This is a genomic window from Betaproteobacteria bacterium (assembly GCA_016713305.1).
Lineage (GTDB): Bacteria > Pseudomonadota > Gammaproteobacteria > Burkholderiales.
On the sequence record JADJPK010000012.1, the window covers coordinates 1 to 115,343 of the forward strand.

Here is a 115,343-nt window from a genome sequence, read left to right on the forward strand (position 1 = left end):
AAAGCTGGATGACTTCATTCGGTCCCAGCAGTTGCCAGAGACGAATCCCTCTGACAAGACCCTCAAGATCGCTATCGCGCTATTGCCAGAGCGACGCACGCGCCAAGCGAGGACATTTCCCGTCGTGTTACCCGAGACGCCAACCTTCGCATTTCTCTGGTCTAACGCCGACCCATCGCCTCACCGCGCCGCGCTGGAACGCCTCTGTGCGCGCGTCACACGCTTGGGCCATTCCTCCTCGCTGGTGCGATGCACTCTCGTCGAAAGCGGCCCCATGCCGACCCTTGTCCCGAGCGACGAAGGTCAGGTTGTCCTGCGCGTGGTCGGTCCCGGCCAGCTAGATCGTCTCGAACGAGCCTTTGAGCACCATAGGGGAGTGCAGAGTCGTGTGCTGAACGCTCGTCCACAACGGTATGGGCCGGCCTTCAAGGCGGAAATGACCTCTCCGGAAGCAGTGAGCGTGTTTTCCTCCACCGACTGGATTCTCTTCGAGCGCGTGGGCGGATCGCGGCTGCTCGCTTCACGAACGGCCGATATCGCCCGAGCGCTGCGGGGCGGGCTGCTAGAAATGAATGGGAATCAGGATCTCCCGGAAACGCTTTCGGGCCACGCGGAGAACGGCCCGACGGAGCGGCCCCATGTCGCATTCGTTCCACTGCCATTCATCGGGCACGAGCATGCCGATGGTGCGCTTATGGGTTGCGCTCTGGTGCTGCCTCGCGCGTTGCTCGCTCGTGACCGAGAGCGCCTATTGCGCCTCGTCGCGAAATGGGAGAAGGAACGCGGAAACGATCGCGGCGACCTGAAACTCGCGGGCGGGACGCTCCCGCCGTTCCATGTTCGCCGCGTCGATGTCTCACGAAGGCTGCCCTCGACCCGATGCGGTGGTCCCGCTCCTCCACGGTTCATCACCGCGACGCCAATCGCCCTCGACAAACACCTGGCAACCTGCGCAGCAACCAGGACGGCACTGCGCACAAGGCCGCGCTGGAGGCCCAGCAAAGCATCAGCGACGCGTGCCTACACGTCGTCGGCGTCCGACCTGTATCGGTTGAGGTGTCTATTGCCCCACTGCTCCCTGGCGCGCAGCACGTTCGTGACTACCCGCCCTGGCCTGGACGCCCCGGCCGTACATCGCGTGTGCGAGTACATGCGGACATCCAGTTTTCTTCTCCAGTGGAGGGCCCTCTGCTTCTCGGCGCGGGTCGCTACTTTGGTCTCGGACTCTGCCTTCCTGTGGAGAACCGATGACACTCTCCACCTCTGATTTCGGCGCGTTTCACGCTGCCGTTCATGGCGGCAAGAGCCCTTCGATTGGCAACAACGTCTGCTCGAGCAGATCGTTCCTGAAAAAGCATGGCCCGCGTGCTCGACCTGCCGACCGGCGTCGGAAAGACGACGTGTATCGACGTTGCGCTGTTCGCACTCGCGCTGGACGCGGGAATCGTCGATGAACAGCGATGGTGCCCAAGGCGCATCGCGATGGTCGTGGACCGCCGCATCGTCGCGGATCAAGTCGCGGAACGCGGTCGCAAGCTCTTGCGCGCGTTGATGACGAGTGACGAAGCCATCGTCGTCGAGGTCGCCAAGCGCCTGCGCTTGCTTGACCCGTACCGGGCGAAGAGCCCCTCGGCGTCTTCACGCTGCGCGGCGGCATGCCCAAGGACGACGGCTGGGCGCGCGCGCCCGATCAGCCGCTGGTGATCGCCTCGACCGTCGATCAGGTCGGCTCGCGCATGCTCATGCAGGGCTACGGCGTGAGCCAGGGAATGAAGCCGGTCCATGCAGGACTGCTGGCCAACGACACACTACTCCTCCTCGATGAAGTGCATCTCTCCGAGCCCTTCCGGCAGACTCTCGACCAGCTTGCGCGCCTGCGGACGCGTTCTCGGACAGCGGCCTGAAGACGCGCTTCTTCCACGCATTCCTGTCGGCGACGCCGGGCGCTAGGGACACACCCACCATTCGCGCTGCTCGACGACGAAAAGAAGCCCGACTCGCCGCTCGGACCGCGCCTGCACGCGAGCAAGCCCGCTCGCCTCGTGGACGTGGAGGACCGGACCGCGCTGGAGACGACTTGCGTCGATCAGGCGAAGGCTCTGCTTGAACGCCATCGCACGATCGCCGTGGTCGTCAACCGCGTCGCGAGTGCCAGTGTGATCGCGCGACAGCTCGACGAGACGCTGGGCCCGGATGCGACGATCACCCTGCTCACGGGTCGCATGCGCCCGCTCGATCGCGACGACGTGCTACGCGAGCTCAGGCCCGCCGTGCAGACGGGCCGCGAACGAGCGACGACAGCCAGAAGCGCGTCATCGTCGGCACGCAGTGCATCGAGGCTGGCGCAGACTTCGACTTCGACGCCCTGGTCACTGAGGCCGCGAGCCTCGACAGCCTGCGGCAGCGCTTCGGTCGGGTCGATCGGCTCGGCCAATACGGGGACGCGGAAGGCTTGATCGTCCACGACAAGTCCGCCAAAGACGATCCGCTCTACGGAAAAGCCATCACCGAAACCATCAAGTGGCTCAAGGAGCAGGAGAAGGAACGTCATAAGAAGCTGAAGGTCGAGCTGACAAGTCTCAAGGACGAAGCCAAAAAGCTCTGGGGGCAGGCGAAAGCGCAGGTCGACGCGCGTCGCCAGACGGGCTCAGATAGATTTCGGCGTCCTTGCCCTACAGGTTCCGACGGGTGACGGCCTGACCAAGCTGCTCGCGCCAAAGCCTAATGCGCCGACGCTACTCCCGGCCTACCTCGATCTCTGGGTACAGACGTCGCCACCGCCGAGCCAGCTCCCCGATGTGAGCCTCTGGCTGCACGGTCCGCGCGCGGGACCGGCGGATGTGCAAGTCGTTTGGCGTGCCGATCTCACCGAGGAAGTTCTTCAGCATGGAGATGTCGAAGCGGCGACTGCCATTGTGACGGCGTTACGCCCTTCGAGCCTCGAAGCAATGTCTCTACCCTCCGCAACGGTGCGGGCGTGGCTCTCGAACCAGCGCACATCCGACCCTGGCGATATAGAGGGCGGGACGCCTGACGGCGGCGATGAACAGGATGGCTCAATAACGGAAACACGCCGTGCGCTCTGTTGGATGGGCGACGAGAGTGAGATCGTCGATGCGTTGAGCTTGAAACCAGGTCACACCATCGTCGTGCCTGCGAGTTATGGCGGTATCCGTAGCTGCTGCTTCGACGCGACGTCCACAGAGCCAGTCATTGACCGTGCTGAGCAGGCTGGGTTGTTTGCACGCGCACGTCCAGTCCTCCGCCTACATCCCCTCGTTGTCGAAACCCTCGGACTGTCCTTTCCACCCGATGAGCCGGATGAGGTCAGGATCGCACTCGGTCGACTCGCCTCAAGTGACGACTGGCCAGAGTGGAAGCGCTTGTGGGCCCGGCGTCTAGCCAAGGGCGGGGGATCGTTCGTCGTGCAGAGCGCTTCCCCATGGAGCGTGCTCGAGGGCAGGCGTGTACCCATTGCCGACCTTCGGCGAGTGCTTCAGTCCGAAGACTCCTTCGAAGACGGCGTGGAGTTAACCACCGACGGAGATGACTCCTTTTGCGCCCGTCGTGCTGTCAAGCTCTCTGAGCATAGCGCCGATGTCGAAACAATCGCGCGGGAGTATGGGACGCGGTGCGGCCTGGGAAGGTGGCTCACCGAACACATCGCAATCGCCGCTTGGCTCCATGACATTGGAAAGGCCGATCGTCGCTTCCAGCTCATGCTGCGAGGGGGAAGCGAGATCGAGCTTTTCAAAGACGAGACGCCTTGGGCGAAGTCGGCTATATCGCCCGGGGCACGAGCAGAGCGGCACAACGCAAGGCTAAGAAGCGGCTATCCGGCTGGCGGATACCTCCATGCCATCCAGTCAGTCGCGATGCTGCAGGCAGCCTTGACTACTTGAGAGTGTGCCTGCAGAAAGTAGATGCCTCGAAAGAGGCGGACCTCGACCTTGTCCTCCACTTGGTAGCCAGCCACCATGGGGAGTGTCGACCCTTCGCGCCAATACTTATTGACGATAGCCCAGTGGATGTGTCGCTCGAGGGCCACGATAGTGAGACGTTCGGAAGGATGGACTTTGCCGCGACGACCTCAAAGAACGACCTGCACCGGCTCGACTCGCCACTCGCTGACCGCTTCTGGTCGCTGGTTGAAAAATATGGTTGGCAAGAGTTGTGTTGGCTAGAGGCGATCCTTCGCCTCGCAGACCACCGTGCGAGTGAAGACGAGCAGAAGGCGGAGGTTTCTCAATGAGCCGCATTCAACTGGTGGGCGTGGATGGATCCAACCCTCTCGGTTTCCTGGCCGCACTGGGGTTGCTGCAGGTGATTCCGAACGCGAAACTCGGCTTCTCCGATGACGGTACTTTCCGAGCCTTTGTTGACGGACTGGACAACGGCGCATCCGAACTCGCGACGTTTGTCGCAGACGACGCAAAGGCTGCCAAGGAAATGAACGCGCCTTGGCGTTTCACGTACATAAAGGCTGCGACCAAGAAGCAGGGCGCGCAGGAGGTCGCTGACCTCAAGCCGCCGCCACACGACTTCAGGAGATTCCTAAGGAACTGCGTCGAGTCCTGGTGCGCCCGCAAAGATGAGGCAGTTAGCTATGCAGCCGCCTATGGCACCGACGTAGCCGTCGATGGCAAGGGCAACACTAAGCCGACTGCGTTTCACTTCACTGCCGCTAATCAGACTTTTCTCGGTGCAGTAGAGACCATCCGTGCTTCAGTAACTCAGGAGTGGGTCACCAAGTCGCTCTTCACGGGATATGGGGAGGAGCCCGGCAGTAACCTTCGATGGAATCCCGGCTCCGAGCGCAACTGGGCCTTGATGGCAAACAACCCGAGCGATGACGGAACCAGTGTGGACGCTCCTCTCGAGTGGCTCGCATTCCGCGGGTTGCCACTGCTGCCGAGCTTTCCCCGCGGCTCCAGAGTCGTCACTACGGGTGTAGTCGGCCGAGGGGACGACATGACGTTCACGTGGCCGCTATGGATGGTTCCCGCATCTCGTCATACGGTACGTTCGGTCCTTCAGGTCGATTGGACCTTGAATGCAAAGGAACGCTCAGCGCGCGGTGTTTTCGCGATCTGCAGCTCCGCCATCCGAAGAACGGACCAGGGCTTCGGCAACTTTCCCCCTCCTCGGTGACAAGTTGAGGTCGATGCAAGCGCCATGACCATCATCATCACTGCGCTTCATTCACTTTTCGCCCAGGACAATTCCGAGACGTTCGAGTTCAAACGCTCGACTGCAGCGCTGGAGCACGACCGCGAGGCATTCCGTGCCTCCTATGGCAACCCGGCCCACAAGCGGCACAACCAGCAACGGAAGATGCGCCGTCTCACAATCCGCATGCCCCTGGAAGACTTCGACGGCGAACCAATCTTGTGCACGCGCCGACACACGCTACGATTGGGCAGCGGCACCCTCTCGACTGGCACGAGCATGATCGACATCCTTGATCCGCTCGGCCTATCCATCCACGGGCATTTGACGCGGACCGTCAAGATGTTCCGCTGGATGAAGTGCCTCCCACCTATCGTCAGACGCTGCAGAAACTCAGGTGCCTCCGAGTGATGGAGGGTCCTCCTACCCGAAGTCTGAGGATCTTCCGCCCCCATGCCCGACCCCTCTCAACCCGACCTTCCCCTCCCGTTCCCAGATCTCGCACGGGATCTTCCCCTTCTCCCCGCGAGGATGCTCAACGAGTATCAGTATTGCCCTCGCCTCGCCTATCTGGAGTGGGTTCAAGGCGAATGGGCAGAATCCTCGGATACGGTAGAAGGCCGGACGGCACACACACGCGTCGATCGCCCTTCGGGAAAACTGCCCACGGCAGAGGAGATCGAGCCCGATGCGAAATTGCATGCACGTTCGATCACCTTGTCGAGCAACCGGCTCGGACTTATTGCCAAGCTTGACCTCATCGAGGTCGAGGATGGCGCCGTCGTGCCCATCGACTACAAGCGGGGGAAGCGTCCGCACGTCGCACGGGGCGCCTACGATCCTGAACGTGTTCAGATCTGTGCACAAGCTCTCATCTTGCGCGAGCACTGATATCAGTGCGACTCGGGCATCCTGTACTTCGCGGCCTCGAAGGAGCGGGTGACAGTCGAGTTCGACGATGAACTTGTCTCCCTTACGCGTAACGCCATCGATGGTCTTCGCCTAGTCGCCGCGGGAGGCACGATTCCGCCACCGCTCGTGGACAGTCCAAAATGCCCACGATGCTCGCTCGTGGGCATCTGCCTCCCCGATGAAGTCAACTTCTTCAAGCGGGGGGAAACGGAGCCGCGTCCACTTGCGGTGTCGCTTTCCGAGTCGTTGCCGGTGTATGTTCAGGCACGCAGCGCCAAGGTAACCAAACAAGGTGAATCGCTCGAGATATTCGTCGAAGACCAAAAGGTGAAATCCGCACGGCTCCCCGAGGTTTCGCAACTGGTCGTGATGGGCAACGTCTATGTCACAACACCGTGCATCCAGGAACTGATGGCCCGTGAAGTACCCATCACTTGGCACAGCTACGGTGGCTGGTTCGTGGGCCACACGATCGGCACAGGGCACAAGAATGTCGAACTCAGGACGACCCAGTACCGCGCGAGCTTCGATGCCGATGCCTGTTTGCGAATCGCTAAGGGCATTGTCGTCGCAAAGATCTCTAACCAGCGCACGCAGCTACGCCGCAATTGGAAGGAAGGTGAAGTCGCCGAGACGATTCTCGATGGATTCAAGTTCGATCTGGATCAGGCCAGGCGCGCACGTGGAATGGACGAGTTGCTGGGAATCGAAGGAAACGCTGCGGCACGCTACTTTGGCCATTTCCGCAACGTGATCCGACAGCCAGGCACCGACAAGCCTTTCCTGTTCGACTTCAGCAAGCGCAATCGCCGCCCTCCTACGGACGCTGTAAACGCTCTTCTTTCATTCGGCTACGCCCTCCTCGTCAGGACGTGGACAGTCACGCTGAGCGCTGTAGGCTTTGACCCATACAGGGGCTTCTATCATCAGCCACGGTACGGTCGGCCGGCTCTCGCGCTTGACCTCATGGAACCGTTCCGTCCACTGGTGGCAGATTCGAGCGTGATCCAGGTGATCAACAACGGCGAAGTTCGACCGACAGATTTCGTATCGGCCGCGGGCAGTGTTGCCCTGAGTCCGGACGGACGGAAACGCTTCATCGCGGCATTCGAACGTCGGCTGGATCACGAGGTGACACATCCCCTGTTTGGGTACCGAGTGAGCTATCGGCGCCTGTTCGAGATCCAGGCGAGATTGCTCGGACGCCATCTGATGGGTGAACTCAAGGACTATCCGAATTTCGTGACACGTTGACGCTCATGGAACATTTGTACATCGTTACGTACGATATTCGCGACGAGAAGCGTTGGCGTCGCGTATTCAAACTGATGCATGGCTATGGAGAGTGGCTGCAGCTTTCCGTTTGGCAGTGCCGTCTTTCACGAAAGCGGCACGCCGAACTCATTGCTCTACTGGAGGGAGTGATCCGTAACCAGGAGGACCATATCGTCATGCTGGATCTCGGGCAAGCGGAAGCCGTTACACCAAGAGTAGTGAGTTTGGGCAAGACCTTTTCTCCAGTCGAACGTGAGGCGATCGTCGTGTAGCTTTTTTTGCCGCGACTTCGCGAGCGCTCGGGTGGCATGCCTGTCCCCCATGAGCTCTCGCGCCCCTTCAGCTCTTTGAAAATTCGGAATGTTTGACGAGCAGGAAAGGACCGCATACTTTCCTCCGCTGGCGATTCTTGTGCTCGACCGATGAGCGCTCGAAGACGCCTTCCCTTGCCGCGCGCCGTGAGGCGTACAAGGCGAGGGGGGGCGGGGGGGGGGGGGGGGGGGGGGGGTTCTCCGAGGCGAAATGCCTCGGCCCCATTGAAGCGATTCTGAACACCGCCCGGCTGCCCATGTGGCCGGGTTCTCCGAGGCGAAATGCCTCGGCCCCATTGAAGCTGCGTCTGGCCCACCAGGTCGGCGGACTCGACGAAGTTCTCCGAGGCGAAATGCCTCGGCCCCATTGAAGCAGTACTACAGCACCGACCAGGATCCCCAGCTGCGTGAGTTCTCCGAGGCGAAATGCCTCGGCCCCATTGAAGCCAGGTCTACGCCACGCCGTATGTCGACGGCCTGCTGGTTCTCCGAGGCGAAATGCCTCGGCCCCATTGAAGCCTCGAGCATTGCTCGTCCCTCAACAAGAGTTCGTCGGTTCTCCGAGGCGAAATGCCTCGGCCCCATTGAAGCAACAACGAGCCCGCCGACGAGAACGGAAAGATGGTCGTTCTCCGAGGCGAAATGCCTCGGCCCCATTGAAGCATCACCTACAAGTTCGAGCGCACCGAGCACCTGATGTTCTCCGAGGCGAAATGCCTCGGCCCCATTGAAGCGCGCCCCTGGCCGAGGCATTCCAGAAGTTCGTGCGTTCTCCGAGGCGAAATGCCTCGGCCCCATTGAAGCTGCACGATGCGAGGATCGGGCGACATCCCGCGGCCCGTTCTCCGAGGCGAAATGCCTCGGCCCCATTGAAGCGGCACTCCCGCGACTCGCCCGCCTGTTTTGACACCCTGTTCTCCGAGGCGAAATGCCTCGGCCCCATTGAAGCGCGCGGGATCGGAACCGCCTGAAGGGCCTTGCAGTAGGTTCTCCGAGGCGAAATGCCTCGGCCCCATTGAGGCCCAAGCCATGCCCCCGCCGCCTTCCTCCCGGCCCCGTTCTCCGAGGCGAAATGCCCCGGCCCCATTGAAGCGGGAGATCGGGAACGGAAACCATGTCAGGTCCTCAGATGTTCTCCGAGGCGAAATGCCTCGGCCCCATTGAAGCCGCACGCAGGCGGGCTCGCTTGGCATCGGCACGGGGGTTCTCCGAGGCGAAATGCCTCGGCCCCATTGAAGCATTTCGGCGGTTCCACGTCGGCCCAGTGGGTAACATCGTTCTCCGAGGCGAAATGCCTCGGCCCCATTGAAGCATAACGATGGCGCGACGAATGTTGTTGTAACTGGCAGTTCTCCGAGGCGAAATGCCTCGGCCCCATTGAAGCTCGTCAATCGTCACCATGGAATCGGCGGACACTTCGTTCTCCGAGGCGAAATGCCTCGGCCCCATTGAAGCGCGACGCTGCGGGAGTTCCTGGCGCATCGCGTGAGAGGTTCTCCGAGGCGAAATGCCTCGGCCCCATTGAAGCTCGCCCGACTTGCCGGGTCAAAGCTGCCGCCAACTGGTTCTCCGAGGCGAAATGCCTCGGCCCCATTGAAGCTCCGCGTACCTGCTGCGTCCATCGGTAACCTCGGTGAAGTTCTCCGAGGCGAAATGCCTCGGCCCCATTGAAGCACGCTGACGGCCGGCGCTGTTCTGCGGTTCGAGGCCGTTCTCCGAGGCGAAATGCCTCGGCCCCATTGAAGCCCGGTCGGCGGCACCGCAGACCTAGTCACTCGTCAAGGAGTTCTCCGAGGCGAAATGCCTCGGCCCCATTGAAGCCGTCGCGCCGAACGCCCCTCGGAAGTTGTCGATGAAGTTCTCCGAGGCGAAATGCCTCGGCCCCATTGAAGCACGAGATTTGCGCGAGACCTTAAGCCTGTTGCCGTGGGTTCTCCGAGGCGAAATGCCTCGGCCCCATTGAAGCGTGCCGCTCTCCGCCGAGGGCAGCACCCTGGACGGCGTTCTCCGAGGCGAAATGCCTCGGCCCCATTGAAGCGATGACGATCCGATCCGCGAAGGCACCACCGCACTGCTGCGTTCTCCGAGGCGAAATGCCTCGGCCCCATTGAAGCGCGTCAGCGTTCGGCGCGTCGTAGCCTACGCAGTGGGTTCTCCGAGGCGAAATGCCTCGGCCCCATTGAAGCGGCACAGGTCAACAAGACGATCACGGGCGCCCAAGCCCGTTCTCCGAGGCGAAATGCCTCGGCCCCATTGAAGCTACAGCGTCGCGCAGCATTCGGTGCTCGTCAGTAGCATGTTCTCCGAGGCGAAATGCCTCGGCCCCATTGAAGCGCGAACGAATTCGGCGACGACGTTCGCACCATCATCCGTTCTCCGAGGCGAAATGCCTCGGCCCCATTGAAGCACCGAAGAGATCCGCCGCCACGGAGGGCTCCACCCCTCGTTCTCCGAGGCGAAATGCCTCGGCCCCATTGAAGCAGAACAAGTAATTAACTGTGCCAACGAAAAGGGCCGGTTCTCCGAGGCGAAATGCCTCGGCCCCATTGAAGCAGGTTCGACCCGGCCGGGTTCGACGCGCTCACAACGTTCTCCGAGGCGAAATGCCTCGGCCCCATTGAAGCTACGCTCATCTGCGCCTGCCGGTCCTTCTGCTGGAGTTCTCCGAGGCGAAATGCCTCGGCCCCATTGAAGCGCGTTCAGCGATGCGCGGGCCGAGATGATCGCCCGCGTTCTCCGAGGCGAAATGCCTCGGCCCCATTGAAGCTGGATCGCGATTCCCAGGTGTCCGGCGAACGAGACGGCGTTCTCCGAGGCGAAATGCCTCGGCCCCATTGAAGCGCCACCAGGGACATCACGATCGGCCACGGTGACGGGTTCTCCGAGGCGAAATGCCTCGGCCCCATTGAAGCTTGCGGGGGCGCAGGTGCGGGAGTGCGTTAGGACGTGTTCTCCGAGGCGAAATGCCTCGGCCCCATTGAAGCGTGCCGCTCTCTGCCGAGGGCAGCACCCTGGATGGGTTCTCCGAGGCGAAATGCCTCGGCCCCATTGAAGCGACGATGACCCGATTCGCGAAGGCGCCACGTCCCTGGTTCTCCGAGGCGAAATGCCTCGGCCCCATTGAAGCGGATATCGCGCCTTGACGGTCGCGATGGCGTCGCGCAGTTCTCCGAGGCGAAATGCCTCGGCCCCATTGAAGCAAGTCCACCAGGGGATCCACGGGTTGTCCGAGGGTGTTCTCCGAGGCGAAATGCCTCGGCCCCATTGAAGCGAGCAGTTCCGCGACTACTACCTTTCCGCTCCTGGGTTCTCCGAGGCGAAATGCCTCGGCCCCATTGAAGCCACGCTCCGGCGGTCTTCGACCCGTCCGCCTATCAGTTCTCCGAGGCGAAATGCCTCGGCCCCATTGAAGCCACGCTCCGGCGGTCTTCGACCCGTCCGCCTATCAGTTCTCCGAGGCGAAATGCCTCGGCCCCATTGAAGCCGGGTTGTCATCAAAGCTTCCGATCAGGCGGCCCCCGTTCTCCGAGGCGAAATGCCTCGGCCCCATTGAAGCGACGCTCTGCGGGAGATTGTCTGGCGATAGCACGCCGTTCTCCGAGGCGAAATGCCTCGGCCCCATTGAAGCCGCGAAAAGGGCCGGGCGGCCGCGATGCCGGGAAAGTTCTCCGAGGCGAAATGCCTCCGGCCCCATTGAAGCGTGAACACCTGCATGAGCGGCTCGCCGTTCTCGTCGAGTTCTCCGAGGCGAAATGCCTCGGCCCCATTGAAGCCAGATCACGACCATGTTGGCCGATCCGATTTATTCGAAGTTCTCCGAGGCGAAATGCCTCGGCCCCATGGAAGCGATGTTGGGCGGAATCTGCGGCAATGGGGACCAGGCGGGTTCTCCGAGGCGAAATGCCTCGGCCCCATTGAAGCTCGAGAGCGTCCTTCTTGTTGAGGAGGTGCTCCGTTGGTTCTCCGAGGCGAAATGCCTCGGCCCCATTGAAGCGACTAACTACACCGCAACGGACGAAGGCCCCGAAGGCGTTCTCCGAGGCGAAATGCCTCGGCCCCATTGAAGCTGGAACTTCGCGGACAGCAGCGGAGGGCACGCGCCGCGTTCTCCGAGGCGAAATGCCTCGGCCCCATTGAAGCCAGGTGTAAGTGCCAGGCGTGGTGTAGACCGTCATGGGTTCTCCGAGGCGAAATGCCTCGGCCCCATTGAAGCGAAAAAGTCATGCCATCCGAAAAACTGCGCCCATGCCAGTTCTCCGAGGCGAAATGCCTCGGCCCCATTGAAGCGGAGCGACGCTGACCGACGCCATGGACGCCCACGCCGTTCTCCGAGGCGAAATGCCTCGGCCCCATTGAAGCAATCCCAGGAGCCAGCACAGTGAAGCCCAAGAAACCGTTCTCCGAGGCGAAATGCCTCGGCCCCATTGAAGCATGATGCTGGCGAACCAGACCGACACGCGCATGACGGTTCTCCGAGGCGAAATGCCTCGGCCCCATTGAAGCGATAGCTCGAACTTCTCGGCAATCGCACCGTACCCCGTTCTCCGAGGCGAAATGCCTCGGCCCCATTGAAGCGAAAATCCGCCGCCGCCTCCGAGCGCGGCCGCTACGTTCTCCGAGGCGAAATGCCTCGGCCCCATTGAAGCTCTTCCAGCACCTTGACGCTTTGCACATACTCGCCAGTTCTCCGAGGCGAAATGCCTCGGCCCCATTGAAGCAGGCCCGGCGACCAGGACAGCGCGCGTCGGCCGTGGGTTCTCCGAGGCGAAATGCCTCGGCCCCATTGAAGCAGCCAGCCAGGCGGGAGACCAGCCGGCGCGGGTGACGGTTCTCCGAGGCGAAATGCCTCGGCCCCATTGAAGCAAGCTCCTGAACCGCACGCTGGACAAGTGGTCGCGGTGTTCTCCGAGGCGAAATGCCTCGGCCCCATTGAAGCCTTTTGCTTGTCAGCAAATTCCATCTGCCGAGCTTGTTCTCCGAGGCGAAATGCCTCGGCCCCATTGAAGCCGGGTAATCCGCTAGTGTCGGGTCGTCGTCGTCAACGTTCTCCGAGGCGAAATGCCTCGGCCCCATTGAAGCTCGACGATCCCGCAGTTGACCAGCACGCGAAACTCGGTTCTCCGAGGCGAAAGGCCTCGGCCCCATTGAAGCAACGTGGACAGCGGTTCGGGGAAGACGGCCGACGCCTGGGGTTCTCCGAGGCGAAATGCCTCGGCCCCATTGAAGCCGGGTAATCCGCTAGTGTCGGGTCGTCGTCGTCAAAGTTCTCCGAGGCGAAATGCCTCGGCCCCATTGAAGCTCGACGATCCCGCAGTTGACCAGCACGCGAAACTCGGTTCTCCGAGGCGAAATGCCTCGGCCCCATTGAAGCTACGTGGACAGCGGTTCGGCGAAGACGGCCGACGCCTGGGGTTCTCCGAGGCGAAATGCCTCGGCCCCATTGAAGCGGATCCATGCCCGCGTCCTCGCGCACGACTCGGTTCGTTCTCCGAGGCGAAATGCCTCGGCCCCATTGAAGCGAGGCGTGCGCGGCGAGCTGGGTGGCCTGCTTGCCGGGTTCTCCGAGGCGAAATGCCTCGGCCCCATTGAAGCCCGCACGAGATCCTCGGCCTGGGCCTGGACGCGCCGGTTCTCCGAGGCGAAATGCCTCGGCCCCATTGAAGCAGGGCGAGCGAGGCCCTCTTGCCTGGCGCCCATGTTGTTCTCCGAGGCGAAATGCCTCGGCCCCATTGAAGCGGCATCAAGCAGCTGACCATGGAAATCGACATCGGGTTCTCCGAGGCGAAATGCCTCGGCCCCATTGAAGCCCGCTGTACACGCTGCACTTGATCCCGCGCCCGTATTGTTCTCCGAGGCGAAATGCCTCGGCCCCATTGAAGCGACATGACGACCCACTTGGGCCAGATGAACTTCACCGTTCTCCGAGGCGAAATGCCTCGGCCCCATTGAAGCACCGGAATTCTCTTCACTGGACGCATTGCAACGTTCTCCGAGGCGAAATGCGCCCGGCCCCATTGAAGCAGCGTGTACGGAGTAGGGCGGTCGAATACCGCGCGCATGTTCTCCGGAGGCGAAATGCCTCGGCCCCATTGAAGCATCTAAAAGGTAGTGCACCCGCGATGGCACGCGACGCGTTCTCCGAGGCGAAATGCCTCGGCCCCATTAAGCATCTAAAAGGTAGTGCACCCGCGATGGCACGCGACGCGTTCTCCGAGGCGAAATGCCTCGGCCCCATTGAAGCTGCCCATACCCGCTGGTGAGGTACCCGGCGCCGTCGGTTCTCCGAGGCGAAATGCCTCGGCCCCATGGAAGCGCAGATCGGCAGCGGGACATGTGTTGCGTCCGTCGTGGTTCTGTTCTCCGAGGCGAAATGCCTCGGCCCCATTGAAGCTCGGACGCGGGCGGAACGGGCTTTTCATTCCAGGCCGTTCTCCGAGGCGAAATGCCTCGGCCCCATTGAAGCCTCGTCGCCATTGCCCCACCCCTTGGCGGCAAAGCCGTGTTCTCCGAGGCGAAATGCCTCGGCCCCATTGAAGCTCTATGATTCCGAGGTCGGATGTTCCTCGGAGTGCTGTTCTCCGAGGCGAAATGCCTCGGCCCCACTGAAGCTACGTGATCGCGCGCCGCACCGGCAATGCGCTCGCATGTTCTCCGAGGCGAAATGCCTCGGCCCCATTGAAGCGATTGATTCGCCGCGAGGAGCGGCAGAGGAGTGACGCAGTTCTCCGAGGCGAAATGCCTCGGCCCCATTGAAGCCGCGTTGTCGAGCTTCACCTTCGCGAGTGCCCGGGCCTGTTCTCCGAGGCGAAATGCCTCGGCCCCATTGAAGCTGATGCCGCGCAGCTTGACCTCGGCCGTCGAGACCGCGTTCTCCGAGGCGAAATGCCTCGGCCCCATTGAAGCATCCGCTACGGCGCGGAGCGGTACCGCCGACAGCCGGTTCTCCGAGGCGAAAGACCTCGGCCCCAGTGAAGCGACGAGAACGGGATGCGCTCCGTCATCCTGGCGGCCCGTTCTCCGAGGGGAATGCCTCGGCCCCATGAAGCGCCCCCGCGATCCTGCGCAGCTGTCGTTCTCCGAGGCGAAATGCCTCGGCCCCATCGAAGCCCAGCCGATCACGCGATACGCTGCCGACGACAGCCCGGTTCATCCATCCGAGAGGTTCGTGGAGAAAGCCGACGAGGTGGAGTACGCGATGCTGTAGTGGGTGAACTGGTTCAACCACCGCCTGCTCCTGCAACCGATCGGCGACATCCCACCAGCAGAACTGGAGCAGTCGTACTATCAGCGACAACGGGAGTCCGCCAAGGCGGCCTGACTCAAACCCGGAGCACTCCAGGAAACCCGGGGCGATTCACTTCTCGCTGCCTTCGAGCGAGGCATAGCGAGGTGGAACCGTGATAACAGTCACTCTTGATGTTCGCGCGCCCAAGCAGTCGATGGCTGACTTCGCCAGTTCCTGGCGTACGGGAAAGCCAGAGAAGTCGGCGCGGATCAGCTTCGCTTCTCCGAAACTTCTCTGGAGGGTTTCTCACTGCCAAGCGTTGGGAGCTTCTGAAGGCACTTTTTGGTGCTGGCCCTGTGTCCATCCGAGAGGCCACGCGGCGTGTGGATCGTGATGTCAAGGCCGTTCACATCGACGTCACGGCGCTACTGAGTGCTGGCAGTCTCGACCGAGCGGAAGGCGGCGGAATCGTCTTTCCGTATGAGGCCGTCAAAGTGGCGTTCCTGCTTCAGGCTGCATAGCGCTTGTGGGCGTGGCGAGGTCCAACCCGCCGTATCTGGAACGGGACACCGCTATCCGGCCGGAAAGAGTGCAATCAACGTGTCGCAGTAGGCGCCTACGCTCGGCAACACTTCGCTTCGGATTCGACTTCTTGCACAGCCTTACCAGGTCTCACCTTCTCGAGGGGGTTTTGTGGGAACAAAAACTTGCCTGCTAGCTCTGATGCAGGGCGACGCCCGCCAAACATTGGCTGCCATGCCAACCCCCGACAAAGCCGCCACCGAGAGCTTTGTCGCGTCAGTATTTCCTGACGCGAACTTCGGCGACCCTTCTGGCGCAGACCTGTCCTGCACGTACGTGCGCGGTGACACGGTCATCGCAGGTTGCTTTCCCGGGCTGCGGATTCTCGGCGCGAGTGAAGTCGCGATAGATCGACCCTCCCGACTCCCAAGCAAGTTCATCGCTGCCCAAGGAACGACACTGCTCCACGCAATGCACAGTGTCGTCGATTGGTTTGCGTTCGCCATCTGGGAAGATGGCGTTCTACGACGTTCGCTGAGTGTTTCTCCCGATAACGGAGTGATTGAAGACGTTGGAGAGCGCTTCGCGTTCGAAACGCCATACTGGGATGGCGCACATCCTGCCGTCGATCCGCAGGAGGAATCCGGCAGCTATCCTCTGGCCTTTCACCCGCTCGAGCTCGGGGAGGCAACACTGCGGGAGTTCCTGGGTTTCGAGTTGGAAGGCTACGTCGATCCGGCACTACTCAAGCCCGAGCACATTGCCATGTTCAAGTTCGAACCTTCAAAGTCCACGCCAGTCCTGCTTGATGCAAAGCCGTGGTGGAAGTTCTGGTGAGCAGTCAGCCACCACCCTCCGCTCGAGCGGACTCTCGCAAGCGCGGACGTTGGCCGGCTTCCCGAAGTCCTTCATCCTTGTGGTCCGCCAAGGACGGACTTGTGGGCATCACGTTCGGGCGAACTGGATGGGTAACGTCATGCTTCGGGAGCGACTTCTTGCAGGGCGCGGTCGATGCGACGTAGACGCGGCTGTTTGTTCACAATCATCGGAGAGGAATGCCATGACCATGCTGCCGAGCCGTACCAAGGACGATCCATGGAAGCTGAAGACGCCGCCCGGCACTTCCCGAATTCACGATGCATACCGACGAGAAGGATGGAAGGAGGATTCTGGTCTGCACAGTGGGAAGTACCGTGTTGCACTACGATGCGCGGTGCATTGACGACCTGCACGCCATGCTCACGAAGGCAGGCGACTGGGTGGAACTTGGCGGAGCCGATGAGCAGAAGCCAGCCAAAGAAGGAACGGTGGAAGCGTGGGGTCGTTCCGAAACCAATCCGGTTGGCGGCTGGTACGGCCTTAAGAAGGGCTTTCGGGGCCGTTTTGCAGTCTATGTGCCTCCGCTCATGGAAGAGCTCGGGCTTTGCGAGCTTGAGCACAATGCCAGGAACAATCGAATGCGCGCCAAATGAACGAAGTTGCTCGCAGCATCTGGCCTGGTCCTGCGTGCTGTCATCCCCAGACCCACCGGCCTGGTCGGCCACCCCGCCGCCCTTTCGCAATCCAATTCCGTTCTCCCCGCGTAAGTCGGTCAGGCAATCGCCTGACTCTCTTCCCTTTCAAGGAGAACCTGCCGTGTCCCAGATCATCGTCCGCGAAACCGCGCTTCCGTCCCGCCGCCAGTTCATCGGTCACGCGTCCAGCGTGCTGCTGTCCGCCTCTGCCATCGCACTGATGTCCGGCTGTGAGTCCATCGCGCAGTCGAACACCAGCAGCGAATCGATGGATGTTTCCATCCTCAACACGGCTCTCGGGCTCGAGCACGAGGCCATCAACGCCTATCAGCTCGGGGCAGAGAGCGGTCTGCTGCAGAAGCCCGTGCTGGACGTGGCCGTGCAGTTCCAGTCGCATCACAAGGCGCACCGCGACGCGCTGATCGCCACGATCCGCAAGATGGGCGGCAAACCCGTGGAGCCGATGAAGCTCGAGGAGTACGCCAAGGCGCTGAAGGCCGACACGCTCAAGTCCCAGGGGGACGTCCTGGCGCTGGCGACCAAGCTGGAACTGGGCGCCACCAATGCGTACCTGGGTGTGATTCCGTCGTTCAAGTCGGGCGACCTTGCCAAGGTCTCTGCCCGACTCGCGGCGGACGAGACCATGCACTGGACCGTGCTGTCCCAGGCGCTCGGCCGCGCGCTTCCCACCGGTGCGCTGACCTTCGGAGCGTGACGCGCATCCTTGCGGAGCGGTGCGCGAAGCCCGCTCCGCATTCGGGAGGACCCCCCATGAAACGCTTGTCTCTGTCGTTGCTGTTCCTCACGGCGGGCTTGCCTCCAGGCCTGGGCTGGGCTGCCGATGCCGAACGCGGGCGGGAGCTCTACGAATCGCGCTGCGAAGGCTGCCATTCGCTGGATGCGAACCGGATCGGACCGATGCACCGGGGTGTGGTCGGTCGCAAGGCAGGCACGGTGCCGGGGTACGACTACTCCACCGCCGTCCGGCGTTCGAATGTGGTCTGGTCCGAAACGTCGCTGGACCGCTGGCTCGCAGGCCCCGAGCAGTTCATTCGGGGGCAGAAGATGGGCTACCGGGTGGACTCGCCCGAGGACCGCGCCGATCTCATCGCCTTTCTCAAGCGGGAAGGAAAGTAGGGGAACCCAGGCCTTCGTCGAGCGCACCCGCGCCCATGGCAGGCACAGGCATTGCGCCAACAATTCGCGCAGCCCATGGGATGCGGCTCGCGAGCAGTGCCCGCGATGCACATCAGTGGATTGTCAATGTTTTCAGGGGTAATCTCCTGAGCGGCGGCGGCATGGCACCGTTTGCAGTTGTCGACATTCTTGACGATGCAAAGGGACCTCGAGCACCTCCGCTAGCGGAAAACGAAAATCACAACGGGTTCGTCAGGCCAACCGATGTCCGGCCGGAGACGAATCAGAACCAGGGAGATGCTGATGATGAAGGCCGGGGTAGTCATTGCGACAATCTTCGCCGCGACGGGCAGCGTATCCGCCCAGGCGGCCGATACGCTGTATTGGACGGAAGTCGGTCCTTCCGTCGCGCGGTTCCAGCCCGGGCCCGGCTACATCAAGTCGGGAACACTGCCCGGCGGCACCCCCGGTGCCATCGTCAGCGGTGCCGGCAACGTCAAGAGCCCCAACGGCGTCGAGTTTCTCGGTGGCCGCATCTGGTGGACGGATCCAGGTCTCGGCACCATCAATTCGGCCAAGCCGGACGGGACCGATGTCCAGTTCTACGGCGACGGCACGCTCAACCCGTACGACATCGATCTCGTCGGTTCCACCCTGTACTGGTCCGACCAGAACGGGAACCAGATCTTCACGATCGACACCCAGGGGGATCCGACGGCTTCCACGCTCCTTTTCGGCGGCTTGACCCAGCCGGTGGCCATCGACGTGGTCGGCTCTCAGATCTACTGGAGCGAGGTCAATTCCTCCGGCAGGATCAAACGGTCGAACCTCGACGGCACCAATGCCGTCACTCTCCTGAGCGGTTCCCAATCCTACGATTTCGAAGTCACCGACCAGTACATCTACCTCTCCACGACGTTTGGCGAGGTCAAGCGGTCGAATCTCGACGGCACCGGTCTCGTGACTCTAGCCACGGGCCTGGGCCTTGCCAACGGACTCGACGTGACCGACGAGTTCATCTACGTATCGCAGTACCAGTTTCCTTCGCAGATCGTCCGGATGGACCTGGACGGCGGCAATCTTCTCCAGATGTACGAAGCACCAGCGGACGGCAGTGTCCTTCGGGGCGTCGCCGTTCTGGTGGCCGTGCCGGAACCTTCCACGATGGCGCTCTCCGCCCTGGGGCTCCTCGGAATCGCGGCAGTGGCGCGTCGCCGGCGGTGAAATAGCCGCCGCCCCACGGGGCTCGAAGATCTGCACCCGCCATGGCGCCCGGCTACACGCGTTGGCGCCGTGGCACCCAGCTGCCGAGGTGTCGAACAAACTGACACGGCCGTAGCAGATCGCCCCGAACGGAACCTCCGCGCCATGGGGACAGGGATCACGCCTCATCCGGGGTCCGATTCTTGCGCCGCGCTGGCTGAGGCGAGCCTTACCCGGATCGATACGGCTCCTGCCGGTTGCACTCGCCTTTGCATGCTGATCGCGGCTCTCGACGCGAAGTCGGCCGCGAGCATCCCTCCGACTCACCCACCGCGAGGCGTTCGATGCGTCATTCCCTGATTCAACTGTCTGCGGTCGCTGTGATGGCGCTCCCCACGTATGCGAGTGCCGCCGCGCCCAACCTGGTGCCCAACGGTGACTTCGAAGCCGGCGCCGTCAGCTTCGAGTCCGACTACAGCTACAGTCCTGGCGGCAACGGCGCAGAAGCGCAGTACACGGTGCGGACCAACCCGTATCCCTGGAACGGCTACTTCGTGTCGATGGACGATCACACCACGGGCACCGGACAGATGTTCGTCGGCAACGGCAGCCCCATCGACGGCGCCATCGTCTGGCGCTCCGGCCCGATCGACGTGATCCCGGACACCGACTACTTCTTCGAGGCCTTCGTTTCGAACGTCTGCTGCGTCGTGGGCTATCCAGGGAGCAACAGTCCCGCGATCCTGGAGTTCAGGGTGTCCACGCCAACAGTCGTGTCGCTGGGCACGGTCGAGACCAGCCTCGCTCTCGCGGGCACGTGGCAGGGTCTGGGCAAGACGTGGAACTCGGGCTCGGTGACGAGCGTGACGTTGAGCCTCGTGAACCGCAACACGGCGACAGGCGGCAACGACTTCGCCGTCGACGACATCTATTTCGGCACCGAGTCCACTCTCCCGCCGGTACCCGAACCAGGCACTTATCTGCTGATGGCCCTGGGCCTCCTGACGATGGCGGTGACGGCGCGTCGCGGAAAGCTCTCGCGCTGAAGGTGACCATGGGCAAGCCAGCCAAGACTTCGGCTGGCTGCCTCCAGAACAGGCCCGTTCGAGGTCTGCAATCGCACGAGCAGCCCGTCCTGGGCGCGCGTCACGCCGGGAGCGTCTCAGGCTCGAGATCCGATCTTGATGAGATGCACCCGGAGCGGAACTGCGCTGAAGGAGGCCGTTCCTGCCATCACCTCGCGAATCCCTGCGGAGCCTTCGCGATCAGCGCTCGCGCAGCACCCTCACCTCGCGGCGGACACCGGCACGACGATTCTTCGCAGTCCGAAGAGGTCCCTGATCCGGATGGCACCGCGCTCGGTGGAAACCAGGTGCAGGGCGACCAGTTCCCGAATCAACCGCGCGATCACCTCGCGAGTCGTTCCCAGATGCCGGGCGATCTGCTGTTGCGTCATCCGGAGCACACCGTCGGCAGCGCTGTGCAGCAGGAGGAACTGAGCCAGGCGCTGCTTCTGGTTGATGGCATGCACCTGCTCCAGTTCGTTCATCAGTCGATACACCAGCGTCGATAGCGCCTTGACCGTCAGGTCCTGGATCGCGCGCTCCGTCTCGAACAGCTTCTTGTAGACCGGTCCGGGAATGATGGCGACGACAGCGGGCGATTCCGCCTGCACCCACGCCGGGTAGAGCAGATCGTTGAACAGGCAATTCAGCGCGAGAACGCAGGCTTCGCCCGGGTCCACGAAGTACAGCGTCGCCTCCGTACCGTTGGGCGAGATGGTGTAGATGCGTAACCGGCCCTCGAGCACGAAATACGCACCGGAAACCGGCTGGCCCTTGTGCAGGATGGCCGTCGCGCGCTTTCGCGTTCCTGGCGACGATCCCCTGCGTCAACAATCCCCGGCCGGTGGGGCTGAGGTCGGAAAAGGCATCGAAATCGCCCAGGCGGTCCTCAACGGATTTCATGGTCGATCAGGTGTCCCGACTTCACCCATAGCCATGCTCCCCCCGCGCTGCTCACGATCATGGGCCTCTCCCTCCGGTGCCGCAGCCAGCTCCACCTGTGCAGCCCTGCATCCCGGGACCCATTGAGATCGACGTGTCCTTCCAGGACGAAGATCTCCTCCCCCGCGGGTTGCGGTGGCCATGGGTCGCGGTACCCGGGCGCGAGCCTTTCGAAGCGGACTGTCCCCTCTCGTCCGCGGTGGAGCGCTGCGATACGGCGAAAGGCATCGATGCTCTCCCACTTCTGATCATCGGGCCGAAGGGTCACGCTGTCCGTGTCGTCCGGGCTCATCTGCCTCAGCTTCACGAAGATGGTGCAGCCATCGCGGGACCCGGGCGAGTGCGTCGAACCCGGAGGGTTGCGGACATAGGTTCCGGGCGGATAGTCGCCATGCTCGTCGGAGAACACCCCTTCCAGGACGACGAACTCCTCGCCCAACCCATGTGCGTGGGGTGGGAAGGCAGAACCGGGTCCGTAGCGGACGATGGTGGATGCAACCGCCACCTCGCCCCCCGAACGTTCCAGCATTCTGCGGTCGACACCGGCCTGCGGCGAGGGGATCCAGGGGAGATCCGTGCCGTGTACCAGCACAGGCTCCCGACGGTCGGCGTTGAGTTGCATGTCCATGGCTAGAACCTCTCCCTCCTTGACCTCAGATCCAGTTCTTGTGTCCATACCGACGCCGGCTGTTCGGCCAGCCAGCGATAGGCTTTGGCGGCTTCGGCCGGATCGATGGCGCGTTCATCCTCGACTCCGAAGCGGCCGGCAGACGGCGAACCGCGCAGCACTCCGTCGATCAACACGTGCACCACGTGGATGCCCTGCGGCTGGTATTCGCGCGCAAGGGATTGCGCCAGCCCGCGCACGGCGAACTTCGTCGCTGCAAACGCGGGGAATCGCGCCGACCCTCGGATCGATGCGGTGGCACCCGAGAACAGGATACAACCCTCCCCTCGCCGGACCATGCCCGGCAAGACCGCGCCGGCCGCGGCACAGGCGGACGTGACGTTCACTCGCCAGAGAAGGTCGAAGTCCTCCAGCGCGTGTTCGGCGAACGGCTTCATCATCAGCGTCCCGGCATTGCATACCAGCACATCGATGGGCCCGAGCACCTCGCAGACGTGCTCCACTGCATTCCGGACAGACGGCGGATCGCTCAGATCGACGGCTGTCCGCAGGGGTTCCCCGCCGATGAACCCGCTCGCGCGGTGCAAGCCGGCGACTCCGTATCCTGTCGTGGAGAACTCGGAGACGAGGGCTCCGCCCAGCACCCCACCTGCGCCGACCACGAACGCCACCTTGCTCACGACAGTGTCCCCAGCAACCGCACAAGGAGAACGGCGTTGGCCCCCCAGCCGGCGAAGTAGGCCAACGTCCTGACGAAAGGCACGCCCAGTGTGTACACGACGTAGTGGGCGAGCCGCGCGACGAAGTACACCTGGCACGCGAGGACCACCGTGTCGTTGCCCGCGCCGAGAACCTCGATGGCAAGGACCGTCGGTGCGAATACCGCAAGGTTCTCGATGGCATTGCCGTGGGCGGCCTGCGCCCGCTGCGCCCACGCGGCCTGGGGCAGATCGGCAACGGACGGATTCGCCATGGTCCCTGCCAGGCCGCGAACGGCGATGCGATTGAGCACGTAGGGAAAGGCCAGGACGGCGGTCAGGACCAGCGTGAGCGTCAGCCAGAACAGGGATGAATGCATGAGCAGGAACTCCTCCGGGGAAATCGTGGATCGGCGGCTTCGGCAAAGGCCCGCAGCCAAGGTGCGATCACGATAGGCAAACCCGCTCGTGCGTTCTGTAGCAAGTGTTACGCAGTGTTGCGATGGACCGCCTCGGGCAGTCCGGCTCGCGGTGGAAGCATGGCGTCGCACCGTGAATTTCTCACAGTGCAGGGGCATGGGCGCGTGCCATACTGCGGGAGTCGCCAGACGAACGGAATGGCGCTTCCTTCCTCCGATGTGGCCCGCCACGGCCGCAGATGTACATGGCCGCACCATCGAAAAGACCGACACTTCCGGCCGGTCGCGTGGGGCCGAAGGAAACACGAAGCGGCAGGTCGACCGGCGCCGACTCGAAGCATCCGGGCATCATTCGAACAACTCATCGACCAGGGGTGTGTATGCGTTACCTTCTTTGCTTCCTCTTCCTCGTCTGGCCCATCGCCGGTTGGAGCCAGTCCAACGAGAATCTCGGCGAGGAGTTGCGGAAGCTCGCCTGGCAAGAGGGCCCGTCCGAAGGGCATATTTCCACCCAGGCCACCATCGTGGTCCCCAAGGGTTATCTCTTTCTCGACGACAAGAACACGCGTCGCTTCCTGGAACTGGCCGGCAACCCGCCCACGGACGGCAACTACCTGCTGGCGCCAGAATCGCTCAAGTGGTTTTCCGTGTTCTCGTTCGAGGCGACGGGGTACGTGAAGGACGACGAGAAGATCGATCCCGACGAGCTCCTGAAGTCGCTGAAGGAATCCGACGGCCCGGGCAACGAGGAACGCAAGCGGCTGGGCATGCCCTCCCTCACCACCGATGGGTGGCAGGTCCCGCCCCACTACGACGCGCAGACGAAGCGCCTGGAATGGGGAACCCGCCTGCGGCAGGAAGACGGGCAGATGATCGTCAACTACACCAGCCGCCTGCTCGGCCGGTCGGGCGTGATGAGCGCCACGCTCGTGTCGAGCGTCGAGACGCTCCCCGCCGATACGCAGGAGTTCAAGTCGGCGCTCGAGCAGTTCCGCTATGTGGCCGGTGAGCAGTATTCGGAGTTCAAGGAAGGCGACAAGGTGGCGGAGTACGGTCTCGCCGCGCTGATCCTGGGCGGTGCCGCAGCCGTGGCGACGAAAAAGGGGCTCTGGGCCGCCATCGGCGGCTTCTTCGCCGCATTCTGGAAGGTCATTGTCGGCGTGGCCGTCGCCGCTGCGGCGGGGCTCGGATCGATCTTCAAACGAAACAAGAAGTGACATGGAGTCAGTGCCGAGGTCTTGCTGATGGCGGCGATCCTCGGCCTGTACCTCTACGACTCGGCGCAACTGCTCTACCGCAACGAGGCGGTGCTGATTCCCGCAGGAAGAAACGACTGGACCGTGGGCTTCGGTTCGGAACACCTGGGCGTCCTGCGCAAGGAACTCTACGCCCCCAATCCGTTCCTCCTGCATCGGCCGATGTTCCGCATGTCCTGGCAGCTCGAAGGCAACGACGCCGCGACCTCTCTCGCGCAACCGCCCGTTCGTGCGTTCCTCCCGCTCGCACCTCTGGTATGGAGCATGGCGATCGCACTGTTCGTGTTCCTTCCCGTGGGGTTCTTCACGAGACTGGGCGAACCTGTGCTGTTGCTGGCGCTGGTGCTGCTCTTCACCAGCATTCTCGTGGCTCTCGCTTGGACCTGGGCGCATCGAGGCGAACTGCAGCTTTCTGCCAGGCGTTTTCTCGGCTTGGCCTTCGAGTCGCTCGTGTGCCCCCCGTTCGCTCTGAATCTCATACGACACCTGTCGATGGCCACGCCGATGAGCGAAGACCTGATTCACGCCGCCCGCCGACTGCAGACACCGTCGCGCTGGGCCCGGACCCGCCAACAGATCGTCCTTCGGCTCACGAACGAACTGGAAGCCGAGGAGGAGAACTCCCCGCGCCATGGCCGGCTGCAGGCACACCGGCAATCGCTGATCGACGAGGGTGAGCCATGTCATCCGTAGAAGTGGGCGTCGTCATCCTGGGATTGTTCCTGGGCTACTGGATCGTCTCGACCTTCGTGCTGAAGGACCGGTCGAAACGATCCTCCTCGTCAGGTGGTTCGAAGGACGCCGGCGCGAACGCCGCGAACGACGCGGAAGCTTCCCCGGCCTCCTGGGACAAGGTGCTGAACGTCCCGGCCGAGGCTTCGGTCGATGAGATCCGCAAGGCCTACAAGACCCTCATGAGCCAGTACCACCCGGACAAGGTCGCGTCGCTCGGTGACGAGTTGAAAGCGCTGGCGGAGCAAGTCGAAGGAAATCACCCGCGCTTACCGGGAGGCGATGCGTATCCGGGGCGAAGACGCCTGAGGCGCAGTGCGATGCGCAGTGCGATGGGGCAGGTCCTGCCATCATTCATCTGCCCACGGCGGGAGTCGCGTCCGGGGCGCGCACTCCTGCCGTCGCCGCGACGCCCGGATACTGGCCGGCACGAACGGGCGGACCAGATCGAGGCGCGCTCCGCGTTACCCACGACGCCGCGCGTCAGCGGGTGCGGACGGGCCTAAACCTCTACCCCCAATTTGGCGTCCGTTCAAGGCGCCACGTGGTGTCCGCACGATCGATCCCTTCTTCGTCACTTCTGCACTGGCCTTTCGACCGCTTTCGCTATTGTGTTGCGCCTGCCTTTTGGATGCGATATGTTCAATCGCACCGGGACCGGTTCTGCATTCCCTCGCAAGAGTCCCGAAGACCAGGAGGAGCCCGCATGTCGTTCGACCGCATCGCGCGTGCCGCGCGCTTTGGCTTTCAGCTGAGAAAACACGTTTCTGCACACGGGACGAACCGCTCCGAGCGCTTTCCCATGCCGGGTGGGCACGCCGCTGGCGAGCGGCACTCGTGACCGCCCTGCTGTCGGCGGCCGCGCTCTGCGCCACTCAGGCACACGCGCAGCACGCGGGAGACATCCTTCTCGCCACCACGCCGACGGGCCAGATCACGACGCTGGGCGTCCGTGTGTACGGGGTCGAGTTCGAACCGCTGGAATTCGGAGAGTACGTTGCAACGAATCCCGGCGTGGACCGGGCTACCGTCTACCCGGCGGGCTTCGGCACGCTTCCTGGAAGTACGGCCCTGTCCTTCGCGCTGGAGCCTTTTGGTCCGGCCGCCGCAGCCGAGTCCACCCTCTGGTTCTGGGATGGAGACGGCGCCACTGCGGATTTCGCCCCGCTGACCAACGGCACCGAGTTCAAGGTGTCCCGAGGCGCGAACTCGGCGATCGTGCAAGGTGGGACCGACCCCGTCGCGGGGTTCTCCCTCGGGACGACCTCGATCGCAGGCAGCATTCACGTACATCCATTCTTCATCCTCTCCCGGCCCTCCGCAGACGATCCCGCTGCCGGTGTGTACGCAGTGGCCATGAGCTTTTCGATGCCCGGGCGCGCGACGTCGGATCCTGTGTTCCTGCTCTTCGCCACACCGGGCCTCGACGGCACCGCGATGCCGCTCGCGACCGCCTGGGCCGACGGCGTCGGCAGTCCCCGAACCGGAGAGCATCGCACTCCTGCTCGTGGGAACCCTGGTCGTCGCGTGGCGGGTCCGCCCTGCGGGCCTGTCGCGTCCGCTGAAGTCCTTTCATTACCGCCGGGAGAAATCCGAAGAGACCGAGCGCCTGCAAACTTGCCGCACTTGCCCTCGCCTGGCTTACAGCCGGGAGCGCCATGCCTTCGGACATCACGGGCCGATAGGACCACACGCAGACCGGGGGTGCGCTCAGCTCTGGCGACATCACACTCTGATTGGCCGGGGGCTACCGGCCTCACGATGACGGCCGGCGGCGCCGGCCCCTGGTGGCGAAGCGACCAACGCCAGCGCCGGTTACCCATCCGTCTTTCCGGCAGGGCCCACTTCTCTTCCTGCCATTGCCGCACTTGACGCCAACGCTGCAGCCATACATCCGGCAGGCGAAGGCCCCGAACCGCACGCCATTGACTCGAGGCATTCTGGTCATGCGCGGTCGGGACCCATCCGACGGCACAACGACTACGGCGTTGCGGTCGGAGGCGAGCTACCGACCGAACGCCTTCGGGGATTGCAGTGGCGTGTCGCGTAGAAAGCGGCAGGCCGGTGTCAGTTACCGCTCCCAACGCGACGCCGGCTCATCACGAGCGCGAGTGCCCCGAGGCCGAAGGCGAGGAGCGCGCTCTCGGCAGGCTCCGGTACCGGAGCAGTCGGGGTGGTGAACGTCAGCGAATAGCTGGGTGAGGCAGCGTGCCCCGCCACGCCCAGGTCGATCAGACGAAACGCAACATCGCGTTCACCGCTGAAGTCAGTGCCGACGATGCTGGAGTCGATGAAGGCGATCGGGTGCCAATGCAGATTGCCCGTGGCCCCGATGCGCAGCCGCTCCCCCGGGGCATCCGCAGACACCTGCGTGAACCCCGTGAACGGCCGCAGGGAGAGCCCCTCTTCGATCGACACGATTTCCAGATAGATGTCCGCGCCGGCCGAAAGGGGCGTGACGCCAGACTCGCCCTCTTGGGGGACACCGTCGAATCCGAGGGTGAAATCCGCCCAGCCCTGGAGCACCCCGGCGGACACCGGTGGGAGCACGATCGGCCCGTCGGGCACATGGATGGCTGCCAGTTGGCCGCCGGGCGATTGGCCGATCCAGATGTCGCCCATATGCTGAGCCTGCGCGGGCAGAACCCCGAGCAACCCCAGAACGAAGGCAACCGCGGCCGAGACTCCGGGAGCCACGAAGCAAGGCCGGGCGAACGGTCGCGCGTGTCCTGCGAAGCCTGGCAACGAGCAGGCCCGCCAGACCGACTCCGAACATCAAGTAGGTCGAAGGCTCCGGGACACTGGCAACAAAGGCGGTTCGCACGTTTCCGTTCGACGCGTCGAGAAAGGAACCGGAGATTTGCGCGCTGTCGTTGATTCCCCAACCCGATCCAGGCAGCGTGGGGTAGTCATAGGAACCATCGGTCATCCGAAGCCAGGTCTTGGTTACATTCGCTGCATCCCGATAGGTGCCGATGATCAGGCCGCTGTCGCTGATGCCCGTCGCGAGTGCTGAAAGCAGGCCACCAGGGGCGTTGGTCGGCATCAATTCGGTGTAGGTGTTTCCGCTCAGAAGGAAGGGCCGGTTGATGGCATCCGCCAGTTGAAATTGCCCGACGATGTCGCCTGCGTCATTGATGCCATAGGCACGGGTGAGAACCGAACCCGGGTAGCTGATCTCGGCAAAGGACCCGCCGCGGCGCGCAAAACCTTGTATCAGACCGAACACGGTGAGATCACTGCGCGTCTCACCCACCAGATCTCCGAAATTGTTGATGTCCGAAATCGACGTGCTTGCGACCCCCGGCACGTCTACCGTCGTCATTGCACCATCTGTCCCGAGGATGAACCCACTCGTCTGGTTTGCCGGATTGCCAGCGATGCGGTAACGGCCCACGGCCACGCCTGCATCATTGATGCCCTGCGCAAGGACTCCTGGGGTCCCCGTCGCGGCCCCGGGCACGACAATCTGCTGAAACGTAGTGCGACTGCCGTCATCGAATACGAAGGATCGAACCAGGTCGGTCGTTGCGACCTGTCCGGAATTGTTTATCGCGTACGCGAAACCTCCCGTGCCAGTCGGGGAACCGACCGTCTCGTACGTGTAAGCGGCGTCTGCAGTCTGGATGACTGCCGAGAATACGGATGAAGCGAACAGAACTCCGAACAGCGCGCGCATCGAAGGATCTCCAAGGTCGTTTGATGGTGGGTTGTGGTGTCGTGGTCTGACGGGCGAAGGCAACACAGGGCGTTCAACTCAGTGAACTCAGTGCAAGTAACGCCGCCTTGGACTCAGGGCGGCGATTCTGGAAACGAGCAGGTTCGTGTCCGGCGGGTCGGGGGAAGCCTGCAGCCCGAACGACTCAGGCAGCGCCTGCGCAGGCTGCGGGGTGACCGTCCATCGAGCCCCATCAAGGCGTGTTGCAACAGCCATCGGGACAGGGTTGGCTGCCTGGACAACATCGTTCTTGTCATCTTCTGGTCTCTTTTGTTTCTACATCTCTTTTGCGACTATGTTGCTCTCACGACCAAGATGCTGTCAAACGAACCATCTTGATTGGGCTTCGATCGCACCCCCGACGGGGGTCGCATCGCGACGGGGGTCGTCGCATCGCGACGGGGGTCGGACGCGCACGACGGGGTCGCGTCTTGCAATCATTCATCTGCCCAGGAGGGATCCCACTGCAAACTCGGCGATCACTCGTCCACAACACCCGCCGCCCCACTCGTTCCATCTCCTCGGGATCCACCGCCCTGGACCGCAGGCCATTGAACCAAAGTGCGCCAGCGCACAGACAATCCAACCTCCCGGATGCGATAAGGGAATCAAAGATTCCGCCGTCAATGCCTGAAACCTGCCGTTCGTGACACTCGAACCCGCGCTTCGGGTGTCTTCTCTCCACGAATGCTCTGCAGGACTTCCCTTTGATCACATCGCTCCGCCGTATCGTCCCGCTCTCCCTGGTCCTTCTTTTTCCACGGTTGTAGCCGCAGCCGCCGAGGTATCGCGGGAGGCGTACGCGTCCTCGCAAGCCAGGATCGCATCGGACTACAGGGAGACCATGGACTACTGCCATGTCCTGGAGGGGAACACCCGGGACGTGTGCGCGGTGGAGGCCGAGAGCAAGCGGAAGGTGGATCTGGCGAATCTCGAGGCCGCATTTCGGCCAAGCTTCGAGAGCACTCAGGCTGCTGCGGCCACCACGGTGGATGCGACCTACGCCGTCGCCTTGAAGCGCTGCAACGACAAGTCAGCGGCCGACAAGGCCGCCTGCCTGGGGGAGGCCCAGTCGGAGCGGCGCATCGCCCGGGCGAACGCGGTCATTCTGGAAGACAACGTGCAACCGGCTCGGGGACCGCGTACCCGGTCCAGCGGCGCTGGCAAGCCGCCCAAGCGGGCGGACCACCGCCAGAAACCTTAGCCGCAACGGCGGGACGGCCCCGCGCCGTTCGTCAGGAGATGAATCGTTCCTTGACGAAGTTGCCCACGAACAAGGTGAGGGCGGCACCGCAGGCCGAGTAGAACAACAGGGACATATTGAGGCCGTCGGGCGGAATGACTCCGGGTTCGGTGGCCGGCGCCATCATCTGCACGCCGATGATCGCACCGGCGACACCGAATCCGAGAAAGCCCAGCCTTCCCTCTCGGGATCCATCGTTCAACAAGCGATTGGCGATCCAACCGACGACAAGACCCGTGAAGATCCACGCGGCAAAATTCATAGGGGTACCTCGAAACGGAGGGCGAAGCGGGGATCGGCGGGCGGCTGAACGGAGCGGTGCTGCCGAGGAGAAGGGGGCAGAACTGGAAGGTTCCACCAACCGAGACCTGCCGTCCGTGCGGTAGCCCACACAGCGGCGAAACGAGGGTCAGCGGGGCAAGGGCCTGGGCAGCAGCCGGGCGAACTCCGTGCGAACCACCTCGTAGCATTCGCAGCACCGGGCCTCGAGACCCGCGCGGTCGAGCACGACGATATGTCCGCGCCGGTGCTGAATCAGACCGTCCCGTTGCAGATTGCCCACGGCCTGGGTGACCCCTTCCCGCCGCACACCCAGCATGCCGGCGATCAGTTCGTGGGTGGTGACCAGTTCGTTCGCCGGCAGCCGGTCCATGCACAGGAGCAGCCAGCGGCAGAGTTGCTGCTCCAGGCTGTGGTGCCGGTTGCACACCGCGGTCTGCGACATCTGGGTGAGCAGCGCCTGCGTGTAGCGGAGCAACAGATGCTGCATGGCGCCGCCGCGGCCGAACTCATCCTTCACCACCGAAGCCGGCAGCCTGAAGGCCTGTCCAGCGGCCTGCACGACTGCCCGGTTGGGCGTGGTCTCCCCGCCCATGAACAACGCGATGCCCACGAGCCCTTCCCGTCCGACGATGGCCATTCCTGCGGACGCCCCGTCGGCCAGCACGTAGAGCAGAGAGATGATGCAGGTACAGGGGAAATACACGTGGCCGAGCGCGCTGCCGGATTCGTACAGCACCGCCCCCACCGGCAGATCCACTCGCTCCAGCCGGGGGAACACGCGGGCCGCTTCCTCAGGAAGGAGACACGCGAGGAGATCGTTCTTTACCGCCGCACATGGATCTGACAAGAGATGAACGCCTTACGCAGGAATGCCTGCATCGTACAGCCAAGTGCCTTGGCGGACATTTGAACGGTCCTCTGCGGCCGTACTCCAATGTGCGTTGGCGTACAGAGCCATGCGACCAAACGGGAGACCCTGAAACGATGAAACACGACCCTGCTCCTGCCGCAACCACCACTGCTAAAGCTGTCACGGCGGCATTCGTCCCCACCCTTCGAACGCTGCTGGGTTCCGTGGGCATCGCGCTGCTGGCCAGTTGCTCTTCGGGAAAGTTCAACCTCAACCTCGATGCGCCCAGCCCTGCGGACGATCTCGTGATCACGTCACGCGCCAGGCAGGCCATCTTCCTGGACCCTGCTTTCTCCTCGAGCGTGTTCGATGTCACCGCCAGGTCGGGCATCCTGCATCTCGCCGGCCGGGTGAGGAACGAAGCGGCCATTGCGCACGCGGCGGAACTGGCGCAGGGGGTCCCTGGCGTGCTGGCCGTGCGAAACGACCTGGAGGTCGGACGACCTTAGCGGGTCTACTCCATAGCGGCTGCGTCCGGCAGGCTCTTTGGGCCGAGGGCGTTTCCGGCCAGGATCGATGATCAGGCAATGCAGACTCGGCATGTTCGGCGTTCCGATCCGGCTTCGTCCGCGCTCATTCCGACCACGCACTCGATAGTTCCAAAACGCAGCCACTCCGTCGGGTCCGCCCTGTCAGGCGCACCCTACCGGGAGAGCCGATCGCATGTAGCGAGCGACGAAGCGCGCATCCTTACGCCCCCGCGTTCCCCGCTGAGATTGCCGCTACACTTCGCCCCACAAAACCAAGCTCCACCAGAAAGCAATCTCACGGAGCAGCCGGTGTCCGCACGCCGGTCCTGAAGTACGCCATGACGCACGCCAGCCCGATGTCGCGCGCCGATGACTAGCGCGCAGGCAGCCGCCGTCGAAGACGGGAACCGCCAGGAAACCGAACCGGGCGAGGTTGCCACGTCGCGCCGCTGGTGGATCCTGGTGCTGGTGCAGGTGTCCACCCTGAGTTTCGGCATCGCGATCACCTCCACGAATGTCGTGGTGCCGCAGATCCGCGGTGCGCTGGCCCTCACGCACGACGAGGGCGCCTGGATCGTCACGCTGTTCCTCGCCGCGGCGGCGGTCGCGACACCGCTCACCGGCTGGCTCGCGGGCAAGCTCGGCTGGCGGCGGTTCATGGTCGCGACACTGACGGGCTTCACCCTCTCCTCGCTCGTGTGCGGCATGGCGGACTCGTTCGGCACCTTGTTGCTGGGCCGGGTGGCCCAAGGCTTCTTCGGGGCGCCGCTGATGCCGATGGGCCAGGGAATGCTGCTTGCGACCTTCCCGCGCCACATGCATCCGCTGGTCTTGATGCTCTGGGGAACCGGCTCGGTGATGGGTCCGACGCTGGGCCCCATTCTCGGCGGCCTGATGGCCGACTCCCTCGACTGGCGCTGGGCGTTCCTGTTCATGGTTCCGGTCGGTGCGCTGACCACCCTGCTGGCTGCCTTTGCACTCGGCGACCAGGAGCGCGGAACCGCCAGGCGGCTGGGGGTGACGGGCTTCGTCGCGCTGGCGGTGTGCATGAGCAGCGCGCAGCTCATGATGGACCGAGGCCACCACCTCGACTGGTTCGATTCGACGGAGATCACGGTCGAGCTGATTCTCGCGGTCGTGGGCGGCGTCTTCGTCATCGCGAACACGTTCTGGTCGCGCAAGCCCTTCCTGGACCCTGCCATGTTCCGGGACTGGAATTTCTGCGTGGGGCTGCTCACGGTCTTTGCCATGGGCGCGATGAGCTACACGCTGATCGTCCTGTTTCCGCCGCTGCTGCAGGATCTCCGCCACTATCCCGAGTCGACGATCGGCTACCTCATGTCCGCACGCGGCCTCGGGAATTTCCTGAGCTTCGGGGTCGTGGTGTGGGCCACGCGATTCAATGCCCGCTGGGCGCTTGCGGTCGGCCTGATCATGCAGGCGCTGGCGGTGTGGCGCATGACCCTGTTCAACGTGGACGTCACCGACTTCGACATCTACTGGACCAACATGGTGCAGGGCTTCGGCTTCGGTCTTGCCTACACGCCGATGACCGTGCTTGCCGTCGCCACGCTGCCCGCGGCGCTCGTGGTCCGGGGCGCCGCCATCTTCAATCTTCTGCGCAACTTCGGCAGCAGCCTGTTCATCTCCTTCAGCATCCTGATCCTCGTGCGGTCGACCGCGGAGAATTATTCCGGCCTGGTCGCGGCCGTCTCATCGCCTCGGATCGCCCTCGACTTCGCCCGGCATGCGCACGGACTCTCGGGCGACAGCCTCAAGAGTCTCAGCGTGCTGCAGGACGAGATCGGACGGCAGGCGGCGATCGGCGGTTACCTGAATGCCTTCGCCCTGACGGCGCTCGTGGCGGCGGTCGCCATCCCTCTTTCGTGGATGTACAGGGTGCCCAGGCGCGGCAATTGATCGGATCTTCCAGGGTACCTGTCCGAATCGACCTGCGACGCCGGATTCCGGCAATCGCCCGGCGACTCCGCGGCGTCCCGGCCTCGCCGTCCTTCGTCGCGGCGGCTGGCCGGCTGTTCCGGTTTCCGAAGCCGACCCCATCCGACGGTTCGCCCCTCGCCCGCCACGATCTCACTGCGCCTGCATCAAGGCCGCTTCGAGTATGGCGACGCCTCTGGAAAGCTCCCCGAGCTTCGCCTGGGCCTGAGGCCGGTTCGAGGCAAGCCACTGCGGTTCTCTCAACAGTGACTCGAACCCCGCGGCGGATTCGGAAATGGCGGTGAACCCGAGCGTGCTCGCCGCACCCTTGACGCCATGCACCAGGATGCGAAGCGCGTCCTGATCGCCGATCTCGATCAGATCGCTGCAGCGGTTGAGGTTTTCGGCGGTGGACACCGTGAACTTCCAGGCAAGCTGGAAGTACTTCGCGGAGTTTCCCCGCAGGCTGGCCAGGCCGCGATCGACGTCCATGCCCGGCATCGCTCTCAGCCGCTCCAGCGCACCTGCCGGCGAATCGTCGGTGGAGGATCCGGTCTCGCCTGCCCCCGATCGCGCCACGGCTCTCGACAACCAGTGCTCCAGCGTCGCGTACAGCCGCTCGGGATCCACGGGTTTCGTGATCACGTCGTTCATGCCTGCCTCGGTGCACGCACGCCTGTCCTCCGCGAACGCGTTGGCCGTGAGGGCGACGATGGGAATACGCTCCCAGCCGCTCAGGCCACGGATCGCCACGGTCGCTTCGATGCCGTTCATCTGCGGCATCTGCACGTCCATCAGCACCAGGTCGAACTTCTCGCGCAAGGCGGCATCCAGGGCCTGCTTGCCATTGGTGGCGACAGTCACGTCCATGTCCACGGACTGCAACAGCTCCAGCACGACTTCGACATTGACCGCGTTGTCCTCCGCCAGGAGTATCCGTGCGCCGCGATGCCGTGACCGGAGCTGGACGTCCTTGGGCATCTGCACGCGAATCGGGCCGTCGGCCGCTTCCGTGCCGTGCCCGCGTTCGAGCGTCACCTCGAACCAGAACGTGCTCCCTTGCCCGTACGTGCTCTCGACACCCACCGTGCCGCCCATCATCTCGATGAGGCGGCGCGTGAGCGACAGACCGAGCCCGGTGCCGCCGTACTTGCGCGAGGTGGACCCGTCGGCCTGATGGAAGGGCTGGAACAGTCTGGATTTCTGCTCCTCGGTGAGGCCGATGCCGGAATCGGTGACCTCCAGGCGAACCCGTACCGACTCGCTCGACGATTCCAGAAGACTGGCGCTCATGCTGACCGTGCCCCGCTCGGTGAACTTGACGGCGTTGCTCGCGAAATTGAGCAGCGCCTGACGAAGGCGGGTGATGTCGCCCCGCAGCAAGTCGGGCACGTGATCGGGATGCACTTCAAGCTTCAACCCTTTGTCCACCGCGGCGTCCCGCACGATCGACGCCACGCTGGCCAGCACGGACGACAGACGGAAGTTGTCCTTCTCGAGGATGAGCTTTCCGGCCTCTATCTTGGACAGGTCCAGCACGTCGTTGATGAGGGCCAGCAGATGACGCCCGGCGACGTCGATCTTCTCCAGCTTGGATCGCTGGTCGCCCGTGGCGGCATCGCGGCGGAGCAGATAGCTCAGGCCGAGAATGGCGTTGAGCGGGGTCCGGATCTCGTGCGACATGTTGGCCAGGAACTCGCTCTTGGCGGCGTTGGCGGCCTGGGCGGCGTCCCGGGCCGTGACCAGTTCGCGCTCGGCGGTTTTTCTCGCCGAGATGTCCGTGCTGAACGCGATGAAGCGCGGCGAGCGGGCCGGCCCTCTGTCCTGGTAGTAGACGGTCATCTCGACAGGGCGCAGCGAGCCATCCTTGCGCCTGTGCTGCGCCTCGAACTGCACGTGCCTCAGGCGCTTGATCTCGTCGCGGTTGACCAGGTACACGTCCTCGGGGCAGTTCGGATCCACGTCGTGGATGGAAAGCGCCAGGAACTCCTTCTCGGCATAGCCCAGGAACTCGCAGGCGGACCGGTTCGTGTAGGTGATCCGCCCGGTTTCGTAGTCGACGCACATGATGCCGATGCCGACGTTTTCCATCGCGAACTGCATCTCGCGCAGTTCTTCCAGGGTGGAGGAAAGATCGCGGGTCTTGAGATCCACCAGCCGGGTGAGTTCCTCTCGATGCCGCCGCAGCTCGAGTTCGTTCTCCCTGCGCTGGGTGACATCCTGCACGGTCCCGATCGCGTATTCGGCCACGCCCTGTGCGTTCCGGAGGAACTCGGCGCGGTCCCGCACCCACTTCACCTGGCCGCCAGCGCGGATGCGGTACTCGATGTCGAACGCGCCACCGGCCAGGGCGTTCCTCCAGACCCCCAGCGCGGCTTCCCGGTCGTCCTCGTGGATATGGGCGATGAACATGTCGAGCGTTTGCGGAGCGCCCTGTTCCTGCTCGAAGATCCGGTAGGTTTCCTCCGTCCAATCCAGCGCACCGCTTCCCACGTCGAGATGCCAGCTGCCGACGTGGGCCACGGCCTGCGCTGCACGGAGATCCGCTTCACGCTGCTGCAACCGCAATTCGGTCCGCTTTCGTTCGGTGATGTCCCGGACGATCGCCTGGAGGCAGGGACGGTTCTCGAAGTCGCTGCGGCAAAGGTGGACTTCGTGGTCGGTCAGTTCGCCGTCCGCACGCTTCGCCCGCCACTCGAACCGTTGCGGCTCTCCCGCCAAGGCGGCGGCGATCTTGCGGGCCGCCATGTCAGCAGAACGTTCGCCTGACGGCTGCATTTCGGGAGCGAACTCGGTGGGAGACCGCCCGATGAGCTGATCGCAAGGCAGCCCCATCACCTGCGCCGTCGCGGGGTTGCAGTCCAGAAACCCGGTCTCGTCCAGGAGCATGATCGCGTCCTGCGCCGACTCGAAGAGCGTCCGGAACTTGCGCTCGCTCGCGGCGAGCGCATTGAGGGCGCACTGTTGATCCGTGATGTCGAAGAATCCGCCGACGAGGCCGGCGACTTCCCCCCGCTCGTCGCAAAGCGGTCCCTTGCTGTAGACGACGTCGCGGATGCGGCCCTCCTTGTCGACCAGCTTGAACTCGTATTGCTGCACCCGTGCCGAGCCTATGAGTTCCTCGTCCTTGCTCCGGTAGGTGGCCGCCAGTTCGACAGGCCAGAGGTCCGAGACGGTCTTGCCGCGAATATCGTCTTCGGTGAGGCCCAGCACCTCGGTGAAGTGCGCGTTGCAGCCGATGTAGCGGCCCTCCCGGTCCTTGAAGAACACGCCCACCGGCAGCGCGTCGAGCAGGCTCTTCTGGAAGCGCCTCGCTCTCTCGCGCGATTGGCGGATTTCGGCGGTCGCCCGGCCGAGCCGCTGGTCGCCCCAGCGCAATGTCCAGGTCAGGACCAGCGCGGACGCCGCAAAGGTGAACAATCGGGTCTGCCACGGGGCAAGCTGCCCAGCGAGAATGTGTTCCGTGGCAACGTCGAACAGGACGGCGGCTGCCACGAAACCGAGCGCGAAAAGCGCGTACGCGGCAGGCGTGAGGGGACGCGAATCGATCTTCATTGGCAGGCGCAGGAACGGGGAGTGGGTTCCCAGGGGACCAAGGCGGCGAAGTTACCGCCCGGCAAACCAGCATCCTTTGACATGGATCAGTCGCGCCCCTGTCGCAGCGAAGCAGAGGCGACCCGGATGCGATCCGGGCATCCCGGGTTCCGGCAACTGCTACCATCCGCCGCCTCATGAGAATCGACGACGTCCGCCAGCGCTTCGAGGCGCTGGGTGCCAAACCGCCCCACGTCCGCGTGCTGTTCAAGTCCTGGACGCGCGCCCTGCCGCTCGATTCCTGCCGGGGAGATCCGGCGCGGTATTTTCCCGGAACGCTGTTGTCCGCCCTGCCCGGCCTGGCGGACGAATTGGGCGCCCTGGCCGCATGCCGCTCCACGCATTCGAGCGAGGATGGATCGGAGCGGCTGCTGGTGGCGCTGGAGGATGGCCAGACCGTGGAAAGCGTGCTGCTGCCCCGGGATGGCGTGTGCGTGTCCACCCAGGTGGGCTGTGCCGTGGGGTGCGTGTTCTGCATGACCGGTCGTGGCGGCCTGGTGCGCCAGCTCGGCAGCGCGGAGATCGTGGCGCAGGTCGCCCTGGCGCGCACGCGACGCCCGGTCAGGAAGGTTGTGTTCATGGGCATGGGCGAGCCCGCGCACAACCTGGACAACGTGATGGAGGCCATCGAACTGCTGGGCACGGCGGGCGACATCGGCCACAAGAATCTGGTGCTGTCGACGGTGGGAGACCCGCGGGTCTTCGAGCGTCTTCCGCGAGGGCCCGTGAAGCCGGCGCTGGCGCTGTCGCTCCACACCACGAACGCCGAGTTGAGAGCGAAGCTGCTGCCGCGGGCCCCTCGCATCGCGCCGGACGAGCTGGTGGAAATGGGACACCGGTATGCGGAGGCGACCGGCTATCCGATCCAGTACCAGTGGACGCTTCTCGAAGGCATCAACGACACCGACGAGGAACTCGACGGCATCGAGCGTCTGCTCCGCGGCAAGTACGCAGTGATGAACTTCATCCCCTTCAACACGGTGGACGGCCTGAGCTTACGCGCGTCCCTCGTGGGAACGCGCCGCGGCGATGGCACCCCATCTCCATCGCCGCGGGATACTCACCAAGCTGCGCCATTCGGCGGGGCAGGATGTCGAGGGCGGCTGCGGGCAGTTGCGGGCCCGCGCGCTGGCCGCCGTCCCGGCCTGATCCACCCTCGAGGCCGGGACCGATTCAGCCCCGGCAGATCGTCAATCTCCCTTCGGACCGTTGTGGCAGTCGTAGCAGCCGACGGACTGACCCGCCGCGAACGTCTTCGTGCGGCCTTCCACCCTGAACGACCGTGCCGCGGTCACCTTGCTGAGCGGGGATCCGCGATAGTCGGCGCCGTGGCAGGCGGTACACGCGCGGCTTCCACTGCCTTCTGCGCGGTCTCCGTGCTCCTCGACCCACCAGGCGCCCACTGTATGCATGCCGTGAGGACCGCCGCTGGCGGTGTTCGGAACGGTGGCGTGGCAGACCGTGCATTCGGCGACGGTGCCCGCGTGCCCCTGCAGCGCGATACTCAACAGGTTGTCGTTCTCGTGGGACGCGGGGTACTCGGCGTGGGTGGCACCGTGACACGCCTCGCACTGCAGTCCACCGTGGCCGGCACTGAACCGGTAGAGGCTCACGCCTGTGGCGGGAGTGTTGGGTGTCGTGGCGAAGCGCGTGTCCGCGGGCGTCTTGAGCTTGCCCGTCGCGTCCAGCGCCGACACCTCGCGCAGGCCATCGTGGTGGCAAGCCTGGCAATTCGGCTGCTCCAGCCAGCCCACGCGGGCGGGATGACCCACGGCTGCCATGTTGCCGTGGCAGCTCTGGCAACCCATCAGCGCGTTGCCGCTCGCATCGGTGGCGTTGCCCATGGCGCCGCGGAGGCACTTGGTGACCGATCCCGGATGGCACAGGTAGCACGACGAGCGATTGGAGATGTCGTCGAGCTTCACGTTCTGGACCGGATCCACGACCTGCGCGTGCTTGGCGTGCATGGCGGAGGTGAGCGCGCTGATGCCCGCGACGCCCGTGCCGGGCAGTGCGTTGGAGGCATGACAGGACGCGCAGAGGATCGGCTTCCCGAGCGAGGCCGTGGTCTCCAGGCCACGCTTGTCGTAGCCGAGCTGGGTGATCGCGGCGGCGAATGCGGGCGTGGCCAGACGCTTCTCGTCGTGGAAGCGCAGGATGTTCCGCTTCCAGTCCTTTTCCGGATCGGGATCGTTCACCCAGCCCGCCTTGGGCTTGGCCGCGAGTTGCGCCGTGTTGCCGGTGGCAACGGTCGCGTGACAGCTCTTGCAGGTCATCTCGTCGCTGACGGGAAGCACCGCCTGCGCCGTGGCGAGCACCTTGCCTGAGGAATCCTTGGCGGTGACTTTCACCAGCGGGTAGAAGTTCTTCTGCTTGCGATCGTCGTACGGCATGATCGGTATGCCCTCGGCCTCGTACCACTTGCGGGTCGCGTTGTAGGCGAGCGGCGCGGGCGTGAAGCTGGCGGTCGGGTTGCCGGTGAGGCCGATGTCCTCTCCTGGATTCGCGCCGAACAGCGCCTTCACGTAGACCCAGAAGTTGGTCTTGGTGGAACTGTTGGAGTTGACCGAGCCCTGCGGATCGGTGGACGACTCGTAGGTCATCGTCACGCCCGAGGTCACGGCCTTGCCGGTGCGCGCATTGACGAGTTGGGCGTGCAGGTTGTTGTACGGCGGCAGGATCGACATGATCGAGTAGTCCTTGCCGTCGACGCAGTGCATGCCCAGGTCGTTCCATGCCAGCAAGGCATACCGGTCGGTCGTGGCGACCGCGCGGGTGACGACGACGGCAACGGTCTGGGATGTCCTGCGGTCGCGCACCGTGACCGTCGCCTGGCCTGCCTTGACGCCCGTCAACGTCAGGACGTTTCTCGATACCGTGGCCTGAACCACGCTGCGATCAGAGATGACCAGGGACACGGTTCCGTTCGCATTCGCGATGGTCGCCGTGGCCTTCTTGCCGACCACGATCGAAAGCGTGTTGGGCGTGACCGCAAGGGTGCTGACGGCAGCCGCGGCGGCCGATCCCTGTCCCGACGAAGCCGGCTTCTTGTCGTCCGCGTGAATGCCTGACTGCAGACCGAGCGCAAGCACACAGGCCAGCAATCCCCCGGCCGCGCGCAGCCAGCCGCCACCGCGCAGCGGCGCGGTGCCTCTATCCCCGTTATCCATACTCAACGTCTCCCCGGAAATTGCGGACCGGCAGCGTGACCGGACACAACGCCCGGCGCTCGGCCCGCCCCACCAATGAACGGTGCAGCCTGTAGGAGTGCGCGATGCCACCGATTCGCGGGGCGACGCGGTGCGACACATCCATGGAGCACGGCGCCGAACTCAGGGAAGGTTCAGTGGGTCCGCGCGGGCGTCCTCGATGTCGTCCGTCAGCGACATTTGTGGGACTTCGTCACACGCGGGAAAATGTGCCACACATTGGACGATCCGCGCAACCCCTCCCATCGGGGTCACCCATCGGGTCCCCACCGGGGTCAGGTCTTGCCTTTTGCCTCCGCTCGGCGGACAATCGCCGCATGGCCCGTCCCCTTCGCATCGAATTCCCCGGCGCCGTCTACCACGTGACGTCGCGTGGCGACCGGAAGGAAGAAATTTTCCGCATCGCGGACGACCGGCGAGTCTTCCTGGACATTCTCGGCCAGGCCATGGAGCGCTTCGACGCGCAAGTACTCGCGTACTGCCTCATGGGCAATCACTACCACCTCGTGCTCCACACCCGCCAGGCGAATCTGTCCCGGCTGATGCGGCACCTGAACGGCGTCTACACCCAGTACTTCAACCGGCGGCACGATCTCGTGGGCCATCTTTTTCAGGGCCGTTTCAAGGCGATCCTGGTGGACCGCGACGCCTATCTGCTGTCGCTGTGCCGTTACGTGGAGCGCAACCCGGTGGCAGCGAAGAAGGTCCGTTCCGCAGGTGACTGGGAGTGGTCCAGCTACCGGGCGCACGTGGGAGACGCACAGCCCCCCGTCTGGCTCGATACGGATGGGCTGCATGGCTATCTGCTGGAGCGCGCGCCGGAGTCGGCACGCGACCGCGTTGCGGCTGGTCGAAAGTACGCCTTGCTGGTCGAGAAATTCGCCGAACAGGATGCCGGATTGTGGAAGGACGGCCTGCGGCAGCAGATCTTCCTGGGTAGTGAGCGATTCGTGGACAGGATGCGAGGGATGCTGTCCACGCCCCCCGCCGGCAGCGGAACCCGGCGCGAGGTGCCAAGAGCGCAGAGAGCGCGGCCACGGCAGCTTCGGGCCTGGATCGATGAAGCGGGAAGCCGTGAAGAAGGTCTGCGGCGCGCCTATCGCGACGGCGGGATGACAATGACCGCCATCGCCCACGAACTGGGCTTGTCCGTGTCCCGCGTCAGCCGGTTGATCGCGGCGGCAGAACGCAACGATGCAACAACAGATGTCTGACGGATCGCAGCCATGATCAGACCCGACGAAGGCTTCAGACTATCGACACCTGCAAGTCTCGCAATCGCGACCATCTTCGGAATCGCGGGCGTGCTGCTCGGACGTTCTGCGCTCCGAATGGCCGCTGCGGGTCCGTCGGGCTACGAAGGATATTCTTGGTTCCTTCAGCTGCTGTTCGCCGGGGGCTGCACTGCTGGTTGCGACACTGGCGCTGTACTTCGCCAGAAACCGCTTTCTCTATTGGGTGGGACTCGTTTCCATGTTCGCGCTTCTCGCTCTCTAGGAGGGCGCGAGTAGCGGGTTTTCCGGAAACGTAGACGCTGCAGCCGACCGGAAGGCGAACGTTTGAAATCGCGTCGGGTACCGTATACAGAGACGATCGTTCCCATGCTGCCGAACGCACCGAGCGGGAGGCAAAATGCAAGACCTGACCCCGATGTTGCGATGTTGGGGTCAGGTCTTGCACCATCACACGTCGTAGCGGTCCAGGTTCATCACCTTGACCCAGGCGGCGACGAAGTCCTGCACGAACTTCTCCTTCGCATCGTCGCTCGCATAGACCTCGGCAATCGCGCGCAACTCCGAGTTCGATCCGAACACCAGATCCGCGCGTGTGCCAGTCCACTTCAGCTGGCCTGACGCGCGGCTCCTGCCTTCGTAGACGCCGGATGTTTCTCCAGACGGCGCCCAAAGGGTATCCATGTCCAGCAGGTTCACGAAGAAATCGTTCGTGAGGCTGCCGGGCGAGTGCGTGAACACGCCGTGCGAGGCGTTGCCGTGGTTCGCCCCGATCACGCGCAACCCGCCCACGAGCACCGTCATCTGGGGCGCGGTCAGCGTCAGCAGTTGCGCACGATCCACGAGCAGTTCCTCGGCAGGCGTCCCCACCTCCGCCCGCCGGTAGTTGCGGAATCCATCGGCGGCCGGCTCCATCACGGAAAACGAGGCGACATCGGTCTGATCCTGTGTCGCATCGGTTCTTCCCGGTGTGAAGGGAACCACCACCTCATGACCCGCCTTCGAGGCCGCCACCTCCACGCCGGCCGAACCGGCCAGCACGATGAGATCCGCCAACGAGATCCGTTTGCCGTCCTTCTGCGCGGCATTGAACTTTTCGCGCACGGAATCCAGCACACGCAGCACCTTCTCCAGCTCGGCGGGCTGATTGACCTCCCAGTCCTTCTGCGGCGCCAGACGGATGCGCGCTCCGTTTGCGCCGCCCCGCTTGTCGGACCCGCGGAAACTCGACGCCGATGCCCACGCCGTCGTCACGAGTTGAGCCACCGAAAGTCCCGACGCCAGCACCTGCTTCTTGAGTGCCGCGATGTCCTGTGCGTCCACCAACGGGTGATCCACGACCGGAACGGGGTCCTGCCAGGCGAGAACTTCCGACGGCACCTCCGGCCCGAGGTACCGCGCTCGCGGCCCCATGTCGCGGTGGGTCAGCTTGAACCAGGCTCGCGCGAACGCATCGGCGAACGCCTCGGGATCCTGGTGGAAGCGCCGCGAGATCTTCTCGTACGCCGGATCGAATCGCAGCGAAAGATCCGCCGTGGTCATCATGGGCCGGTGCCTCTTCGAGGGGTCGTGCGCATCGGGAATCATGTCCTTCTCTGCCACGTCCTTCGCCAGCCACTGCCAGGCACCGGCCGGGCTCTTCACGCATTCCCACTCGTAGCCGAAAAGCATGTCGAAGTAGCCGTTGTCCCATCGTGTCGGATTGGGCTTCCACGCCCCTTCGATGCCGCTCGTGGTGGTGTGCACTCCCTTGCCTGACCCGAACGCGTTCTTCCAGCCGAGCCCCATTTCCTCGAGCGCCGCCCCTTCCGGCTCCGCGCCGACCAGCTTGGGATCGCCCGCTCCGTGCGCCTTGCCGAACGTGTGCCCGCCGGCGACGAGCGCCACCGTTTCTTCATCGTCCATTGCCATGCGCGCAAAGGTCTCCCTCACGTCGCGCCCCGATGCCACCGGATCGGGATTGCCGTTCGGTCCTTCGGGGTTCACATAGATGAGACCCATCTGGACCGCCGCGAGCGGGTTGTCCAGCATGCGGTCGCCGGTGTAGCGCTTGTCGCCCAGCCATTCGGCCTCCGCGCCCCAGTTGATCTCCTCCTCCGGTTCCCAGATGTCCACGCGGCCGCCGGCGAATCCGAAGGTCTTGAACCCCATGGACTCCAGCGCACAGTTGCCTGCGAGAATCATCAGATCCGCCCAGGAGATTCGCCGGCCGTACTTCTTCTTGACCGGCCAGAGGAGGCGTCGCGCCTTGTCGAGATTGCCGTTGTCGGGCCAGCTGTTGATCGGTGCGAAACGCTGGTTGCCGGTCCCTGCCCCGCCGCGTCCGTCGGACACACGGTAGGTTCCGGCGCTGTGCCAGGCCATGCGGATGAACAGCGGGCCGTAGTGGCCCCAGTCGGCCGGCCACCACTCCTGCGAATCTGTCATCAGTGCGTGGAGATCCCGCTTCAGCGCAGCGTAGTCCAGCTTGCCGAACTCCTGCGCGTAGTCGAACTGCTCACCCATGGGATTCGACTTGGCGGAATGCTGGTGCAGAACCTTGAGATCCAGCCGGTGGGGCCACCAGTCCCGGTTGGTGCGAGCGCCGGCGGTCGTGCGGCCCCCATGCGCGGCGGCGAACGGACACTTGGCTTTGTCGGACATTGTTCTGTTCCTCCTTCGGTTGACGACGATTCCAAGGCTAGGCGGACGCTCCGGATCCATCCAATACCGTTCCCGTATGGGCCCGATAGGAAAATCCTTTCGCGCCTGTTCCGCGTCGCGGATTGCCGCTAGCATCGAGGTGTCGATCCACCAGGAGCCCGCCCCTCGAATGAAACTCTCCCGCAAGTGGGTGATGGCGGCCGCCGCCGTGGCCATCGTGGCGGCCCTCGCCCAGTTCGCCTGGCAACGCTGGCAGAAGGACCGCGACAACGACGGCATCGCCAGCGGCAACGGCCGCATCGAGGCCGTGGAGATCGACGTCGCCACCCGCGTCGCGGGCCGTGTGATCGAGGTGAAGGTCGCGGAAGGCGAATTCGTGAAATCCGGCCAGGTGCTCGCGGTGCTCGAAACGGACGTTCTCGACGCCCAGCGCAAGCAGGCCCAGGCCCAGCTGGAACAGGCTCGCAGCGGCGTGTCGACCGTGCAGAGCCAGCAGGCACAACGCGAGAGCGAACGCGCCGCCACTCTGGCCGCCGTGGCGCAGCGCAAGGTGGAGGCGAATGCCGCCGCCACGCAGCTCTCGCGCACCAAGGCGCTCGCCCAGCAAGGCTTCGTCTCCGACAAGGTGGTGGACGACGACCGCGCGCGCCTGGAGGCCGCCCGCGCAGCCCTCGACGCCGCCAAGGCCCAGGTGGCCTCGGCCGAAGCGGCCATCGCGAGCGCCAGGTCGCAGGTATCGGGGGCCAGGTCAGGGGAAGCCGCCGCGCAGGCCGCCATCGACCGCGTCCAGGTGGAACTCGACGACACCGCCCTCAAGGCGCCGCGGGACGGCCGCGTGCAATACGTGGTCGTGCAACCCGGGGAGGTCGTCGGCGCCGGCGCCCGCGTGATCAACATGCTGGATCTCACCGACGTCTACATGACCTTCTTCCTGTCCACCGCGCAGGCAGGCAAGCTCCCGATCGGCGCCGAGGCGCGGCTCGTCCTGGATGCCGCGCCCGAGTACGTGATCCCCGCCCGCATCTCGTTCGTCGCCTCAGAGGCGCAGTTCACACCCAAGACGGTGGAGACCGCGAGCGAGCGCGAGAAGCTCATGTTCCGTGTCCGCGCGCAGATCGATCCGGAGTTGCTGCGCAAGTACATCACGCGTGTGAAGACCGGCCTGCCGGGCGTGGCGTACGTGCGGACCGATCCGGCGCGCGAATGGCCGGAGAAGCTTCAAGTCCGCCTGCCTCGATGACGCACACGCAGGCGCCCGCCGGGACGCCGGTCACCGGGCCGGCGCCGGTCGCCTCGCTGCGCGACCTCGGCCTTCGCTACCGGAGCAAGGTGGCGCTGGACGGCATCACCCTGGACATTCCCGCCCGGAAGATGGTCGCCTTCATCGGGCCGGACGGTGTCGGCAAATCATCGCTGCTGTCCCTGATCGCCGGCGCGCGCAGTCTCGTCCGGCGAAGTGCGCGTGCTGGGCGGGGACATGCGCAGCGCCCGTCATCGCGCCGCCGTCTGCCCGCGGATTGCCTACATGCCGCAGGGCCTGGGCCGCAATCTGTACCCGACACTGTCCGTGCACGACAACGTGGACTTCTTCGCGCGCCTGTACGGCCACGGCCATACGGAGCGCAAGCGGCGCATAGGCGAACTGCTGGAAGCCACCGGCCTCGCCCCTTTCGCATCCCGCCATGCCGGCAAGCTGTCGGGCGGCATGAAGCAGAAGCTGGGACTGTGCTGCGCCCTCGTCCACGATCCGGATCTGCTCATCCTCGACGAACCCACCACGGGCGTCGACCCGCTGTCGCGCCGCCAGTTCTGGGCGCTCGTGGACCGCATCCGTTCGCAGCGGCCCGGCATCGGCGTGCTCGTCGCCACGGCCTACATGGAGGAGGTTGCCCGATTCGACTGGCTGGTCGCCATGCACGCCGGCCAGGTACTGGCGAGCGGCCCGCCATCGGATCTCCTGGAGCGCACGGGGACCCGCAGTCTGGAAGATGCCTTCGTCCGGCTGCTGCCCGAACCGCTTCGCGCGAAGCATCGGCCGCTCGTCATCGAACCCCACGCCGGAAGCACCGAAGCCGATGTCGCCATCGAGGCGCAGCACCTCACCATGCGCTTTCGGCGATTTCGTCGCGGTGGACGACGTGAGCTTCCGCATCCGCCGCGGCGAGATCTTCGGCTTCCTCGGTTCCAACGGCTGCGGCAAGACGACCACGATGAAGATGCTCACGGGCCTGCTGCCGGCGAGCGAAGGCCAGGCGTTCCTGCTGGGGCATCCGGTCAACGCGCACGATCTCGACACCCGCCGGCGGGTGGGCTACATGACCCAGTCGTTCTCGCTCTTCGGCGATCTCACCGTGCAGCAGAACCTCGCGCTGCACGCGCGTCTGTTCGGCGTTCCCTCCGGGACCCTTGCCGCGCGCATCGGGGAGATGGGCGAGCGCTTCGGCCTCGCGGACGTGATGGACTCGCTGCCCGGCGACCTGCCGCTCGGACACCGGCAGCGGCTGTCGCTGGCCGTGGCGATGATCCACGGGCCCGAGATGCTGATCCTCGACGAACCCACGTCCGGCGTGGATCCCGTCGCGCGCGACGAGTTCTGGCGGATCATGCTGGAGCTGTCGCGGCGGGACAACGTGACGATCTTCATCTCGACCCACTTCATGAACGAGGCGGAGCGTTGCGACCGGATCTCGCTCATGCACGCGGGCCGCGTGCTGGTGAGCGACACGCCGGCGGCGCTGATCGAAGCCCGTGGCGTGACATCGCTGGAAGAAGCCTTCGTCGCATACCTCGAAGACGCCACCGGCGAGACGGTGGCCGCCGCGCCCCCGCCCCCCGCGGGCGACGCCGTCGCGCCACCGCTGCCCGCCCGCCCGCCACGCCGCCGGCTCCTGCCCGACCTGCGTCGACTGCTGAGCTACACCCGCCGGGAAGCCCTGGAACTGGTACGGGACCCCATCCGCCTGACCCTCGCCGGGGTGGGCAGCGTCATTCTCATGCTGGTGCTCGCCTACGGCGTGAGCATGGACGTGGAGAATCTCACGTTCGCGGTGCTCGACCGCGACGGCACCGCCACGAGCCGGGACTACGCGCTCAACCTGTCCGGCTCCCGCTATTTCCTGGAACAGCCGCCACTGCGCGACTACGAGGATCTCGACCGGCGCATGCGCGAGGGACAGCTCAGCCTGGCCATCGAGATCCCGCCCGGCTTCGCCCGCGACGTCGCGCGTGGAACGCCCGCGCAGATCGGCGCCTGGATCGATGGCGCCATGCCCCAGCGGGCGGAAACGGTGCAGGGCTACGTTCAGGGGATGCACTACCAATGGCTGACCGCCAAGGCCGCTGAAACCACGGGCGTGCCGGCCGCCGCCGTCAATGTCGAGACGCGCTTCCGCTACAACCCGGACGTGAAGAGCCTCCCCGCCATGGCGCCGGCCGTGATCCCCCTGCTGCTGATGCTGATCCCGTCCATGCTCACGGCGCTCTCCGTCGTGCGGGAGAAGGAGCTGGGTTCCATCGTGAATCTGTACGTCACGCCGGTCACGCAGCTCGAGTTCCTGCTGGGCAAGCAGCTTCCCTACATCGGGCTGGCCCTGCTCAATTTCCTGCTGCTCACCGCAGTGACGATCTTCCTGTTCCGCGTCCCGCTCAAAGGCAGTTTCGCGGCGCTCACGCTCGCGGCGTTTCTTTACGTGATCGCGGCCACGGGGCTGGGCCTCGTCATCTCGGCATTCGTGCGAAGCCAGGTCGCCGCGATCTTCGGCACGGCGGTGCTCACGCTGCTGCCCGCCGTGCAGTTCTCGGGCATGATCAATCCGGTCTCCTCGCTCGAAGGCGTGGGGGCGTTCATCGGACAGGTGTACCCCACGGCGCACTTCCTCACCATCGCCCGGGGCACCTTCTCCAAGGCGCTCGGGTTCGCCGATCTGCAGGGCTCGTTCTGGCCACTCGCCGTTGCCGGTCCGTCCCTGATCGCGCTGGGCGCGATCCTGCTCCGCAAGCAGGATCGCTGACGTGCGCGCCGCCAACATCCTGCACCTGGGCATCAAGGAACTGCGCAGCCTCGCGCGGGATCCGGTGATGCTGGTGCTGATCGCCCACGCGTTCTCGTTGGCGATCTACGCCGCTGCGACGGCCATTCCGGAAACGCTCCACAAGGCCTCCATCGCCGTGGTGGACGAGGACCGCTCGGCGCTGTCGCAGCGGATCATCGATGCGTTCTATCCCCCGTACTTTCTCCCTCCCTCGATCATCACGCGGGAACGGATGGACGCCCGCATGGACGCGGGACTCGACACCTTCGCGCTGGACATCCCGCCCGATTTCCAGCGGGATGCGCTGGCCGGCCGGAGTCCGTCGCTCCAGCTCAATGTCGACGCGACGCGGATGAGTCAGGCATTCACCGGCAGCGCGTACATCCAGTCCATCGTCACGCGGGAATCGGCGGCGTTCCTCGCCGGCCACGACGTCGTGACCGCCGCCCCGGTGGAACTTGCCCAGCGCATGCGCTTCAACCCGGCCGGCAACCAGTCCTGGTTCGGTGCCGTGATGGAAACCATCAACAACATCACGATGCTCTCCATCGTGCTCACCGGCGCCGCGCTCATCCGCGAGCGCGAACACGGCACCGTCGAGCACCTCCTGGCCATGCCGGTGACACCGCTGGAGATCATGGCGGCGAAGCTGTGGTCCATGGGACTGGTCGTCCTGATCGCCACTGCCCTGTCGCTGACGCTCGTCACCCAGGGTCTGCTGGAGGTGCCCATCGAAGGCTCGGTCGCGCTCTTCCTGGCGGCGACGTCGCTGCACCTGTTCGCCACCACGTCCATGGGCATCTTCCTCGGGACCGTCGCGCGATCGATGCCGCAGTTCGGCCTGCTGATCCTTCTGGTGCTGCTGCCCATGGAGATCCTCTCCGGCGGCATGACGCCGCGCGAGAGCATGCCGGCCATCGTTCGCACGATCATGCTCGCCGCGCCGACGACGCACTTCGTCACGCTGGCCCAGGCCATCCTGTATCGAGGCGCCGGTTTCTCGGTAATGTGGCCGCAGTTTGCGGCGCTGGCGGTGATCGGCGCGGCCTTGTGCAGCTTTTCCCTCGCGCGGTTCCGGCGCACGCTGGCGTCGATGGCCTGAAGCTCTCCCGATCGGGCGCCTCGGTCAGATCAGCCCGGCCCGTCTCCGATGGAGGATTCGTCCCGCCGCCATGAAGGTACCATCGCCCTTGTAGTGGAGCGTCTCGGGATGCGCGGGACGCGCCGCCACGCGCGCGTTCACGACCTCCCAGATGAAGAAGTCGTATTTCTTCACCAGACGGGCGTCTGCCAGCCTGCATTCGAAGTGGGCGTGGCATTCGCGGACCACCGGCGCGCCCACTTTCTCCGCGGGTTCCGCCGTTAGCCCGAAGCGCTCGAACTTGTCGATGTCGGCACCGCTGGTGGTGCCGACGCCGACCACCTGGTCGATGAGGGCGGTCGTCGGCAGGTTGATCACGCATTCCCGGCTGCGCCGGATGAGCTCGTGGCTGTGATTGGCGGACGAAATGATGCAGCCCACGAGCGACGGCGTGAACTCCATCACGGTATGCCAGCCCAGGGTCATGAGATTGCGTTCGCCCTTCCAGGCGGACGAAACGAGTACGATGGGGCCGGGCTCGAGGTAACGCCGGACTTCGTGGAGCGGGAGGGAGGTCTTGCGGCGGTCTTGGGCCATGGGAGGGAGGCTCCGTCGATGCTCCGGGCGGAACGCCGGAGCCGGTCTGGCCAATGTACACGTTCGAAGGAGAATCCCGCCGCCTCGCGTCGTGACCCGCCATCGCGGGTGCTCCGCTCGACTGCGGTTCGTGCCCACCCGTCGGGCCTTTTCCGGAACGGCTTGCGGCAATCGGGGAATCTCGCGGTCCCGCGACACTCCAACCGGTCGAGGAATCCGTCCCGGGGCGTGTGGCCGCGCGGCCCTCGGCGCACCGCTCCTCCGGTCGCCGGGTCTCAGGGCAGAAGAGCCGGGCCCGCCCCTTGCCCCTGCAGCCCCCACCGGCCGCTGAGAAGGCCGGACCGGCGCCGATGGCGCCCCTGCTCTGGAGCACTTGCATGGCATCTCTCGCTTCGATGGTCTGGTGGTGGGTCCTCTGTGCCATTGCCGTGGTGAACATGGCGATGTGGCTTTCCACGGCGCGCGCGGTCGCCCGTCCCCAGGGCCTCGCGGCCGATTCCCGTTTGACCCAGCCGCTGCTGTGGCTTTCGCTGGGGTACGTGCTCGGCTGCGCCTTCCGGTCCGCCCTGCCCATGCTGGACGTTCCCGGCATTGCCCTCCACGACACGCCGCTGTCCCGCATCGTCGTGGGACGTTCGGTGGCGACGGTGGCGGAGCTGTGCTTTGCCGCGCAGTGGGCGCTGGTGGTCGCACGCGTGGGGCAGGTCACGGGAGACAGGGCCGTGAGCGCCCTCGGCAAGACACTGCTGCCGGTCATCGGCCTTGCGGAGGTCTCTTCCTGGCGCGCCGTCCTGGAACACGACTACCTGCTCAACGCGGTCGAGAACTCGCTGTGGGCGGTCGCCGCTGCGTTGATCGCGCTGGCCCTGGCCCTTGGGATGCGCCGGCTCGACGCTCCGGGGCGTCTCCTTTCGGCGGGCGCTCTGGCCGTCCTCGCGGCATACCTTGCGTACATGGTGACGGTCGATGTTCCGCTGTGGCTTTCCCGCTGGCACAACGACCTGGCGCAGGGCGTGCAGGGACGGTCCCTGCAGGAAGGTCTGGCATTCGTGCTCCAGCGCTGCGCGATTTCCCGCGAATGGAGCGTCTGGCGCCACGATGCCATCTGGCTTTCGCTCTACTTCTCCGCCGGCGTGTGGGTCTCGATCGCGATGATCCGCATTCCTCCGATCCGCGCACGCTGGCAACCTGCGCGCGTGCCCACGCCCGCCACGGGCATGCCGTGATCTTCGGGGGACGCCATGCCCTGCGGACCATGGCACCATGGGTCCGGCAACGCACCGGAGACCCCAGGAGAATGAACAGACCGCGCCGTTTCTCGATGATCCGCAGCTTCCATCTGGCGGATTGGATCACTGTGGGCAATGCCGTCTTCGGCATGGGTGCGATCTTCTCGGCCATGGCCTACCTTCAAATGCCCTCGGACCGCAGCGTCCTGACGCTCGCCTGCGGACTGGTTGTCGTCGCCCTGGTGCTGGACGTGCTGGACGGCAAGGTGGCGCGCTGGCGGCACCAGAACTCCGCGCTGGGGCGCGAACTCGATTCCCTCGCCGACGTGATCTCGTTCGGCGCCGCTCCGGCCGCCATCGCCTACGCAGCCGGGATGAACGGTCTGTGGGATCGCGTGGTGCTGCTGTTCTTCGTGGCCTGCGGCGCATCCCGGCTTGCGCGCTTCAACGTGACAGCCGCAGACCTGGCCGGCGACGACGGCAAGGTGCGCTATTTCGAAGGCACTCCCATCCCGACGTCGGTCGTGCTGGCGCTTCTGCTCGCTGCGGCGGCATGGACCGGCAACATCGGCGAGGCGTTGTGGGGCGGTGCCGTCACGATCGGACCCGGGGTGCTGCATCCGCTGTCGCTGCTGTTCGCCCTCTCTGGCAGCCTCATGATCAGCACGATCCGCATTCCCAAGCCGTGATCGGTGCGGCGCTGCCGGCAAGCCCCCGGGATCACATCCGGCGGGAGGGACTTCAGCCCCTTCGCCGGTCCTGCAGGAAGCGCAGCAGCAGATCGGTGACCGCCTCGGGTTGTTCCTGCTGAATCCAGTGCCCGGCGCCTGCGACGAGGTGCGACGCCGTCATTCGCGAACACGCACCGTCGAGCATCGCTTCGTAGGCGCCCGGCTTCTGGTAGACGCCCCAGTCGGAGGCGCCGGCGACGAACATCGACGGCACGTCGATCGTCCTGCCCGAATAGAGCAGCAGTTCGTCGGACTCGCCCGCCTGCGTGCGGCACCGGTACCACTGCAGACCGCCCTGGAAGCCGGTGCGCTGGTACTCCGCGCTGTAGACGCGAAGTTCCGCTTCCGGCAGCCACCGGCAGGCCGCGATCTGCGCCGCCGTGGGCATGTGGGGAGCCACGGTCCGGGCCATGTCCTGATCGAAGTCCATCACGTAATAGGTGGGGAGCTTCGCCAGTTCGTCCGCGTCCCACGCCCGCAACCGGTGAGGACGGTTCTCCGCCCAGTCCGCGCTCTTCACGTGGTAATAGGCTCGAAGGAAATCGTGGACACCCTGCGCGCAACGGCACATCTGAGCATCGGCCTCGCGCGTGGAGTAGTACCACTGGTAATGCTTGCGGGGCCGCGGCAGGGCCGCCAGGGCGGCATGCACGTCCACGGCCGTCTGCGTGCCAGGGGACGGGAAGCGCGGCGTTCCATCGAACGGCGCGCTCATGAGCACCACGGAGCGGAAGACATCCGGCCGCGTCAGCGCACACCACGCCGCGACGGGCGAGCCGAAGTCGTGCCCGACCACTGCAGCAACATGCCGCACGCCCATCGCGTCCAGCAGCCCCAGTGCATCGCGCACGATGCCCAGCAGCCGGAACGGCTCCAGCGGACCGTCGTAGCCGGGGTCCCATCCGGTCGTGCGCCCGTAGCCGCGCTGGTCCGGCGCGACCACATGGAAGCCGGCAGCCGCCAGGGGAAGCATGACCTTCCGCCAGCTGTAGGCCAGCTCCGGAAAGCCGTGCAGGAGCAGCACGCAGGGGCGGCCCTCCCCTTCCCAGCCGGCTTCGAGCACGTGCATGTCGAGCCCCGTCCCGCTCGGCACGTGGCGCGAACGGATTCCCTCGGGAAGAGGCAGCGGCGCAAACGTGTGGGTCATGGGGGGACGTCTCAGACCAGACCCAGCGTCTCGTCGACACCGAGGTGTACGTTCATGCTCTGCACTGCGGCGCCCGAGGCGCCCTTGCCGAGGTTGTCGAGGCGTGCCATCAGCACGACCCGCTCGTCGTTCCCGAACACGAAGACGTCCACGCGGTTGGTGTCGTTGGCACCCTGCACGTCGAAGAACCCGCCGTCGGTGTTGGCGTCGTTCGCGAACGGCGCAACCTCGATGAACCGCTCGCCCTCGTAGTAGCGGGCCAGCTCGTCGCGCAGCGCCTTGGCGGTCATGGATCTGGCAAGCCGCCGCGGATCGAGATAGACAGTCACCGCGAGTCCCTTGTAGAAGGGCCCCACGATGGGCACGAAGATGGGTGGCTCGGCAAGCCCCGTGTGCGTTCGCATCTCCGGCAGATGCTTGTGCGCGAGCCCGAGGGCGTAGGGGCGCGGAGCATCGAGCGAGCCTCCGGCCTTCTCGTACTGCTCGATCATCTTCTTGCCACCGCCCGAATAGCCGGTGATCGAGTGGGCCGCGATGGTCGCGGACGCGGACAGCACGCCGCCGGCGACCAGCGGCCTGACCAGCAGTATGAAGGCCGTGGCGTGGCACCCCGGGTTGGCGATGCGCTTCGCCTCGCGCAGACGCGCGCGCTGCTGCCCGTCCAGTTCGGGCAGTCCGAACGCCCAGCCCGGTGCCGTCCGGTGCGCGGTGGATGCATCGATGACACAGGTCGCAGGGTTCTCGACCAGGCCCACCGACTCCCGGGCTGCGTCGTCGGGCAGGCACAGGAACGTCACATCGGAGGCGTTGATCAGTGCGCGTCGCGCCTCGGTGTCCTTGCGGCGCTCCGGATCGATCCTGAGCAGCGTGACATCGGGGCGGCGCGCCAGATATTCGTGGATGCGAAGGCCTGTGGTGCCCTCCAGTCCGTCGACGAAAACTTTGAAGGTCATGGTGCAGCTTCCTGCGGGGCGGATGCCCGGGCCGGTCAGTGTCGCGCAATCCGCCCGGGCGGTAAACCTCGGCCGGTCAGGTCTTGCGGCCGTAGTTGAGCAGCCCCGTGGCACCTTTCGGGGGGTGGGCGCGGAGCGCTTCCTCGATCGGTTCCGTTCCCCAGCCCGGCCGGTCGGGCATCACCAGATGGCCGTCGACGAACTCCGGCAGATGCGTGAACAGCTCGTGGTCCCAGGCAATGCGGTCGATGTCCGTTTCCATGATCCGCAGGTTGGGCACGGCCGCGCAGAAGTGCGCGTTCATCATGGTGCAAAGATGCCCGTAGAAGTTGTGCGGCGCGACGTTCATCTCGTGCGCTTCGGCCGCGGCGGCGATCTTCATGGACTGCCAGACGCCGTTCCAGGGCGTATCGATGATCGCCACATCCATGGCCTGCTCGCGGAAATAGGGCAGGAATTCGCGCAGGCCCAGCAACGTTTCGCAGGAACTCACCGGATGCGGACTCTGCCGGCGGATGAACCCGAGCGCCTCGGGGCTGTAGCTGTCGATCTCCACCCAGAACATGTCCAGCGGCGCGATGGCCCGCAGGATCCGCAGGTAGCCCTCGGTCTTGGCATTGAAGTTGAGGTCCAGAAGCAGATCCATGTCCGGTCCCGCACCGTCGCGCAGCGCTTCGAGATGCGTGACGATGTTGCGAAGGACGGCCTTTTCCACGTTGATCTCCGGCGCGAAGGGCACGCCGAAGCCGGGCCGCCAGCCGCGCACGATGCGCCCGTCCGGACCGTACTCGAAGATGTTGGTCTTGAGCGCGGTGAAACCCTTGTCCCGCGCTTCGCGGCCGATGGCCTTCACGCCGTCGAGATCGGTGATGGCCGGGCTGTAGTGCGCGGGATGGTTGATGCGCCACGTTGCACAGTGCGACCAGTACACGCGAATGCGGTCCCGCACCTTGCCGCCGAGCAGTTCGTAGACCGGCACCCCCAGCGCCTTGGCCTTGGCATCCAGCAGCGCGTTCTCGATGGCGCCCATCGCCAGCGCGACCACGCCGCCGGCCGCCGGCCGGGTGGCGCAGTACAGCTCGGCGTAGATCCGCTCGTGCGCGAAGACGGATTGGCCGATGACACGCGGTTTCAGCCGGTCGATGACCGCGCCGACCCCCGGGGCGCCGAAGCCTTCGTCGTATTCGCTCCAGCCCACGATGCCGTCCTCGGTCGTGACCTTCACGAAATGGTAGTTGCGCCATCCGGCATCGCACGCCAGCAATTCGAGATCTCTTATCTTCATGAACTCCTCCGTCAAGTGTCGTTCTCTGTATTGGCGGGCGGCAACGCCGTCCGGGAAACAATCCGGTACACCGGGCCCGCCGCGTCGCGGTCGGATCTCACGAGCACGAACTCCGTCACGGGCCAGTGCACCGGCTCGAAGCCGCATTCCGCCTTCCGGCCCGTCGCCCGCCGAACCAGCGTGACGTGGGGACGAAAGGGCCGCGCGTCCAGTTCGAACCCCTCCTGTGCCAGCCAGCGGGACAGACGCCGCTCGAGCCGCATCAGCGGTCCGGGAATCGCCGACGGCGCCGCCCAACCGATGCCGTTGTGGTTCCAGGCGCCCAGGCGGTCCACGACCAGTTCGAACGGCGCGACGGGAATGTCCGGCGGAACCTCGGAGAGGCGGGCGATCGCCGCGGGTGACACGTCGCCGAGAAAGGCGAGCGTGAGGTGGATCGATTCGTTGCGCGTGCGTCGACCGCCCAGTTCGCGCGCCAGCGAGGCCGCCTGCCGGCCCAGGGCCTCCATGGCCCCCGCCGGCGGCCAGAGCGCGAAGAAGCAGCGGACCGCTTCGCTCTCAGGCGCGCCCGGACTCGCGCTCATGGGGCGCGGCCTGCAGCAGGGCGATGGCCTCCGTGGCGATCCCCTCGCCACGCCCGGTGAAGCCCAGCTTCTCCGTGGTCTTGGCCTTCACGTTGACGCAATCCCGGGCGATTCCCAGGTCGGCGGCGATGTTGGCGACCATCGCCGGAATGTGCGGCGCCATTTTCGGCGCCTGCGCGATGATCGTGGCATCCACGTTGCCGACGACATAGCCCGCGGCCCGCACTCTCGCGGCGACCTCGCGCAGAAGCATGCGGCTGTCGGCTCCGCTGAACGCGGGATCGGTGTCGGGAAAGTGGCGGCCGATGTCGCCCAGTGCCGCGGCTCCCAGGAGCGCATCGCACAGCGCGTGCAACAACGCATCGGCATCGGAATGTCCCAGCAGCCCCCGATCGAAGGGAATGGTGACGCCGCCCAGGATGAGCGGCCGGCCGGCAACGAGAGCGTGCACGTCGAAGCCCTGGCCGATGCGCAGCGTGTGCATGATTCAGAGACCGTCCTGCTCGAGAAAGCGCGCGGCGAGCGCAACGTCGCGTGCATAGGTGACCTTGATGTTCGTCGCGTCGCCTTCCACCAGACGGGGCCGGTGCCCGGCGGCCTCCATGGCACCCGCCTCGTCCGTGATGTGCGCCGGATCGGCGGCCTCCAGCGCCGCCAGGAGAGGACCGAGCCTGAACATCTGGGGCGTCTGCGCCGCCCACAGGCCCGTGCGGACGACCGTGCCGGCGATCCGCCGGTCCGCATCGGCACGCTTCAGCGTGTCCGCCACGGGCAGGGCCGCGATTCCGCCCACGGGATCGTCTTCGAGTTCGTGAAGCATGCGGTCGATGAGGCCGTGAGTGACGCAGGGCCGCGCCGCGTCGTGCACGAGAATCCAGGCCCGGCTGTCGGTGGCGCCGCTCAACGCGCGCAGTCCGTTTCTCACCGTCTCCGCCCTCGTCGCGCCGCCCGTCCGGAGCACTTCGAGCTTGCCGGGCATCGCTGCGCCATCCTCGGTGTCGAACCGCGAATCGTCGGCCGACAGGACCACGACAACCCGGTCGATGCGCGAATGGGAGGCAAGACGCGCCAGGGTGTGGTGGATCAAGGGCCTGTCTCCGACCGGCACGTACTGCTTGGGAAGTGCGTGACCCAGGCGGCTGCCCGATCCGGCGGCGGGCACGAGAGCGATGACGGGAAGCGGGCGTTCGTTGATCACGGGCGGCAGATTAGCATGGCATCGCACGGCGACGGACCGGGCCGGGCGCGGGTCGCGCGAAACCCCGGCCTATAATGCCCGCGCTTCGCACTCCACCCTCGACGATGTTGCTTTCCCTATCCGTTCCCCCGAGGGGACACCGCCTTGCGGCCGGTCCCCTCCCCGGCTCATCCGACTCGCTGGCGCTGGCCGAACTCGCCGCCCGCCATCGTCCGCTTGCCGCGGTCACCGCGACCGCGACCGATGCGCAGCGCATCGCCGCGGAGATGCGCTGGTTCGCGCCGGCCCTCAAGGTCCATGTCCTGCCGGACTGGGAAACCCTGCCCTACGACAGCTTCTCCCCGCATCAGGACCTGGTCTCCGAGCGCCTCGAGACGCTCTATCTGCTCGCGCAAGGGCAGGTCGACGCGGTGATCGTCCCGGTGACGACGGCGCTCATGCGGCTGCCACCGCGGGCCTACCTGTCGGCATACACCTTCTTCTTCCGGCAAGGATCCCGCTTCGACCCGGAGTCGTTCCGGGCGCAGCTCGCGATGGCGGGATATTCCAACGTCTCGCAGGTTGTCGCGCCGGGCGAGTTCAGCTATCGCGGCGGGCTCATCGACGTCTTTCCCATGGGCTCGGCGGTGCCCTACAGGATCGATCTGTTCGACGACGAGATCGAATCCATCCGCACCTTCGACGTCGATACCCAGCGCAGCCTGTACAAGGTGAACGACGTGCGGCTCCTGCCGGCTCGCGAGTTCCCGCTCGACGAAGCAGGCCGGACACTGTTCCGCCGGCGCTTCCGGGAAGAGTTCGAAGGCGACCCATCCAAGCGTCGGCTGTACAAGGACATGGGCGCGGGCGGCGTGCCCCCGGGCATCGAGTACTACCTGCCCCTGTTCTTCGAGGACACGGCGATCCTCGCCGACTATCTGCCCGAGAACACGCTCTTCGCCACGCAGGGCGACCTGGGCGAAGCCATCGCCGCGTTCTGGCGCGACACCCAGTCACGCTACGACCTGCTGCGGGGAGATTCGCAGCAGCCCATCCTTCCGCCCACTGCCCTGTACCTGCGCGAGGACGAGTTCTTCTCGTCCGTGAAGCCGTTCTCGCGGATCGATCTGCACCGCGAGGCGACGGACACCAAGGCCGGCGTGACCCCGCTGCCCGCCCTGGCCGTCGACCGGCGTGCCCAGGATCCTCTCGCAGCCTTCAAACGCTACCTGGGAGAGTTCGGCGGGCGGGTGCTGCTCGCCGCGGAAAGCCCGGGCCGGCGCGAGACGATGCTGGAACTGCTGGGGGAATATGGGCTGGAACCGGTGCTGGTCGACGATTACTCCGCCTTCGCCGCGGGGACCCAGCCGCTGGCCCTGACGGTCTCGCCCGTGTTCGACGGGTTCGCGGTGCCTTCCGCGGGGATGGCGCTGGTCACCGAGACGGAGCTCTACGCCGCCTCGAACCGCAGCCGTACCGCGCGTGAACGGGAGAAGCGGACCTCCGCCGAGAACGTGCTGCGCGACCTCTCGGAGGTCAAGGTGGGCGACCCGGTCGTTCACGAAAGCCACGGCATCGGCCGCTATCTCGGGCTGGTGACCATGGATCTGGGAGACGGTCCCGCGGAACTGCTCACGCTCGAGTACGACGGCGGCGACAAGCTGTACGTTCCGGTGTCGCAGCTGCGCGTGATCGGCCGCTACGCGGGCGCGTCGCCCGAGTCCGTTCCCCTGCACAAGCTGGGCAGCGGCGACTGGCAGAAGGCGCGCCGCAAGGCGGCGAAGCAGGTGCGCGACACGGCGGCGGAATTGCTGCACCTCTACGCCCAGCGCGCCGCGCGGCAAGGCCATGCGTTCAGCGTGAAGCACCACGACTACGAAGCGTTCCGGGCAGGCTTTCCGTTCGAGGAGACCGTCGACCAGGCATTGGCGATCGAGGCTGTCGTGCAGGACCTGCAATCGGGCAAGCCCATGGACCGCCTGATCTGCGGCGACGTGGGATTCGGCAAGACGGAGGTGGCGCTGCGTGCCACGTTCGTCGCTGTCGCGGATGGCAAGCAGGTCGCCGTGCTGGTCCCGACCACGTTGCTCGCGGAGCAGCACTTCCAGAATTTCTCGGACCGGTTCGCACCCTGGCCGGTCAAGCTCGCGGAGCTGTCGCGGTTCCGCTCCGCGAAGGAGTCCGCCGCCGCCTTGAAGGGCATCGAGGAAGGCGGCGTCGACATCGTGATCGGCACGCACAAGCTGCTGTCGCAGGACGTCAAGTTCAAGAATCTCGGCCTCGTCATCATCGACGAGGAGCACCGGTTCGGCGTGCGGCAGAAGGAACGTCTCAAGCAGCTCCGCGCCGAGGTCGACGTGCTGACGCTCACCGCCACGCCCATTCCGCGCACGCTCGCCATGTCGCTCGAAGGCCTGCGCGATTTCTCCGTGATCGCCACGGCACCGCAGAAGCGGCTTGCGATCAAGACGTTCGTGTCGCGATTCTCCGACGGCCTGGTGCGCGAGGCCGTGTTGCGCGAACTCAAGCGCGGCGGGCAGGTGTACTTCCTGCACAACGAGGTCGAAACGATCGGCAACTGGGAAGCCAAACTGGGCGCCCTGCTGCCCGAAGCGCGCTTGCGCGTCGCGCACGGGCAGATGCCCGAGCGGGAACTCGAACACGCGATGCGCGACTTCTATCAGAGCCGCTTCAACGTGCTCCTGTGCACGACGATCATCGAGACCGGCATCGACGTGCCGTCGGCCAACACCATCATCATCAACCGGGCGGACCGCTTCGGGCTGGCCCAGCTGCACCAGCTGCGCGGACGTGTCGGCCGTTCGCACCACCAGGCCTACGCGTACCTGCTGACGCCCGACGAGGAAGCCGTCACGTCGCAGGCGAAGAAGCGGCTGGAAGCGATCCAGCTCATGGACGAACTCGGGTCCGGGTTCTATCTCGCCATGCACGACCTCGAGATCCGCGGCGCCGGCGAGGTCCTGGGCGAATCGCAGAGCGGCGAGATGCAGCAGGTGGGATTCAGCCTCTACATCGACATGCTCAACCATGCGGTGAAATCGCTCAAGAACGGACGCGAGCCGGATCTGGAAGGACCGCTGCACGCCACCGTCGAGATCAACCTGCACACGCCGGCCCTGCTGCCGGCCGACTACTGCGCAGATGTGCACGAGCGGCTGGTGCTCTACAAGCGCCTGGCGAACTGCGAGAAGCTCGAGGAGCTGGAGCGCATGATGGAGGAACTGGTAGACCGGTTCGGCCGCCTGCCGGACGCGGCGAAGGCGCTGGTGGAAACGCACCGGCTGAGGGTGGTGGCCGAACCGCTGGGCGTGGTGCGGATCGATGCGGCGCCGGAAGCCATCGTGGTCACGTTCAAGCCGGACCCGCCGGTGGAACCCGCGCACATCATCCGGCTCATCCAGAGCCGCAAGGGTTGGCGTCTGTCCGGTCCGGACAGGCTGCGCGTCGAATCGAAGCTCACGGAGGTCGCCATGCGCATCGTCCGCGTGCGGGAGATTCTTCGCGACCTCGAAGCCCCCGCCAAGGCAGCCTGACCGCCATGTCCACGCGCCCCGAGTTCGACTTCGACACGATCGTCGATCGCGGGGGAACGTGGAGCCTCAAGTGGGATCGCTATCGCGGCCGCGACGTCATCCCGATGTGGGTGGCGGACATGGACTTCCGCTCGGCGCCCGCCATCGTCGATGCGCTCAGGCGCCGCGTGGACCACGGCGTGTTCGGCTACGTGGAACCGGGGCCGGAACTGGTGGAGGCGATTGTCGCGAGACTGCAGGCCGCCTATGGCTGGACACCGGATCCCGATTGGTTCGTCTGGGTTCCCGGGCTGGTATCGGGCCTCAACATCGTGGCGCGGGCAGTGGGAGAACCCGGTGACGACATCGTCACTGCGACTCCGATCTATCCGCCGTTCCTCAGTGCGCCGGGCAACGCCCGGCGCGGGTGCGTGCGCGTGCCGCTCGTGGAGGAGAACGGTCGTGCGTCGTTCTCCGCCGCTGTGCTCGAACGAGCGCTGACGCCGGCCTCGCGACTGCTGCTGCTGTGCAATCCGCACAACCCCGTCGGGCGGGTGTACTCGCGGGAGGAACTGCATGGGCTGGCCGACGTGTGTCTGCGCCGCAATCTCGTCGTCTGCTCCGACGAGATCCATTGCGGCCTCGTCCTGGACCCGGACAGGAAGCACGTGCCCATCGCATCGCTCTCGCCGGAAATTGCGGCGAAGACCGTCACGCTGATGGCGGCGTCGAAGACCTTCAACCTGCCCGGCCTGGGCACCGCATTCGCTATCGTTGCCGATGCTTCCCTGCGCCGCCGTATCGCGGACGTGATGCGCGGCATCGTCCACCGTCCCATGACGATCGGCCTGTGGGCGACACTCGCGGCGTACCGCGACGGCGAGCCTTGGCGGCTCGCGTTGATCGACTATCTCCGGGCCAATCTCGCTCTGGTGGAACGGCGCATCGGCGCATTGCCGGGTTTTCGCGTGCACCATGCCGAGGCCACCTATCTGGCCTGGATCGACTGCCGTGGCAGCGGTATCGAGAATTGCGCGCGCTTCTTCGAATCGGCGGGTGTGGGGCTCTACGACGGCGCGGACTTCGGTGCACCGGGCTTTCTGCGACTCAACTTCGGCTGCCCGCGCTCCGTGCTGGAGAATGCCCTGGAGCGCATGGAGAGAGCGGTCCTCTCGCCCGCATGACCATCCCCGCAGGCATGCGCGGCACCCCCCTCTGACCGTACGGCCTCAAGGCAGCGTCAGCGCCACCCTGAAGCCGAGATCGTCCCCCTTCACGGCGGGATCGCCGCGATTGCGGTGCGCGGAACGCACGTGTCTGGGAAATCTGACCCAGCTGCCGCCACGAACCACGCGCCTCTCGCATGCGCTTCTCTGAACGGCCGATCCGTTGGCCGGCGCGCCCGCATACGAATCCACGTAGCAGTCTTCCACCCACTCCCACACGTTGCCCAGCATGTCGTGCACGCCGAAGCGGTTGGGGCGGTAGCTGCCGACGGGCGCCGTGCCGCTCGCATGACCATCCTCGCAGGCATGCGGGGCGGCCCATTCCTTCTTCCACCACGTCTCGCGGATGCTCGAGGCGTTCGCCACGTTCGCGTACAGGCATGCCTGATCCGCCGAGTCGCCCCACGGTCTGGCCGTGTCCGAGCCGGCGCGGGCCACGTATTCCCACTCGGCCTCGGTCAGCAGCCGGTAGGGCTTTCCGCTCCGGGCGGCAAGCCATTGCACGTACTTCCTGGCCGCGTTCCAGTCCAGGTCGTAGGCCGGCTGGCGAGGGTCGGACGCCGCGTAGTAACTGGGTTTCTGCGGAGCAGTGCAGGCCTCCTGATCGACGCACGTCTTCCATTCGGCAAGCGTGACTTCGAACTTGCCCACCGCCAGACCGTACCCGATCGTGACGTTGTGCTGGGGGCCCTCCTCCGCCCCCGCTCCGTCTCCCGTTCGGGGAGACCCCATGCGGAAACTGCCCGGAGGCACCACCACCATCAGAGGACAGAAGTCACAGTCCCGGAACTCGACGCCCGGACTGCGTGGTTGGGACACGGCCGACGGTACCGTCCGGCCGGCAGGCTGTCCCGCGGCGACCGGCTTCGCGGGCTTACCGGTCTGCGCAAAGGCCACGGCAACCACAACGGCACCAACGCCCAGGGTCAGGAATTGCCGCCGGAAGCGGCGCATGAGCGGGACATGCATGGTGTGACAGGCAGGTGAATCGGGACCGCCCGCTCTCGAGCAAGAGCAGGACCAGCGAACCGTCGGCGGTCGCCGGCGGGAGGTTCAGCGCAGCGCAAGCGCGGGCCAGGCGTGGAAACCGAGGAGCGGCTCCGGTTCGATCACCACGAGCGTCTGGGCGGCCAGTTCCCGCGCTGTCGGCGTAGCCTTGCTGCGCAGATACTCCGTCAGCAGGCGCAGCGGATCCTCTCCGGGAGCGCCGTCGATGCTGCGTCCCTGAACGTCGACCGCACGCCCCACGAACGTCTCGGGCAAGGCAGGATCGGGACCGAAGCGGGATTCGCCGAAGTCCTCGCGGCTGTGGCGGTGCGTCGGGAACGGCGCCTCGGGATGCCGTGCGAAGAAACACCAGACCTCGAAGCCCTCGAAGCCCGTGAGACCGTTGATGAAATGGTCCCCCGCGTCACCCGCGAGGACCGAACACAGGAAGCGCCGGCCATAAAGAAGCCCAAGGCCGGCATTCAAGCGCAGCAGTTCGGTACGGCTGCGCTTCGCGATGGCGGCAAGCCGCTGGAGGTCACGCCTTGTCAGTGCCTGCCGACAGCGCCCGTCTCCCATGGGTCCGGCGCTGTCAGACCCGCGCGCCTGCGCGCGAACCGGCGGGAACGCTCTCCTGCATGAACTGTGCGACGGCGGACGCGAACGCCAGCATGTCATCGCGCGTGACGTCCAGATGCGTGACGAGCCGGATCGTGGGACCGGTGGAGACCATCATGCCGCGCTTCGCGAGGCTGTCCTTGAACGCCGCATGCAGCGAGGCAGGGATGCTCATGAACACCATGTTGGTCTGCACCGCGGACGGATCCACGCCGACCCCCGGGATGACCGCCAGGCGCTCGGCCAGCAGCTGCGCATTGCCGTGGTCCTCGGCAAGCCGTTCGACATGGTGATCGAGTGCGTACAGTCCTGCGGCCGCCATGACGCCGGCCTGCCTCATGCCGCCGCCGAGAACCTTGCGCCAGCGCCGCGCGCGGACGATGTTCGCCGCCGGTCCTGCCAGCACTGAGCCGACGGGTGCTCCCAATCCCTTGGACAGGCACACGGACACGGTGTCGAAGTGCCGGACGACGTCCCTCACCGGCACCCCCAGTTTCACGACCGCGTTGAAGAGCCGCGCGCCATCCAGATGCATGCCCAGGCCGCGGCTTCGCGCGAGGGATTCGGCATCGGCCAGATACGCCGTGGGCAGCACCTTGCCGCCGATCGTGTTCTCCAGCGCCAGCAGGCGGGTCTTCGCGAAATGGGAATCGTCGGGCTTGATCGCTGCCGCGACCCGCTGGAGATCCAGGGTGCCGTCCGGCTCGTTGTCGATGGGCTGGGGCTGGATGCTGCCGAGAACGGCCGCCCCTCCGCCTTCGTACTTGTAGGTGTGGGCCTGCTGCCCGACGATGTACTCGTCTCCCCTTTCGCAGTGGGACATGAGCCCGATGAGGTTGCTCTGGGTGCCCGTCGGGACATACACCGCGGCTTCCTTCCCCAGCAGTTCCGCGACCCGGGACTCGAGCCGGTTGACGGTGGGGTCCTCCCCGTAAACGTCGTCACCCACTTCCGCTGCGGCCATGGCCGCGCGCATGCCGGCCGTGGGTCTGGTGACGGTATCGCTGCGCAGATCGATGATCTTCATTCCCAATCCTTGGTTCAGCCTCGAACGTCGGATTGTAGTTTGCGCCACCAGATCCACACCTGCTTGCGCGTACCGAAATCGATCACGCCCTCGCCCTGGGTACCGGGGCCGACCTCGGTGTTCACCCGTTGCGTCTGTGCTTCCACCTTGACGGAGCTGGTGTCCTGGCCCGTGATCTTCGTGATCGTGAACGGAACGGCGGTACCGGAAGCCGCAAAATGCGCCAGGCCGGTCTGGCCTTCGCGCAGCAGCTCCTGGTCGGCGGACGACGCCTCGATGAGAAGCCGGTAACCATCGAGCAGCGCAATGCTGAACAGCGGCTGATCCCCTTGAACGGCAAGCCGGGGCCCGCCGGCCATCGGCGCGGCCTGCACGATGCCCTCCAGCGGGCTCAGGATCTGCAGCTTCGACAACCGTTCGTCGATCACCGCCAGCCGGATCTCGATGTCCTTGCGCTTGGCAGCCAGCGATTCGGACGAACCGGCGCCGTCGGCGTCCTTGAGGTCCCGCGCCAGTTGCGCCAGCCGGTCCCGTTCCGCCACCAGTTTCACGCGCTCGAGCTGCAGTTCGCTGTCGTCCATCCGGGCGATCACCTGCCCGCGCCGCACCGTGTCGCCCGTGCGCACCAGCACCTCCGCCAGCTTGCCGTCGAACGGGGCGGCGATCTTGCGCGGCGGGGTTCCTTCGACGGTCACGGACACCGGTGCCTGGTACTCCCCCGTTGCCCCGAGCAACACGAGCACGGCCGCCAGCAGGGCCACGAGGCCGAGCTTCGCCTTGAAGCGGGCCTTGCCGAACAGGCCCACCAGCGCCCGCCGCTCCCGGCTGACGCCTGCGGCACGCGATACGGGCTTCAGTTCGATGATGGGGCCCACCAGCAGGGCCACGTGCTCGAGGGTCGCGAGTTCTTCCGCAGTGAACGCGGGCCCTGCGAACCGCTCGCACAACAGCACTCCGGCGCTTCCCGCCGTACCTGCCAGAGGCAGTGCGCAAACGCGGGGTCCCAGCTCCGGCGCGACAGTCAGGTCCAGGGCGGGGGCAACTTCCGGCAGGGCACTCGCGATCAGGACCCGACCCTGGTCGATGGCCGCCCGCACCAGCGCTTCCCGCCGCACGTCCATTTCTTCGTTGCCGGTACCGGCTTCGTCCCCCCGGCGTGCGCCGAGTGACAGCACCTCGTGGCGAAAGATGCCGACGCTCACCAACGCGGACGGAAACGCGTCCACGAGACACTCCGCGAGGGCAATGGCAGCACTCACGACCTCACGGCCCTGCCCGCAGACCTCGACCGCGCGGGTCGCGGTGCCCAGCCGCCTCGCGACGATCGCGGTGTCGCGCCCGGCAACCTGCTCCACGCTTGCCACGAGCCAGCCCGCACCCCAGCGGAGCTCGTCGAGCCCGGCCTGGAGTTCGCGCGGCTGCACCGGATCGCATTCGAACACGACCACCCAGTCCGAGTACTGGTCGGGCTGGGCGATCAGGTGGAACCGCCTGCCCACGGAGCGGATCAGGGTGATGCCCCGGGTGAGCCCCTGGCGCGCCGAGTGCTCCGCTTCCGCGGGCTCGGTGTTCTCGCCCCAATGGGCAACACGTGACACTCCTGCGGAGTCGGGTCCCTTGCGAAAAACGAAGGCAGAGCGCGCGGAAGGAACACGCAGGGCCAGCAGCTGAAGCCACATGGCCATGCGGACATCGAGGGTTCTGGCAGAAGAAAAAGCCGCCCAGCGGGCGGCTTTTTCTTCTGGCCTCGGATCCTCGAGCCGGACTGTGCTTTCTCCGGGCAGTTGAATCATCCGAGTCCGGACGGCACGAAGATCACTTCAGTTCGCCGTAGCGGTTCTCGTATTCCGCCATCAGCTTCTGCAGGAGATCGGTCAGCCGCTTCGCAGCGAAGGGGCTCAGGATGATGCGGTGATCGAGTTCGATCTCCACTTCCCCCGCCATCCTGTCCCAGTTCTGGTTCACGCCGAAGTTCAGCACCACTTCTTCCCGGGTGCTGGTGGCGTTGACGAAATTGCAGTAGGTGCTCTTGAGACCCTGGGTGTCCCACTTCACCTTGGGCATGTTGGGCTCGGCGGGCTTTGCGCCCTCTTCCGGTGCCTTGGCCATCTGTTTTTCTCCTTTCTTCATGATTGACTAGAGACCCCCGCCAGTCGGCACGGGGCGCGAACGGCGTCGCCGCCCCGATGCAAGCTTTCTGCCATTCACCGCGCGCGGCGGCGGACCATTCCCAGACCCAGCATCATCAGCCCCGCGCCGAACATGGCGTACGTTTCAGGTTCGGGGACAGCGACCAGTGTGGTTGTCATTCCGGCGAGACTGGACTCCGCCGCCGGCTCGACCTCGTTGTCCGCCACCACTGCCGCCACAATTCCCCACTGGCCAGGCGTCGCCCCGCGGCGCTGCGGACCACAAACTTTGCCAAGACGCCGGAATCCGGAATCGATGATCTCGGCCGAATCGTTGGGGTCGAACATGGAGAAGCTGAAGAACAACGCCTGGGCGCTGCTGGCACCTCCAGGCACGGCGGTCACCGACGGTGTGACGAGGCCGGCGAAGAAACTGCCGAGGCTGTCCGTGGAGTAGTCCTCCACGGTGTTCGGATCGTCGTACAACTCGATCGTGAACGGGCTTTCACGGGCGTGGCACCGATGACGGCAGTGAGGATGATGCCGTCCGAGAGGTCGATCCCCAGACTGTGCAGACCGCTCACGCTGAGTTCGAGCATGAACTCGTTATCGAGCGTGGCAAGGCCCGGAAAAAGGCGGCGGGGGAGAGTTGAGCTTCGAACGCGGCGCTTGCAGGAACCGAACCGCCTGCCAGTCCGAGGGCGCCGACGAGGGCGAGGGATTTCAAGAATTTTTTCATGGTGGTCTCCTGCTAATGTGCGCGAGTCTACATCCGCGGTCAGGACAAATACACTGGGTTTGCGCAAGTTTCGCGAGGTTCGTTTGCCCCTCGCCCGGCGCGTCCCCGTCCGACGACAACGTCAGGCTAGCACAGTCGCCCCGGATTGAAACGAACAAAATGAGAGATTTCAATCCTGAAAAACGTTAGGTTTTGGTTGAAATCCCGCTAACCCCGACTAAACTGTCGGGCAAAACTCTCATCGCCCGGGACGGGTTTCGCCGGTGAAGCTGCTCATCAAGTCCATTGACAACGACGGTAGGCTCGCCCCCGTCCCCCGGCTGGTCGAAACGCCGTGGGAGATCCTCGTCGCGGATCACACCGACCGCGCCGCCTTCGCGGCCGCCATGAGGCAGGCGGACGCCCTCGTCTCCATGCAGTGGCCCCGTGATTACCCGGACGGCCCTGGCCTCAGGCTGGTGCAACTGCCCGGGGCCGGAACGGACGAGATCGATTTCGATGCCGTTCCGCCCGGCGCCTCCGTGTGCAACGCCTACGAGCACGAAATCGGCATCTCCGAGTTCGTGCTGGCCGGCATGCTCGAGTGGGTCACGCAACTGCGCCGGCTCGACGCCGAGTTCCGGACCGGCCGCTGGTGGGGATCCTATCTGTGCGGCCCGCGACACGGCGATCTCTTCGGCAAGACGCTGGCGATCGTGGGGTACGGGCGCATCGGACGGGAGACCGCCAGGCGGGCGCACGCCTTCGGGGTCCGGGTCACCGCCGTGAGCCGGACCAGCGGTCCGGGCGATCAATGGTGCGAGCGAGTCCGGCCCATGACGGAACTGCTTCCCGTGATTGCGCAGGCCGATTTCATCCTCTGCGCCCTGCCTCTGGACGAAAGCACGCGGGGCATCCTCGACGCCCCGGCCTTCCGTGCGATGAAGCCCACCGCCGTGGTCATGAATGTGGGAAGGGGCGCGACCATCGATGAAAGCGCTCTCTACGAGGCCTGCCGGAGCCGCAGCATCGGGGGCGCCATCATCGACACCTGGTACTCGTATCCGCCGCAATCGACCGACCTGGTTCCGATCCATCGTCCTTCCCGGTACCCGTTTCACGAGCTGGACAACGTGATCATGACCCCGCATGCCTCCGCGTGGACGGATGCGCTGGCGGAGCGACGGTGCACTATCATTGCCCGGAACCTGGATCGCCTGGCCCGCGGCGAGCCGCTGCTCAACGTCGTGCGTCCGCCACGTTCCGCAGTCCCGGAACCGCCCGCGTCATGACAGCCGGCGTCAAACCGCCCGGGCACGATTCGAGAAAGCCGCGTCCCTGGCGCCGCCGGGCCGATCTCGGCCTTGCGTTCCCCCGCACATCAAGATCGTCCTAGGAGCAATCGACTCATGGATTCCGCCCACACCGTCGCCGCCGCCCGTTTCCTGTGGGACTCCTGGCAGGGCTCCCGCAAGATCGGGGGACTGCCCGACCATCTCCGTCCCGCCACGGAAGAGGAAGGGTTCGCCGTACAGAGCCAGCTGCCCTCCGTCGCCGGCGCGAGCCGGGTCGGCTGGAAGATTGCCGCCACCAGCACGGCCGGCCAGCAGCACATCGGCGTGCCGGGACCGCTGGTGGGGACGCTCCTTTCCACGCGCGTCAAGCCCAGCCCCGCGCGCTTCTCCCTCGCCGGCAACGGCATGCTGGTGATGGAGGCGGAGTTCGCCTTCCGCATGGGCCGGACCCTCGCGCCAAGGTCGAGCGAGTACACGGTCGACGAAGTGCTGGCAGCCGTGGAATCGCTGCATCCGGCCATCGAGGTCCCCGATTCCCGCTATGCCGATTTCGTGAAGGCGGGAGGGCCGCAGATCCTGGCCGACAACGCCTGCGCCTGCTGGTGGACGTCCGGCCCGGCGACCACGGCGGACTGGCGCTCCATGAATCTCGCGGAACACCCCGTCACCGTCCGGACCGATGGCAAGGTTTCCGCGCAGGGGGCCGGTCGCAACGTCCTGGGGGATCCCCGGCTGGCCCTGGCGTGGATCGCCAACCGCCTGTCCCGCTTCGGCGTGCCGCTGTCCGCGGGCGAAGTCGTGACGACCGGCACCTGCATCGTCCCGATGACGGTGCGTCCCGGCGAAACCGTCGTGGCCGACTTCGGCCCGATCGGCTCCGCCGAGGTCAGTTTCGACGCATGACGGGACACCCGGCCGCCATGGACATGCCCCGGCCACTCAAGTGGTCCGTGCACTATCCACGGTCCTTCCTGAAGCTGATCACGGTCGGCTTCCTGCTGGTCGCCCTGCCGCTCATCCTGGCGATCGTGAACAACGCCGTGTCGATTCACGACATCACCCAGCGGAGCCAGAAGTCGGTGCACCAGGCCATGCGCGCAACCGAATCCAGCCGCCTCCTGATGGAGCAGCTCACGGCCATGGAGCGAAGCGTGCGGCAGGCGAGCGCCCTGTCGGACAGCGCGCTCCTGGAGGGCTACGCGCATGCCCGGGCGAAGTTCATCGAAGGCACCCGGTCGATGAGCACCCTGGCCCTCGACGCGGAGCAGTCCCGCCAGCTCGCCCGGCTCGCCCAGCGCGAGGCCCAGCTTGCCCTGTCCATCGACGCCGCGTGGGCGGTGCCGGACGCGCTGGGGCAGCTTCTGGGCGAGTTCGACGAACTCGACGCCCTTGCCCGTTCCCTGTCGGATCTCGGCAACGGCATCGTGGAGCGGGAAGTCGCGTCCCTTCAGGCCATGGCCGAAGGCGTCCAGCGCTTCGTCTTCTGGCAGCTCGTCGCGCTGGTGCCCATCGCGCTCGTCCTGCTCGTGGGCGCCATCATCCTCATCTCGCGCCCCATCGGGCAGATCGACGCCGCCATCCGGCGCATGGGGGATGGAAACTTCGATACGCCGGTGCAGGTCACCGGGCCGCAGGACCTGCAAAACCTCGGCCGCCAGCTCGACTGGATGCGCCAGCGGCTGATCGAACTGGAAGGCCAGAAGCGCCTGTTCCTGCATCACGTCTCGCACGAACTGAAGACGCCGCTGGCGGCCATCAAGGAAGGGGCGGGACTGCTGGACGAGCAGCTGGTGGGCCCCTTGACGCCCGCCCAGCGCGAAGTCACGGCGATCCTCAAGCAGAACACGCAGCGGCTGCAGGAGCTCATCGAGCGGCTGCTCAACTACCATCAGGCGCAGTTCAACCGGACCGCGCTCAACCTCAGCACGGTCCACCTGCCCGAGCTGATCGCCTCGGTCGGCCGGCAGCACAGACTCACCATGGCGTCCAAGGGCCTGCGTCTCAGCGTGACCTGCCCTGCGCTGAGCGTGGAAGGCGACCGCGACAAGCTCACGGCGATCCTCAGCAATCTCGTCTCCAACGCCGTCAAGTTCGCGCCCCGCAACTCGCGCATCGGGGTCGAGGTGTCGGAACACGCCGACACGGTCCGCCTGGAAATCAGCGACGCGGGGCCCGGCATCCGCCCCGAGGAACGCGATCACGTCTTCGAGCCCTTCTATCACGGGTCCGCACCCTACGAAGGGCCGCTCAAGGGCACGGGCCTCGGGCTGGCGATCGTGCGCGAGTTCGTCCTCGCGCATCACGGCCACATCGAGGTGGCACCGCAGGACGAGGGCACGCGGCTCCGCGTGGAGATCCCGCGCCGCCAGCCTCAGCCGCAACCGCAGCGGGAGGCCGCGTGACGGCACGGGCTTCTTCCGGCGTGCGGCGCACGCTGACCGCGTTCGTCCTGTGTTCGGCGGCCCTGTCCGGCTGCAAGACGCCGGCGCCCCAGGTCGAAACCGAGGTCAGGCCCCACGAAGGACCGGCCCAGCCCGCCGTGGTCGAGAAGAAGTGCGACATCCTGCCGCCCCAGGAAGTCCGCAGCGAAATCGACGACGTGATGAATTTCTATGCCGGGCTGCGTTCCAAGCCCGCGAACGCGCTGAAACAGGAACTCGAGGACGCCAAGCGCGACTACGCCGCGGCGGGTTCGGAGGCCTCCCGGCTCAAGCTCGCCCTGCTGTACCTGCACCCCGCGGCTCCGTTCCGCAACGAGGCCTCTGCCGCCCAGTTGCTCGAGCCCTATTCGCGGAGCGAGGGCCGCCCCAAGGGGCCCTGGCGCGGACTGGCGCAGATGCTCCTGGCCTCGATCGAACAATCCCGGCGCAACGATGCCGCGGTGCAGGCCCAGGTCGCGAAGGTCCGGGAGGAGCAGAAGAAGTCGGACGAACTGCAGCGTAAACTCGACGCCCTCAAGGATGTAGAGAGGGCGATGATTCAGAAGGATCAAGGAGGCAAGCCGAAATGAACCCTTCCCTGGGCAAGGTGCTGGTGGTCGACGACGATGAGGATCTCCTTCGGCTCGTGTCCATTCGTCTGACCGCCGCCGGATTCGAAGTGGTGACGGCCCGCAGCGCGGAAGAAGCGCTCGCCCAGCTCACCGCGGCGATTCCCCAGGTCCTCGTGACGGACCTCAAGATGGGCGGCATGGACGGCATGGCGCTGTTCGAGCATGTGCACCGTGCGCATCCGGCCCTGCCGGTGGTGATCCTGACCGCGCACGGTTCCATTCCCGATGCCGTGGCCGCCATGCGCAAGGGCGTGTTCGACTACATCACCAAGCCGTTCGACGGCAAGGAACTGGTCGGGCTCATCTCGCGGGCCGTGCGGCTGTCCGCAGCCGTGCCGGCCACCGAGGACGACAATGGCTGGCGCTCGGCCATCATCACCCACAACCCTGAACTCGAAGCCGTGCTCGCCCGAGCCCGTCTCGTGGCGAGCGGCGACGCGAGCGTCCTCATCCGGGGCGAGAGCGGCACCGGAAAGGAGCTCCTGGCGCACGCGATCCACCGGGCCAGCCCGCGGCGCGACAAGCCTTTCATGGCGCTGAATTGCGGTGCGATCCCGGAGTCCCTGCTGGAATCGGAACTCTTCGGTCACGTCCGGGGGGCGTTCACCGGCGCGGCGCGGGACCACACCGGACTCTTTCAGTCGGCCCACGGCGGCACCGTATTCCTGGACGAGATCGGCGACATGCCGCTGGCGCTCCAGGTCAAGCTGCTGCGTGTGCTGCAGGAACGCAGTGTCCGCCCGGTGGGAGCGACCCGGGCCGTCCCCGTCGACGTGCGCATCGTCTCCGCGACTCACCGCGATCTGGAAACCGGCATTCGCGACGGCCGTTTCCGCGAGGACCTGTACTACCGCCTCCACGTCGTCAGCTTCGAGCTGCCGCCCCTGCGGGAGCGCAGGGAGGACATCACGCTCCTTGCCACGCATTTCCTGTCCCAGCTCGCCGCACGCTACGGCAAGACCGTGAATGCCTTCGGGGCGGATGCGCTGGCGCGCCTGATGGAATACGACTGGCCCGGCAACGTGCGGGAACTGCTCAACGTGGTGGAACAGGCGGTGGCGCTCAGCACCGGCCCCATCGTGAGCGTCGCCCTCATCGAGAATGCCCTGCGCGGCCCGTCGACCGAGCTGCAGCCCTTCGAGAAGGCGCGCGGCCAGTTTGAGCGCGACTACCTTGCACGGCTTCTCAAGATGACCAACGGCAACGTGACGCATGCCGCCCGGCTCGCCAAGCGCAATCGCACCGAGTTTTATAAACTGCTGCATCGGCACCACCTCCAGCCGTCTCAATTCAAGAACACGACTCCCCTCCTGAACAAAGACAGGGAACCTCGCCCCCATGACCCATTCCAGGAAGCGCGCCACCGCCGTCGCGGTGGCCGTCTGCTTCACGCACCTGACGCTTTCGACGGCTGCCCATGGCGCCATGATCGCCACCCCGGACGCCGCCCCCGGCGAGCAGCACGCATGCGGATTGCCTGCGATGGCCGGCAGCCCGGAGGTGCGGTCCTATCTGCTGCAGGCCGGTGTCGATCCCGCCGAGGTGGAGGCGAGACTCGCCGCCTCGACGGCGGCGGACGACCCCTCGTGTCCGGATCCAAGGACCCTGCCCGCCGGGCGCGGGATCATCGGGATCGCGGTGTTCGTCTTCGCCGTGCTGATCATGACCGACACTCTGGGGCTCACCCGCATCTTTCCGTTCACCCGGTCATCGCGGTAGAGGTCAACAACGTCACGTCAAGGAGGCTCATCACCATGTGGAAATCGTTCCGTAAGTTGATTGCTCTGGCACTCGTCGTCACCACCACCCAGCTCGCCTTCACCGGTGCCGTCCAGGCCGCCATGGTGGGGACAGATGCCGCGCGCGCGGAAAGCGCCATTCCGGCGGATTCGGCGCGTGCACGGGTGGCCACCTTCCTGCAGCGGACCGATGTGGTGGAGCAGCTCGACCGCCTGGGCGTGTCGTCGGACGAAGCGCAGGCGCGCGTCGCCGCCATGACGGACGACGAAGTCCTGTCGCTCTCCGGCAAGCTCGATTCGATGCCGGCCGGCGGTGACGCCCTCGGAACGATCCTCTTTGTCGGACTCGTGGTATTCGTGGTTCTGCTGGTGACGGACATCCTTGGCTACACCAAGGTGTTCTCGTTCACCAAGCCGATGAAGCGCTGACTGTTCGCTCTGCCGGAAAGACGCGGGCGTCCCGCGTCTTTTCCGCCTTCGGTTCCATTCCTGCTCCCCGGTCATCGCGGCAGTCCGTGCGCCCGTCCGGACTCGCGGCGCTTGTCCTGAGCGCGCTTCTGCTCGGCGCTTGCGTCGGAACGCCCGCCCTCGATCCGCAGCGCACAGCCGTATTGCCTGTCCGGGCCGAACTCGCCACAACCCCGTTCTATCCACAGGAAGCCGATCACTGCGGTCCGGCGTCTCTCGCCATGGTTCTGACGGCTCGAGGCATGCCCGCCGAGCCGAAGGACCTCGCACCCACCGTCTTCCTGCCCGCCAGAAAGGGCAGCCTGCCCCTGGACATGCTGGGCGGGGCACGGCGGGCAGGCGCGGTGGCGATGCGCACGCCGCCTTCGCTGGAATCCGTCATGGAGCACGTCGCGTCGGGCCTGCCCGTGATCGTCCTGCAGAACCTGTCCCTGCCGATCTATCCCATGTGGCACTACGCCGTCGTGGTGGGCTTCGACCGGGCCGAACGCGTCCTGTACCTGCGGTCGGGACTCGAGGAACGGCAGGTGATCGGCTGGGGCACCTTCGACAGGACCTGGGCGCGATCCGGACGCTGGGCGATGATCGCGACGAGCCCCGGAGACATGCCGCCGCAGGCCGAGCGCGCACCCTACGTCGAGGCTGCCCTGGCGCTCGAACGCCTCGGCAAGACCCCTCAGGCGAACCTGGCCTACGAAGCAGGCGTACGACGCTGGCCCGGCGATCTGACCCTGGCCGTGGGAGCGGGCAACACGGCCTACGCCGTCGGCGACCTGGACCGCTCCGAACGGGCCTTCCGCGAGGCACTGGAACACCATCCCGCCTCAGGCGCGATCCTCAACAATCTCGCCAATGTACTGGCACGAGCCGGACGGCTGGAAGAAGCCGAGTCCCTCGCCGAACGGGCGGTATCGATCCCGGGTTCGCATCACGATGCCGCCCTCGGCACGCTGCAGGAGATCCGCGAAAGGCGGACGGCCCCATCTTCGATCCGCTGAGCCGCCGCCCGGCTCGCGATGGCCGGGTTGCTCACGGTTCCGGCCGCCCGTGATGGCGGTAGAACTTCACGAGCGCCGCATCGTCGTCCCCGCCGAAGCCCAGTGCGCTCGTCCCGTCGTAGACCGACTTCGCCGCCTCGGTGACGGGCATCGGATAGCCAAGGTCGTCCGCGGCGGCGAGCACGAGCGAAAGGTCCTTTCTCAGGATCTCGACCGCGGCGCGTGGCGCGAAATCCCCCGCCATGGCCCGCGGCATCCTGTCCCGCATGACCCAGCTGTCGCCCGAACTCGCCATCACGGCTTCCATGAGCCGCCCGGCGTCGAGTCCCATCCGCTCGCCCAGCATCATCGCTTCCGCCGCCGCGGCCAGATTCACCCCCGCCAGGAGGTTGTTGAGGATCTTGGTGCGGGCTCCATCGCCTGGACGCTCTCCCATGCGCAGCAGCGCACCTGTGATTGCCTCCAGCACCGGCATGGCGAGCGCGAAGGCGGCATCGGACCCGGCCGCCATCATGGACATCGTGCCGGCCCGCGCCCGCGCCGGTCCGCCCGACACGGGGCCGTCGATGAAGTGGATGGACCGCTGCGCCAGGCGGATCCCCACGGACTCCGCGTAACCGGGGCTCACGGTACTGCTCAAGACGATGACGGCATCCGGCCGGCAGGCTGCCGCAAGTCCGTCCTGTCCGAAGATGACTTCGTCGGCCTGGCGGTGATCGACGACCAGCACCTGGATGACGTCGGCCCGCTCCCCCACCTGCGCCGGAGTGGCGCACACGCGTGCTCCTGCCTCGGCGGCCAGCCTGTCGCGCTCCGCGTCAATGTCCCGCGTGAACGTCTGCATTCCCAGACCGATGGCCCGCTGCGCCACCGCCAGCCCCATCGCCCCCGTTCCCACCACCCCGAATCTCGCGCCCTTTCCCACCCTACCGTCTCCGATGTGCCGTTCCGGCGGAGAGTATCAAGATCGGCCGCAGGGTCTCGGGCGCAGGGACGGGCGCCGCTCACCCCGGGCAATACCCACACGACCCATAAGCTTGCCAACAATAAGCTAGGCAACTAATATCCGTCCATGTTCCGGGAAGACCTGTCGCGCAACTTCGGCTTCATCCTGAACGACGTTGCGCGGCTGATGCGCACGACGTTCGACCGCCGTGTCCGTTCCCTGGGCCTCACGCGATCCCAGTGGTGGGTGCTCAACCATCTCTTCCGCAACGACGGAACCACCCAGTCGGAACTCGCCGACATCCTCGAGATCGAGAAGCCCACGCTCGGCCGCCTCCTCGACCGTCTGGAGCAGAAGGGCTGGATCCGGCGCGAGGCGGACAGCGCCGATCGCCGCGCCAAGCGGATCTTTCTCACGGAAGAGGTGGAGCCCGCCATGAAGGCGATGCGGGCCGCGGCGGCCGAACTCCGGCGCGATGCCCTGGCCGGGTTGCCGGCGGAGCAGCGGGAAGCCTTCGTCGATACATTGCTGGCCATCAAGTCCAACCTGGCCCGTTCCGAAGCCGGCGCACCCGCGCGGAACGGCCGCCGCATCGTTCCTTCCAGGCAGGCATGAAGTCCCTTCGTTCGTTGTTCACCCTGCGCGGCGCGATCCGCATCGTGCTGCTTGTCCTGATTCCCGCGGCCGGCGTCATCGCCGGCCTCACCATGTACGCGCGCAGCGGCCGTTTCGTCGAGACCGAGAACGCCTACGTGAAAGCCGACATCGTCGCCGTCAGTTCGGAGATCTCGGGGCGTGTCGTGGAAGTCAACGTCAAGGACAATCAGCCGGTGGATGCGGGTGCCGTGCTGTTCCGCATCGATTCGCAACCGTTCGAGATCGCCATCGCCAAGGCGAGAGCGCAGATGGACGTGGTCCGCACGGACGTACAGTCGCTGCGCGCCGAATACCGTGCTTCCCTGCGGGAGGCGGAGGAAACCGAGGAGAGCATCGCGTTTCTGCAGCGCCAGTTCGAGCGCCAGGAAAAGCTGCGGGAAAGCGGCATGAGCCGGGCAGATGCCCACGACGAGGCCCGCCACAACCTTGAACTCGCGCGCCGCCGCCTGGTGAGCGTTCACGAGCGGACGAGCCGCGTCGTCGCGAGCCTAGCAGGCGATCCCGATCTTCCCGTCGAGCGTTTCCCCCGCTACGCCGAAGCCCGGGCAGCGCTCGATTCAGCTCAGACGGATCTCGCCCGCACGACCGTGCGCGCGCCCTCTGCCGGCATCGTGAGCAACATGAAGCTGCAGGTGGGGGAGCACATGGAGAAGGGCGTTCCCGTGTTCAGCCTCATCGGCGGGTCATCCGCCTGGGTCGAAGCGAACTACAAGGAAACGCAGCTCACGCACATGCGCGTCGGGCAACGGGCCACGGTGACGGTCGACGCGTACCCCGATGTGGAGGGGAATGCCACGGTCGCCTCCATCGCGCCGGCGACAGGCGCCGAGTTCGCCGTGCTGCCACCGCAGAACGCGACCGGCAACTGGGTCAAGGTGGTTCAGCGCATTCCCGTGAAGCTCGACGTGACCCAGCCGCCAGGCTTGCCCCCCCTGCGAGCCGGCATGACCGTGACCGTGCGGGTGGATACCGAGCACACCAACGGGCTGCCGCGTGTCGTGCGGCGGTGGTTCGACGAAGGCTACCTTCCCCGCTCGTTGCAGCCGCGTCCGGCCCTGGCCGGCGAGTAACCCGGCATGCCGCATACGGCTGCCAACGCGCCACGGCATCCCATCCTCGTCACCGCCTCGGTGATGCTCGCGTCGCTGCTCTACTCCATCGACTGGACCATCGGCGCCGTGGCCCTGCCGCATATGCAGGGCGCGTTCTCCGCCACGCAGGACCAGATCGCGTGGGTCATCACGTCCTACATCGTGGCGTCGGCCATCACGATTCCCACGGCGGGATGGCTGTCGACACGGTTCGGGCGCAAGCGCGTCTTCGCCTACTCCCTGGCGGGTTTCACCGTGGCATCCGTTCTGTGCGGCGCCGCCGATACGCTCGCGTTCGAAGTGGGCGCGCGCGTGATCCAGGGCATGGGCGGTGCGTTCATCATCCCCTTGTCGCACGCCATCATCCTCGACACCTACCCGCCGGAAGAGCACGGCAAGGCCATGGCGCTCTGGGGCATGGGATCGGTCACCGGCTCGTTCATCGGGCCCACCATCGGCGGGTTCCTCACCGAGGAACTGAGCTGGCGGTTCATCTACTACATCAACGTGCCGTTCGGCATCCTGTCCCTGATCGGCATCGTCCTGTTCGTCCCCGAGACGGTGCGCAACGCGAAGCACAAGCTGGACTGGTTCGGTTTCCTGACGCTCGCCATTGCCGTGGGTTCGCTGCAGCTCATGCTCGACCGCGGCGGAAGCCTCGACTGGTTCGACTCGAACGAGATCATCATCGAAGCGTGCCTGGCCGCACTCGGCTTCTATCTCTTCCTTGCGCACAGCCTCACGGCACGGCAGCCGTTTCTGGATCTGAGCCTGGTCGTTCAGCGCAATTTCGCGCTGGGGCTCGCGTTCGTCTTCATGTACGGCCTGCTCACCGTGCCTCCCATCGTGCTGATGCCACCGTTCCTGCAGGACATCCGCGGCTATTCCATCGAGGCCGTCGGGCTGCTGCAGGCGCCGCGCGGCATCGGCATGCTCCTCGCCATGATGATGGGGGGACGGCTGGTCGGGACGGTCGATGCCCGCATTCTCGTGAGCCTGGGCCTGGGCATGATCGCGCTGCCGGCGGCGGAAATGTCGACCTGGACGGCGGACGTTCCTGCCTGGCCGCTCGTGTGGACGAACTTCATGCAGGGCGTGGGCGGGGGCATCATCCTCGTGCCCATCCAGATGATCGCCTTCCCCGGCGTGCCGGTCGAACGCCGCACCGAGGCGACCGCCGTCTACAACCTGATCCGCAGCATCGGGGCGAGCATCGGCGTGTCGACCGCGCTCGCGCTGTTCGTCCGGCAGTCCGGCGCCCACCGGGCCATGCTCACCGAACACGTGACGCCCTACCGTGAGGCGCTTCGCTATGCGGACACCTCCGCACAGTGGAACCTGGACACCCTGTCGCACATCGCGAAGATCGAACGCGAGATCGACCTCCAGGCGGCGATGATCGCGTACATTGGCGACTTCCGCATCCTGGCTGCTGCGGCGTTGGCGGGGCTGCCTCTGCTGCTGTTCGTCAGGACGCAGAAACGCACGGGGCCCGTGCCGATCGAAGCGACCGAAGCCGCCTGACCCCCTCGAATCGGAGACGCCATGCGCCCCTGCGACCTGTCCGGAAAACGTGTCCTGGTGACTCAAGCCAGGGAGTTCATGGGCCCCGTGTTCTGCCGAGTGTTCGCCGAACTTGGCGCGGACGTCATCGCGAGCGACCGCGCGCTGGATGCCGTGGACGCGGCCGCGAGCATCGTGACCGAGGCGGGTCACGTGGATGCACTGGTCGCCAACCTTGCCGTCCCGGCGCCCAGCACGCCCGCCCTGGAGGTCGACGAACAGGAATGGCGCGTCCTGTTCGACCACATGGTCGATCCGCTTCCGCGCCTGTGCCGGGCCGTGCTGCCACAGATGATCGAGCGCAAGGCCGGAAAGATCCTGGTGATGGGCAGCGCATCCGCGCTGCGCGGCATGAAGCGCACCTCCACCTACAGCGCGGCGCGTGGCGCGCAATTGGCCTACGTGCAGGCGCTGGGCGTCGAGGTGGCCCCGCACAATGTGCAGGTGAACGCCATCGCACAGAACTTCGTCGACAACCCGACGTACTTTCCGCCTGACGTCCAGGCCAATCCGAGATTCCAGGAACGCTTGAAGCGCGAGGTCCCGCTCGGTCGTCTGGTGAGCGCGGAAGAAGACGCCTTGTTCGCCGCGTTTCTCTTGAGCGATGCCGCGAATGCCTTCGTCGGCCAGGTGTTTCCGCTTTGTGGGGGCTGGGTCACCCGGTGACCCTCCGGCCGGCCGCCCGCCGGCCCGGCTCTTGCACGGGTGCGCAGGCGGCACCGCACGGCCGCATGCTGGCGGCCGGATTGTGGAACCCGTTCGCCGCCGCCCTGTCTTCACTTCATGTCGACACCCGCGACTCCTCACATGTCCGCGAATCCCGCTTCCCTGCGCATCGCCGTCGCGCAACTCGAACTGATCGACGGCGACCGCGACGCCAATCTGGCCAAGATCGCCGCCACCGTTGCCGCGCACGGGGACGGGCACGACATCCTCGTGCTGCCGGAAACCTGCACGAGCGGTTTCGCTTCGCTGGACGACGTCGACCGCCTCGCGGAACCGCTCGACGGCCCGACGGTCCGCACGCTGCAGTCCCTTGCCCGGGCGCACGATCTGCTCATCGTGGCCGGGATACCCGAGCGGGCGCCCGAGGGGCTCTACAACACGGCGGTGCTGGTCGACGGCAACGGTCCGAGAACGTCGTATCGCAAGACGCATCTGTGGCTGGCCGACCGCGACAAGTTTCTGCCCGGCGAGCGGTTCGTCACCACGCAGTGGCGCGGAATGACGGTCGCGCCGCTCATCTGCTTCGACATCGAGTTTCCGGAGACGGCCCGCGCCGTCTGCGCACTGGGCGCGCGCCTCATCGTCGTGTGCAACGGCAACATGGAGCCCTACGCCCACGCGCATCGGGTGGCGGCCATGGCGAGAGCGCAGGACAACCAGTGCTTCGTCGCCATGGCCAATCGAACCGGACGCGGGAGAGTCGACGTGTTCGCTGGCGGCAGCCTCGTCACCGCGCCGGACGGGCGGGTCCTCGCGGAGGCGGGACGCGAAGAGACCGTCCTCTCGGTCAGCATCGATCCGGCAGAGATCGAAACGTCCCGGCACGACTACGACTATCTCGCGCTGCGCCGGATCGGGCTTGTGGCGGATCCGCTTGCGTCCCCTATGGCGCCACGAAACCGCAAGGACGCGACGTAGTCGCACCCGCCCGCAGCCGCGGAACCGCCCCATCCTTGTGCGAAAGCGGCGTGCGCCGCACCGCGCACGTGCTTTTCCGCGCCGGCCCCCGCGCCCCCAGCTCGCTTGATCAAACGGTTAAGAACCGGTGACCGTGGCATCGAAACTGCAGATTGCGCAGGCGTCCCCGCCCGGAGCCGCCCCATGTCCGCCTCGCTTGCCCGCCTCGTTCGAGTTGCCGTACGGTTTCTTCGCCTCGTCGCCTTGCCGGCGGCGCTGGCGCTGTCGGGCTTTCCCGCGCAGGCGCTTGCCGGTGCGCCAATCCGCATCGGCACCGTCGTCTGGGTCGGCTACGGGCCGTTCTACGTGGCCGATGCCCTGGGAATGTTCAAGAAGGCCGGCCTAAACGTCGAACTGAAGATGTTTGCCGACCCGGTGGAAATCCCTCCCGCGATCGCCGGCGGTGCGCTGCAGGGCGGCATGGTGACCTACAACCAGGTGCTGCCCCAGGTCGAAAAGGGACAGATGCAGAAGGTGGTCCTGCCCATCGACTACTCTTACGGCGCCGACGCCATCGTCGTGAACAGGAGCGTCGGCAGGATCGCGGACTTCAAGGGCAAGAAGATCGGGCTGGTTCAGCTCTCTCCCTCGGACATCCTGCTTGCCTACGCCATGCGCAAGAACGGTCTCGCGGAATCCGACGTCACGCTCATCAACATGGCCCCGGATGCCGTTCCTCCCGCCATGCTGGGCGGCCAGCTCGCGGTGGGCGTGACCTGGGAGCCGATGCTGTCGCAGATCCTGGCCGCGAAGGGAGGCAAGGAATTCCGGGTCATCTATTCGTCCAAGGACGCGCCGGGCGTGATCACCGACGTGCTGGTGTTCGACGAGAAGTTCATCCAGTCCAACCCGAAGGACATCCAGACGCTGCTGAAGGTCTATCTCCAGGCACTGGCGTACGTGAAGTCGAAGCCCGACGAGGCCGCGAAGATCATCGCCAAGGTGATGAGCATCACGCCGAAGGAAGTGAAGGAACAGATGCCCCTGGTGCGCAATCTGCAGCCGGCCGACATCGCAAAGGCCTTCGCGAAGTCCGACGAGCCGCTCTCCTTCTTCGGCAGCGGCCCGCTCATCGGCGAGATTCTCAAGGCAAGAGGCGAGATCAAGACCGTGCCGCCGATCGAATCGACGCTCGAGCCGCGATTCGCCGCGGCCGTGATGGGCAAGTGACCGGCGGGAGAAACGCGCGATGGCGCTGCCCCGATACCGCTATCCGGATGCATTGCTGCCGATGAGTCTGGCCCTGGCCTACGCGGTGGGTGGCTACGCCGGAGGCATCGCGGCCATGGCGTCGGGGCTGTGGACGCTGTGGTTGCCCGGTGTGCTCCTGACGGCCCACGCCATGGTCGTCGCGGCCTACATGATCCACGAGTGCGCCCACAACTCCGTGTTCCGCGATTCCCGGCACAACGCGCTCGCCGGCAACCTCCTCTGCTGGATCACCGCGGCGTGCTATGGAACCTACGACGAAGTGCGCGAGAAGCATCTGCGGCATCACGTCGATCGGGCCGACGTGGTGTTTCTGGACTACCGTGAAATCCTGCGGCGCCGGCCGCTCCTGCGCCAAGCCGTCGTGGCGCTCGAGTGGTGCTACGTGCCGGCGACGGATCTGATGATGCACGCCCTCGTCCTGATCCTGCCGTTCACCCAGGCTCATTACCGGGCGAACCGCCCGCGCGTGCTGTTGTGCCTTGCCCTGCGCGGCGCGCTGTTCCTGGCACTCGCCTGGTATGCGTGGCCGGCAGCGCTCGGCTACGCGATCGCCTACATGGTTCTGCTCATCGTGCTGCGGACCATGGACATGCACCAGCACACGTACGAGGTCTTCGTGACGCTGGGCACGGGACGCACCGGGCCGCCGAAAACCTTCGACCGGGCCTACGAGCAGCGCAACACGTTCTCCAATGCGCTGGGCAGCGGCCGCCTCCTCAACCTGCTGGTGCTGAACTTCGGCTTCCACAACGCCCACCACGAGCGGCCCGCCGAGCCGTGGTACCGGCTGCCGGCGCTGAACCGGCAACTGTTCGGCGTGGACGCTGAGCGTTTCATTCCCTTTCGCAACGTGCTGAAGGGTTACCACCGTTACCGCGCCTCGCGCGTCATGAACGAGGACCACGGCGACATCGACGTCGGTCACGGCCCCGACAAGGGCCTGGGCTTCATCGGCGTGTACGGCGTGTCCTTCCTGACGGCGCTGTGACCGCGCCCCCCATCCGCTTTTCGAGGAGAACAACATGCAGACGACTGCCGTGATCGACGACACCATGTGGGAAGGATCGCTGCACGCGAGCACGCTGGGCACCTTCATGAACCGCCCGCGCGTGGCGGCGAAGACGGCTGCGCTGCGCGAAGCCGGCGCCCAGGTGGCGTTCCTCGGCTTTCCGTGGGACGGCACCTGCATCAGCCGGACCGGTACCAACTTCGGACCGAAAGGACTGCGCGAAGCGAGCGAGCAGTTCCTGCTCTACAACGCTTCCACCGGCATGGACCTGGCCGCGAAGTTCCGCATCGTCGACTGCGGCGACATCCCGATCGTTCCCGGCAACTCGGTCGCCACTCAGGCGCGTGCCGAGGCCATGGTCGCGGAACTGCTGGCAGCCGACGTCATTCCCATCGTGGGCGGTGGCGATCACTCCATCACCATCGGACCGGCCCGGGCGTTCGCGAAGCGGTACCGCCGCTGCGGCATGATCCACTTCGACACGCACCTCGACACCGCGGTGGACGTGGGCGGAGAAACGCTCAACCACTGCTGCCCCGTCGCTCGCGCGGTGGACGCGGGATTCGATCCGGACAACATCGTCACGATCGGGCCGAGCGGCTGGATGAATCCCAAGTCCGAACTGGCGTACGTCAAGGAAAAGGGCATCCATCTCTTCACGCTGGAAGACGTCTGGGCGCTAGGGGTGGAGGAAGTCGCCAGGCGAGCCGCTGCGTTCGCTTCCCGCGATGTCGACGCCGTCTATCTCACGGTGGACATCGATGCCATCGACGCCGCCTATGCGCCGGGCACCGGTGTCCCCACACCCTGCGGCATGACACCGCGCGAGATCATCGGGATCATCTCGCGTCTGTCCACAGCACCCATCAAGGCCATCGATCTGGCGGAGGTATCGCCGCCGTGGGACCCGTCGGGCATCACTTCGCGGCTGGGCGTGCGGATCCTGCTGGAAGCGCTCGCGGCCGCGGCGGGCGGGCACCGGTTCTAGGAAGCGGCTGCCAGGCCACCCGGCAGATCGGGTGCCCTGGCAATCGGCAAAGCGGTCCCGGCACAGTGGCCGCCGACACCTTCACCCCGCGTTGACAATTCGCAAGGCCCCGGCTGGCCACCTGCTCTATGTTGGCTCTTCCTGTTCACGATGTGGAGGAGACCCATGACAACGAAATCCCCCTTGAGGACGGCGGCAGCCGCCGCAATGCTTCTCGGCAGTGCCCTTGCCCACGCCAACGGCGGCATTTCGGGCGACGGACTGCTCGGCGACTACTACCGGGGCTGGACCCTGGATGCGGAGGGCCTGATCGACTTCACCGGTCAGTCTCTCGCCTTCAGCCGGGTCGATCCGATGCTGGACATCTGGAACGGCTCGCAGTGGTACCGGTACGAGCCCATCGCCGGACAAGGCGACAACTACGGCATCCAGTGGAACGGCTGGATCCGCATTGACGAGGCGGGCGAGTACGGGTTCGGCACGATCTCGGACGACGGTTCGCAGATCTTCATCGACGGCCAGCTCGTCGTCGACAACGGCCAGGGCCAGTGGTACGACTGGGAAGACAACATTTCCGAGGGCCACGACCCGGACCAGGTATTCGTGCCATTGAACCTCACCGCGGGAATGCATTCGATCCGGGTGAGCTTCTACGAGGGTCCCAGCTACGATGGGATCGAACTGTGGTGGCTGCGTCCCGGACGCGGTGCCTCCGTGATCCCCTACACCGGCACGACCTTCCACGGCATCCCGCCCGCGCTCGACCCCGCGACCAACTGGGAACTCGTTCCGCAAGCGGTCCTGTACTCCCAACCCGTGCCCGAACCCGCAACCTGGGCGATGCTCGCCTGCGGGCTCGGGGTGGCAGGCGCGATGGGAATGCGCAGACGGCGCACGCCGGACTGATCTTCCCGGGCGCGGTCGCGCCGGGTCTGGACCCGGCACGGCCGCACCCCTACCATCGGGCCCATGAATCTGGCCCATCTGCTTGCCCGCACCGCCCGCGTCTCGCCCGCCTCGCCGGCCCTGTTCCTCGGCAGGACACTCCACTGCGACTATGGCGAGCTTGCTCGCCGCGCCGGCGCGATCGGCGCGGCCTTGATAGGGGAGGGAATGGAGCCGGGCGACCGGGCGGCATTGTTCATGACCAACCGGCCGCAATTTCTGGAAGTCCTGTTCGGCGCCTGGTACGCGGGTCTGGCCGTGGTACCCGTGAACGCGAAGCTCCATCCGAAGGAGGTCCGCTACATCCTGGAGAACAGCGGCGCCCACGCCCTGTTCGTGTCGCGCGATGTCGGCGATGCGCTCGAACCGCAGTTGAGCGGCCTCGAGAGCTTGTCCTTGATCGTGGACGTGGAAAGCGCCGGCTATGGGGACATGCTGGACGCGCCGGCGGCGGAGCCGGTTCACCGGGCTCCCGACGACCTCGCCTGGCTCTTCTACACCTCCGGCACCACCGGCCAGCCGAAAGGCGTGATGCAGACGCACCGCAACCTCCTGGCAATGACCCTCACCTACTTCGCCGACGTCGATACTGTCGCCCGTGAGGACACCGCGCTCTACGCAGCGCCCATGTCGCACGGCGCGGGCATGTACGCCTTTCCTCACGTGCTTGCCGGAGCCAGACACGTGGTTCCCGAAAGCGGCGGTTTCGAAGCCCGTGAGGTCGTCGAGCTCGCGAACCATCACGGCAACGTCTCCATGTTCGCTGCCCCGACGATGGTCAAGCGTCTTGTCGACTTCGCGTCGGAGCCGGGCGTGGACTGCAGCGGCATCAAGACCATCGTCTACGGCGGCGGTCCGATGTATGCGGAAGACATCCGCCGCGCCATGGACGTCATGGGCCCGCGCTTCGTGCAGATCTACGGTCAGGGCGAGTCCCCCATGACCATCACGGCACTGTCGCGTGCCCACCTTCTCGATTCGTCCCATCCGCGCCACGCGGAACGCATTGCCTCGGTGGGAGTGTCACAGAGCTGCGTGGAGGTGCGCGTGGCAGACGAAGACGGCCATCCTGTCCCGCCCGGCACGACCGGCGAGGTGCTCGTCCGCGGAGATACGGTCATGAAGGGCTACTGGCGCAACGAGGCGGCCACCGAGAAGACGATCCGCGACGGCTGGCTGTTCACGGGCGACGTCGGCCGCCTGGACGGCGACGGTTTCCTCACGCTCATGGACCGGTCGAAGGACCTCATCATCAGCGGCGGCGCGAATATCTATCCGCGCGAGGTCGAAGAAGTCCTGCTGCGTCATCCCGCGGTGCACGAAGTGTCCGTGGTGGGAGGACCGCATCCCGAATGGGGAGAGGAAGTGGTGGCGTTCGTGGTGGTGCGGCCGGGCAGTACCGTCGACAGCAGTCAGCTCGACGCGCTATGTCTCGATGCCATCGCCCGCTTCAAGCGCCCGCGCGTGTACCGATTCGTGGATGCGCTGCCGAAGAACAACTACGGCAAGGTACTGAAGACCGAGTTGCGGGCGCTGCTGCAATCAGGCTGAGCACGGGGTCGTTCCTGCGCCCGGTCGACGGCAATCACTCGTACCGCAAGGCCGCAGCAGGATCCAGACGCGCCGCACGCCAGCTCGGATAGACCGTGGCGGCGAGCGAGAGCAGCAGCGCGACGCCGGCCGTGTAGACGACGTCGCCCCACTGCAGCTGCGACGGGAGCTGGTCGATGCGGTAGACCTCGGCGGAGATGGCCTTGAAACCGAACGCGTGCTCGACCCACAGGGCGAGCGCCGGCACGTTGAAGGCGATCGCCACGCCGGCGAGAACGCCGATGCCGGTGCCGATCAGCCCGATCATCGCGCCCTGGACCATGAAGATCCGCATGATGCCGCCGGGCGATGCGCCCAGCGTGCGGAGGATGGCGATGGCCGGTGCCTTCTCCGTCACGGCCATCACCAAGGAGGCGACGATGTTGAAGGTGGCGATGGCGATGAGCAGCGAAACCACCAGGACCACCATACGCTTGGACGTCTGCACCGCGAAGAAAAGATTGGCGTTGCCCCGCGTCCACTCGCTCACGAAGTAGTCGGGCAGCCGCTGCCCCAGCTCGGCCGCGACGCGCGTGGACTGCATCGGATCGTGAAGCTGCACGCGCAGTCCGGACACGCGCTGACCCATCGCGTAGATCGTGCGCAGATCGTCGATGTGCATGAGGGCCAGCATGTTGTCGAAGTCGTACATGCCCACACCGAAGGTGCCTGCCACCACGGCGGGCTTCATCAGCGGCAGGCGGGCATCCGATCCGCCATCGCCTCGCGGGGCGATGAGCACCACCCGTTCACCGACCTTCACGCCCAGCCCCTTGGCCAGTTCGGACCCGAGGATGATCCGCAGGCTGCCGCTCGTCAGATCGTCCAGCCGGCCCGATTTCATCTGGCCGTCCAGGTCGACGGCACGGCGTTCACGTTCCGGATCGATGCCGCGGATGATCGACCCGCGCACGTTGCCCCCAGCGGACAGCAGCACCTGGGCCTGCACGAACGGCGCAGTCGCGCGCACGCCCGGCAGGGCTTCGGCCGTCGCCGCAGCGGATTCCCAATTGCGCAGCGCACCACCGAATCCGACCACCTGCACGTGCGGCGTGGCGCCGAGGACGCCCTTGCGGAATTCGTGCTCGAACCCGTTCACGACCGACAGGACGACGATCAGGGCGGCCACGCCCAGTGCGACGCCGGCCATGGAGATGACCGAAAGGAAGGCCACGAACTGGCTCGAACGTTTCGGACGTGTGTAACGGCGGCCCACCAGCCACTCGTATTTCATCGCCCGGCCCTTCGAACCCGCGGGCAGTCCCCAGCTGCTCCGTGGCGCGAGCACCGGGCGAGGAATCCGGCAAGACGGCACGACTTCGGCGACAGTCTGGGTGCGGGCTGCATGGCAGCGAGTCTAACCCACGGACCCGCGGTGCCGATGTCTCGCCGGCCGTTGCGAAATGTCAACGACACCGCGGCGCGCAGCCCATAGCCTGCTCCTGTCGGCGAGGTGTGCGGCGGTTCCTGCCGCGACGGCACCGGTCCGGCCCAGTCAAACGCTCGGGAGACCCTCATGCACCTTCGGAATGCCATCGCGGCACTTTGCCTGTCCACCACCTTTGCGACGGCAGGTGCTGCAGTTCCACTCCAGATCGTCGCGGACGCCGCCGACGGTTTCCCCGGCCTGGTATTCGACGCGGGCCAGGGACTGATGTGGCTCCAGGACACCAACTGGGCCTGGAATTCGGGCGAGCTGGGTCGGATGATCACGTGGAACGAGGCGACGGCCTGGGCCGACAACCTCGTCGTCACGCACGACGGACGCGTCTACGCCGACTGGCGACTGCCCACGGTGGCCGAGATGGCCTACCTCCGATCGAACTACCAGTCGGCCGGCTTGCCCATCGGTACCGGATACACGACGCTGCCGGAACCGGTCACCTCCCCCGGACCGTTCCTCGTGAACCAGTTCATCGACGGTGCCACGGCCGATGCCTGGGCCTGGGACGAGGTTTCGTCCGGCGCGGCCCGCTACATGGACATGGACGCCGTCTTCTCCGAAAGCGGCTACACCGCAGGCAAGGACACGGCCATGCTCACGTGGGGTGCCGTGATGGTGCCGGAGCCGGAGTCCTGGCTCATGGTCGGAGCGGGACTGCTGCTTGTCGCGGGCTTTTCGGCACAGCGGCGGAGTCGCTGAGAAGGACCTGACAGGGCGATTCAGCCGGGTCCGCAGACCGGGTCGGGCCTCGTCACCCCGTCCGGCCACGGCGCGCTCCCGGCTGAAGGGTCATGCCGGACGCTGCTCCGATCTGCGCAGATCGAGTGCAGCATCATCGCCGCCCGAATCCGCCGGTTGCGGCGCGCTCCGCCGGCCCGCCAGTGCATCCCGTAGCAGCGGAATCAGTCGGTCCATCTCCTCTGCCACGCGCCACGCGTCGGTTCCGGGTCTCATGCGTCCACGGATCTCCTCCGCAGAAGCGAACGGCCAAATGAGTTCGCTGCCGCGGACGGCGACGTCGCGGTCGTCGAGCAACTCCAGAAACCGGGCGTGGATGTAGATCTGATCCAGATCCTTCGTACGGGGCGACCCGAGGCTGGTCCCGCCCACGTGCCAGACGCTGTTGGCCGCCGGTCCCTCCAGGTAGCGGATGTTCTTTCCTTCCCCCATGGCGACAGACCAGAGGACGCACAGCGTGTCGAAATAGCCTTGATAGTCCTTCAGGCACTCGCCCCCGACCAAGCCCAGCTCACGCAGCCGCTCCCGGGTGGGCGCAGGCGGCACCCGATACAGGCGGGCATCGATTCCGTACCGCTCCATGAGCGACCGCATCACGCGAACGTTGAAGTAGAGGAAGTACGTCTCGGGGTAGGTCAATCGCAGACGGCGATGGATCTCGCGGAAGATCGCCAGCGCGCATTCCTCGGGTCCGGGTTCGAGCCGGTCGAAGAGCGATGAATCGAACACGTAGAGGTCGTGGTCGAGAATGCCGAAATCGTGTTCGGCGCACCGCAGGAACAAGGACAGCACGCGGCCGTGCATCTGGCTGGTACCAGGCAGGGCGGGGAGATCGAACCGTGCCCGGTCCGGATAGCGGCGGGCGAGCGCGCGGCGTTCCCAGCTTCGCAGTCCGTTTCCAATGATGACGACGGCCAGATCGGCGGGGAGAAGGTCGAGCGACGGAAAGAGGTAGTGCAGCGTCCGCGGCATGGCGATGACGAAGAAGCATCCCGGCCCGGAGACTTCCCGGGAAAGGAATCTGCGGAATCGAACGGCGCTGGAGGGTGCGCCAAGCAGCATGGCGTTGACCGGCCGTGCCAGGACCCGCCAGGCGCGGGAGGCGAATTCCACTGCGATCGTCCGGGAGACGGCCCCCCAGCCGAGGCCGCGCCGCCGGAGGGTCGAAATCAGTGCGTAAAGCCGGTACAGAACGTTGAGGAGTCGCCGCATCGTCGTGGGACAGGTCGGAGCCGGCCGGGCCGGCTCCGGCGTCGAAAATCGCGGCGGTTACAATTCCGCCCTCTCGCGTCTTTCCAGTCCAGGATTGTCCCATGCCAAAGCACACCATCGCCGTCATCGCCGGAGACGGCATCGGCAAGGAAGTCATGCCCGAAGGGATCAGGGCCCTCGACGCCGCCGCCCGCCGGTTCGGCATCGACCTCGCCTTCGACCATTTCGACTGGAGTTGCGACAACTACGACCGCCACGGATGGTGGATGCCGCCGGACTGGCGCGACAGGATCGGCGGCCACGAGTGCATCTTCTTCGGCGCCACCGGCTGGCCCGCGCGGGTGCCGGACCATGTCTCTCTGTGGGATTCCCTCATCCAGTTCCGCCGCGGCTTCGACCAGTACGTGAACCTGCGCCCGGTCCGGCTCATGCCCGGCATCACCCCGCCGCTCGCGGGCCGCAAGGTGGGCGACATCGACTACTTCGTGGTCCGCGAGAACACGGAAGGCGAGTATTCGTCGGTGGGCGGCCGCATGTTTCCCGGTACGGACCGTGAAGTCGTGATGCAGCAGTCGGTCTTCACGCGCAAGGGCGTGGACCGCATCATGAAATTCGCGTTCGAGCTGGCGAAAACGCGTGCGCGCAAGCAGGTGACGTCCGCGACCAAGTCGAACGGCATCTCCATCACCATGCCTTACTGGGACGAGCGCTTCGCCGAGATGGCGAAGCAGTATCCCGGCATCTCCACGAACCAGTATCACATCGACGGGCTCACGATCCAGCTCGTCCTCAATCCCCAGCGCTTCGATGTCATCGTCGCCTCCAACCTCTTCGGGGACATCATCTCCGATCTCGGGCCCGCCACCGCGGGCACCATCGGCATTGCACCGTCGGCCAACATCAATCCCGAGCGGCTGTTCCCGTCCCTGTTCGAACCGGTCCACGGTTCGGCCCCCGACATCTACGGCCGACGCATCGCCAACCCCATCGGGCAGATCTGGTCGGGCGCGATGATGCTGGACCACCTCGGCTACCCCGAGGCTTCCGCTGCCATCGTCCGTGCGATCGAAGGCGTGCTGAAGGACGGCCCGCGCACCCCCGATGCGGGCGGAACGGCAAGTACGGAAGACATGGGCAAGGCGATCGCCGCGGCGATCTGACCCGGCTCCGTGGCGGGTTCCACCATGATTCTGCTGGCCCCGATGGAAGGCCTCCTGGATCACACCCTGCGCGACATCCTCACGCGCGTGGGCGGCGTGGACCGGTGCGTCTCGGAGTTCATCCGGGTGACCGACGCAGTGCTGCCCGACCGGGCCTTCCGGCGCATCATTCCCGAACTCGAGAATGGCGGACGCACGCGCGCAGGTGTGCCGGTCCGGGCGCAGCTTCTCGGCTCCGATCCACAGTGCCTGGCGGAGAACGCAGGCAGGCTGGCCCGCCTCGGGCCAGCAGGGATCGACCTCAACTTCGGCTGCCCGGCCAAGATCGTGAACCGGCACCGTGGCGGCGCCGTGCTGCTCGATGAACCGGAACTGGTTCACCGCATCGTCTCGGCCGTGCGCCGCGCGGTTCCGGCCTCCATGCCGGTGTCCGCCAAGATGCGCCTGGGCAACCTCGACGGTTCCCGTGCCGTGGAATGCGCGCAGGCCATGGCGAGCGGCGGTGCCGAAGAACTGGTCGTGCACGCGCGGACCAAGGTGGACGGATACCGTCCTCCGGCCTATTGGGAGCGCATCCAGGAGGTCCGTGCCGCCGTGGCGGTGCCCGTGATCGCCAACGGCGAAATCTGGACCCCCGGCGATGCCGTCCGCTGCCGGGAGCGTTCGGGGTGCAGCAGCCTGATGCTCGGGCGCGGCATGGTCGCGGATCCAGGACTGGCACTCGCCATCCGGGCCGCCGATGGGTGTTCGCCCGATGCCCTCGACCCGCTCCCCGGCTGGGGGCGTATCTTTCCATTGCTGGGCGAGTTCTGGCATCTGGTCGGAGCGCGCCTGGAGGCGCGGCACCGCGCGGGCCGGCTCAAGCAGTGGCTGAACCTGCTGCGCCGCCGGTTCCCGGAAGCGGAGGCCGCTTACGCGGCGATCCGGCCGGTGAACGATCCGGCCGCCGTCGCACAACGGCTCTTCGGCGGACTGCCGCCTGAGGCACACGCTGCCTGAGGAGCTCCGTTCATCGATCGCGGGAGCAGCGTCATGGCCAAGCGAATCACCCTCGTCCAGGGACATCCGGACGCCACCGAACAACACCTGTGTCACCGCCTGGCGCAGGCGTATGCCGAAGCCGCGCGCAGTGCCGGTCACGAGGTGCGCATCATCGACGTGGGAGCGCTGGAATTTCCGGTGCTGCGGTCGCGGCGTCAGTGGTACGACGGCGCCCTGCCGCTACAGCTGAAGTCCGCCCAGGAGTCCATCGCCTGGTGTGAACATCTCGTGCTGTTCTTCCCCCTGTGGCTCGGCGACATGCCGGCATTGCTCAAGGCATTTCTGGAGCAGATTGCCCGGCCGGGCTTCGCGGTGCCGCGCGAAAACGCCGGGCTGTCGACGAAGCTCCTGTCCGGGCGGTCAGCCCGCGTGGTGGTGACCATGGGCATGCCGGCCATGCTGTACCGCTACTACTTCCGCGCCCACAGCATCAAGTCGCTGGAGCGGAACATCCTCGGCTTCGTCGGGTTCGCCCCCGTGGACGAGACGCTCATCGGCTCGGTCGAAGGACTGGGAGAGGCCGGCGTGCGGAAGTGGTGCAACAAGATGCGCGCTCTGGCGCGGGCTTGACCGGGTCTTCCCGCGCCGCCGGAGTGCGGTGCCCCGGACGCTCGGCGCTGCATCGGAACCGGCCCGGGCGATGCGGGCCGATTCGAACGCGGCGAGCGACGGTGTTCGGGAAGGAACTTCCCGTATGACCGATCAGCGCTTGATCGGAAAGAACGACACCGGCGTCATCAGACGGTTTTCCTGCGCTTCCAACGCGCCGAGCTTGGCGCTCTCTTCCGTGTAGGCCAGCCACTCGGGATCGGCCCACATCGCCGCGCGGCGGCGCTCGCGGTCGCCGGCATTCTCGTAGGCCCAGATGTGGATGTACTGGTTCACATTGCCCGTCTCGGTGGTCAGATACGCGAAGGGCTCGCCCAGGTGGCGGGTCTGCGGCCCCTTGCCCATCTTCTCGTACAGCGCCAGGTGTTTCTTGATGGTTCCGGGACGGCAGGTGTAGGTGCGAACGTCGAGCAGCATGGAGTTCTCCTTCGGTGAAAGTGATGGCCGCCGTGCAGCGGCAGGGGCGGAAGTGTAGCGCCGCGAGGCGCGAAAACTAGCGCACCTGTTCGGCCGCCGCGAGCGCGTCGCGCAACGACTCGAATCCGAAACCGGGTGTGCGCGCGGCATCGAGGATGACCTTCTCGCGGCGGGCCATGAGATCGATCGCCGCCGGAATCCTGTCCAGTTCGTCGGGGCGGAAGACGACGGCGCCGTGGCGGTCGGCGTGCACCATGTCGCCGTGGCTCACCGACATGCCCAGCACGTCCACGGTGATGCCGAAATCGACCACCTGTACCCAGCCGTGACTGGGCGAGAGCATCGGCGCGAGGCACTGGAAGTTCGGATGCATCGCATCGAGATCGCGCATCGATCCGTTGGTGACCGTGCCCAGACGGCCGAGCCCGTGGTGAATTGTCGTGTTCACCTCGCCCCAGAAAGCGCCGAGCCCCGTCCGGCTGTCGACGTCCTGCACGATCGTCACGGTGGGTCTTGGATCCTGCGCGAGATACTCGTAGTAGCCGAGTTGCTTCTTCTTGCGCTCCGCGCCTTCGTACGGCTCGGAACAGCGGATCATCGCCGTCCGCGCGTAGCCCACGATGGGGGGAAGCGCAGGAAAGGCAGCGATCAGCGTCTGCCGCGTGAACCCGGTCGTGAACCGCCGGCCTCGCACGATCTCCAGTGCGTTGCAGATGGTGGGCGTATCGTATCGCCCGATTTCCTCGAACAGCGCCTGCACGTCCATCGTGTCACCTCCCGATTCCTCGTTGACCATCCTGTTCGCGGACGACCGGATCGTCGCGATCCACAAGCCGGCCGGCCTCCTCGTTCACCGGTCGAACATCGACCGTCACGAGACGCGATTCGCTCTGCAGATGCTGCGTGACCAGCTCCGCCGCGAAGTCTATCCGGTGCACCGGCTCGACAAGCCGACCTCCGGGGTCCTGCTGTTCGCACTCGATCGCCCGACCTGCCGCGATCTCTCCGCGCAGTTCGAAGCGGGACGGGTGCGCAAGCGCTATCTCGCGATCGTCCGCGGCCATCCGCCCGCGGAGTTCATCATCGACCATCCGCTCGCCTCCATCGACGACGACCCCGGCGGAAGGAAGGCGCCGGCCGGCGATGCGCAACCGGCTGTGACCCGTGGCCGCTTGCTTGCAAGAACCGAACTCCCCGTGCAGGTCGACCGCTATCCCACCAGCCGCTATGCGCTGGTGGAACTCGAACCCGTGACCGGCCGCCGGCACCAACTGAGGCGGCACCTCAAGCACGCCACGCATCCCATCATCGGCGACACGACCTACGGCAAGGGCCGCCACAATCGCCTGTTCCTCGAGCGCTTCGGCATCGGCCGGCTCCTGCTCGCGTGCACCGGACTGGAGTTTCCGCATCCCCACACAGGTGTTCCTCTCGCCGTGCACGCCCTCCCTGCGTCCGACTACATGCAGGTTGCCCGGGCGCTCGGGTGGGATGCCGTGGCGGAGTCTTCAGTCACGGCCTCGCAAGGCCCTCGCACCATTGCATCCGATCAGCCGAGCCAGTCCTTCATCCTGCCCGTGTAGTCGGCATCGCGCATCACACGCTTCATGAGCGCGTCGTCGGCCACGCCCTGCAACTGCGACGCAGGCGTGCCATCGCGCAGCGCCTGCAGGGTGTTCTGCACCGCCTGCACTGCCGCCATGAAGGGCTGGTGTCCCTGGAGACACACTCGCACACGCCGGCTGGACAGATACTCGAGATCCATGAGGTCCTTGCTCACGGAGCCCAGGATCAGGGGCAACGAGGTCGCCGCCGCGATGGCGTCGAGGTCCTGCCGGGTCTTCACTCCGACGAAGAAGAGCGCGTCCACGCCACACGCCTCGTAGGCCCTGGCCCGCTCGACGGCGTCCGCCACGCCGGTCATGCCGGGCGCGCTGGTTCGCCCGGCGATCATCACGCCCGTGTCGCCACGAGCCGCCACCGCGGCCCGCATCTTTCCCGTCCCTTCCTCGATCGACAGAAGCCTCGCCTTGCCGCCGGTGCCGTGTGGCTGCGGAAGATCCGTATCCTCGATGGAAAGCGCGGCCACGCCTGCGGCTTCCAGTTCCTCGACGGTGCGCATCACGTTGAGGGCATTGCCGTAACCATGATCCGCATCGCAGAGCAGCGGAAGACTCCCGGCACGGCAGATGCGGTGCGCCTGTTCGGCGAACTCGGACAGCGTGAGCACGATGATGTCCGGCGCGCCGAGCACGGTGAGCGAAGCGATGGAGCCGGCGAACATGCCCGCCTCGAAGCCGAGGTCCTCGGCGATGCGAGCGGACACCGGATCGAAGACGGAAGCCGGATGGATGCAGCGCGCTCCCTGCAGGACTGCGCGGAATCGGTCGCGGCGGGCGGACCAGCGTGACATGGGGCAGTGACCTCGAAGAAGAATCAGACCGTGGCGACCGGCGTGACCGGGGAACCGACCGCGCCGGGCAGTCGAAGCGGTGGCGCCGTCAGCAGAAAGCGCGTGCGCTTGTGCGCGCGCAACCATTCGCCGAGATCCTTCAACCACCAGATCTCCCCCAGCGGCACGCCCAGCTTGAACAGGCAGTGGTGATGCAGGGGAAGATGCGGTCCCTTGCCGGGGACGTCGGGGGGCGGATAGAACTCCACGGCGTAGTTGTCGGCGCAGATCGCGGCGATGCCGCTATCGGTGATCCACTGCAGCACGCGGTCGTCGCGGCTGTCGAGTCCCATCGCCGCCGCGTCGAGCCGCGCCATGTCGGGCTGACGGTTCATCTCCATGATGACGTCGGAGAACCCGGTGCGCATCACCATGAGATCGCCCCGCTCCACCTCGATACCGTCGGCGTCCATCACGTGGCGGATGTCGTCATACGAAACGGCGCGCCGCTGGTAGCCGAAGTGCGCGTGGAAGTCGAACATCACCGCCCGTCCCTGGATGGGTTTCGCCGCGAAATTGGCGATGGAAAGCTTGAGAGCGCCCATGTGCTCGCCGCAGGGCTCGACGCGATCGTGGTGATGAACGACCGGTCCCACCACGTCATGGTTCGCACGAAAGCCGTTGTAGTAGACCATCTCGGCCACGCCGTCCGCGTCGGCGTCGAACTCGGCTCCCACATGCGCCAGGGAATCCCACTGTGTCGAATACTGCAGTGTGAGCAGCACCTGGTCGTCGCACACGACATCGGTGCTGTGGCCACCGTCGAGCTTGCCGAGAGGGAAGTTCATGTTGGGCATCCCCTCCCGCTGCGTCGGCTGCAGCCGGGGCGGGTGCCGCCGGGGGTTCAGCACGTTGCCGCCCGGGTAGTCGAGCGGGAGGGAGAGACAGAAGCTCAATCCCTCCTTCACCTCGGCGATGCCCTGGCGCACCTTCTCGGGCGTGAGCAGGTTGATGCGTCCCAGTTCGTCGTCGGGACCGAAGTCACCCCACGTGGACCCTTCGGGCCGCTGTCGCCATCTCGGATTCATCGCCTCTTCTCCTCCCGTGTCGAAGCGACCGATTCTACTTCGCCGTTCGCGTGACCGGCCCGGTTGTGGGTACCATCGGCGAATTCCTCGTTCCGGTTTCCCGTGTCCGCGCCGTGCGCGCGCTCCGGCACCCCATCGCCCATGACTGCTTCCCTCTCGCACATCCGCGTACTTGACCTTTCCCGTGTGCTCGCGGGCCCCTGGTGCGGCCAGATCCTGGCCGATCTCGGCGCCGAGGTCATCAAGGTCGAACGTCCCGGCGTGGGAGACGACACCCGGACCTGGGGTCCGCCGTGGATGCGCGACGAACAGGGCAACGACACGCGCGAGGCGGCGTACTTCATGGCGGCCAATCGCAACAAGAAATCCGTGACGGTCGATCTCGCGCGGCCCGAAGGGCAGCGCATCGTCCGTGAGCTGGCGAAGCAGTGCGACGTGCTACTGGAGAACTACAAGCTGGGGGGCCTCGCCCAGTACGGGCTCGACTACGCTTCCCTGCACGAACTGAATCCGCGTCTCGTCTACTGCTCCATCACCGGGTTCGGCCAGTCCGGCCCCTACTCGCCCCGCGCCGGCTATGACTTCATTCTCCAGGGCATGGGGGGCCTCATGAGTCTGACCGGCGAACGCGACGATCTGCCCGGCGGTGGCCCGCAGAAGGTGGGGGTGGCGGTCGCGGATCTCTTCACGGGCATGTACGCGACGGTTGCGGTACTGGCGGCATTGGCCCATCGCGACCGCAGCGGTTCGGGGCAGTACATCGATATGGCGCTGCTCGATGCGCAGGTCGCGATGACGGCGAACATGGGCATGAACTATCTCGCCACGGGCAAGATCCCCGGGCGCGCGGGAAACGCGCACGCGAACATCGTCCCCTACCAGACGTTCGCCGCGGCCGACGGAGAGATCATCCTCGCGGTCGGCAACGACGGGCAGTTCGCGAAGTTCTGCGAAGTGGCAGGCCGCCCCGAACTCGCGCACGACGAGCGCTTCGCAAGGAATCCGGACCGCGTCAGGAACCGCCAGGTGCTCGTGCCGATCCTGGCCGGGATCATCGTCGAGAAACCCATGCAATGGTGGTCCGATGCGCTGGAAAGCGTCGGCGTCCCTTGCGGCGCCATCAACAATCTCGCGCAGGTGTTCGACGATCCCCAGGTGAAGCACCGCGCGATGAAGGTGCAGATGCCGCATCCGACCGCCGGCACCGTTTCCCTGATCGGCAGCCCCATCAAGATGAGCGAGACGCCCGTGGAGTATCGCAACGCGCCGCCCTTGCTGGGACAGCACACGGACGAGATTCTTCGTGACCGCCTGGGCCTCGACCCCGAAGCGATCGAAGCGCTGCACCGGGATCGCATCGTATGACCTTTGCCGGGCTGCGCGGCATGGCGCCCTGGGCATGGGCCGCCATGGCGGTCTACGCGGGTTGGTGCGGCTATGCCTACTGGACGCTGCTGTCGGCCGATGCGGTGTACATCTGGCACCTCGTGCTGTTCGGCATTGCAGCGGTCCTGTTCGCCTTCCCGCGCCTGTTGCGTCCACGCGGGGCGATTCAGGCGCGGCGCGTGCACTTCGTCCTGGTGTCGGTCGGCTGGAGCGCATTCGTCGCCATGCCGCTCGCCACGCTCCTGCGCGACGCCGGCCCGGGCGGCGTCTTCACCATCAGCCTGCTGTGGTTCGGCGGCTGTACCGCACTCGCGTTCCTGTGGTCCTGGCTGCTTTCCCGCCATGCCTGGCGTGCCCTGCCGCTTTTCATGGTGCTGGGATGCATCGCGTTGGCGGAACCGGGATTGGTGCTGGTCCGCCTCGCCCGCGAACACGACTGGGAAGCCATCGGCGTGCTGTTGCCGGTGTTGCATGCCACACACGCCCTGCTCCTCGCGCCTGTCGCCAACGCCTACCGCAAGTCTTTCGTGGGCTCCAGGACGCCGCCACCGGACGCGGGGGCTTATGCCCTGGCGCTCGTGGCGTCCGCGGCAACCTTCCTGTTCGCAAGCGCGTTGTGGTTCGCCGTGATGCGCATCGTGCTGTCGATGGTGAAATCCTAGGAAAGGTCCGATGGATGTCCGCGGATTGCGTGGCAGTCGATAACGGTCGATGGCACGTCCCCCGGTGGAAGGCCGAAGCCGGCCAGTCGGAGGACCACTGGATAGGCCCATGCCCATGAGAAGGTCCATGGGAGGGCCACGGCGGTGAAGACGAAGAGCACCGGTTCCTCACGCCGCTTGGCGGCACATCACCTCACGCACGCCGGCTCACGTCCGCTGCAAGAACGAAAAACGGCCACCCGGAGGGAGTGACCGTTCTTCATTCCCGGCGCAGGCGGCTGCTGCTGCCGCCTACCGTTCGTCAGATCAGACGCACCGCCCGCCATCCACCTCGAGGCAGGTGCCCGTGATGAACCCGGCTTCGTCGGACGCCAGCCACAGCACCGCATTGGCGATGTCCAGTGGCTGCGCGAGCCGTCCCAGAGGCACTGTCGAAACGAACTTCGCGCGAATCTCCGGCGTGTCGGTCCCCATGAACTCCTTGAGCAATGGCGTCTCGCCCGCGACCGGATTGACGATGCACACGCGGATCTTGTCCGGAGCCAGTTCGACGGCCATGGACCGGCTGGTCATGATGGCGGCACCCTTGGACCCGTTGTACCACGTGAGCCCGGGACGAGGCCGCACGCCGGCCGTGGAACAGATGTTCACGAAGGCTCCACCGCCGGCCTTGCGCATCACCGGGACACAGTGCTTGGCGCTGTGGAACAGGCTCTTCACGTTCACGCCGTAGATGCGGTCGAACATCTCTTCCGAAACATCCAGCATCGACTGATTGCGGTGCGTGGTGCCGGCATTGTTGACGACGGTGGTGAGGCCTCCGAAAGTATCGACCGTGGCCTTCGCCAGAACGGCCCAGTCGGCATCCTTGGAGACATCGCAGTGCTGATAGGCAGCGCGGCCGCCGGCAGCGTTGATCTCCGAAACGACCTTGCGGCCGTTCTCGTCGTTGATGTCCGCCACCATGACCTGACAGCCTTCCTCGGCCATCCGCTTGGCGATTCCCTCGCCGAATCCCTGGCCGCCCCCGGTGACGATGGCGATCTTGCCCTTCAACCTCATGTGATTCTCCTGTATGGATTCAACGGCACACGGTCTGGGTCGCAGCCGGATCCAGTCCCTTGTTGCCGACGGTGTCGAGCGGCACTTCGTGCCGGACGGCGGTGATTTCCGCCAGTATGGCCACCGCGATCTCGGGTGGCGTCTTGCTGCCGATGCGAAGGCCCACCGGTCCATGCAGACGATCGAGTTCCGCCTGCGAAAGATCGAACTGTGCAAGCCGTTCGCGGCGCTTCTGCGTATTGAGCCGCGAACCGAGGGCGCCGACATAGAACGCGGGCGACTTCAGCGCTTCCAGCAAGGCGAGATCGTCCAGCTTCGGATCGTGCGTCACGGCCACGACCGCACTATGGCTGTCGAGATTCAGTTCCGTGACCACGTCGTCGGGCATGTCGCGCGTGAGCGTCGTGCCCGGCACGTCCCATGTCACCGCATATTCTTCGCGCGGATCGCACACGATCACATCGTAGTCGAGCGCTTGGGCCATCATCGCGATGTACTTCGAGAGCTGTCCGGCGCCGATGATGAGCACCCGCCAGCGCGGACCATGGATCATGGTGAGCCGCTTGCCGTCGAAACTCATGGTCTCGCTGCGGGTGGCCGAAGCGACAGACACACGCCCGCTGTCCATGTCGAGATGCCGGGCCACCAGTTCGTGTCTCGCGATTCCGTCGAGCACCGCCTGAATCGAGAGGCGGTCCTGAATGGGCTCCAGCACGAGTTGGAGCCGGCCACCGCAGGGCAATCCGTAGCGCTGCGCGTCTTCCTTGCTGATTCCGTAGATCGTCACTTCCGGCTTGTCGGCCGCGAGCGACTTCTGGCGGACCTTGTCGATCAGGTCGTCCTCGACGCAACCTCCGGACACCGACCCCGCTACCAGGCCGTCGCCACGAACGGCGAGCATCGCGCCCGGCGGCCGCGGCGAGGAACCCCACGTTTCGGTGACCGTCGCCAGCACCACTCGGTGTCCGTCCTGCATCCAGGAGGCCGCGCTCTTCAACACCTGCAGATCGACACTGTCCATCGTCTTACCGTTTCCTTCCTGGGTCCCCAGTAGACAGCCCCATGGGGGCCGCGCGGTGGGTCAATCCCGGCAGCAGCGGCAACCGGGGCGCCGTACCGGTGTGGGTTGGTCCCGATTTGCCCGGCAACGTTCATGCTCCGGGCGCCATGGCCGGAATCCTCCGTTCCCGCACGAGCCAACCTGACAAGGATGCCTCAAAAAGAAAACGGCCTCAACGACTCCGCCGGAGAGGCGGAGTGTCGAGGCCGTGAGCGGACAAGGTCCGCCGACTACGCGTTGCAGCTTAGACGCTGCGCGGCTTCATCGTGTGACGCGGATCGGCATACAGCTTGATGTTCTCGGGCGTGAACGGCAGACGGCGCACGCGGATGCCAGTGGCGGCAAAGATCGCGTTGCCGACCGCAGCAGCCACGACAGCCGTCGCGGGCTCGCCGAGACCGCCGGGAGGCTGGTCCTTGGCGGCGGGAACCCAGTTCAGGCTGATCGTCTTCGGCGCTTCGTTCATGCGAACGACACGGTAGCCGTCGAAGTTGGTCTGCTCGACACCACCGTTCTTGACGGTGATTTCACCGAAGAGGGCAGCCGAAAGACCGAAGATCGTGCAGCTTTCCATCTGGGCAGCCGCCTGGTCGGGGTGAATCAGCGGACCCGCGTCCACGACGTAGGTGACCTTCTCGACCGTCACGTCGTAGTTCTTGGACACGCTGATCTCGGCCACGCAGGCCATGACCGTGTTGTAGCCTTCCATCGAGGCCACGCCCATGCCCTTGCCTTCCGGCATCTTGGCACCCCAGCCCGCCTTGCTGCGAACTTGCTCGAGGACCGCCTTGAGACGGCCACCGACCGGCACGCCGGCAGACAGACCCGACCACTTGTGCTTCTCGCCCTGATACTCCAGGTTGTCGATGCGGTACTGGATCGGATCCTTGCCCACCGCATGAGCCACTTCGTCGATGAAACCTTCAACGACGTAGCAGTTCAGGTTGTGGGACACGCCACGCCAGTAACCCGGGGTGATGCCCGAGTCGTGCATCTGGTACGTGAGCTTGTGGTTGGGCACGGCATACGGGAAGTTGTCGATGGCTTCGACCGCGAACGGGTCGATGCCGTCCTTCACGATGCTGGGGAACAGACGCGCCGAGATGGAGGGGCTGGTGCCGTGATAACGATAGGCAACCGGCTTGCCGGCCTTGTCCACGCCCATCGCGACCTTGTAGATCCCGCCCGGACGATAGGAGTCGTGCGTCATGTCGTCTTCGCGGCTCCAGACCATCTTCACCGGAGCGCCGACTGCCTTGGAGATTTCGGCGGCGTCGATCGTGTAGTCGACTTCCACGCGGCGGCCGAAACCACCACCGAGGAAGGTCGTGATGACCGTGATCTGCTCGGGCTTGAGGCCCGTGGCGCCGGCCACGACGAACGGAACCAGCTGCTGGAACTGGGTCGGGGTGATGATCGTGGCACCATCGGCACGCACGTCGGCCACCGTGTTCTGCGGCTCCATCGGCGAGTGCGACAGGAACGGCAGTTCGTAGGTGGCTTCGTATACCTTGGCGGCATCCTTCATCGCGCCGTCGGCGTCGCCTGCCTCACGGAACACCGCGCCGGCCTGCTGGGAGGCTTCCTTCAGACCTGCCCACACCTTGCGCATGTCGTTGTTGGCGTTCGGGCCTTCGTCCCAGGTGATCTCCAGGAGGTCCTTCGCCTTCTTGGCCTGCCAGTACGAATCGGCGACCACGGCAACCCCGCGGCTGTACTGAACGACAGCCTTCACGCCCGGCATCGCCTTGGCGCGCGTGTCGTCGTAGCTGCCGACCTTGCCGCCCATCATGGGAGGCATGGCAACGGCGGCGTACAGCATGTTGGGCACGCGAACGTCGATACCGAACGTGGCGGTACCGGCAACCTTGGCGGGCGTGTCCAGGCGCTTCTGCTTGGCGTTACCGACTTGCTTGAACTCGGAAACAGGCTTCAGCGGGACTTCCTTCGGCACTTCCAGCTTGGACGCGGCTTCGGCGAGCTGACCGTAGGTGGCACGCTTGCCACCAGGGCCGGACACTGCACCGCCAACGGCCTTGCACTGAGCGGCGTCGACACCCCACTGCTGGGCAGCGGCGTTCACGAGCATCATGCGGGCGGAGGCGCCTGCCTTGCGAAGCTTTTCCCAGCCATCGCGAACGGAGGTGGAACCCCCGGTGAGCTGACCGCCGAGCAGAGCGTTGATGTAGGCCTCGGCGGGAGGAGCGAACTCCACCTTCACCTTGTTGATGTCGACTTCGAGTTCTTCGGCCACCAGGATCGGCATGGACGTGTAGACGTCCTGGCCCATTTCGGACCGGGCACACATGATCGTGATGGTGTTGTCGGTGCCGATCTTGACCCACGCGTTGGGCGAGTGGGTGGCTGCCTGGGCTTCGGCAAGCTTGGAAGCGGTGGGCAGGTAGAAACCGAGTGCGAGGCCACCGCTGACGGCAGCGGAAGCCTTCAGGAATTCACGACGAGCTGGCACGTTGATGTTTTCCATGGTCTATGCCTCCTCGATTAAGCCTTGGCCGCGGCCTTGATAGCAGCGCGGATGCGGGGGTAGGTGCCGCAGCGGCAGATGTTGCCGGACATCCAGGCATCGATATCGGCGTCGTTGGGGCTCTTGTTGTTAGCGAGCAGAGCGGAAGCCTGCATCATCTGGCCGGGCTGGCAGTAGCCGCACTGGGGTACATCCAGGGCAACCCAGGCCTTCTTGATGGGGTGCGTTGCAGCCAGACCTTCGATGGTGGTGACTTTCTGACCCATCACCGAACCGATGGGGGTCTGACAGGACCGGACGGCCTGTCCATTCAGGTGCACGGTACAGGCACCGCAGAGCGCCTTGCCACAACCGAACTTCGTGCCGGTCATGCCCAAGGTATCGCGAAGGACCCAGAGGAGCGGTGTGTCGGGTGCGACATCAACGCTCGCCTGCTTCCCGTTGAGGTTAAAAGAGATCGCCATTTGGAAACTCCCCCTTCCGGTCAGAAACGTGAGGTTAGTTGGTTAACTGCGCGTCCTACCAACAGCAGTTGCAAGACGGCGGGACGTTACACGAACTCAAAAACCCTTTCAACACTTTCCCTGTCACCAAACGCCTTGAAAAGCTTTATGTTTTTGGCGATATAGCGAGAGCGGGAACCGCTGTCCAGGTTGCGTTTCGAACGCGTCGATCGATTCGTCACCCAATCAGCGACTTGCACTCTTGTTGCATCGCAACATCGCCCTTGGACAAACGATTGGAGCGAGGAATTCTTGGCGTCGCTCCGCCGGGAGGTTCTCCCGTCCCCGGGCGCGGTTCGGGCCGAGACCGCTTGCGGCACTTCAATATGGAAGTTCAATCAGACTGAAGACGGTGGTTCCGAGAACGCCGATCCGATCCAGTTTGAGTGGGCCCCAAGCTCTTCCCCGGCGGGGGGGGGGCCGGCCGGCCGCCCGCCTCCCCGCCGGGGGGGCGCCCCCCCGCGCGCGCGCGGGCGCCCGCGGCGGGAGACCAAGCGCCGGGCCGTCCCAAGCTTTTTCTCTGACTGCGGGGTTGAGGGGTACATCGGGGGTGAATTCGATTCGCGTGAACGCGCGAATCGATACTCGGCCGAGGTGCACGTGCGATGCGCAGCATCGCGTACACCCCGGCCGTAGGCGCTAGCGGTGGCTGTACTTTCTCAGTTCGAGCTTGGCCAACTGGTTGCGGTGAACCTCGTCCGGACCGTCCGCCAGACGCAGGGTCCGGTTCCATGCATACATCCAGGCGAGCGGGAAGTCATCGCAGACTCCGCCGCCGCCATGCGCCTGGATCGCCCAGTCGATGATCTTCTGCGCCATGTTGGGCGCGACGATCTTGATCATGGCGATCTGCGCGCGGGCAGCCTTGTTGCCGACCGTGTCCATCATGAAGGCCGCCTGGAGGGTCAGCAGTCTGGCCTGCTCGATCATGCAGCGGGACTCGGCAATCCGCTCGTGCCACACGCTCTGTTCGGACACCGGCTTGCCGAAAGCGACGCGCGACGAAAGGCGCTTGCACATGAGTTCCAGGGCACGCTCTGCCTGACCGATGATCCGCATGCAGTGGTGGATCCGGCCCGGTCCCAGCCGGCCCTGCGCGATCTCGAACCCCCTGCCCTCGCCGAGCAACATATTGGATGCGGGCACACGCACGTTCTCGAGCAGTACCTCCATGTGGCCGTGAGGTGCGTCGTCGTAACCGAACACACTCAGGGGGCGCAGGACCGTGACGCCCTTGGCATCGGCCGGCACCAGGATCATCGACTGCTGCTTGTGCCGGTCCGCATTGTCCGGATCGGTCTTGCCCATCACGATGTAGATCCTGCAGCGGGGATCGCCGGCGCCCGACGACCACCACTTCTTGCCGTTGATCACGTACTCGTCGCCGACGCGCTCGATCCGGCACTGAATGTTGGTGGCGTCCGACGAGGCCACCTCCGGCTCGGTCATCAGGAAGGCCGAACGCATCTCACCGTTGAGGAGCGGCGTCAGCCACTGCTTCTGCTGTTCGGGCGAGCCGTACCGCAGAAGGACTTCCATGTTCCCGGTATCGGGTGCCGAGCAGTTGAACACCTCGGGCGCCCACGTGATCCGGCCCATGATCTCGCACAAGGTGGCGTACTCGAGATTGGTGAGATCGCCGCCGTGATCCTTCGGCCGCCAGAGGTTCCACAATCCCGCGGCCCGCGCCTTCACCTTCATCTCCTCGATGATCTTCGTCGGAACCCACGCATTGCCCGCCTTGCGGTTGGCGTCGATCTCCTCGAAGAAGCGGTTCTCGTTCGGTACGACGTGTTCCTGCATGAATGCAGACACGCGCGCCTGCAATTCCTTGACCTTGGTGGAGAATTCGAAATCCATGTGAGCGTTGTCCTGGTTGTTGCCGACGATGCACGCCTCGTGTGGCGTGCCGGGGATATACGCCGATGCGGTTCGTCCTGGCAGGCCGCACGGGGCGAGACGCAAGCTTCCGGCTGACCCGCATTCTAGGGAAGGTCCGGTCGATGTGCACGGTGGCGCCGCAGGCGGGACGTGCGCGCCCCCGCTCTTCGGGCCATGGGTACGGCTCCAATGGCGGCGCGGGCGTGCGATGCCGAAGAGGAAACCCGCGCAGGGGCCCTGGCTCAGACCGACGGATCGCGCCCTTCCAGAGCCGCGACGGCCTGTCGCAGGAACTCCGGCACCGGCGCCGAGCGGCGCGTTTCCGGATCGGCATTGACGTAGACCACCTCGCCACTCACAAGATGGTCGCCGCCCCGATGGATCTCGAGCGCGAAGTTCATGCTGGACCTGCCGATACGAGCGACCCGGGCGCACACGTCGATCTCGTCGTCGTACTCCGCTGAACGGTGGTACTCGACAGTGGACTTGACCACGTACAGATCGCTTCCGTGCTCGATGAGGCCCTGCGGATAGGGCACTCCGGCCGCGCGCCAGTACTCGGTGATGGCCACGTCGAAGTACATCAGATAGTGCCCGTTGAACACGATGCCCTGCTTGTCGACCTCGGCCCACCTGACCCGCATGCGGTGAGCGAAGCGGTAGTCGTCACGCGCCACGCCATCCTCCCTGGTTGATCCGACCATAGCACAGCCGACATGGCCCGCTCGCGCCGCGCCGCCTTTCCGGCACTGGCCGAATGTGGTCCAATCGGATCAGGTTTTCCGGCTGTTTCTGGAGAGGTCGATCCCGTCATGCGCCCCTTGCCCACCCTGTTCGTCTCGCACGGGGCTCCGACGTTGGCAATGGACCCGGGGCAGACGGGTGCCCGGCTGGCACAGCTGGGTGAGCGTATGCCCCGGCCCCGGGCCGTGCTCGTGGTGTCAGCGCACTGGGAAACGGCGGCGCCCTCGGTGTCCGCAGCGGCTCGCCCCGACACCATCCACGACTTCCACGGCTTCCCGCCCGCCCTGTACTCCATCCGCTACGGCGCCTCCGGCGCACCGGATCTCGCCGAACGGGTGCGAGGCTGCCTTGCCGCGGCGGGCTTCGACACCGGCATCGACCCGACACGGGGGCTGGATCATGGCGCGTGGGTGCCGCTTCTGCATCTGTTCCCCGACGCCGGCGTACCGGTCACGCAGCTGTCCGTCCAGACGCACCTGGGCCCGGATCACCACTGGGCGCTCGGCGAGGCACTGGCGCCTCTCGCTCATGAGGGCGTGCTGATCATGGGTTCCGGGAGCATCACGCACAATCTTGCCGAGTTCCGCATGCTGCCGGAGGACACCGGTGAGGCCCCCTACGTGAATGCGTTCCGGACCTGGATGGCGGACCGGATTGCGGCGCGCGACTACGCCGCGCTCCGGGCCTACCGGACCCAGGCCCCGCATGCGGCGCGCGCCCATCCGACCGAGGAGCACCTTCTTCCCCTGCACGTCGCCCTGGGCGCCGCCTCTGTGGCCCCGCGGCACGAGCGGCTGCACGCGGGGGTCACGTTCGGCGTGGTCGGCATGGACGCCTATGTCTTCGGCGCAGACCGCCTCGACGCGGGACAGGACGTGTGATGCTCCCTCCATGACGGATTCGAACAACTTCTCGCTGATTGCGACGTTGAGACCGGACGACATCGCGGGCCTCACCTATGAGATGGTGCAGCCGAGCGAGGCGCTGCTGGGCCCCCCGCCCCTGCTCGTGCTGCTGCACGGCGCCGGCAGCAACGAGCACGATCTGCTGGGGCTGACCCCCTACCTCGACGGCCGCTGCTGCATGGTGTCGGTACGTGCGCCATTCCAGAACGGGGCCGGAGGGTTTGCGTGGTATCGCACGGCCTACACCGCCTCGGGTGCCATGATCGACGAAGAGCAGGAAGCCGCAAGCCGCGACGTGCTCGCCCGCTTCGTGTCGGAGATCGTCCGGGAGCGGGGCGCGCATCCTGCCAACGTGTATCTGCTGGGGTTCAGCCAGGGGGCCACCATGGCACTGTCGCTGCTGCTCAGCGATCCGGGCCGCTACGCCGGCGCGATGGCCTTCGGCGCGCGGCTGTTGCCGCAGATCTCCGGACGAGTCGCGCGCCGCGACCTGCTGAAGGGCAAGCCGCTGCTGCTGGGTCATGGCGTCCTCGACGACGTCGTGCCGGTCGCCCGTGCCCGAGGGGTCCGAAGCTTCCTCCTCGATGCCGGCATGGACCTCGACTATCGCGAGTACGCAACCGGCCACGACATTCCGGGCGCCGCATTGCGCGACGCGGCCGCGTGGCTCTCCACGAGGCTCGAAAACGCAAGCCTCGCGCCGCGGGTCCTTCAGTCGTAACGCCGGGATACCGTCTCGGCGACCATCACCGGCTTGTCGCTGCCCTCCCGTTCCATCGTCACGGCGAACACCAGTTGCACCCCGCCCTGCACCCGTTCGAACCGGGCAAGGGTGAAGTGGGCACGGATGCGGGAGCCAGCCGGCACGGGCTGGGTGAAGCGCACGCGATTGAGCCCGTAGTTGACGCCCATCCGCGAGGAGGCGAACTCGAACGAATCGAAGGCGAATTTCGCGAGCAACGACAGTGTGAGGTAGCCATGCGCGATCGGTCCGCCGAAAGGCGATTCCCGCGTCGCCCGTTCCACGTCCACGTGAATCCACTGGTGGTCCCCGGTCGCCTCGGCGAAGAGGTCGATCCTCTCCTGCGTCACGTCCAGCCAGTCGCTCACGACCAGTTCCTCGCCGACCCTGGCCTCCAGGTCTTCAAGACGTTCGATTCGGATTCGTGGCATGGGGACGGCTCCGGAAGGAGGGATTCGACGGAATTATGACGGACGCCTGGAGATCGCGACCAGGAAGTCGACGAAGGCCGTCACCCGTGGAGCCACCGGTTTGCCGGGATGCCACAGCGCGTGGAGCGAATACTCGGGCGAGAGCCACCTCGGCATCACCGGCACCAGCGCGCCACTGTCGAACAGCGGTTGCAGCATGTGGTCGACGTCGCTCACGAGACCGAAGCCGGCCATGGCGGCGCCAACGCACGCATCGGAGTTGTTGCAGCAAAGACGTCCCTGCGCGGGGATCACCAGCTTGCGCCCGCGCGGTTCTCCGGGCACCTCGAATTCCCAGTCGAAGGGCTTGCCCGACGCCGAGTTGATGTAGTCGACCGTCGCGTGGCGGGCAATGTCCCGCGGGTGCTGCGGCACGCCGTGCCTCGCGAGGTAGGCCGGGCTCGCCGCCGTGATGAGCCGGTAGCCACCCAGCCGGCGGAACTTCAGGTGGCTCGATGGCGGCAGCACACCCCTCACGAAAACGTCCGCATCCGCATTCGCGATCGCGTCCACGCGGTCGTTCAGCACGAGGTCGAGGCTCACACGCGGATGGGCATCGAGGAATTCCGGCAACCGGGAGGACAGCACCCGCGTGCCGAAGAACTCCGGCACCTCCACCGTCAGCGCCCCCGATATCTCGCCCGAGCGATCCGCGTACTCGTTCTCAAGCGCGTCGATCCTGTCGAGGATGTCGCGCACCTTTCCGGCATAGCGCTCGCCCTCCTCGGTCATGGCCACCGAGCGCGTGGTGCGCCGGAAGAGCCTCACACCCATCCGCGATTCGAGCCTGGCGATCTGCCCCGACACGGCCGCGCGCGATACTCCCAGCGTCCGCGCAGCGCGGCTGAAGCTGCCGCTCGCGGCGACTTCGCAAAAGGTCCGCATCAGCGGCACGTTCTCGCTCACGTGTCGTCTCCCCGCATTGTCAACGCCTGCCGAACGATGTTGCCAGATCGCAAGGCCAATGTTGACACCATACTTCGCCTCGCCTCTGCAATCAAACCCTGACCGTGTGCTGCCATGACTCCGACTTCGAATGCCAGGACCGAACTGCCGGGACTCGTCCGGCTCGCCGTGCCTCTGGTGGCCGGACTGACCGCTTCGTCCATGCTGATGATCACCGACACCTGGATGCTGGGACCGCTCGGCGCCGTCGCCCTGGCTGGCGCATCGCTGACCGCCAGCGTGATCGTCGTCCTGTGGGCCGCGTTGTATGGCTTTCTCACGCCGGTGGGAATTCTCGTGGCGCGCGCGTTCGGCGCAGGCGATCACCCACGTGTCGCACGCGTGCTGGCGCACGGCCGCTGGCTCGGCTTCGCCATCGGCACGGGGTGCGCGGCCACGATGATCGGACTGCTGCCGTTGCTGCCCGTCATGGGCCAGCCCGTCGAAGTCGTGCAGGGCATCGCGCCCTACTGGATCGCGATGGCGCTGCTGCTGGTGCCCTACAGCGTGAACCTCGTCTACAAGCAGACGCTCGATGCCGTGGACCGCCCCTGGACGGGCGTGATGTGGATGTTCGTCGCCGTGGTGGTCAACGTCCCGCTGAGCTATGCCCTGGTCCGCGGCGCGTGGGGCGTGCCGCGGCTCGGACTCACGGGCGCCGGGCTCGCGACGCTCGCGGCCGAGTGCGCCTCGCTGTGCTGCTTCATCGCACACTGGCACCTGGCCCCGTCGATGGCGCACTTCCGGCACCGCGTGAGCGTGCTGCGGAAGGGCCTGCAGGAGCAGTCCCGCGAGGGCTTCCCCATGGGACTGCAATATCTCGCCGAAGGCGGTGCCCTGTCGGTGGCCGGCGTCTTCATCGGCCTCCTGGGTGCCGCCGCCCTCGCCGCCAACCAGATCGTCTTCAGCGTCGCCTCCGTCGTCTACATGCTGCCGCTCGGGATGGCGGGAGCCGTGGCTGTGCGCATCGGCCAGGCGGTGGGGGCCGGCGAGTCCCGGCGTGTCCGCCCCATCGGAATGGCCGCCATCGGGCTGGTCACGCTCTGGACGGTCGCGATCTCCGTTCTGCTGCTCGCAGGCGGAGAACGGATTGCGCGGACGTTCGTGGACGATGCCTCGGTGATCGGCATCGCCAGTTCCATGTTCGTCGCTGTGGGCCTCATGCAGGTCTTCGACGGCGTGCAATCGGTCAGCCTGGGCGCGCTGCGTGCGCTGCTGGACAACCGCTGGCCCACGGCCGTGACCCTGGGCGCCTACTGGGCCCTCGCCTTGCCGCTGGGCTGGGTGCTGGCAGTGCCGCTGGGACAGGGCGCCGCGGGATTCTGGGCCGGATTCGCCGTGGCTCTGTCCATCGCGGCCGTGCTGCTGCTGCGGCGATTCCTCCAGCAGTCCCATCCGGAGCGTGCGGCCCGATGGGCATGCACGGAACCTGCCCGCTGATCCCGGGTCGGACTCGCGTATGCTCGTTCGAGGGGAGCCCATGCCGCTTCCCGGACGATCCAACCGCTCCACGAGGCGCGCAACCGGGAGACACGCATGAACCACTGCTGGAAATCGATCGGCGTCATCGCCCTGGGGGCCGCCATGGCCGCGCCTGCGGCCGCGCAGGTATCCCTTGGCGGCAACCTGGGCCGATGGTACTTCGGAGGCGGAGTGGGCGTCGGGTTCGGCGACATCTCGTACGTGAACATATCGCCGTTCGCGGGCTATCGCATCACCGACGAGTGGTCGGTCGGTGCGGGACTGCAGTACCGCTACCGCAACGACGATCGTTTCGGCCGGGATCTGTCGACCACGGACTACGGTTCGAACGTCTTCACGCGGTACCGCATCGCCGGACCGCTGTTCGTGCATGGTGAATACGAATACCTCAACTTCGAGTACTACCGCGGCGCAAGCAAGGAACGCACGGGCGTGTCGAGCGTCCTGGCCGGCGGCGGCATCTCCCAGCCGCTGGGACGGAACGCGTCGTTTTTCGCGATGGTTCTCTACAACCTCAGCTATTCCAGCTACGCGAGTCCCGCGCCATACGCCAGCCCGTGGGTCGTGCGGGCCGGCGTGGGGTTCAACTTCTGACGGGCGAAGGCCGCGCTCCTAAGGCCTGAACTTGGCCAGCGTCGCCGTCGTGTCGCGCGCCAGGAGAAACTGGTCCGACGTGACGGCCACGAAATCGGCGCCGTGTGCGATCCACTTCTTGGCGTCGGCTTCCGCGAAGGCAAGGATGCCGGCCGCCTTGCCCCCTGCCCGGATCTTGTCGATCGCCGCCGCGATGACCTCCTGCACTTCCGGATGCCCCGGATTTCCCAGGTGACCGTAGCCGGCCGCGAGATCCTGGGGGCCGATGAAGATGCCATCGAGTCCTTCCACCTTCGCGATCTCGCTCAAGTTCTCCACGCCCCGCTTCGACTCGATCTGGATCAGGACGCACATCTCCTCCTCCACGCGCGCGAAATAGTCGCGCACGCGTCCGAACCGGTTGGCGCGCGAATTCGTGGACACGCCGCGGACGCCTCCCGGCGGGTAACGGGTCGCGGCCACGGCCCGGCGCGCCTCCTCGGCCGTTTCCACGAACGGGATCAGCAGGGTCTGGACGCCCAGATCCAGCAGCCGCTTCACCACCACCGTGTCGTTCCAGGGAGGTCGCACCATCGTCGCCACGGGGTAGGCCGCGGCCGCGTGAAGCTGCGCATGCACCGAGGGCAACTCGTTGGGTGCGTGTTCCATGTCGATCAACAGCCAATCGAAACCTGCGCCCGCCGCGATTTCCGCAGCAGCGTGACTGCCCAGGCTCAGCCAGCATCCCAACTGGGCGGAGCCCGACTTCAGGGCCCGCTTGAACCGGTTCTCCGGCATATCCATCGTGTGAGTTCCTCCTTGAAATCGTTCTGGGCAGGTCCGGCCGGAAGATACGGCCGCGACGCAAGTCCGGGTCCGTCGCCGCCCGCTCGCGCCGGGCCCTCGCGGGAATCCGGATACCGCGCGGCCCGTGGCATGGGTCGAACGTTGCCGGGGTATTTGAACACAGCGCTTCGCCCCGACCAACCGCAGCGCCGATCGGGACACGGGCATCCCGGCCGCGCAAGCGCAGGACATCGCGGATTTACACGCACGCCTCCCCGCTGCAGAATCGGCGCCATGACAAACGCCTTCCAGTTCAGCGGCGTCGTGCCGATTCTCGCCACGCCCTTCCTGCCCGACGAATCCCTCGACCTGCAATCCCTCGACTGGCTCGTCCGCTTCATGGCTGATGCGGGCGCCGATGGTGTCACGGTGCTGGGAGTCCTCGGAGAATCCAACCGGCTGTCCGACCGCGACCGTGAATGGGCCGTGCGAACGGCGGTCAAGGCAGCTTCGGGCCGCATGCCAGTGATCGTCGGCTCCAGCCATCCCGGAACCCAGGCCACCATCGATCTCATTGCCATGGCGGCCGAGTCCGGCGCGTCCGCGGTGATGGTGGCGCCCTCGGCCGAACCGGTGCCCAACGACGAACGCGTCTTCGACTATTTCCGCCGGGTGTGCACCGCCTCGCCGATTCCGGTCGTCGTCCAGGACCATCCGGCATCGACCGCCGTGCACATGCCCGTGCCCCTGCTCGCGCGAATCGCGCGGGAAGTCCCCAACATCGCGGGCATCAAGGAAGAAGCCGTGCCCACGCCCCCCAAGCTGCGCGCGCTGCGCCAGGCGCTGGCCGAGCACCCGTTGAGCATCATGACCGGACTGGGCGCGCTCTACGGGCTCTTCGACCTCGAGGCCGGAGGCGACGGTTTCAACACGGGCTTCGCGTTCCCCGAGGTGCTGATCGCCATGGTGAAGGCGGCACGAGCCGGGGACTGGGCCCGTGCACGTACGCTCTATACGCGATTCCTCCCGCTGATCGTCTTCGAACAGCAGCCCGGTGTGGCAGTGCGGAAGGAGATCCTGCGCCGCCGGGGACTGCTGTCGTCGGCCACCGTCCGGCATCCGGGCGCGGGACTTGCGCCCGGTGCGGCGGATCAGATCTCCTCACTCATCGAAAGCGCGTTGCCAGGGGTGGACATCACCGAGGTGGTGAAGCTCGGCTGAGGCGCCCTCCGGACAATGAGATCGGGTTTTTTTTTTTTTTTTTTTTTTTTTTTTTTTTTTTTTTTTTTTTTTTTTTTTTTTTTTTTTTTTTTTTTTTTTTTTTTTTTTTTTTTTTTTTTTTTTTTTTTTTTTTTTTTTTTTTTTTTTTTTTTTTTTTTTTTTTTTTTTTTTTTTTTTTTTTTTTTTTTTTTTTTTTTTTTTTTTTTTTTTTTTTTTTTTTTTTTTTTTTTTTTTTTTTTTTTTTTTTTTTTTTTTTTTTTTTTTTTTTTTTTTTTTTTTTTTTTTTTTTTTTTTTTTTTTTTTTTTTTTTTTTTTTTTTTTTTTTTTTTTTTTTTTTTTTTTTTTTTTTTTTTTTTTTTTTTTTTTTTTTTTTTTTTTTTTTTTTTTTTTTTTTTTTTTTTTTTTTTTTTTTTTTTTTTTTTTTTTTTTTTTTTTTTTTTTTTTTTTTTTTTTTTTTTTTTTTTTTTTTTTTTTTTTTTTTTTTTTTTTTTTTTTTTTTTTTTTTTTTTTTTTTTTTTTTTTTTTTTTTTTTTTTTTTTTTTTTTTTTTTTTCGAGGCCCGCGCATTGGCGACTCGTCGCGCCCGACGTTGTACGACGAGAGTCAGACCCGCCACCAACAACAAGATCGATCCGGGCTCAGGCACCTGCACGACGGTCGGACCGAAGGCGTCATAGAGCGTCACGTCGACGAACTGGATCGTCGTACCGGCGCTCTCCAACGGACCGTCCAGCCAGATGTCGGTCTGGGCGATGGCCTGCCCGGTCTCGTCGTCGATGTCGTACTCCACGATGGCCGAGGCGAACGGGCGTGCGAACACGGTCCGCCCCAGCGGGGGTGCGAGCGCGATGTTGTTGACGAGGATCTGCACCCCGGCCGGAACCGCGCCCGCTGCGCTCGCGACGCCCGCCGCGTTGAACACCAGGCTGAACACATAGTCGTCGGCGGCGAAGCGTCCGCCGCTCAACTGGTCCGGTCCGCTCTGCAGGTAGCTCATGCCATGCAGATCGTCTCGGGTCAGCTCGCGCTGGACTTCCAGCGGACGCGCACCTTGCACCATGAGCGCCTCCAGGTCGCGGATCGCGTTGAAGCCGGTCGCCGCCCGCCCCGCCGCCGCAACCTCGCGTGTCGGCGTCTGCGCGAATCCGCCGGTCGCGAACGGTCCGTCCATGGTGAACGTGGACTTGTCGATGACTCCATTGAAGGCATTGAACGGATTGTTGTCGCGGTCCACGAGGTGCAGGGACAGGTCATCGCCGCGGTTGTCGTCGAAGTTGCCGACACGGCCGTCCCTTCCCGCCGCGTCGATGCGGCCGTTCGCGCCGAGCGTGCTGGCCGTGAAGCGCGTCACGGGCCCGGGAACGACAGGACCGACGGCACGGTCGGCGAAGTTGGGATGCCCCAGCCCGATCGCGTGTCCCATTTCGTGGACGAGGATCGTCTCGAGATCGAACGTCTGCCCGCCGAGGACCTTGACCGGCGTGCCGGCGGGCAGGCCCGCTGGAAAGAACGTCAGGTTGTCGGCGCCGAGAATGGGCGCTCGGTTGTCCCAGGTGGCCACGGCACGCATCACCGCGGGCTGGTCGGCCGCTGCGACGGCGAAACCGGCGGCCGTGTTGAACGTCACGTTAAGCGTTCGGATCGGGGAGCCCCTGCAGGTCCCGGACGGCCAGTACGGCCCAGTAGAGCGGCGCCGGAATGAACGCTCCGGCAATGGCCGGATCGGCGATCCGCCGGTCACCGACGAACGTGAATCCGTGTGCGTTCATGGCTGCAAGAAGCAGGAACGCCGCGCACCAAC

Annotated in this window: 99 protein-coding genes, 4 pseudogenes and 1 CRISPR repeat array (1 of these 104 running past the window's edge); of the genes and pseudogenes, 61 read left to right on the plus strand and 42 right to left on the minus strand. The window is 65.5% G+C overall.

The window, feature by feature from the left end; all coding sequences use genetic code 11:
• Positions 1-879: 879 nt before the first annotated feature.
• The 17 genes and pseudogenes from cas5u6u to IPK20_16405 all read left to right on the plus strand — a co-directional run bounded on the left by cas5u6u (position 880) and on the right by IPK20_16405 (position 20,314).
• Positions 880-1,251: a type I-U CRISPR-associated protein Cas5/Cas6 gene (gene cas5u6u / locus IPK20_16325; GenBank protein ID MBK8018129.1), complete on the plus strand. Its 372-nt coding sequence runs from the start codon at positions 880-882 to the stop codon at positions 1,249-1,251.
• Positions 1,252-1,356: 105 nt separating this feature from the next.
• Positions 1,357-1,704 carry a hypothetical protein gene (locus tag IPK20_16330; protein ID MBK8018130.1) on the plus strand — a complete coding sequence of 116 codons (348 nt, stop codon included), beginning with the start codon at positions 1,357-1,359 and terminating at the stop codon, positions 1,702-1,704.
• Positions 1,656-1,904 (plus strand): hypothetical protein, encoded by a 249-nt coding sequence (locus IPK20_16335; GenBank protein ID MBK8018131.1) that lies wholly within the window; start codon positions 1,656-1,658, stop codon positions 1,902-1,904. Before IPK20_16330 ends, IPK20_16335 begins: the two co-directional genes overlap by 49 nt.
• A gap of 138 nt (positions 1,905-2,042) precedes the next feature.
• Positions 2,043-2,456, plus strand: a complete 414-nt coding sequence (locus IPK20_16340) for a hypothetical protein (protein MBK8018132.1) — start codon at positions 2,043-2,045, stop codon at positions 2,454-2,456.
• Positions 2,453-2,692, plus strand: a complete 240-nt coding sequence (locus IPK20_16345) for a hypothetical protein (GenBank protein ID MBK8018133.1) — start codon at positions 2,453-2,455, stop codon at positions 2,690-2,692. Before IPK20_16340 ends, IPK20_16345 begins: the two co-directional genes overlap by 4 nt.
• 256 nt (positions 2,693-2,948) lie before the next feature.
• Positions 2,949-3,902: a hypothetical protein gene (locus IPK20_16350; GenBank protein ID MBK8018134.1), complete on the plus strand. Its 954-nt coding sequence runs from the start codon at positions 2,949-2,951 to the stop codon at positions 3,900-3,902.
• Positions 3,903-4,024: 122 nt separating this feature from the next.
• Positions 4,025-4,252: a hypothetical protein gene (locus tag IPK20_16355; GenBank protein ID MBK8018135.1), complete on the plus strand. Its 228-nt coding sequence runs from the start codon at positions 4,025-4,027 to the stop codon at positions 4,250-4,252.
• Positions 4,249-5,151, plus strand: a complete 903-nt coding sequence (locus IPK20_16360; GenBank protein ID MBK8018136.1) for a hypothetical protein — start codon at positions 4,249-4,251, stop codon at positions 5,149-5,151. The genes IPK20_16355 and IPK20_16360 overlap by 4 nt, the downstream gene beginning before the upstream one ends.
• 24 nt (positions 5,152-5,175) lie before the next feature.
• Positions 5,176-5,580, plus strand: a complete 405-nt coding sequence (locus IPK20_16365; GenBank protein ID MBK8018137.1) for a hypothetical protein — start codon at positions 5,176-5,178, stop codon at positions 5,578-5,580.
• Positions 5,581-5,622: 42 nt separating this feature from the next.
• Positions 5,623-7,335: pseudogene (gene cas1 / locus IPK20_16370) on the plus strand (CRISPR-associated endonuclease Cas1).
• 5 nt (positions 7,336-7,340) lie between these two features.
• Positions 7,341-7,628, plus strand: a complete 288-nt coding sequence (gene cas2, locus IPK20_16375; GenBank protein MBK8018138.1) for a CRISPR-associated endonuclease Cas2 — start codon at positions 7,341-7,343, stop codon at positions 7,626-7,628.
• Positions 7,629-7,863: 235 nt separating this feature from the next.
• A CRISPR array of direct repeats spans positions 7,864-14,773; the repeat unit is 36 nt; unit sequence GTTCTCCGAGGCGAAATGCCTCGGCCCCATTGAAGC.
• 842 nt (positions 14,774-15,615) lie between these two features.
• Positions 15,616-16,251, plus strand: coding sequence for a hypothetical protein (locus tag IPK20_16380; GenBank protein MBK8018139.1), 636 nt, complete (start codon positions 15,616-15,618; stop codon positions 16,249-16,251).
• Between the two features lie 229 nt (positions 16,252-16,480).
• Positions 16,481-16,886, plus strand: a pseudogene (locus IPK20_16385) (hypothetical protein).
• 262 nt (positions 16,887-17,148) lie between these two features.
• On the plus strand, positions 17,149-17,643 hold the full coding sequence (locus IPK20_16390) for a ferritin-like domain-containing protein (GenBank protein MBK8018140.1): 495 nt from the start codon (positions 17,149-17,151) through the stop codon (positions 17,641-17,643).
• Positions 17,644-17,699: 56 nt separating this feature from the next.
• Complete coding sequence (locus tag IPK20_16395; protein MBK8018141.1) at positions 17,700-18,065, plus strand: c-type cytochrome; 366 nt, start codon at positions 17,700-17,702, stop codon at positions 18,063-18,065.
• 303 nt (positions 18,066-18,368) lie between these two features.
• Positions 18,369-19,289, plus strand: coding sequence for a DUF5050 domain-containing protein (locus IPK20_16400; protein MBK8018142.1), 921 nt, complete (start codon positions 18,369-18,371; stop codon positions 19,287-19,289).
• A 362-nt stretch (positions 19,290-19,651) separates the two neighbouring features.
• A complete protein-coding gene (locus tag IPK20_16405; GenBank protein ID MBK8018143.1) occupies positions 19,652-20,314 on the plus strand; it encodes a PEP-CTERM sorting domain-containing protein in 663 nt (220 codons plus the stop codon).
• A 239-nt stretch (positions 20,315-20,553) separates the two neighbouring features.
• Here IPK20_16405 and IPK20_16410 read toward each other — a convergent pair whose 3' ends face one another.
• The 4 genes from IPK20_16410 to IPK20_16425 form a co-directional block, all read right to left on the minus strand.
• Positions 20,554-21,117: a Crp/Fnr family transcriptional regulator gene (locus tag IPK20_16410; GenBank protein ID MBK8018144.1), complete on the minus strand. Its 564-nt coding sequence runs from the start codon at positions 21,115-21,117 to the stop codon at positions 20,554-20,556.
• Positions 21,118-21,221: 104 nt separating this feature from the next.
• Positions 21,222-21,896, minus strand: a complete 675-nt coding sequence (locus IPK20_16415) for a cupin domain-containing protein (protein MBK8018145.1) — start codon at positions 21,894-21,896, stop codon at positions 21,222-21,224.
• A gap of 8 nt (positions 21,897-21,904) precedes the next feature.
• Entirely contained in the window at positions 21,905-22,582 is a 678-nt protein-coding gene (locus IPK20_16420) for an SDR family NAD(P)-dependent oxidoreductase (protein ID MBK8018146.1), read from the minus strand.
• A complete protein-coding gene (locus tag IPK20_16425) occupies positions 22,579-22,980 on the minus strand; it encodes an MAPEG family protein (GenBank protein MBK8018147.1) in 402 nt (133 codons plus the stop codon). Before IPK20_16425 ends, IPK20_16420 begins: the two co-directional genes overlap by 4 nt.
• Positions 22,981-23,399: 419 nt before the next feature.
• Between IPK20_16425 and IPK20_16430 the strand changes: the two genes are divergently transcribed.
• The 4 genes from IPK20_16430 (at position 23,400) to IPK20_16445 (ending at position 26,772) form a co-directional block, all read left to right on the plus strand.
• Positions 23,400-24,236 carry a DUF2167 domain-containing protein gene (locus IPK20_16430; protein ID MBK8018148.1) on the plus strand — a complete coding sequence of 279 codons (837 nt, stop codon included), beginning with the start codon at positions 23,400-23,402 and terminating at the stop codon, positions 24,234-24,236.
• Between the two features lie 27 nt (positions 24,237-24,263).
• Positions 24,264-24,968: a hypothetical protein gene (locus IPK20_16435; GenBank protein ID MBK8018149.1), complete on the plus strand. Its 705-nt coding sequence runs from the start codon at positions 24,264-24,266 to the stop codon at positions 24,966-24,968.
• Positions 24,956-25,513, plus strand: coding sequence for a DnaJ domain-containing protein (locus IPK20_16440; protein MBK8018150.1), 558 nt, complete (start codon positions 24,956-24,958; stop codon positions 25,511-25,513). Before IPK20_16435 ends, IPK20_16440 begins: the two co-directional genes overlap by 13 nt.
• Before the next feature lie 884 nt (positions 25,514-26,397).
• The gene (locus IPK20_16445; protein MBK8018151.1) at positions 26,398-26,772 is read left to right on the plus strand and encodes a PEP-CTERM sorting domain-containing protein; all 375 of its coding nucleotides are present in this window, start codon (positions 26,398-26,400) and stop codon (positions 26,770-26,772) included.
• A gap of 501 nt (positions 26,773-27,273) precedes the next feature.
• Here IPK20_16445 and IPK20_16450 read toward each other — a convergent pair.
• Complete coding sequence (locus tag IPK20_16450) at positions 27,274-28,686, minus strand: PEP-CTERM sorting domain-containing protein (GenBank protein MBK8018152.1); 1,413 nt, start codon at positions 28,684-28,686, stop codon at positions 27,274-27,276.
• An 883-nt stretch (positions 28,687-29,569) separates the two neighbouring features.
• On the opposite strand from IPK20_16450, the gene IPK20_16455 reads away from it, so the two are divergent.
• The gene (locus IPK20_16455) at positions 29,570-29,929 is read left to right on the plus strand and encodes a hypothetical protein (GenBank protein ID MBK8018153.1); all 360 of its coding nucleotides are present in this window, start codon (positions 29,570-29,572) and stop codon (positions 29,927-29,929) included.
• 31 nt (positions 29,930-29,960) lie between these two features.
• On the opposite strand, the gene IPK20_16460 is transcribed toward IPK20_16455, so the two are convergent.
• Together IPK20_16460 and IPK20_16465 are read right to left on the minus strand one after the other, a co-directional pair.
• Positions 29,961-30,230: a hypothetical protein gene (locus IPK20_16460; protein MBK8018154.1), complete on the minus strand. Its 270-nt coding sequence runs from the start codon at positions 30,228-30,230 to the stop codon at positions 29,961-29,963.
• A gap of 147 nt (positions 30,231-30,377) precedes the next feature.
• Positions 30,378-31,097, minus strand: a complete 720-nt coding sequence (locus IPK20_16465) for a Crp/Fnr family transcriptional regulator (protein ID MBK8018155.1) — start codon at positions 31,095-31,097, stop codon at positions 30,378-30,380.
• A 137-nt stretch (positions 31,098-31,234) separates the two neighbouring features.
• Here IPK20_16465 and IPK20_16470 point away from each other — a divergent pair, with 137 nt between their 5' ends.
• The gene (locus IPK20_16470; GenBank protein ID MBK8018156.1) at positions 31,235-31,609 is read left to right on the plus strand and encodes a BON domain-containing protein; all 375 of its coding nucleotides are present in this window, start codon (positions 31,235-31,237) and stop codon (positions 31,607-31,609) included.
• Between the two features lie 390 nt (positions 31,610-31,999).
• Positions 32,000-33,550, plus strand: coding sequence for a DHA2 family efflux MFS transporter permease subunit (locus IPK20_16475; protein ID MBK8018157.1), 1,551 nt, complete (start codon positions 32,000-32,002; stop codon positions 33,548-33,550).
• 171 nt (positions 33,551-33,721) lie between these two features.
• Here IPK20_16475 and IPK20_16480 read toward each other — a convergent pair whose 3' ends face one another.
• The gene (locus tag IPK20_16480) at positions 33,722-37,123 is read right to left on the minus strand and encodes a PAS domain S-box protein (protein ID MBK8018158.1); all 3,402 of its coding nucleotides are present in this window, start codon (positions 37,121-37,123) and stop codon (positions 33,722-33,724) included.
• A 176-nt stretch (positions 37,124-37,299) separates the two neighbouring features.
• Between IPK20_16480 and IPK20_16485 the strand changes: the two are divergent.
• Positions 37,300-38,311, plus strand: a pseudogene (locus IPK20_16485) (RNA methyltransferase).
• A 41-nt stretch (positions 38,312-38,352) separates the two neighbouring features.
• Here IPK20_16485 and IPK20_16490 read toward each other — a convergent pair.
• Complete coding sequence (locus IPK20_16490) at positions 38,353-39,882, minus strand: hypothetical protein (protein ID MBK8018159.1); 1,530 nt, start codon at positions 39,880-39,882, stop codon at positions 38,353-38,355.
• An 806-nt stretch (positions 39,883-40,688) separates the two neighbouring features.
• On the opposite strand from IPK20_16490, the gene IPK20_16495 reads away from it, so the two are divergent.
• Positions 40,689-41,585, plus strand: a complete 897-nt coding sequence (locus IPK20_16495; protein ID MBK8018160.1) for a transposase — start codon at positions 40,689-40,691, stop codon at positions 41,583-41,585.
• A gap of 468 nt (positions 41,586-42,053) precedes the next feature.
• Here the strand turns inward: IPK20_16495 and katG are convergent, their stop codons facing one another.
• Positions 42,054-44,246, minus strand: a complete 2,193-nt coding sequence (gene katG, locus IPK20_16500; GenBank protein ID MBK8018161.1) for a catalase/peroxidase HPI — start codon at positions 44,244-44,246, stop codon at positions 42,054-42,056.
• Between the two features lie 169 nt (positions 44,247-44,415).
• On the opposite strand from katG, the gene IPK20_16505 reads away from it, so the two are divergent.
• The 3 genes and pseudogenes from IPK20_16505 (at position 44,416) to IPK20_16515 (ending at position 49,379) form a co-directional block, all read left to right on the plus strand.
• The gene (locus IPK20_16505) at positions 44,416-45,486 is read left to right on the plus strand and encodes an HlyD family efflux transporter periplasmic adaptor subunit (protein ID MBK8018162.1); all 1,071 of its coding nucleotides are present in this window, start codon (positions 44,416-44,418) and stop codon (positions 45,484-45,486) included.
• A pseudogene (gene rbbA, locus IPK20_16510) lies at positions 45,483-48,256 on the plus strand (ribosome-associated ATPase/putative transporter RbbA). Before IPK20_16505 ends, rbbA begins: the two are co-directional and overlap by 4 nt.
• A gap of 1 nt (position 48,257) precedes the next feature.
• Positions 48,258-49,379, plus strand: a complete 1,122-nt coding sequence (locus tag IPK20_16515) for an ABC transporter permease (GenBank protein MBK8018163.1) — start codon at positions 48,258-48,260, stop codon at positions 49,377-49,379.
• Between the two features lie 24 nt (positions 49,380-49,403).
• Here IPK20_16515 and IPK20_16520 read toward each other — a convergent pair whose 3' ends face one another.
• Positions 49,404-49,955 (minus strand): flavin reductase family protein, encoded by a 552-nt coding sequence (locus IPK20_16520; protein MBK8018164.1) that lies wholly within the window; start codon positions 49,953-49,955, stop codon positions 49,404-49,406.
• A 377-nt stretch (positions 49,956-50,332) separates the two neighbouring features.
• On the opposite strand from IPK20_16520, the gene IPK20_16525 reads away from it, so the two are divergent.
• Positions 50,333-51,181, plus strand: a complete 849-nt coding sequence (locus IPK20_16525; GenBank protein ID MBK8018165.1) for a hypothetical protein — start codon at positions 50,333-50,335, stop codon at positions 51,179-51,181.
• Between the two features lie 71 nt (positions 51,182-51,252).
• A complete protein-coding gene (gene pssA, locus IPK20_16530; GenBank protein ID MBK8018166.1) occupies positions 51,253-51,873 on the plus strand; it encodes a CDP-diacylglycerol--serine O-phosphatidyltransferase in 621 nt (206 codons plus the stop codon).
• Between the two features lie 52 nt (positions 51,874-51,925).
• On the opposite strand, the gene IPK20_16535 is transcribed toward pssA, so the two are convergent.
• From IPK20_16535 to IPK20_16560, 6 genes are all read right to left on the minus strand, one after another.
• On the minus strand, positions 51,926-53,062 hold the full coding sequence (locus tag IPK20_16535; protein ID MBK8018167.1) for an alpha/beta fold hydrolase: 1,137 nt from the start codon (positions 53,060-53,062) through the stop codon (positions 51,926-51,928).
• An 11-nt stretch (positions 53,063-53,073) separates the two neighbouring features.
• The gene (gene argC, locus IPK20_16540) at positions 53,074-54,015 is read right to left on the minus strand and encodes an N-acetyl-gamma-glutamyl-phosphate reductase (GenBank protein ID MBK8018168.1); all 942 of its coding nucleotides are present in this window, start codon (positions 54,013-54,015) and stop codon (positions 53,074-53,076) included.
• Between the two features lie 76 nt (positions 54,016-54,091).
• A complete protein-coding gene (locus IPK20_16545; protein ID MBK8018169.1) occupies positions 54,092-55,300 on the minus strand; it encodes a mandelate racemase/muconate lactonizing enzyme family protein in 1,209 nt (402 codons plus the stop codon).
• Positions 55,301-55,311: 11 nt separating this feature from the next.
• A complete protein-coding gene (thpR, locus tag IPK20_16550; protein MBK8018170.1) occupies positions 55,312-55,884 on the minus strand; it encodes an RNA 2',3'-cyclic phosphodiesterase in 573 nt (190 codons plus the stop codon).
• Positions 55,859-56,368, minus strand: coding sequence for a 2-C-methyl-D-erythritol 2,4-cyclodiphosphate synthase (locus IPK20_16555; GenBank protein MBK8018171.1), 510 nt, complete (start codon positions 56,366-56,368; stop codon positions 55,859-55,861). Before IPK20_16555 ends, thpR begins: the two co-directional genes overlap by 26 nt.
• Before the next feature lie 3 nt (positions 56,369-56,371).
• A complete protein-coding gene (locus IPK20_16560; GenBank protein MBK8018172.1) occupies positions 56,372-57,079 on the minus strand; it encodes a 2-C-methyl-D-erythritol 4-phosphate cytidylyltransferase in 708 nt (235 codons plus the stop codon).
• A gap of 77 nt (positions 57,080-57,156) precedes the next feature.
• On the opposite strand from IPK20_16560, the gene mfd reads away from it, so the two are divergent.
• Both mfd and IPK20_16570 read left to right on the plus strand, forming a co-directional pair.
• Positions 57,157-60,615, plus strand: a complete 3,459-nt coding sequence (gene mfd / locus IPK20_16565) for a transcription-repair coupling factor (GenBank protein MBK8018173.1) — start codon at positions 57,157-57,159, stop codon at positions 60,613-60,615.
• Between the two features lie 5 nt (positions 60,616-60,620).
• Complete coding sequence (locus tag IPK20_16570) at positions 60,621-61,778, plus strand: putative C-S lyase (GenBank protein ID MBK8018174.1); 1,158 nt, start codon at positions 60,621-60,623, stop codon at positions 61,776-61,778.
• 45 nt (positions 61,779-61,823) lie between these two features.
• Here the strand turns inward: IPK20_16570 and IPK20_16575 are convergent, their stop codons facing one another.
• The 7 genes from IPK20_16575 to IPK20_16605 all read right to left on the minus strand — a co-directional run bounded on the left by IPK20_16575 (position 61,824) and on the right by IPK20_16605 (position 67,320).
• Positions 61,824-62,789 (minus strand): SUMF1/EgtB/PvdO family nonheme iron enzyme, encoded by a 966-nt coding sequence (locus IPK20_16575; protein ID MBK8018175.1) that lies wholly within the window; start codon positions 62,787-62,789, stop codon positions 61,824-61,826.
• 84 nt (positions 62,790-62,873) lie between these two features.
• On the minus strand, positions 62,874-63,386 hold the full coding sequence (locus tag IPK20_16580) for a hypothetical protein (protein ID MBK8018176.1): 513 nt from the start codon (positions 63,384-63,386) through the stop codon (positions 62,874-62,876).
• 13 nt (positions 63,387-63,399) lie between these two features.
• Positions 63,400-64,452, minus strand: coding sequence for a low-specificity L-threonine aldolase (gene ltaE, locus IPK20_16585; protein MBK8018177.1), 1,053 nt, complete (start codon positions 64,450-64,452; stop codon positions 63,400-63,402).
• 14 nt (positions 64,453-64,466) lie between these two features.
• Positions 64,467-66,137 (minus strand): biotin/lipoyl-binding protein, encoded by a 1,671-nt coding sequence (locus tag IPK20_16590; protein MBK8018178.1) that lies wholly within the window; start codon positions 66,135-66,137, stop codon positions 64,467-64,469.
• Positions 66,138-66,267: 130 nt separating this feature from the next.
• Positions 66,268-66,561 (minus strand): DUF3467 domain-containing protein, encoded by a 294-nt coding sequence (locus IPK20_16595; GenBank protein ID MBK8018179.1) that lies wholly within the window; start codon positions 66,559-66,561, stop codon positions 66,268-66,270.
• 95 nt (positions 66,562-66,656) lie between these two features.
• Positions 66,657-67,067: a PEP-CTERM sorting domain-containing protein gene (locus IPK20_16600; protein MBK8018180.1), complete on the minus strand. Its 411-nt coding sequence runs from the start codon at positions 67,065-67,067 to the stop codon at positions 66,657-66,659.
• 94 nt (positions 67,068-67,161) lie between these two features.
• On the minus strand, positions 67,162-67,320 hold the full coding sequence (locus IPK20_16605) for a hypothetical protein (protein MBK8018181.1): 159 nt from the start codon (positions 67,318-67,320) through the stop codon (positions 67,162-67,164).
• A 263-nt stretch (positions 67,321-67,583) separates the two neighbouring features.
• Between IPK20_16605 and IPK20_16610 the strand changes: the two genes are divergently transcribed.
• The 6 genes from IPK20_16610 to IPK20_16635 all read left to right on the plus strand — a co-directional run bounded on the left by IPK20_16610 (position 67,584) and on the right by IPK20_16635 (position 74,851).
• Positions 67,584-68,591 (plus strand): phosphoglycerate dehydrogenase, encoded by a 1,008-nt coding sequence (locus IPK20_16610; GenBank protein ID MBK8018182.1) that lies wholly within the window; start codon positions 67,584-67,586, stop codon positions 68,589-68,591.
• A gap of 117 nt (positions 68,592-68,708) precedes the next feature.
• Positions 68,709-69,497, plus strand: coding sequence for a hydratase (locus tag IPK20_16615; GenBank protein ID MBK8018183.1), 789 nt, complete (start codon positions 68,709-68,711; stop codon positions 69,495-69,497).
• Positions 69,494-70,996 carry a HAMP domain-containing protein gene (locus IPK20_16620; protein ID MBK8018184.1) on the plus strand — a complete coding sequence of 501 codons (1,503 nt, stop codon included), beginning with the start codon at positions 69,494-69,496 and terminating at the stop codon, positions 70,994-70,996. The genes IPK20_16615 and IPK20_16620 overlap by 4 nt, the downstream gene beginning before the upstream one ends.
• Positions 70,993-71,604, plus strand: a complete 612-nt coding sequence (locus IPK20_16625) for a hypothetical protein (protein MBK8018185.1) — start codon at positions 70,993-70,995, stop codon at positions 71,602-71,604. The genes IPK20_16620 and IPK20_16625 overlap by 4 nt, the downstream gene beginning before the upstream one ends.
• A complete protein-coding gene (locus tag IPK20_16630; GenBank protein MBK8018186.1) occupies positions 71,601-73,814 on the plus strand; it encodes a PA2779 family protein in 2,214 nt (737 codons plus the stop codon). Before IPK20_16625 ends, IPK20_16630 begins: the two co-directional genes overlap by 4 nt.
• Before the next feature lie 86 nt (positions 73,815-73,900).
• The gene (locus tag IPK20_16635; protein MBK8018187.1) at positions 73,901-74,851 is read left to right on the plus strand and encodes a PA2778 family cysteine peptidase; all 951 of its coding nucleotides are present in this window, start codon (positions 73,901-73,903) and stop codon (positions 74,849-74,851) included.
• Positions 74,852-74,882: 31 nt separating this feature from the next.
• On the opposite strand, the gene IPK20_16640 is transcribed toward IPK20_16635, so the two are convergent.
• Positions 74,883-75,776 (minus strand): NAD(P)-dependent oxidoreductase, encoded by an 894-nt coding sequence (locus tag IPK20_16640; protein MBK8018188.1) that lies wholly within the window; start codon positions 75,774-75,776, stop codon positions 74,883-74,885.
• A gap of 147 nt (positions 75,777-75,923) precedes the next feature.
• On the opposite strand from IPK20_16640, the gene IPK20_16645 reads away from it, so the two are divergent.
• From IPK20_16645 to IPK20_16690, 10 genes are all read left to right on the plus strand, one after another.
• A complete protein-coding gene (locus IPK20_16645) occupies positions 75,924-76,412 on the plus strand; it encodes a MarR family transcriptional regulator (GenBank protein ID MBK8018189.1) in 489 nt (162 codons plus the stop codon).
• Entirely contained in the window at positions 76,409-77,524 is a 1,116-nt protein-coding gene (locus IPK20_16650; protein MBK8018190.1) for an HlyD family secretion protein, read from the plus strand. The genes IPK20_16645 and IPK20_16650 overlap by 4 nt, the downstream gene beginning before the upstream one ends.
• 6 nt (positions 77,525-77,530) lie before the next feature.
• The gene (locus tag IPK20_16655; GenBank protein MBK8018191.1) at positions 77,531-79,069 is read left to right on the plus strand and encodes a DHA2 family efflux MFS transporter permease subunit; all 1,539 of its coding nucleotides are present in this window, start codon (positions 77,531-77,533) and stop codon (positions 79,067-79,069) included.
• Between the two features lie 21 nt (positions 79,070-79,090).
• Positions 79,091-79,774, plus strand: a complete 684-nt coding sequence (locus IPK20_16660; GenBank protein ID MBK8018192.1) for an SDR family oxidoreductase — start codon at positions 79,091-79,093, stop codon at positions 79,772-79,774.
• A 141-nt stretch (positions 79,775-79,915) separates the two neighbouring features.
• Complete coding sequence (locus IPK20_16665) at positions 79,916-80,752, plus strand: carbon-nitrogen hydrolase family protein (protein ID MBK8018193.1); 837 nt, start codon at positions 79,916-79,918, stop codon at positions 80,750-80,752.
• 183 nt (positions 80,753-80,935) lie between these two features.
• Positions 80,936-81,961 carry an ABC transporter substrate-binding protein gene (locus IPK20_16670; GenBank protein MBK8018194.1) on the plus strand — a complete coding sequence of 342 codons (1,026 nt, stop codon included), beginning with the start codon at positions 80,936-80,938 and terminating at the stop codon, positions 81,959-81,961.
• Between the two features lie 25 nt (positions 81,962-81,986).
• Positions 81,987-82,991, plus strand: coding sequence for a fatty acid desaturase (locus IPK20_16675; protein MBK8018195.1), 1,005 nt, complete (start codon positions 81,987-81,989; stop codon positions 82,989-82,991).
• A gap of 34 nt (positions 82,992-83,025) precedes the next feature.
• Positions 83,026-84,000, plus strand: coding sequence for an agmatinase family protein (locus IPK20_16680; GenBank protein MBK8018196.1), 975 nt, complete (start codon positions 83,026-83,028; stop codon positions 83,998-84,000).
• A 165-nt stretch (positions 84,001-84,165) separates the two neighbouring features.
• A complete protein-coding gene (locus IPK20_16685) occupies positions 84,166-84,906 on the plus strand; it encodes a PEP-CTERM sorting domain-containing protein (protein ID MBK8018197.1) in 741 nt (246 codons plus the stop codon).
• Between the two features lie 63 nt (positions 84,907-84,969).
• Positions 84,970-86,496, plus strand: a complete 1,527-nt coding sequence (locus tag IPK20_16690) for an AMP-binding protein (GenBank protein MBK8018198.1) — start codon at positions 84,970-84,972, stop codon at positions 86,494-86,496.
• A gap of 34 nt (positions 86,497-86,530) precedes the next feature.
• Here IPK20_16690 and IPK20_16695 read toward each other — a convergent pair whose 3' ends face one another.
• Positions 86,531-87,769: a lipoprotein-releasing ABC transporter permease subunit gene (locus IPK20_16695; protein ID MBK8018199.1), complete on the minus strand. Its 1,239-nt coding sequence runs from the start codon at positions 87,767-87,769 to the stop codon at positions 86,531-86,533.
• Between the two features lie 282 nt (positions 87,770-88,051).
• On the opposite strand from IPK20_16695, the gene IPK20_16700 reads away from it, so the two are divergent.
• Complete coding sequence (locus IPK20_16700; protein MBK8018200.1) at positions 88,052-88,678, plus strand: DUF1566 domain-containing protein; 627 nt, start codon at positions 88,052-88,054, stop codon at positions 88,676-88,678.
• Between the two features lie 90 nt (positions 88,679-88,768).
• Here IPK20_16700 and IPK20_16705 read toward each other — a convergent pair whose 3' ends face one another.
• Positions 88,769-89,929, minus strand: coding sequence for a hypothetical protein (locus IPK20_16705; GenBank protein ID MBK8018201.1), 1,161 nt, complete (start codon positions 89,927-89,929; stop codon positions 88,769-88,771).
• A 101-nt stretch (positions 89,930-90,030) separates the two neighbouring features.
• Here IPK20_16705 and IPK20_16710 point away from each other — a divergent pair, with 101 nt between their 5' ends.
• From IPK20_16710 to IPK20_16720, 3 genes are read left to right on the plus strand one after another with little or no spacing between them, the layout of a single operon-like run.
• Positions 90,031-91,089: a tartrate dehydrogenase gene (locus tag IPK20_16710; GenBank protein MBK8018202.1), complete on the plus strand. Its 1,059-nt coding sequence runs from the start codon at positions 90,031-90,033 to the stop codon at positions 91,087-91,089.
• A 24-nt stretch (positions 91,090-91,113) separates the two neighbouring features.
• Positions 91,114-92,088 carry a tRNA-dihydrouridine synthase gene (locus tag IPK20_16715; GenBank protein MBK8018203.1) on the plus strand — a complete coding sequence of 325 codons (975 nt, stop codon included), beginning with the start codon at positions 91,114-91,116 and terminating at the stop codon, positions 92,086-92,088.
• A 33-nt stretch (positions 92,089-92,121) separates the two neighbouring features.
• A complete protein-coding gene (locus IPK20_16720) occupies positions 92,122-92,700 on the plus strand; it encodes an NAD(P)H-dependent oxidoreductase (protein MBK8018204.1) in 579 nt (192 codons plus the stop codon).
• A 132-nt stretch (positions 92,701-92,832) separates the two neighbouring features.
• On the opposite strand, the gene IPK20_16725 is transcribed toward IPK20_16720, so the two are convergent.
• Together IPK20_16725 and IPK20_16730 are read right to left on the minus strand one after the other, a co-directional pair.
• On the minus strand, positions 92,833-93,156 hold the full coding sequence (locus IPK20_16725) for an NIPSNAP family protein (protein ID MBK8018205.1): 324 nt from the start codon (positions 93,154-93,156) through the stop codon (positions 92,833-92,835).
• Between the two features lie 76 nt (positions 93,157-93,232).
• Positions 93,233-93,922, minus strand: a complete 690-nt coding sequence (locus IPK20_16730; protein MBK8018206.1) for an RraA family protein — start codon at positions 93,920-93,922, stop codon at positions 93,233-93,235.
• Here IPK20_16730 and IPK20_16735 point away from each other — a divergent pair.
• Entirely contained in the window at positions 93,870-94,739 is an 870-nt protein-coding gene (locus IPK20_16735; protein MBK8018207.1) for a pseudouridylate synthase, read from the plus strand. The two genes, IPK20_16730 and IPK20_16735, sit on opposite strands and share 53 nt — an antisense overlap.
• Here the strand turns inward: IPK20_16735 and IPK20_16740 are convergent.
• Both IPK20_16740 and IPK20_16745 read right to left on the minus strand, forming a co-directional pair.
• Positions 94,706-95,569, minus strand: a complete 864-nt coding sequence (locus IPK20_16740; protein ID MBK8018208.1) for an isocitrate lyase/PEP mutase family protein — start codon at positions 95,567-95,569, stop codon at positions 94,706-94,708. The genes IPK20_16735 and IPK20_16740 overlap by 34 nt on opposite strands.
• A 23-nt stretch (positions 95,570-95,592) precedes the next feature.
• Positions 95,593-96,636 carry a cyclase family protein gene (locus tag IPK20_16745; protein MBK8018209.1) on the minus strand — a complete coding sequence of 348 codons (1,044 nt, stop codon included), beginning with the start codon at positions 96,634-96,636 and terminating at the stop codon, positions 95,593-95,595.
• A gap of 141 nt (positions 96,637-96,777) precedes the next feature.
• On the opposite strand from IPK20_16745, the gene IPK20_16750 reads away from it, so the two are divergent.
• Positions 96,778-98,001, plus strand: a complete 1,224-nt coding sequence (locus IPK20_16750; GenBank protein ID MBK8018210.1) for a CoA transferase — start codon at positions 96,778-96,780, stop codon at positions 97,999-98,001.
• Positions 97,998-98,684, plus strand: a complete 687-nt coding sequence (locus tag IPK20_16755) for a hypothetical protein (GenBank protein MBK8018211.1) — start codon at positions 97,998-98,000, stop codon at positions 98,682-98,684. Before IPK20_16750 ends, IPK20_16755 begins: the two co-directional genes overlap by 4 nt.
• A 306-nt stretch (positions 98,685-98,990) precedes the next feature.
• Here IPK20_16755 and IPK20_16760 read toward each other — a convergent pair whose 3' ends face one another.
• From IPK20_16760 to IPK20_16785, 6 genes are all read right to left on the minus strand, one after another.
• Entirely contained in the window at positions 98,991-99,746 is a 756-nt protein-coding gene (locus tag IPK20_16760) for an SDR family oxidoreductase (protein ID MBK8018212.1), read from the minus strand.
• A gap of 19 nt (positions 99,747-99,765) precedes the next feature.
• Entirely contained in the window at positions 99,766-100,767 is a 1,002-nt protein-coding gene (locus IPK20_16765) for an XdhC family protein (GenBank protein MBK8018213.1), read from the minus strand.
• A 283-nt stretch (positions 100,768-101,050) separates the two neighbouring features.
• Positions 101,051-103,291 carry a xanthine dehydrogenase family protein molybdopterin-binding subunit gene (locus tag IPK20_16770; protein MBK8018214.1) on the minus strand — a complete coding sequence of 747 codons (2,241 nt, stop codon included), beginning with the start codon at positions 103,289-103,291 and terminating at the stop codon, positions 101,051-101,053.
• A gap of 17 nt (positions 103,292-103,308) precedes the next feature.
• Positions 103,309-103,755, minus strand: a complete 447-nt coding sequence (locus IPK20_16775) for a (2Fe-2S)-binding protein (GenBank protein MBK8018215.1) — start codon at positions 103,753-103,755, stop codon at positions 103,309-103,311.
• 678 nt (positions 103,756-104,433) lie between these two features.
• Positions 104,434-105,654 carry an acyl-CoA dehydrogenase family protein gene (locus IPK20_16780; GenBank protein MBK8018216.1) on the minus strand — a complete coding sequence of 407 codons (1,221 nt, stop codon included), beginning with the start codon at positions 105,652-105,654 and terminating at the stop codon, positions 104,434-104,436.
• Between the two features lie 263 nt (positions 105,655-105,917).
• A complete protein-coding gene (locus tag IPK20_16785) occupies positions 105,918-106,352 on the minus strand; it encodes an acyl-CoA thioesterase (GenBank protein MBK8018217.1) in 435 nt (144 codons plus the stop codon).
• Positions 106,353-106,487: 135 nt separating this feature from the next.
• Here IPK20_16785 and IPK20_16790 point away from each other — a divergent pair, with 135 nt between their 5' ends.
• Positions 106,488-107,300, plus strand: a complete 813-nt coding sequence (locus tag IPK20_16790) for a dioxygenase (GenBank protein MBK8018218.1) — start codon at positions 106,488-106,490, stop codon at positions 107,298-107,300.
• Between the two features lie 10 nt (positions 107,301-107,310).
• Positions 107,311-108,045, plus strand: a complete 735-nt coding sequence (locus IPK20_16795; protein MBK8018219.1) for an alpha/beta fold hydrolase — start codon at positions 107,311-107,313, stop codon at positions 108,043-108,045.
• On the opposite strand, the gene IPK20_16800 is transcribed toward IPK20_16795, so the two are convergent.
• Positions 108,036-108,497 (minus strand): MaoC family dehydratase, encoded by a 462-nt coding sequence (locus IPK20_16800; GenBank protein ID MBK8018220.1) that lies wholly within the window; start codon positions 108,495-108,497, stop codon positions 108,036-108,038. The genes IPK20_16795 and IPK20_16800 overlap by 10 nt on opposite strands.
• 33 nt (positions 108,498-108,530) lie before the next feature.
• The gene (locus IPK20_16805) at positions 108,531-109,442 is read right to left on the minus strand and encodes a LysR family transcriptional regulator (protein ID MBK8018221.1); all 912 of its coding nucleotides are present in this window, start codon (positions 109,440-109,442) and stop codon (positions 108,531-108,533) included.
• A gap of 114 nt (positions 109,443-109,556) precedes the next feature.
• On the opposite strand from IPK20_16805, the gene IPK20_16810 reads away from it, so the two are divergent.
• Complete coding sequence (locus IPK20_16810; GenBank protein MBK8018222.1) at positions 109,557-110,921, plus strand: MATE family efflux transporter; 1,365 nt, start codon at positions 109,557-109,559, stop codon at positions 110,919-110,921.
• A gap of 96 nt (positions 110,922-111,017) precedes the next feature.
• Positions 111,018-111,557, plus strand: a complete 540-nt coding sequence (locus tag IPK20_16815) for an outer membrane beta-barrel protein (protein MBK8018223.1) — start codon at positions 111,018-111,020, stop codon at positions 111,555-111,557.
• A gap of 18 nt (positions 111,558-111,575) precedes the next feature.
• Here the strand turns inward: IPK20_16815 and IPK20_16820 are convergent, their stop codons facing one another.
• Positions 111,576-112,340, minus strand: a complete 765-nt coding sequence (locus IPK20_16820; protein MBK8018224.1) for an HpcH/HpaI aldolase/citrate lyase family protein — start codon at positions 112,338-112,340, stop codon at positions 111,576-111,578.
• 276 nt (positions 112,341-112,616) lie between these two features.
• On the opposite strand from IPK20_16820, the gene IPK20_16825 reads away from it, so the two are divergent.
• Positions 112,617-113,543, plus strand: a complete 927-nt coding sequence (locus tag IPK20_16825) for a dihydrodipicolinate synthase family protein (GenBank protein ID MBK8018225.1) — start codon at positions 112,617-112,619, stop codon at positions 113,541-113,543.
• On the opposite strand, the gene IPK20_16830 is transcribed toward IPK20_16825, so the two are convergent.
• Complete coding sequence (locus IPK20_16830; GenBank protein ID MBK8018226.1) at positions 113,484-115,169, minus strand: PEP-CTERM sorting domain-containing protein; 1,686 nt, start codon at positions 115,167-115,169, stop codon at positions 113,484-113,486. The two genes, IPK20_16825 and IPK20_16830, sit on opposite strands and share 60 nt — an antisense overlap.
• A gap of 1 nt (position 115,170) precedes the next feature.
• On the minus strand, positions 115,171-115,343 hold the 3' portion of the coding sequence (locus IPK20_16835; GenBank protein MBK8018227.1) for a hypothetical protein. Its footprint extends 70 nt past the window's final position; only the last 173 of its 243 coding nucleotides appear in the window; its start codon lies off the right edge, out of view — the gene reads right to left on this strand; the stop codon is at positions 115,171-115,173.

What these genes read in the sequence shown, in the direction of transcription:
- IPK20_16415 (MBK8018145.1), bottom strand. Translation starts at nt 21,896, where the DNA reads ATGCAACTCAACGCCGACCGTCGGGAGCCTGTGCTGGTACACGGCACG.
- cas2 (MBK8018138.1), top strand. Translation starts at nt 7,341, where the DNA reads ATGGAACATTTGTACATCGTTACGTACGATATTCGCGACGAGAAGCGT.
- IPK20_16520 (MBK8018164.1), bottom strand. Translation starts at nt 49,955, where the DNA reads ATGGCCCAAGACCGCCGCAAGACCTCCCTCCCGCTCCACGAAGTCCGG.
- IPK20_16360 (MBK8018136.1), top strand. Translation starts at nt 4,249, where the DNA reads ATGAGCCGCATTCAACTGGTGGGCGTGGATGGATCCAACCCTCTCGGT.
- cas5u6u (MBK8018129.1), top strand. Translation starts at nt 880, where the DNA reads ATGCGGTGGTCCCGCTCCTCCACGGTTCATCACCGCGACGCCAATCGC.
- IPK20_16545 (MBK8018169.1), bottom strand. Translation starts at nt 55,300, where the DNA reads ATGAAGATAAGAGATCTCGAATTGCTGGCGTGCGATGCCGGATGGCGC.
- IPK20_16365 (MBK8018137.1), top strand. Translation starts at nt 5,176, where the DNA reads ATGACCATCATCATCACTGCGCTTCATTCACTTTTCGCCCAGGACAAT.
- IPK20_16825 (MBK8018225.1), top strand. Translation starts at nt 112,617, where the DNA reads ATGACAAACGCCTTCCAGTTCAGCGGCGTCGTGCCGATTCTCGCCACG.
- IPK20_16615 (MBK8018183.1), top strand. Translation starts at nt 68,709, where the DNA reads ATGGATTCCGCCCACACCGTCGCCGCCGCCCGTTTCCTGTGGGACTCC.
- IPK20_16460 (MBK8018154.1), bottom strand. Translation starts at nt 30,230, where the DNA reads ATGAATTTTGCCGCGTGGATCTTCACGGGTCTTGTCGTCGGTTGGATC.
- IPK20_16660 (MBK8018192.1), top strand. Translation starts at nt 79,091, where the DNA reads ATGCGCCCCTGCGACCTGTCCGGAAAACGTGTCCTGGTGACTCAAGCC.
- IPK20_16390 (MBK8018140.1), top strand. Translation starts at nt 17,149, where the DNA reads ATGTCCGGCTGTGAGTCCATCGCGCAGTCGAACACCAGCAGCGAATCG.
- IPK20_16730 (MBK8018206.1), bottom strand. Translation starts at nt 93,922, where the DNA reads ATGGACGTGCAGGCGCTGTTCGAGGAAATCGGGCGATACGATACGCCC.
- IPK20_16455 (MBK8018153.1), top strand. Translation starts at nt 29,570, where the DNA reads ATGGACTACTGCCATGTCCTGGAGGGGAACACCCGGGACGTGTGCGCG.
- IPK20_16335 (MBK8018131.1), top strand. Translation starts at nt 1,656, where the DNA reads ATGCCCAAGGACGACGGCTGGGCGCGCGCGCCCGATCAGCCGCTGGTG.
- thpR (MBK8018170.1), bottom strand. Translation starts at nt 55,884, where the DNA reads ATGAGCGCGAGTCCGGGCGCGCCTGAGAGCGAAGCGGTCCGCTGCTTC.
- IPK20_16770 (MBK8018214.1), bottom strand. Translation starts at nt 103,291, where the DNA reads ATGGAAAACATCAACGTGCCAGCTCGTCGTGAATTCCTGAAGGCTTCC.
- IPK20_16705 (MBK8018201.1), bottom strand. Translation starts at nt 89,929, where the DNA reads ATGCGGCGACTCCTCAACGTTCTGTACCGGCTTTACGCACTGATTTCG.
- IPK20_16580 (MBK8018176.1), bottom strand. Translation starts at nt 63,386, where the DNA reads ATGGGAGACGGGCGCTGTCGGCAGGCACTGACAAGGCGTGACCTCCAG.
- IPK20_16690 (MBK8018198.1), top strand. Translation starts at nt 84,970, where the DNA reads ATGAATCTGGCCCATCTGCTTGCCCGCACCGCCCGCGTCTCGCCCGCC.
- IPK20_16525 (MBK8018165.1), top strand. Translation starts at nt 50,333, where the DNA reads ATGGCATCTCTCGCTTCGATGGTCTGGTGGTGGGTCCTCTGTGCCATT.
- IPK20_16755 (MBK8018211.1), top strand. Translation starts at nt 97,998, where the DNA reads ATGACCTTTGCCGGGCTGCGCGGCATGGCGCCCTGGGCATGGGCCGCC.
- IPK20_16405 (MBK8018143.1), top strand. Translation starts at nt 19,652, where the DNA reads ATGGCGCTCCCCACGTATGCGAGTGCCGCCGCGCCCAACCTGGTGCCC.
- IPK20_16495 (MBK8018160.1), top strand. Translation starts at nt 40,689, where the DNA reads ATGGCCCGTCCCCTTCGCATCGAATTCCCCGGCGCCGTCTACCACGTG.
- IPK20_16575 (MBK8018175.1), bottom strand. Translation starts at nt 62,789, where the DNA reads ATGCATGTCCCGCTCATGCGCCGCTTCCGGCGGCAATTCCTGACCCTG.
- IPK20_16480 (MBK8018158.1), bottom strand. Translation starts at nt 37,123, where the DNA reads ATGAAGATCGATTCGCGTCCCCTCACGCCTGCCGCGTACGCGCTTTTC.
- ltaE (MBK8018177.1), bottom strand. Translation starts at nt 64,452, where the DNA reads ATGAAGATCATCGATCTGCGCAGCGATACCGTCACCAGACCCACGGCC.
- IPK20_16630 (MBK8018186.1), top strand. Translation starts at nt 71,601, where the DNA reads ATGAACCCTTCCCTGGGCAAGGTGCTGGTGGTCGACGACGATGAGGAT.
- IPK20_16670 (MBK8018194.1), top strand. Translation starts at nt 80,936, where the DNA reads ATGTCCGCCTCGCTTGCCCGCCTCGTTCGAGTTGCCGTACGGTTTCTT.
- IPK20_16790 (MBK8018218.1), top strand. Translation starts at nt 106,488, where the DNA reads ATGCGCCCCTTGCCCACCCTGTTCGTCTCGCACGGGGCTCCGACGTTG.
- IPK20_16535 (MBK8018167.1), bottom strand. Translation starts at nt 53,062, where the DNA reads ATGACCCACACGTTTGCGCCGCTGCCTCTTCCCGAGGGAATCCGTTCG.
- IPK20_16470 (MBK8018156.1), top strand. Translation starts at nt 31,235, where the DNA reads ATGAAACACGACCCTGCTCCTGCCGCAACCACCACTGCTAAAGCTGTC.
- IPK20_16775 (MBK8018215.1), bottom strand. Translation starts at nt 103,755, where the DNA reads ATGGCGATCTCTTTTAACCTCAACGGGAAGCAGGCGAGCGTTGATGTC.
- IPK20_16760 (MBK8018212.1), bottom strand. Translation starts at nt 99,746, where the DNA reads ATGAGGTTGAAGGGCAAGATCGCCATCGTCACCGGGGGCGGCCAGGGA.
- IPK20_16490 (MBK8018159.1), bottom strand. Translation starts at nt 39,882, where the DNA reads ATGCACTGCGTCGACGGCAAGGACTACTCGATCATGTCGATCCTGCCG.
- IPK20_16450 (MBK8018152.1), bottom strand. Translation starts at nt 28,686, where the DNA reads ATGCGCGCGCTGTTCGGAGTTCTGTTCGCTTCATCCGTATTCTCGGCA.
- IPK20_16810 (MBK8018222.1), top strand. Translation starts at nt 109,557, where the DNA reads ATGACTCCGACTTCGAATGCCAGGACCGAACTGCCGGGACTCGTCCGG.
- IPK20_16400 (MBK8018142.1), top strand. Translation starts at nt 18,369, where the DNA reads ATGATGAAGGCCGGGGTAGTCATTGCGACAATCTTCGCCGCGACGGGC.
- IPK20_16745 (MBK8018209.1), bottom strand. Translation starts at nt 96,636, where the DNA reads ATGAATCCGAGATGGCGACAGCGGCCCGAAGGGTCCACGTGGGGTGAC.
- IPK20_16715 (MBK8018203.1), top strand. Translation starts at nt 91,114, where the DNA reads ATGATTCTGCTGGCCCCGATGGAAGGCCTCCTGGATCACACCCTGCGC.
- IPK20_16430 (MBK8018148.1), top strand. Translation starts at nt 23,400, where the DNA reads ATGCGTTACCTTCTTTGCTTCCTCTTCCTCGTCTGGCCCATCGCCGGT.
- IPK20_16795 (MBK8018219.1), top strand. Translation starts at nt 107,311, where the DNA reads ATGACGGATTCGAACAACTTCTCGCTGATTGCGACGTTGAGACCGGAC.
- IPK20_16780 (MBK8018216.1), bottom strand. Translation starts at nt 105,654, where the DNA reads ATGGATTTCGAATTCTCCACCAAGGTCAAGGAATTGCAGGCGCGCGTG.
- IPK20_16695 (MBK8018199.1), bottom strand. Translation starts at nt 87,769, where the DNA reads ATGAAATACGAGTGGCTGGTGGGCCGCCGTTACACACGTCCGAAACGT.
- argC (MBK8018168.1), bottom strand. Translation starts at nt 54,015, where the DNA reads ATGACCTTCAAAGTTTTCGTCGACGGACTGGAGGGCACCACAGGCCTT.
- IPK20_16725 (MBK8018205.1), bottom strand. Translation starts at nt 93,156, where the DNA reads ATGCTGCTCGACGTTCGCACCTACACCTGCCGTCCCGGAACCATCAAG.
- IPK20_16655 (MBK8018191.1), top strand. Translation starts at nt 77,531, where the DNA reads ATGCCGCATACGGCTGCCAACGCGCCACGGCATCCCATCCTCGTCACC.
- IPK20_16570 (MBK8018174.1), top strand. Translation starts at nt 60,621, where the DNA reads ATGTCCACGCGCCCCGAGTTCGACTTCGACACGATCGTCGATCGCGGG.
- IPK20_16620 (MBK8018184.1), top strand. Translation starts at nt 69,494, where the DNA reads ATGACGGGACACCCGGCCGCCATGGACATGCCCCGGCCACTCAAGTGG.
- IPK20_16505 (MBK8018162.1), top strand. Translation starts at nt 44,416, where the DNA reads ATGAAACTCTCCCGCAAGTGGGTGATGGCGGCCGCCGCCGTGGCCATC.
- IPK20_16350 (MBK8018134.1), top strand. Translation starts at nt 2,949, where the DNA reads ATGTCTCTACCCTCCGCAACGGTGCGGGCGTGGCTCTCGAACCAGCGC.
- IPK20_16605 (MBK8018181.1), bottom strand. Translation starts at nt 67,320, where the DNA reads ATGAAAAAATTCTTGAAATCCCTCGCCCTCGTCGGCGCCCTCGGACTG.
- IPK20_16820 (MBK8018224.1), bottom strand. Translation starts at nt 112,340, where the DNA reads ATGGATATGCCGGAGAACCGGTTCAAGCGGGCCCTGAAGTCGGGCTCC.
- IPK20_16710 (MBK8018202.1), top strand. Translation starts at nt 90,031, where the DNA reads ATGCCAAAGCACACCATCGCCGTCATCGCCGGAGACGGCATCGGCAAG.
- mfd (MBK8018173.1), top strand. Translation starts at nt 57,157, where the DNA reads ATGCCCGCGCTTCGCACTCCACCCTCGACGATGTTGCTTTCCCTATCC.
- IPK20_16380 (MBK8018139.1), top strand. Translation starts at nt 15,616, where the DNA reads ATGCAGGGCGACGCCCGCCAAACATTGGCTGCCATGCCAACCCCCGAC.
- IPK20_16815 (MBK8018223.1), top strand. Translation starts at nt 111,018, where the DNA reads ATGAACCACTGCTGGAAATCGATCGGCGTCATCGCCCTGGGGGCCGCC.
- pssA (MBK8018166.1), top strand. Translation starts at nt 51,253, where the DNA reads ATGAACAGACCGCGCCGTTTCTCGATGATCCGCAGCTTCCATCTGGCG.
- IPK20_16720 (MBK8018204.1), top strand. Translation starts at nt 92,122, where the DNA reads ATGGCCAAGCGAATCACCCTCGTCCAGGGACATCCGGACGCCACCGAA.
- IPK20_16735 (MBK8018207.1), top strand. Translation starts at nt 93,870, where the DNA reads ATGGTGGGCGTATCGTATCGCCCGATTTCCTCGAACAGCGCCTGCACG.
- IPK20_16750 (MBK8018210.1), top strand. Translation starts at nt 96,778, where the DNA reads ATGACTGCTTCCCTCTCGCACATCCGCGTACTTGACCTTTCCCGTGTG.
- IPK20_16680 (MBK8018196.1), top strand. Translation starts at nt 83,026, where the DNA reads ATGCAGACGACTGCCGTGATCGACGACACCATGTGGGAAGGATCGCTG.
- IPK20_16590 (MBK8018178.1), bottom strand. Translation starts at nt 66,137, where the DNA reads ATGGCCATGTGGCTTCAGCTGCTGGCCCTGCGTGTTCCTTCCGCGCGC.
- IPK20_16435 (MBK8018149.1), top strand. Translation starts at nt 24,264, where the DNA reads ATGGCGGCGATCCTCGGCCTGTACCTCTACGACTCGGCGCAACTGCTC.
- IPK20_16595 (MBK8018179.1), bottom strand. Translation starts at nt 66,561, where the DNA reads ATGGCCAAGGCACCGGAAGAGGGCGCAAAGCCCGCCGAGCCCAACATG.
- IPK20_16665 (MBK8018193.1), top strand. Translation starts at nt 79,916, where the DNA reads ATGTCCGCGAATCCCGCTTCCCTGCGCATCGCCGTCGCGCAACTCGAA.
- IPK20_16475 (MBK8018157.1), top strand. Translation starts at nt 32,000, where the DNA reads ATGACTAGCGCGCAGGCAGCCGCCGTCGAAGACGGGAACCGCCAGGAA.
- IPK20_16330 (MBK8018130.1), top strand. Translation starts at nt 1,357, where the DNA reads ATGGCCCGCGTGCTCGACCTGCCGACCGGCGTCGGAAAGACGACGTGT.
- IPK20_16740 (MBK8018208.1), bottom strand. Translation starts at nt 95,569, where the DNA reads ATGTCACGCTGGTCCGCCCGCCGCGACCGATTCCGCGCAGTCCTGCAG.
- IPK20_16425 (MBK8018147.1), bottom strand. Translation starts at nt 22,980, where the DNA reads ATGCATTCATCCCTGTTCTGGCTGACGCTCACGCTGGTCCTGACCGCC.
- IPK20_16765 (MBK8018213.1), bottom strand. Translation starts at nt 100,767, where the DNA reads ATGGACAGTGTCGATCTGCAGGTGTTGAAGAGCGCGGCCTCCTGGATG.
- IPK20_16440 (MBK8018150.1), top strand. Translation starts at nt 24,956, where the DNA reads ATGTCATCCGTAGAAGTGGGCGTCGTCATCCTGGGATTGTTCCTGGGC.
- IPK20_16800 (MBK8018220.1), bottom strand. Translation starts at nt 108,497, where the DNA reads ATGCCACGAATCCGAATCGAACGTCTTGAAGACCTGGAGGCCAGGGTC.
- IPK20_16700 (MBK8018200.1), top strand. Translation starts at nt 88,052, where the DNA reads ATGCACCTTCGGAATGCCATCGCGGCACTTTGCCTGTCCACCACCTTT.
- IPK20_16555 (MBK8018171.1), bottom strand. Translation starts at nt 56,368, where the DNA reads ATGCACACGCTGCGCATCGGCCAGGGCTTCGACGTGCACGCTCTCGTT.
- IPK20_16650 (MBK8018190.1), top strand. Translation starts at nt 76,409, where the DNA reads ATGAAGTCCCTTCGTTCGTTGTTCACCCTGCGCGGCGCGATCCGCATC.
- IPK20_16645 (MBK8018189.1), top strand. Translation starts at nt 75,924, where the DNA reads ATGTTCCGGGAAGACCTGTCGCGCAACTTCGGCTTCATCCTGAACGAC.
- IPK20_16395 (MBK8018141.1), top strand. Translation starts at nt 17,700, where the DNA reads ATGAAACGCTTGTCTCTGTCGTTGCTGTTCCTCACGGCGGGCTTGCCT.
- IPK20_16685 (MBK8018197.1), top strand. Translation starts at nt 84,166, where the DNA reads ATGACAACGAAATCCCCCTTGAGGACGGCGGCAGCCGCCGCAATGCTT.
- katG (MBK8018161.1), bottom strand. Translation starts at nt 44,246, where the DNA reads ATGTCCGACAAAGCCAAGTGTCCGTTCGCCGCCGCGCATGGGGGCCGC.